Source organism: Mesorhizobium sp. B2-4-14 (assembly GCF_006442155.1).
Classification (GTDB): Bacteria; Pseudomonadota; Alphaproteobacteria; order Rhizobiales; family Rhizobiaceae; genus Mesorhizobium.
This window is the reverse complement of sequence record NZ_VFVA01000021.1, coordinates 1-102,080: the sequence shown is the minus strand read 5'-3', so window position 1 is coordinate 102,080 and position 102,080 is coordinate 1. Positions and strand designations below refer to the sequence as shown.

Sequence of the window (102,080 nt, the reverse complement as noted above, 5' to 3'; positions counted from 1 at the left end):
CGCCGACCAAATCCTCGCGTCGGTCAAGCGCTTCTGCCAGAAGACAATGAACCGAACTTCAGATTCAGGTGACTAGGTCGTGAACCCATAAATCAGGATGATCAGTCGAGGCACCCGTGGTTAGTCTCTCAGACGTGCTAGATACGTGCGGACGCGAGCGAGGCGGCTTTGCATTTCCGTCGCGTCCAAAAGGTAATCACCTCCACCGGGACAGTATTGCGCGAGGTCTCCCACACGATCTGCTACGACGTCATCGGCCGGGTACATTTCCGAAAGCACCACTTCGAGGCGGTTGGCGGCCGCCAAGCTCGTGTCTTCTCCGTCCACCAAGCGGCTGAGTAGCGCGTCCAATTCGAATGTGGCTTCATCCTGCATTGAAAGAACATCGCCTTAGGGCGGCATATTCGCAAGCGGTTCGCCAATTGAGTCCTTCCATATTGCGCTCAATTCTGATTCAGGCCCTGTATGAGCCGATATGACCTGACCGACTTCGAGTGGCGCGTGATCGAGCCGCTGCTTCCCAATACGCCGCGAGGGGTGCCGCGTGTCGATGACCGCAGGGGGCTGAACGGGATCTTCTGGGTGCTACGATCCGGTGCGCCATGGCGTGACCTGCCCGAGCGTTATGGCCCACGCACGACCTGCTACAACCGCTTCGTTCGATGGCGGAAGGCCGGTGTCTGGAACGGACGCCATCAGCGCCGCGCAAGAGGGCAACATCCAGATGATCGACAGTCCCTCAGTTCGCGTCCACCCAGCAGGCCGCGACGGCTAGGGAATCGCTTAGGAAACTTGGTCGGAGAATGGCAGGTGGTGATGAAACTGAATTGCTGGTGTGGGTAATCCCGAACCTGCTAGCCACCGCATCAGGAGCCGTCATCGCGGCTTCGAGCAGAACCTTCAGCTTCAACGGAAGATTCTCCAATCTTGAGAATTTCCTCCAAATTCGAGCTAGTATTGCGGACCGAGGGACCTATTCAGCCTTAGGGAGAGTCGGTGTGGACGTCAGCACTTGGTTGCGAAGCCTCGGGCTCGAGCAATACGGGCAGGCATTCCGCGACAACGCCATCGACGCTGAAGTCCTGCCAGAGTTGACCGATGCCGACCTCGAGAAGCTCGGGATGCTGCTCGGCCATCGCAAGCGATTCCTCAAGGCAACAATCGAACTACCACCTTTGACAAGCCGTCCCGATCCGAGCACCGATGGGTTTGCAGTTAAGGCTGGGGCCGCGGAGTCCGTTGCCGAGCGTCGGCAACTGACCGTCATGTTTGTGGATCTCGTCGGCTCGACAGCGCTCGCGTCACGTCTGGATCCCGAGGATTTGCGCGAGATCATCGGAGCCTATCATCGTTGCGTCGCCGATACGGTTGCCCACTTCGGGGGCTTTGTCGCCAAATACATGGGCGATGGCGTGTTGGTGTATTTCGGCTTCCCTGAGGCGCGTGAGAATGCAGCTGAGCAGGCGGTGCGAGCGGGCCTAGCCCTGGTCGACGCCGTCCCTCGACTGCAAAAGTCAGAACCATTGCGGGTTCGCATCGGTATCGCCACCGGCCAGGTGGTTGTCGGCGATCTGATCACCTCGGGCGAAGGGCAAGAGCGTGGCGTCGTGGGCGAGACGCCGAACCTCGCTGCCCGCCTGCAAGCTCTTGCCGAACCCGACACGGTGCTCATCGCGCAGCAGACGCGCCAGCTCCTTGGCGATCTCTTCGAATACCGCGAACTTGGCGCCGTCGAGGTGAAAGGCTTTCCAGAGCCGATCCACGCCTTTCAGGTAGTTGGCGAGAGTGCCATCGAAAGCCGGTTCGAGGCGCTGCATGGCGCGATGCCCACGCCGCTGGTCGGCCGAGACGAGGAGGTCGATCTGCTGCTGCGCCATTGGCATCGCGCGAAGGGTGGTGAAGGCCGCGTCGTGCTGGTGTCAGGCGAGCCCGGCATCGGAAAGTCGCGGCTCTCCGTCACCTTGCAAGAGCGTATCCAGAATGAACCGCACACCCGCTTGTGCTATTTCTGCTCACCGCACCACCAAGACAGCGCGCTCCACCCGACCATCGCGCAGCTCGAACGTGCCGCAGGGTTCGAGCGCGACGACACGCCTGAGAGCAAGTTGGACAAGCTGGCGGCACTGGTTGGCCCGACGTCGCCGGAGGACGGGGCGCTTTTGGCCGAGCTGCTGTCGTTGCCGACCCAACGCTTCCCGCCTTTCCAGCTGACGCCCCGGCGCAAGAAGGAGAAAACCTTCGAAGCGTTACTCAGGCAGCTCGAAAAGCTGGCACGGGAAGGCCCAGTGTTGATGCTCTATGAGGATGTGCATTGGATTGACCCCAGCTCACACGAGTTGCTCGACCTGGTGATCGAGCGAGTTTCCCGTCTGCCAGTGTTGCTTCTCGTCACTTTCCGCCCAGAGTTTCAGCCGCCATGGACCGGACAGGCACACGTCACGAATCTTGTTCTCAATCGGCTCGGCCGTCGTGAAGGCGCCACGCTGGTCCAACGAGTCGTCGGCAACGTCGAGTTGCCGAGCGATGTTGTCGCCGAGATCATCGAGCGGACGGACGGAGTGCCGCTGTTCGTCGAAGAACTGACCAAGGCCGTGCTGGAGGGCGGCAACGCCGGGACCACACTCTCGCGAGCGGGTACAACTGTGTTGAACGTTCCAGCCACGCTGCATGCCTCGCTGATGGCGCGGCTCGATAGGCTCGGCTCAGCCGCCAAGGAGGTCGCGCAAGTTGGGGCCGTTATCGGCCGAGAGTTCTCCCACGAACTGCTGGCAGCAGTCGCGCAGCGGAACGAGGCGGAGCTGAATGCCGCGCTGGATCAGCTCGTCGTCGCCGGTCTCGCGTTCCGCCGCGGAGTGCCGCCATTGGCCACGTTCCTCTTCAAGCATGCGCTCGTCCAGGACGCGGCATATGTAGATGGACAACCTCATCGGCTGCCCCTCACAGATGCTAGCCCTACAAGTATCGAAGAAGTTCTCTGGCGCGCATTCGATGTCGTTACTCCAGCCAACCACTTCGTAAGTGAACGCTTGGCCAGCCTGGTCACACGCGTTGGCCAAGCCGAAGTGACGAAGGATTTCGCCTTGGGAAAGGTAGCAAAGCTCAAGCGAGAGAGTTTCGACGCGGACCAACGTGAGTTCTTCGAAGCTGTGGTAGAACTTATTGGCAGACTCGGCCGAAACAGCCCGTGACGATGCCAGACCCATATGTCCCACCACTAGCATCGTTTTTCCGGCCTTATGTAGCAAACGCACCAACTTCGCGCGCGACCTAAAGGGTGGGTTCCCATAAAATCCGGGGATGCCAAGAGTAGCGCCCATAGTCCGCTCCACCCGATACCAGCATGCCATCAACCCCCTTGTTGCCAAGCGTGCCGAGATATCCGGCATGATCCGCTTCAAGGGTGCGGACCTGGCCCAGCAGCTACAGCTCATAGACGCGGTGCTGCTTATCCTTGGCTACAAGGGCGATCCCTCCCAAATCGTGCCGTTGCGCCGCACGCCAAGCCGATTCCGCAAGGGCGAGCTTTACCGGCTGATCTTGAAGCACGAAGCGGAAGGCAGCGCGTCAAACCGGGAAACGGCTACGCGCATTGTGCTGGCAAGGGGTGGGATGCCGCGCTGGTGAAGCCGCTCATGAACAATATTAAGACGGCGAAGAGCTGGCGGGCAAGGCGCGCGCGCTTCTAGGCGTGGGCTGTGCGGCGCTTCGAAAGCGATTGCCACAACTGGGTTTCGTCTGTGAAGCCGTTGTCGAAAGCTCCCATGACTTGGAGGGCGAGCAGTTCTCGTTGGTCTCGATCTTTAAGGGCCAGACGACGCTCTTGGCATAGCTGGTCGAATACCTTCCGGAGAAGATTCAGGTCCTCAGACGTGTACGTGCTGCTGAATTTTGAAAAAGGCACAGCGCATTCCTCCCTTACTCGGGCGAAAGCGCGAAGCGCTCTTCCATGCGTCCGCGTTGCCCCTGCTGAATACGGACGGTAAGGGGACTTTAATCCCGCCTGCCTACCTCACAAGGGCATGTCTGAATCCGTACAAAAGGGCGGCCACCGAGGTCACGGTTGCCGCTTTCGCCCTAACGTGGCAAAGGTCTCCGATGTCTCTGAGAGTGCTGTTTGGAAATCAGGTACTTTTCGATGCCGGCGATGGCGAGAACGTGCTTGTTCCATTCGATGAGGATGAGCGCGCCAAAGCGTTTCATGCCCTGACTGGCGCGCTCGCTATTTTGTCCGGCGTTACGCCGCAATGTCTACCCGTCGCCACGGCAAGCGCGACGGTTGAACATTTTGCAGAAACCGAACGATGTCAGTCCGACCATACAGGCGGTGTTGTCGTGCCCCTAAGAGCACAGTCGGCTGACCCAGAGTAAGATTGAACGCTGCTATCAGCCGGTCACATTCCGCTTGGTTGCTCAAGACGGAATCGCGAACGGACGCGACGGCAAAATTCACACCTTGCTCTCGTACGAGCGCGATTTCCCAAGTCGCCATCAGGCAGCCCTCCTTTTCGAAGCGGCCACCTGTTCGCTGCCGAGGTGTTTACGCCCCTTCAGGACATCATTCACGCGTCCGGGATTGATTCCATAAGACGCCGCAATGTGATGCTGGTACTCGCCATCCCAATGGCGAAGCCAGACATCAACGGCATCGTCGAACGCAAGTTGGTAGGGTTGTGGATACTCAGTCAATTTTCTAGTCCTTTTTGCTAAAAGGACCGGCGAGGGCTTGACTGCAACCGCATAGCGGCTAAGTGTCCGCTGGTGATCACACTCCGACCCTAGCCGGTCGGGTTCTACTACGGTCGGTGCGACTAGTCCTCGCGCCGACCTTTCTATTTCAGCGATTCGGTTGGTCCTGTCGAATCCTATGGTTGTATTTCCGACAGCTATTTTAGGTTTTCCACAACCTGATTTGCAGCTATCGCTGCCAGTAGCCAGCCCACACCCTCGACACCGAATGATTGAGCGCACCGCCAAGGATTGCGAAGGCGTCACCGCCATTCGACCGGCGACGGTGATCCTCCAGCCAAGCGGCATGATTCGCGTACTGGTAGAGGTATTTGTGCGAAACGTGGTGGTGCTGGCCCACGACCATGCGGCGTAGGCGGCTGAAGTAGCTTTCCACCATGTTCGTATGCTTGCCGTGGCCGTCGCTGTAGCTTTCCGAGTGGTTGATGCGGGTTGAGGCGTAGTCAGCCTCCAGCGCATCCCAATGGTTCGCTTCGTCCGCGAACAGCTTGGAACCGGCCAGCATCCGAGCGCGGGCGATTTCGACGCCTTCTGCTTCACGGTTGCGGACAAAGGTCATGGCGCGAGGGAATCAGATCGGTAACGCCGTGCCGCCGCTGCTGTCGCGGGCATTAGCCGAAGAGATAGGCAAAATATTCGCCAGCGCACTCCGGCGTGATCGGCCAAGCCCCAACCGCCGCGCGGCCTGAGGCTATTGGCCCGGCGTCAAGCGACCCGCGACGATCCACTTACGGTGGATCAGCGACGGCTAAACATGTCGAGGATACAAGGGCGTGACACTGAACCCGAGATGATCATTCGGCGCGGTCTTCATGCACGCGGCTTGCGGTACAGACTCCATGACCGAAGCCTGTCCGGCACGCCCGATCTAGTCTTTCCGTCTGCTCGGACTGTAGTCTTCGTCCACGGCTGCTTTTGGCATGGACATGATTGCGCTCTTGGAGTTCAACCCCGATCCAACGCCGCATTTTGGCAAGCTAAAATTGCTCGCAATCAGCAGCGTGATGGACAGGCGATAGATGCTCTCATCTCTTCCGGTTGGCGTGTGGCTACCGTTTGGGAATGTGCCCTCCGAGGTCGCGGTCGACTGCCTCCTGATTCTGTTCTGGAGGTGTTGATACATTTCATAGGGTCAGAGCGTCGCTTGCAATCTGTTGAGATCACCAACAACATCGAGTTACGGGGGGCTAAATCGGCCCCCGTGCGATGACGGCTCATAGCCGAAATGCAGCTCCTGTTTCGAGTAGCGAGCATTGTCAAAGACCGGGTCATTTCCAAGCCACGACGTCTTCGATCATCTGTCAGGCGTTCTTCAAGGCTTGCGGATTCGCACTCCTCGCTGACGGATTTTGACCACACTCATCCCAACGCGATGACGCCCATCTTGTCTGCTGCACTAAGATTCGCCCTATGAGGGACCGGAAATCGAGAGAAAGTCCAACAAGTTGTCAACAATGATCCTTCCGCTTTGGGACAAAATTGAATCATTCAATGTAAGAGCGGTACTCAAGCTGACCATTTTGACCTCTTTCGGAAAGGATTGATTTCCTATCTATCGAAATCACAATTATCCAAGATGCAAGTGACTCTATCTATACTTATGAGCGGCTTGAAACTTGGCGTGATTGCTCATGAGGAATGGCTTCTTCAGGTAGTCAGTAGTGGCGGAAAGCGGCAGATCGCCGTCAGCACAGGCCCTTTCCGAGGGCCAAATGATGGCATGGTCGGACGCCATGCACTGGCCGATGGCGCGATCGTTCTGCCTGATCAACGGATTTGCACCTGGGGACTACCAACTTCAGCATGGTTGCTGACAGACACACCTATAACGGCCTATCCGATCGCCGAGTTCTACTACCCCGATCGCAGCTTCTTCCGGGGCGATGGGAATGTCCAAAGACGTTTACTGTTCGTTCCGCGGGGAGTCTTCCGGACGCTCTTGCATCCGGAAAAATCGGTCTTCCCGTAAGAAGCTTCAGCCACGCGGAGTCGCGGCGGGCTGCTTGGTTAAGAGCCCATAGCTTTACTTATGCTTCTTCCGATCTTCTCGGACCCGCGCCGCACAGGCTTGTTCTCAAGATGAGAATATCGAGCGGTCATTGCCGTAGAAGTATGCCCCAATATTTTGCCTATTATCGCCAAGCCTACGCTTTGGGCCACTCCGATACTGGCGTGCGTGTGACGGAGATCGTGAATCCGGGCGTGGCCTATGCCCGCCTGCCGGAGTATTGATAGCCAGGTTTTTTGGATATTGCCCCGTGGTTTGTCTGGATCCCGCCGCCTCGGAATTACATAAGGTCCTATGCGGGGGATGTTGGCCAAAACCGCAAGAGCGAAGGAATTGAGCGGGATCGTCTTCTCTCCCGTCTTGCTGTCCGGCAACAAAAGAAGCTTCCGTTCAAAGTCAACTTCGTCCCACCGCAGATTGAGGATCTCTCCCTTTCTCGCCCCCGTCAGCAGCAAGAGCCTTACGGCCGCTGCTGCGTGAGGATCGATGAGAGTGCGGCGGTTTTCCGGCTTCGGGAGATGTTTGGACCCCCGAGCGGTTTTACCAACAAGCCACGGAATGCCGATCGTCTCTCCCATCTTGAGGGCCGCTCCCACTTTGGCAAGTTCCTCGAGTGTGAGATAGTGGGCGGTGTAGCTCTCCGGATACCGCTGGACCCTGGTAACGGGGTTGACGAAATTGTCAGGTAGAACGTCTTCCCGGATCGCAAAGCCAAACATCGACGAAAGCGTCGTTAGGGTCCTGTTTGCTATGCCCTCTCTACGCCTATCGCCCCGTCCAGATTTCGCGATTTTCCGGTGCATCGATGCGACGTCCGATCTGGTGACCAAATGGATCTTTAGCGACCCGATCAGCGGGTTGATCAGGCGGTCGAAGTGATCTTGGTACATCGCAACCGTGCGGCGTTTGCGCTTCTCCCTGACGTGGTCATCCATGAACTTCTTTGAAAACTCCCTGACGGTTGGGGCCTCGCGGTCGCTCTCCCTTCCTTTTGCCGGATCGCCGCCAAGCCGGACCAGAGCCAGAATCCGTTTAGCTTCCTTCCTCGCCTCCTCGGCGGTCAACGTGGCTGCCGACCCCAAAACCATGCGCCTGGACCCAACGCGACGGCCGCCGCCATAGGGACGGTATTCGACGATCCATGACTTGTAGCCGGACGGCATGACCCGCAGCCCGAAACCCTTTAACTGGGCGTCATAGTGAACAACCGGCTTCCCGCCGGGTTCCACCTGGTCGATAAACAATCTGGAAAGAACTGTGCCAGACATAGTGATCTCCTTTCGAATGTCGGCTGCGCATGTCGGCACCATGTCGGCACCGAAGTTGCTAACTCCCGGACAGCTGCGGAAACATCAGAGGAGGAAAAGTTTTTCAGATCAATACCTTGGGTAAGCCAAGGTAAGCTGCGGCGAGATGCGGAAACCCCGGGGCACGGTCTCTTAAACAGAGGCGCCGGCCTTCTAAGCCGATGGTCACAGGTTCGAATCCTGTCGGGATCGCCAACAATTTCAAAGGGTTATCCGTTTGATCTTGCCGAAGCCGCCGAATCTTCCCGCCGATTGCTGCCAAGGCTGCGGCGCTGTGTAACGGAAGCTGGGCGGGAATTTCAGGCCCGTCCGCGCGGCGACCGTGAAATTATTTCGTGATCTGCCAAGGCTGGAACCTTAGCGCGCACTGCGCGTTCGGGGCCTTGTATTCGCGGAGCCTCATAAAAGGCAATGTGCGGGCTGGCGAATGGGCGAGGCAAAGTAAGCGCGGGTTGGGGGAGGAGAAGCCAAGCCATGTCGAAACGTGAAATTGGAACGTCCCCTGCCTTGGGGCGGCGTATCGCCGAACTGAAGGCCAGAATGCGGGATGCCGAAATTTCCGATTATGAGATGAAGACCTTTCACAAGGTCGCCGCCATCATGGGGGCAGGCGACGGCTCCCTACAACTGGATGCCGACGACCTGATCGCGGCATCTTTCGTTGTCGAGGCGGGCGAATCGATGCCCAACCGCTGACGTTCAGGATTTCCCTGCATCCGCTTGAATTCGGTGAATGAGCTTTGCTTTCATCGCCGGAGCACGGTCGTCCACTAGCGAGCGTGCCCGGCTCCGGGTCATCTGATCTCGAATTGAAGGAAAGTCTTATCTGTTTGCGTTGGCACGTCATGGCAGGGACGGCTAACGGAGTGGAACAGGATGAAGCTTGACCTGTCGCCGACCAGCTGGGGCAGGGTGATCGCTGTCACGGCCGCCGGCACGGCATTCTTCATTGCTGTGGCGTTCTTCGTCGATTCGTTCAATTTCCCCTGTCTATCGTCCGACGCTGTTCGGCGCGAGGAACTGACCCACCTGCTGCTTCCTCTGATGCTGGGCGGTTCGTTTCTGTTTTTTCTCATGTGGAAGATCCGCCAGCTGGCCATAGCCCAGCGCGACCCTAGCGTCATTGCCGCGGCCGACAGTCTGACGGCGGTTCTGAACCGCGGCGCCTCTATGCTGCCAAATCGAATGGACAGGTCAGCTTCGATCCGGCGGAAGCCCCGCCGATGCCTCCGCCCGGCCCCGCCACCGTGCATTGACCACAGCCTTCGGCGGACAGACAGAACCGCTTCCTTGACGCTTTCTTGTCGGTGTGCTTCCTCCGGTAAGTGATGTATGGGGCACCGCCGGGGACGTTCCAGCCTTCTTGAGCTCCTCGACCGTCCCGGCCGACGGCACGGCCGGGACCTTTTCGGTGCCGGCGAATGAATGGCGAGACAGCCCCGGCAAGGCCAGATAAGCACAGCGATCATGATCCATTTGTTCAACGGCTTTCAAAACCCGTTTGGCGGCAGCGAACGCGAAACCCTGGAGCTGTATCGGCTGTTGAGCGCCGACTCGGCAGTACGTCTTTGGGCAACCTCCTGGCGCGTGTCCGACGAGTTGATGCGGCAGTTTCCGATTCGCCGTATCTCGCCGGCAACGCGCAACGTGCCTGACGGCGGCATCTATGTTTTCGTCGGCGCGCATTGGCGCAACAAGCTGTGGCCCTACCTGATCCGGCGGCCGCGCCGGCTGATCTATGTCTTCAACACCTTTCATCCGAAGATCATTGCGCTGACGACACGCATGCCGCGCCTGCTGGGCTGGCCGGAAGCTGAATTGGTGCTGATCTCCGATTTTCAAAAGCGCATGCTGCATGTCGAAGGCGTCGTGCATCCGTCGCCGATCGATATCGACCGTTTCTCACCACGGGTGGCAAGGCCGGATGGTCCGTTTACCGTGGGGCGGCTGAGCCGGGATACGGCGGACAAGCATCATGGCGACGATGTGGCGCTCTACGAGGCCTTGCTGGCCGATGGCGCTGCGGTACGGATTCAGGGCGGGATGCCGCTCAGGGACAAGCTCGCGCCGCACCCCCAACTCGAACTCCTGCCTCAGGGCCAACTGGCCGCCGAACAGTTCTTGCCGACGCTCGACGTGTTCTACTATCGCACCGGTTCGCATGTGGAGACATTCGGCCGCGTGGTGTTCGAGGCGATGGCCTGCGGTTTGCCCGTGGTCTGCCATTCGCATGGCGGCTACGCCGACCATATCAGGCACGGCGAAAACGGCTACCTGTTCGAAACGACGCAACAGGCGGCAGCGATTCTGGCCGAACTCAAAACCGACCCGGCGCTGCGGGCGAGAGTTGGCCGCAAGGCGCGGCAGACCGTCGAGCAGCTGTTTTCGCCGCAGGCATTGCGGCAGCGGCTGGACTTTTATCGCGGTTAGCGGTGCCACGTGGTCTGGTCTTCCAGACACTCTCGGCCAACGATCCACCCAGCTCGTTTGGCATCGATCTCCACATCGCGCTAAGGCTTTTATCAGGCGAATCGCGGGGCGGCCGGCATCGGTGCGCAAACAGATCGAGCAGGGCTTCTACCGATGACACTGATGGGCGCGGCGGCACTGCTGATCCTGGTCCTCACCTATGCCGGCGTCGCCATCGGCCGTATACCTGGCCTGCGCCTTGACCGGGCAGGCATTGCGCTGCTTGGCGGCGCGGCGATGATCGCCATCGGCACGGTCAGCATGGAGGATGCCTACCGCGCCATCAATTTCGACACCATCACGCTTCTCCTCGGCATGATGATCGTGGTGGCGCATCTGAAGGTGTCGGGCGCCTTCCGCGGCCTTGGCGCCATCGCCATCGAGCATGCGCATGCGCCCTTCATGCTCCTGGTGATGGTGACGCTGCTGACCGGCGTGCTCTCGGCCTTCCTGGTCAATGACGCCATCTGTCTGGTCATGGCGCCGATCGTCGTCCACGTCACCCGCGTCATCAACCGCAACCCGGTTCCCTATCTGATCGCCACCGCCACGGCGTCGAACTGCGGCAGTGTCGCCACCATTACCGGCAATCCGCAGAATATGGTCATCGGGGCGCTGTCGGGCATTTCCTATCCAGCCTTTTCGGCGGCGCTGGCGCCGGTCGCCTTGTTCGGCCTTGTCGCGGTCATCGTCATCGTGCGCATCGTCTACCGGGCCGAATTCACCCGCACCGCCCAATTGACGCCGCATCTCTCGCGCGGCCGCATGCATCGCGGGCAAGTGCTGAAGGCCGTGATTGTCTGCATCGGGCTGGCCATTGCCTTCTTCGCCGGCGTTCCCGTTGCCAAGGCAGCCTTGATCGGCGGCGCCATTCTCCTGCTCACCCGCGCTATCAAGCCGGAACGCATCTACCGTGAGATCGATGGCCCGCTGTTGTTCATGTTCGCCGGTCTGTTCGTGGTGGTGGCGGGCGCCGAAAGGACGCTGCTGACGCCCGACATCATTGCCTCGGCCAGGAATCTCGGCCTGGACGACGTCTGGCGCCTGTCCGGCTTCACGGCGGTGCTCTCCAACATCATGAGCAATGTTCCGGCCGTGCTGGCGCTGCGGCCGTTCATACCCGGCCTGGAGAATCCGGAGCGCGCCTGGCTGGTCGTCGCCATGAGCTCGACGCTGGCCGGCAATTTCACGTTGCTCGGCTCGGTCGCCAACCTGATCGTCGCCGAACAGGCGCGCAACGCGGGCACGCAGCTATCGTTCGGCGCTTTCTTCAAGGTCGGCCTGCCGCTGACGCTGGTGACGCTCGTCGTCGGGACGGTGTGGCTGGCGTTCGGATTCTAGACCCGGCTGCCTGGAATCCGCGATAGCGATGGATCAGCATGATCGAAAAGCTACCGTCGATCAGCAGCACGATTTTCCGCATGACCGGAGCAAGGATTTGCGCCAAGAACTCGACGCCAGGATTGAGCGGCGCGGGCCGAGCCATGATGACTCGTGGACGCATGCCGCCCGGCGCGACGAGGTCGGGTGCGGTTCCCTGTACCTCGAGCGGGCCCGCGGGTCAGGGCGATACGTCGACATGGCCTTTCATCTTGAGTTGGAAGCGGAAAAACATCGACCGCTCCCACCGTGGCGGCACCGCTATTTCAAGCCGCCGCCAATCCCTTGCCTGCCGTTTGCACGCGCGCGGCCGCCGCCAGAAGGTCGGTCTGGGTGATCAGGCCGAGAATCCGCCGCTCGCCGTCGACGATGACCACGGCATGGCTGCGCCCGTCGGTCAGCACCGGCAGCAGGCTCATCGCCGGCGCCTCGGGCGCGGCGGTGCCGGCTTTCGACATCACGCTCTTCACGGTGTCGGTGGCTTTCGTCAGTTCGCGCAAGCCGACGGCGCCAACCAGCCTTGCTTCGGCGTCGACCACCGGCAAGGTGCGGATATTATGATCGAGCAGTTGCTGGCGCGCCTCGTCGATCGTGGCCTGCTCGGGCACTGAAACGACGTCGCGGGACATAATGTCCTTGCACAGCAGCGTCCGGTGCGAGCGCACCATGGCCTGCAACTCGACTTGTCTCAGCAGCCGTTCGAGGTCGTCGCGGTCGATGTCGAACGTCTCGTCGAGCGTGGTCAGCGCCGCGTCGATATCCTCGGGCCGGAAGCCGACGCGCTGCTGCGCCGGCGGATCGGCGGTGCCGTGGCTGTTGGCGGCGGGGGCGGCGACATGCGGATAGTTGCGCCGCGCGAGTTTGTGGAAGAGGAAGCCGAGCGTGACCAGAATGGTCGAATTCAAGGCCACCGGCACGAACGGAAACAGGAAGCCCGCGCTGATGACGGCCGGCCCACCGAGCACCCCCGTCAGCGCCGCCGCGCCGCCTGGCGGATGCAGGCAGCGTGTGAACGACATCGCCGCGATGGCGAGCGCTACAGCCAGGCCCGACGCAATGACCGGATCATGGACGAAATGCGCCACGGTAACCCCCACCAGCGCCGATATCGAATTGCCGCCGATGATCGACCAGGGCTGCGCCAGCGGGCTCGCCGGTACGGCGAAGAGAAGCACGGCGGATGCGCCCATCGGCGCCACCAGCAGGGCTACGTGCGGGCCGCCGCCCATGGCCAGCCCGCTGATCACGCCGGTCAGCGCGATGCCGAGCGTGGCGCCGATACACGCCAGGATGCGTTCACGCAGCGTCGCGCCGGCGAGGATGGGGACAAAAAGACGAAAGGCCATGGGCAAGCTTGTGACGAGTGGGTTGAGCGCGGATTCCGGTGCGCCACGCAATGCAGCCGAACCCGCGGATTTGAAAGTCAAACAAATCCGGAAAGTCGCGACCCGGGAGAATAATATTGCGCGCCGCGCGTCGCCGGACTGCTGCGAGCGGCTCGCGCTTTGTCATCAGCGTCAAGACGTTGCGGTCGTTCTTGCCGTTCCGTCCGGCAGTCGGCCTCGTATGCGACGGTCAGGCAGCGGCTGCGGCCAGGCCGCGCATGATGTCGGTTTTCAGGTCGTCGACATCCTCAAGGCCGATCTGCAGGCGGATCAACGGACCTTCATAAGGGGCCGTTGCAACAACGCGGTCGCTGAGCCAGACCGGCACCGCAAGGCTCTCATACCCACCCCAGGAATAGCCGAGCCCAAATATCCGCAGCGCGTCGAGGAAGGCGTGCTGCTGTCTCTGGCCGCCTCCGGCAAGCACGATCGAAAAGATGCCGCTCGAACCGGTGAAGTCGCGCTTCCATAGGCCGTGGTCCGGGTGGCTGGGAAGGGCGGGGTGAAGCACGCGCGCCACGCCCTTCTCGCCTTCGAGCCACGACGCGATGGCGAATGCGCTGCGCTGGTGATGCTCCAGGCGCACGCCCATGGTCCGCAGGCCGCGCAGCACCTGGTAGACATCGTCGGGGCCCGCGCAGCAACCAAGCGTGCAAAAGCTCTCATAAAGTTGCTCCCAGCAGCTCTCATTGGCCGAGACCGTGCCAAGCAGCACGTCGGAATGGCCGGCCGGATATTTGGTTGCCGCATGGATGGAGATGTCGACGCCATGGTCGAGCGGCCGGAAATAGAGCGGCGTCGCCCAGGTATTGTCCATCATCACGATGGCGCCGGCCGCACGCGCCGCCTTGGCGATCGCCGGGATATCCTGCACCTCGAAGGTGTTGGAAGCCGGCGATTCCGTGAACACGACCCTGGTGTTGGGCTTGATCAAGGCGGCAATGCCAGCGCCGATGCGGGGATCATAATACTCCACCTCGACGCCGAGCCGCTTCAGCATCGTGTCGGCGAAATTGCGGGTCGGATGGTAGACGGAATCGACGATCAGGAGATGATCGCCGGCCGATAGGAAGGCAAGCAGCGGAACGGTCACCGCTGCCAGGCCAGACGGCACCACGATGGTGCCGGCGGATCCCTCCAGCGCGTCGATGGCGTGGGCAAGGGCATCCGTCGTCGGCGTGCCGCGCGTACCGTAAGTGTATTTCTGGCTGCGTCCCACCATTGCTTCGGCATTGCGGAACAGCACGGTGGAGGCATGCACAACCGGCGGATTGACGAAGCCGAAATAATCATGCGGGTTGTTGCCCGAATGGGCAAGCCGGGTGTTGATGCCCACCTTGCCGTAACCCTGCGCGCTGCCGTCTTTCGCCATTCTTCTTCGCCTTGTTTGATAGGGCGCTAGCCATAGTGCCGCGTCATGGGCCGTGCAACAGCCCAGCACCCGCCAGGAATGGACTTCGAATGTGCCAATTCTCAAGGGATCGGCGTCGCGGCCAGGCGCCGACCTCGCTGCCAGGTGCGTGGTGCTGATCGCCCTGCTGTTCCTCGTCGGCGTCATGAACATGGTGGGGGTCGCCGGCATCGCCGTCCTCGTTTCCCCGGGAAAAGGCAGTCACGGCCCAGTTGATCCCGCGCATTTCCGGCGCGTTGATGGCGGCGGCCGGAACGAGGCTCCTGTCTCGCGCGTTCCAAGGCCGCAGCCCTGGTGACAGTCTTCGGAAGGACCAATTCATAGCGCGTCCAGATCAGTAGCGCCAAAGCTATTGCCAAGACGGATTTCGTTACCGCGGCCTCGCATTGTGTTGAATGCGCTTTGCCGGCTTTATTTGCACACTGATCAAATTGCGGGTGCGTTTGTCTGCAATTCAGGCAAACAGGGCAATCGATTTTCAAACACGTTCGGATTCGGTCATTTCCCTTGACCTCACGGGAATTATCGCCTTCGATGCCGTCCGTGAATGGGAGGCAGCGCGTCGGTTGCGATGCGGGGTTCCGGGAATGGGCCGGGATGGGAACTGCGTTCACACGGGAAAAAAGATCAGGGTTTGCCTGAAAACAGAGAAAAGGGTCTGTGGGTCATGAAACATATTGCTTTCGGCATTCTTGGCGCCGCCACGCTGGGGATTATGGCGTCGGCCGCTTCGGCGAGCACGCTCGACACCGTCAAGGCGAAGGGCTTCATCCAGTGTGGCGTCTCGACAGGTTTGGCCGGCTTCTCGGCGCCGGATGACAAGGGTGACTGGCAAGGCATCGACGCGGATTTCTGCCGCGCCGTTGCAGCCGCTGTCTTCGGTGACGGCACCAAGGTCAAGTTCACGCCGCTCAGCGCCAAGGAGCGCTTCACCGCCCTGCAGTCCGGCGAGGTCGACGTTCTGTCGCGCAACACCACCTGGACCATCAACCGCGACACAGCACTTGGCCTGAATTTCGTCGGCACCACCTACTATGACGGCCAGGGTTTCATGATCAACGCCAAGAAACTGCCGGGCGTCAATTCGGCGCTCCAGCTTTCGGGCGCCGCCGTCTGCGTGCAGAGCGGCACCACCACCGAGCTCAATCTCGCCGACTACTTCAAGGCGAACAAGATGGAGTACAATCCGGTCGTCTTCGAGAAGCTCGAAGAGGTCAATGCCGCCTACGATGCCGGCCGCTGCGATGTCTACACCACCGACCAGTCGGGTCTCTACGGCATCCGCCTCACTCTCGGCTCGCCAGCCGATCACGTCGTGCTGCCCGAGATCATCTCCAAGGAGCCGCTCGGACCGGCGGTGCGCCAGGGCGACGACCAGTGGTACCATATCGTCAAGTGGACCTATTTCGCGCTGCTCGACGCCGAGGAACTTGGCATCACCAAGGCCAATGTCGATGAGATGAAGAACTCGACAAGCCCCGAGATCAAGCGCGTGCTCGGCCAGGAAGCCGACACCAAGATCGGCACCGATCTCGGCGTCTCCAATGACTGGGTCGTCAACATCGTCAAGGCCGTCGGCAATTACGGCGAAATGTTCGATCGCAATGTCGGCTCGGGCAGCCCGCTCAAGATCGCTCGCGGCATCAACGCGCTGTGGACCAAGGGCGGCCTGCAATATGCTCCGCCGATCCGCTGATTGAAATGTGATCCGGGAGGCATATCATCTGCCTCCCGGTTTCTCTTTCCAGGGGACGGTCGAATGGCATCGCAGGAAGTTCTTCGCGAGGAGTCCAGCCGGGCTTCCTTCGTCAATGATCCGAAAGTCCGCAGTCTCTTCTTCCAGACGCTTGTCGTCATCGTTCTGTTCGGCTCTGTGTGGTGGATCGTGCAGAACGTCATCGACAATCTGCAGCGCCTGCACATCGCCTCCGGCTTCGGCTTCCTCAAGGGACGTGCCGGGTTCGATATCTCGGACACGCCGATCGCCTACACGTCTGACGATACTTACGGCCGCGCCATCGTCGTCGGCCTGATCAACACGATCATCGTCGCCGTCGCCGGCATCATCACCGCCACCATCATCGGCTTCGTCATCGGCATCGGCCGCCTGTCGCAGAACTGGCTGATCCAGAAGATCTGCACGGTCTATGTTGAGATCTTTCGCAACATCCCGCCGCTGCTGGTCATCTTCTTCTGGTATTCCGGCGTGCTTGCCGTGCTGCCGGCGCCACGTGACAGTATCCATCTGCCGTTTGGTTCCTTCCTCAACCAGCGCGGCTTCTATTTTCCGCGCACCATCTGGGGCGAGGGTTCCTGGCTGATCCTGGTGGCGCTCGTCGTGGCTGTTGCCATGGCATGGTTCGTCGCCCGCAGGGCGCGCCAGCGCCAGATGGCGACCGGCCAGCAATTCCCGGTGTTCTGGACCTCCTTCGCGCTGATCGTTGGCCTGCCGCTGCTCGCTTTCCTGCTCAGCGGAATGCCGCTCACCTTTGATCTGCCGAAACAGTCGACCTTCAACCTGACCGGCGGCTTCCAGGTCAAGCCGGAGTTCCTGTCGCTCTATCTGGCTCTGTCCTGCTACACGGCAGCCTTCATCGCCGAGATCGTGCGCGCCGGCATCAGGGGGGTCAGCAAAGGCCAGACCGAGGCGGCCGGCGCCCTGGGCTTGCGCTCGGGGCCGATTTTGCGGCTCGTCGTGGTGCCGCAGGCCATGCGCATCGTGATCCCGCCGCTGACCAGCCAGTATCTCAACCTGACCAAGAACTCGTCGCTGGCGATCGCCATCGGCTATCCGGACCTGACGGCGACCGCCGGCACCGTGCTCAACCAGACCGGACAGGCGGTCGAAGGCGTGCTGATCATGATGGTCGCCTACCTCATACTCAGCCTTGTGACCTCGGCCGTCATGAACGTGGTCAACGCCAAGATGGCGCTGGTGGAAAGGTAGAGCCATGCAGGAACACGACATGTCCTGGGTGCGTGCCGAGATGGTGCTGGCGCAGCCTGCGCCAGCAAGCGTGCGCGGCCCAACGGCCTGGGTGCGCAAGAACCTGGTCGGTTCGGTCGGTGACACGATCCTGACCATCATAGGCATCGCGCTGGTCGTCATGATCCTGCCGCAGATCATCAACTGGGCGTTCATCAATGCCCAGTGGACAGGGCCGAATCGCACTGTCTGCGCCACCGTTGCGCAAGGCGGCATTCAGCCGAACGGCTGGAGCGGCGCGTGCTGGGCCTTCGTCAATGCCAAGTTCGGCCAGTTCATGTTCGGCACCTATCCGATCGAGGAGCGCTGGCGCCCGATTCTGGTCGCCATCCTGTTCGTGGCGCTGCTGGTGCCGATGCTGATCCCGCGCGTGCCGCGCAAGGGACTGAACGCGATCCTGCTCTTCCTGGTGTTGCCGATCGTTTCGTTCGTTCTGCTGATCGGCGGCATGTTCGGCCTGCCGCATGTCGAGACCTCGCGGTGGGGCGGCCTGCTGGTAACGCTCAGCCTGTCCTTCGTCGGCATTGCCGTGTCGCTACCGCTGGGCACTGTGCTGGCGCTCGGCCGGCGTTCGAAGATGCCGATCGTCAAGACGCTTTGTGTGGTCTTCATCGAGACGGTGCGCGGCATCCCGCTGATCACCGTTCTGTTCTTCGTCAGCGTCATGCTGCCGCTGTTCCTGCCGGCTGGGGTCACCTTCGACAAGTTTCTCAGGGCATTGATCGGCGTGTCGCTGTTTGCGGCGGCCTATATGGCCGAAGTCGTGCGCGGCGGCCTGCAGGCGATCCCGAAGGGCCAGTATGAAGGCGCCGATTCGCTTGGCCTCGGCTACTGGCAGAAGATGGGGCTGATCGTGCTGCCGCAGGCGCTGAAGCTGGTCATCCCCGGCATCGTCAACACCTTCATCGGCATGTTCAAGGACACCAGTCTGGTTCTCATCATCTCGATGTTCGACCTGCTCGGCGTCGTCAAACAGAATTTCTCGGACGCCAATTGGGCGACGCCACAGACCGCGAAATCCGGTCTGGTCTTCGCCGCCTTCGTGTTCTGGCTGTTCTGCTTCGGCATGTCGCGCTATTCGATGTACACCGAACGCCGACTCGACACCGGCTACAGACGCTAAACAAAAGAATAAGGGGATCCTGTCATGGCCACCGAAAACGCCGTCAGCGCGGAAGAGCTCAAGGTCAATGCCGCCAAGATGCACATCTCGACCACCGATGTCGCCATCGACATCATCGCCATGCACAAATGGTACGGCGAGTTTCATGTGCTGAAGGACATCAACCTCAAGGTTATGCGCGGCGAGCGCATCGTCATCTGCGGCCCGTCCGGCTCCGGCAAGTCGACGATGATCCGCTGCATCAACCGCCTGGAAGAGCACCAGAAGGGCAAGATCATCGTCGACGGCAAGGAACTGACCAATGATCTGAAGAAGATCGACGAAGTGCGCCGCGAGGTCGGCATGGTGTTCCAGCACTTCAATCTGTTCCCGCACCTGACCATCCTGGAGAACTGCACGTTGGCGCCGATTTGGGTGCGCAAGACGCCGAAGAAGCAGGCCGAGGAAATCGCCATGCATTTCCTCAAGCGCGTCAAGATTCCGGAGCAGGCCAACAAGTATCCGGGCCAGCTCTCCGGCGGCCAGCAGCAGCGCGTGGCGATCGCCCGTTCGCTGTGCATGAACCCGCGCATCATGCTGTTCGACGAGCCGACCTCGGCGCTCGACCCGGAAATGATCAAGGAAGTGCTGGAGACCATGGTCGGCCTTGCCGAGGAAGGCATGACCATGCTGTGCGTCACGCACGAAATGGGCTTTGCCCGCAAGGTCGCCAACCGGGTGATCTTCATGGATCAGGGCCAGATCGTCGAGCAGAACACACCGGCCGAATTCTTCGATCATCCGCGCCACGAGCGTACGAAACTGTTCCTGTCGCAGATCTTGCACTGAGCGCTCCGGCACCGGTTCAAAACAAGCCCGGCGGCACCACGGCCGGGCTTTTTGCATATGGCGATCGGCCATGGTCGCTGCCGTCGAGGAGAGGGAGCCCCCAAACCGGACACCGATGAAAAAGCCCCTGCGTTTCCTGGCCATGTTGGCAGCCATGTTCATGCTTGCCGCCGTCCTCGGCACGCTGGTGCCACGCCCGCTCTGGCCGGCGGCCGCCGCTGGCGAGAGCACGCGGCGCATATTGGTGCTGAAGAACCCGATCCACACCGACATCGCCATCCCGGTGGACGACGCGGTTCGCAGGCGTTTTCATTTCCTGACCGAGGCCGGCCTTCCGGCCGACGCACCCGAGGTGCGCTACATCATCTTCGGCTGGGGTGGTCGCGCCTTCTATCTTGAAACGCCAACATGGTCGCAACTAAAGGCGGTGCCAGTGGTCAAGGCGATGACGCTCGATGCCTCTGTGATGCATGTCGATGTCGCCGGCGCGATCGCCGAGCCGCATCCTGACGTCGCTGGCTTCGACATTGGCGAGGATCGGTTCGCGGCGTTGCTCGATTATATCGCGGCCAGCTTCCAGCAGGGGCAGAACGGCCCGGTCGTGATCGAGAATGCGGGCTACTCCAACTTCGACCGCTTCTACGAGGCGAATGGCCGTTTCAACGCGCTGATCGGCTGCAACACCTGGACGGCGGCGGCACTGCGCACGGCCGGGCTTCGCACTGGCTGGTGGAATCCGCTCCCGGCTTCGCTTGGGCTGTCGCTGCGGCTTTACAATTGAAATTTGGACAGCAGCGGTCAGCCCGTTTTGCGATCCTGCCTCATCATATAGTCGCGTAGTGCCTTGTTGATCGCGCTCTGATAGCCCCGACCATCGGGGGTGCGTCTCTTGAACCAGGCGACAAGGTCGGAATCGAGGCGAAGGGTCAGTTGCTGCTTTATAGGTCTGAAATGCGGATTTCGAGCAGCATTTTGCCAGAATTCTTCGGCCAATTCGGGAGTGTCGCTCGTATCGACGTCATCTTGCGAGCGCGCTTTCAACGCTGCGATTTCCGCCTTCTGTGCTTCTGTCAACGGAGAGGGATTTGTCGGGTCGAATTCAAATCGAACGATTTTGCGCATAATATCTTCTTTCTTTCGTCGTGGCTCTGCGCGCTGAAATGATCCGTATAACCTCGGTTCCATCTTCTTCTCGATCGGCATGGGCAATAAGCAATACGAGCGTGCCGTCAATCCTACCGATGGTCTGCCAACGGTATTCGCCGTTTTCGACTCTGTCCTGTACCGCCAGCGCGAAAGGGTCGGAGAAAACACGAACGGCAGTCTCGAAACTCACGCCATGCTTGCGCAGATTTGATGCTGCCTTTTCTGGATCCCATTCAAACCGCAATTCGTTCATGCGCAGTAACCACAAAAATGTAACTACAATTCACCATTGCGTCAAGACAGATGGGACTTCCTGGCGGGCTAACGCCTGATGATCCTCCGCTACCTCCATCCGTAGAGCCAGTCCAGATCCGCAACGAGCTTTTCCGGTGGCCGCTTCGCCAGAACCAGGTTGCGGGCGAATGCCACCGGACCCGAGGCATGCCAGGCGAGGCGGTTAAGCGCACCGCGCCGGATGACCTTGACGATGCGCGGCCGCCGGAGATTTTCCCAGATGGTGAGGCTCTGACGCAGATCGGCAGGGAAGTCAGCCACCAGGCTGGCAAGCGTTGCCGCGTCTTCGATGGCCATTGCCGCGCCTTGTGCAGCGAACGGGGTCATCGCATGTGCGGCGTCACCGATCAGAGCGATGCCGGCTGGCGTCGTCCAGGGCTGCTTCTGTTCGACTGTATGGAGCGGCCAAGTCAGCCAAGGGCCAGCCATTTCTACCAGCCTTGCAAGGCCCGCGGCCGTGCCGCGCATGGCGCCGGCGAGGATGCCGGGATCGGCATGCCCGGACCAGCCCTCGGCAATGCGCTCGCCTCTGGTGAAGGCGACAAGGTTGAAAGCGTCACCCTTGCTGACGGGGTAGGCGACCATGTGGAATCCCGGATGCAGGAAGGTCGTGACGCTGTCGGTAGCGCCGATCGCGGCAAATGCTTGTCCGGCGGCGCTGCCGGCAGCGACAGTGGTGCGCCAGGCCAGTTCGCCGGAAAAACGGCTTCTCGGCGATGCCGCTCCCCGGGCCCGATCGACAACCGCGCGCACCGACGACCATACGCCATCGGCCCCGACCAAAAGGAAGCCCTGTGACTGGACGGTCTTGCCGTCCTTCTCGACTGTGGCCGTCACACCATCGCCACCTGTGACAACATCGCTCAAGCGCGCGCCTGTGACGAGCGCAATATTCGGGTTTTCGGCGACGCGTTCGGTCAGTGCGCTCTGCAGATCGGCCCGGTGAGCGACGAGATAAGGCGCCCCCCAACGTTTTTCGGCGGCTTGCCCCAGCGGCACGCGCGCCAGTTCGCGCAACGTCGCGGCGTCCTTCAGCACCACTGCTTCCGGACGCACCGCTGCCGGCAGCAGCCGGTCGAGCACGCCGAGCTGGCGTAGGATATGTGTCGCGTTTGGAGAAAGCTGGATGCCGGCGCCCACCGCGTCCAGCCGCTCCGCCTGTTCGAACAGCTGTGCGGGGTAGCCGCGTTCGCCGAAAGCCAGGGCCGCGGTCAGCCCGGCGACGCCAGCTCCGGCGATCACGATCTGCCGGGGCTGTGCATCGGGCATGATTTCAGCCGCTGGAAATCAGGCGGCCCGGTCGATGTAGAGACAGCCGGCCGGCACCGTTTCCGTCGCCTTCAGCTTTGGCGAATAGCGGTAGAGCGTCGAGCAATAGGGGCAGACCTTCTCATTGTCGTCGCCCATATCGAGAAACACATGCGGGTGGTCGAAAGGCGGGTTGGCGCCCGTGCACATGAATTCCTTGACCCCGATGTCGATCGCCGGGTAGCCCGCATCGTTCTGGAAATGGGGAATGGAACCGCCTGCCATCGTCGTCTCCTGATCTCTTGCAATTGCATCTGGATCATAACCCGTCTCTTTGCAAGATCGATGAAATCAAACTGTTGCAAAAGCCTGTCAGAGGATAAGTTAAGCTCGGTCATGCCTGACCCCCGCAACCGGAATCGGTTACGGGAGGGTATGTGTCGATTCGTCGGACGACCCTCGCGGGCGCGGCGTTCGGACGACAGCGGCTGGGAAGAGCAGGAATCATGAACGAACTGAAGCCGGTGCAGAGCGAATTCATCAATGTCGAGGCGGCGAGCCCGCAGGGCGGCAATCCGGACCGTTTCGTCAATCGGGAGTTTTCCTGGCTGCAGTTCAATCGCCGCGTTCTCGAAGAATCGCTGAACGAGCACCACCCGCTCCTCGAACGCGTGCGCTTCCTGTCGATCTCGGCCGCCAACCTCGACGAGTTCTTCATGGTGCGCGTCGCCGGCCTCGCCGGTCAGGTCCGCGAGGGCATCGTGCTGAAGAGCCCTGACGGCCGCACGCCCGAACAGCAGCTCGAACAGCTGCTGCGCGAGGTCGAGCGGCTGCAGGAAGATCAGCAGAAGAGCCTTTCGGCGCTGACGATACTGCTCAACAAGGAAGGCATCGAGAGCATCACGCGAGATGCGCTGACCAAGGACGAGAAGGTCTGGCTGGAAGAACACTTCCAGGATCAGGTGTTTCCGGTGCTCACCCCGCTGTCGATCGACCCCGCGCATCCGTTTCCGTTCATTCCCAATCTCGGCTTCTCGATGGCGCTGCAGCTTCGCCATCGCAAGAACGGCGAGGAGATGAGTGCGCTGCTGCGCCTGCCGGTAGCGCTGAAGCGCTTCATCCGGCTGCCGGATCGCAAGAACCATGTCCGCTTCATCCCGCTGGAGGAAGCGGTGGGGCTTTATATCGGCAAGCTTTTCCCGGGCTATGAAGTCAAGGGCTCCGGCACATTCCGTATCATCCGCGACAGCGATATCGAGGTGGAGGAAGAATCGGAAGATCTCGTGCGCCTGTTCGAGACCGCGCTGAAGCGCCGCCGCCGTGGTTCGGTGATCCGCATCGAGTTCGACAAGCTGATGCCGCCCGAACTGCGCGATTTCGTCGCCGGCGAGCTCGGCGTCTCGTCGAGCCGTATCAGCGTGCTCACCGGTCCGCTGGCGCTCAGCCAGATCTCGGAAATCGTCTCCGTCCCCCGCGACGATTTGAAGTTCACGCCCTACAATCCGCGCTTCCCAGAGCGCATCCGCGAGCATGGCGGCGACTGTTTCGCCGCCATCCGCGAGAAGGACATCGTCGTCCACCACCCCTACGAATCCTTCGATGTGGTGGTGCAGTTTCTGCGCCAGGCGATGGCCGACCCCGAGGTGGTGGCGATCAAGCAGACGCTCTACCGCACCTCCAACGACAGCCCGATCGTGCGTGCGCTGGTCGACGCGGCCGAGGCCGGCAAATCGGTGACGGCGCTGGTCGAGCTCAAGGCCCGTTTCGACGAGGAAGCCAACATCCGCTGGGCCCGCGATCTCGAACGCGCCGGCGTGCAGGTTGTGTTCGGTTTCCTCGAACTCAAGACCCACGCCAAGATGTCCCTGGTGGTGCGGCGCGAGGACGGCAAGCTGCGCAACTACGTGCATCTCGGCACCGGCAACTACCACCCGGTCACAGCGCGCATCTACACCGACCTGTCCTTCTTCACCACCGATGCGACGATCGCGCGCGATGTCGCCCAGCTGTTCAACTTCATCACCGGCTATGCCGAGCCGACCGCCGAGATGCGTATCGCGATCTCGCCGTTCACGCTCAGAAACCGCATTCTCCAACACATATCGGACGAAGTCGCCCACGCGCTGGAGGGCAGGCCGGCGCGCATCTGGATGAAGATGAACTCGCTTGTCGACCCGATCATCATCGATGCGCTCTATGATGCCAGCCGTGCCGGGGTGGAAATCGACCTCGTGGTGCGCGGCATATGCTGCCTCAGGCCGCAGGTGCCGGGCCTGTCGGAGAACATAAGGGTCAAGTCGATCGTCGGCCGCTTCCTCGAACACAGCCGCATCTACTGCTTCGGCAATGGCCACGGCCTGCCGGCGGACGAGGCGATCGTCTACATCTCCTCCGCCGACCTCATGCCGCGCAATCTCGACCGCCGTGTCGAGACCATGGTGCCGATCACCAATCCAACTGTGCATGAACAGGTTCTGGGTCAGATCATGCTGGGCAACATCATGGACAATCAGCAAAGTTTCGACGTATTGGCTGATGGAACTTCCCGGCGTGTCGTGCTGGAGGAGGGCGAGGAACCGTTCAACGCGCAGGAATATTTCATGACCAATCCGAGCCTATCGGGACGGGGTGACGCGCTGAAGTCGCATGCGCCCCAGCGGATCGCTCAGTTCAAGCGCCGCAAGAAGAACGCCGCAGCGTCCAACTGATGTTGTCCATTTCCCAGGGCCGGCTGCAGGACCGCCGTCCGCTGTCCATCATCGACATCGGCTCGAACTCGATCCGTCTCGTCGTCTATGAGGGATTGGCGCGTTCGCCGACCATGCTGTTCAACGAAAAGATGCTGGCGGGTCTCGGCCGCGGCATCGTATCGACGGGAAAGCTCGACCCGGATGCGGTGACGCGCTCGATGGAGGAATTCCGCCGTTTTCGGGCGCTCTCCGATCAAGCCGGCGCCGAGCATATGTATGTGCTGGCGACCGCCGCCGCCCGCGAGGCGGTCAACGGCCCGGATTTCATCCATCGCGCCGAGGAAGTGCTGAAGACCGAGATCCGGGTGCTTTCCGGCCGCCAGGAAGCCTACTACTCGGCGCTCGGCGTTATCTCCGGCTTTCACCCCGCCAACGGTATCGCCGGCGATCTGGGCGGTGGCAGCCTGGAATTGATCGACATCAAGGGCGAGGCGATGGGCGAAGGCATAACGCTGCCGCTCGGCGGCCTGCGTCTGCAGGACATGGCGAAGAATTCGCTCGTTCAGGCGCAGAAAATCGCGCGCCAGGAACTGGCGCGGGCGAAACTACTCAAGGGCGGACAGGGCAGGGCCTTCTACGCAGTCGGCGGCACCTGGCGAAACCTCGCCCGCCTGCACATGGAGATGACCAACTACCCGCTCGGCGTCATGCATCACTACGAGATTTCGGCCGACGGTGCAGCCCAGAACTTCCTGAAGCAGGTGGCCAAGGGCGAGGTCGAGAAAGTCAAGGGCATCGAGGGCGTCTCCAAGAACCGCCGCTCGCTGCTGCCCTACGGTGCCGTCGTGCTGCAGGAGATCATGTCGGCGATGCAGCCGTCGAAGATCGTCGTCTCGGCGCAGGGCGTGCGCGAGGGCTTTCTCTATTCGCTGCTCGATGAGGAGGAGCAGAACGCCGATCCGCTCATCTCGGCCGCTGAGGAACTGGCTCTGCTGCGCTCGCGTTCGGTCCATCACGCGCATGACCTCGTCGAATGGACCGGCAAGGCCTTCAAGGCCTTCGGCATCGACGAAACGGAGGACGAGGCGCGCTATCGGCACGCCGCCTGCCTGCTTGCCGATATCGGCTGGCGTGCGCATCCCGAATATCGCGGCAGGCAGTCGCTGAACATCATCGCGCATGCTTCTTTCATCGGTGTCGACCATCCTGGCCGCGCCTATCTCGCGCTCGCCAGCGCCTATCGCCATGATGGCATCTTCAATGATGGCATCGCGCCAGAGATCAAGGCACTAGCGCCACCGCGCCTGTTGGAGCGCGCCCGCGTGCTGGCGGCGATGATGCGTGTCGTCTATCTGCTGACCGCCGCGATGCCTGGCATCATGCCGAGACTGGAATGGGAAAGCCGTGCCAATGGCACCCTGGCGCTGGTATTGCCGTCCTCGCTTGCCGATCTCTACGGCGAGCGGCCGGCCGGGCGCCTGGCGCAACTGGCCAAGATCACCAACCGCCGGCTGGTGCTGTCGGTCGAAGGCGGCCCGAGCATGACGGTGAAGTAGGCAGGCCTCAGACGGACCCGCGTCCGTCAGCCGACCATGCTCCCGCACCGGCCATGGCCAGCGCCAGGAAACCGCCCGCAATAGCAATGTCCTTCATCAGCATCTGCTGGTGCAGGAAGGCGAGCGTCGCATCGCCGGCGCCTTGGCCGTAATGGCCGATGAACCCGGCCGCGACGCAGAAGGCCGCCAGCAGCAGTGCCACGATACGGGTCTGGAACCCGATGAGGATCAGCAATCCGGCGATCAACTCGAACAGGCCCGTGCCCCAGGCGGCGAGCGTTGGCAGCGGCAGGCCGAGGCCGGCGAAATAATTGATTGTGCCGGCGATGCTGCTGAGTGCCTGGAAGCCGGACGGCACGAACAGCACGGCAAACAGCAGCCGCGAAACCAGGAGCAATGCATTGCGGTTCATGGCTACTCCCTTGCCGGCGCCCCGGTCAGGGCCACACCGGCTACCGTCCACCTTACGCCTGCGGGACTGCGGCCGAAACCACCGCGGCGCTTGTTTTGGACAACGAAAAAGCGGCGCGGAAAATTCCGCGCCGCCTGAATTCAGATCGTTGGGAGGATGGAATTTCAGCCGCGCTTGGCGTCGATCGAGTAGGCGCCGGCGCCCAGCGCCGCAAGCAGGATGAAGCCGCCGGTGAGGCCGAGATTCTTCTCCAGCATCAGCATCTGGATCTGGTCCGAGAAGTTGAGATGCGCGATGGCGGTGGCGGCGAGCGTGAAGATGGCGAGCACGATCGCCACAATGCGGGTCTGAAAGCCGACCAGAATGGCGAGGCCGCCGAAGAATTCCAGCAGGCCCGAACCGATCGCGGCGACCATCGGCAGCGGCAGGCCGATACCGCCGAACCATTGCGCGGTGGCGGAAATCGCGGTCAGCTTGGCGAAGCCCGAAAGGATGAACAGGATTGAGAGAAGGACGCGGCCTGCGAGGATCGCGCCCGAGGCGTTGGATGCGGTGCCGGTGCCGGCGACAGAAGTGTTGGTGGACATGGTGGCTCTCCGAATGGGTTGAATGCCAATCAAATAGACCATGCCAACTGTTCACCAAAGACGCCTGTGTGGCGACACATTGTTCACAGGTTGTACGTTCTCGTGGCCGGGCAAGGCGCGCAAAATTCGTGCCGGGCTGTGCGACGACGGGGTAAAATTCTCCCGCCGAAAAATACCTTATCCCGGATGCGTCATGTCCTCCGGTCGCACCAGCCGGTCATAATCGGCTTCGCTGACCAGGCCGGTGGCCAGCGCTTCCTCGCGCAGCGTGGTGCCGTTCTTGTGCGCGGTCTTGGCGATCTTTGCGGCGTTGTCGTAGCCGATGGTGGGCGCCAGCGCCGTCACCAGCATCAGCGAGCGGTCGAGCGCCGCCTTGATGTTGTCTTCCCGCGCCTCGATGCCGATCACGCAGTTGTCGGTGAAGGAAACCGAAGCGTCGGCGAGCAACTGCACCGACTGCAGGAAGTTGTAGGCCATCAGCGGGTTGTAGACATTGAGCTCGAAATGGCCCTGGCTGCCGGCGAAGGTCAGCGCTGCATTGTTGCCGAACACCTGCACGCAGACCTGCGTCATCGCCTCGCACTGCGTCGGATTGACCTTGCCCGGCATGATCGAGGAGCCGGGCTCGTTCTCCGGCAGCGACAGCTCGCCAAGGCCCGAGCGCGGGCCCGAACCGAGGAAGCGGATGTCGTTGGCGATCTTGAAGAGTGCTGCGGCAGTCGCATTGATGGCGCCGTGCGAGAACACCATGGAATCGTGGGCCGCCAGCGCCTCGAACTTGTTCGGCGCGGTGACGAAGGCGATGCCGGTGATGGCGGCGATCCGGTCCGCAACCCTTTCGGCGAAGCCGACCGGCGCGTTGAGGCCGGTGCCGACGGCGGTGCCGCCCTGCGCCAGTTCCTGCAGGCCGGGCAACGTCATCTCGATGCGCTTGATCGAGGAGGCGATTTGCGCCGCATAGCCGGAAAACTCCTGGCCGAGGGTGAGTGGGGTGGCATCCTGCGTGTGCGTGCGGCCGATCTTGATGATGTGATTGAAGTCTCGGCTCCTGGCGGCGAGCGCCTTGTGCAGGTGGTGCAACGCGGGAATCAGGTGATGCACGATCTGCTCGGCACAGGCAATGTGCATGGCCGTCGGATAGGTGTCGTTCGACGACTGGCTCATATTGACGTGATCGTTGGGATGCACCGGCTTCTTCGAGCCCATGACGCCGCCCAGCATTTCGATCGCCCGGTTGGAAATCACCTCATTGGCGTTCATGTTGGACTGCGTGCCTGAGCCGGTCTGCCAGACCACCAGCGGGAAATGGTCGTTGAGCTTGCCGTCGATGACCTCTTGCGCGGCCTCGACGATCACCTTGCCGATCGCGGGATCGAGCCGCTTCAGGTCCATGTTGGCTTCCGCCGCGGCCCGCTTGACGATGCCGAGCGCGCGCACGATCGAAGCCGGCTGCTTTTCCCAACCAATCTTGAAATTGCTTAGGGAACGCTGCGCCTGCGCACCCCAATAACGGTCGGCGGCGACTTCAATAGGCCCGAACGTATCGGTTTCGGTTCTGATCTTTGACGTGCTCACAAGGTTTCTCCTTCTCGAAGTCGGCAACGGCGTATCGCGTTGCACAAATGGCTTCAAGCAGAGATTGTGTGCGGCGAGGATGCAAATCGGTTGAAGAAGGTGCTCCGGTAATACGCTTCGCAGGCAGCCGAACCGTGGTTAGGCGCTAGGCTATCCCACGGTATGAACTTCGCCGGTCGCTGGTCCCCTTGCATCCGCCTCGTCAACGGGTTAGCCGCCTTAACGAACGAGCCGTACACGGTCACGTCGGACCAAGCCTTCGGATCTAAATCGGTCGCTGCGAGAGCGTCTTCAAGATGGCACCACTCAAGACGGGACTGAATGCGCTTCCCATCGCTGTCGATGTCGCCGAGGTCGGCAGGCGTTTTCTGCCTGGGCTCAATCGCGGCGAGATCCACTGCCGTTTCGAGGGCGGCAAGCTCAGGGTGCGCTCCCGCGCCGCCTGGCTTAAGAGGCACGTGCAGGTCTTGACCCTCATTGCCGAGGCATTGGCATCCCTTGGCCTCCGCAGCCTGCCACCGTTCTATATGCTTCTCGGCGATACGCCGTCGCGCAGAAGGCATCGCTATTTCCGCACGCGTTTCGCCTTCTCCTAGGCTGATGGCTATGGCGAGGTGGCCGCGCCCGATTTCGTTTTCGATGGCTGGCCGGACGCGAAGTTCGACGACTATGACCGGAAGACGAGCGCGATGGCGGCTGCGTCGGAAGAGCCGCCGCGCGATGACAGGTTGTTCTGGGCTGGGCGCTGCATGAACGGTGCCCGCAAAAAGGATTGTCGAGATCGCGTCGGCCCGCCCGGACCTCATCGAGGCGTATGACACCGAGCAGAATTACGATGTCGCCATCAATCGGTATTCCACCAGCTTCAGGACGATGGAAGACCAGGTCGCCACCTACAGATACATGATCGACGTCGAAGGCGCCGGTTATAGCGGCCGCTTCAAAATGCTGCTCCACACCAAGCGGGTGGTGCTGTTGCAGGACAGGCCATGGCGAGAGTGGTTCTTCGACGATATCGAGCCGTTTCGCCACTATGTTCCGGTGGCGCGCGATCTGTCTGATCTGGCTGAGCGCATCGAATGGCTGCGCGCCAATCCGAAGTTGGAAGCCGAAATCGCCGCGGAAGCGCGGCATTTCGCGCAGACCCGCTTGACGCGCGCGGCAGCCGTGGCGGCCTGGGCGAAGCTCCTTCAGGATCACGCGGCGGCTGGCGGCAATCTGAAGTCCGGTCTTCAGCGGCGCAAGCGCACGACCGGCTGGCCTGACTGATGGCGCGGCGCAGGGCCGGCGAGTGGTGCCAAGCGCTTGGATCGGCGTGGTGATACCGCGCGATGTCGCTTGGCATTCCTATGCGAGGCAAGTCCAGCAGGCGGACAATAGGTTTGAGCCAGGTATGGGCGGATTGATCCAACGCAAGGACAAGGGCGTCTGGCGGCGCAACCTATGCACCACCGTTTGGGCCATTCATTGGTTCCAATAGGCCTGCAAACGGGCGATTGGCGGCCGGACCGCACCGGCCTGCGGGAAGGAGCGTCACCGTGAAGAGAGTGGTGAGAAATGCAGCGCTTTCGTTTGCCGTAGTGATTGTGACAGCCGGCGCCGCGCAGGCCGCCAGCGTTGTCCAGGTTCTGTTGTGGGACAGGGAGCGAATATGGCGATGCCTACAGATTTGGCCCATGGGCCGCCAAATCTCGACATGTCGAAGGCCACCATGGGTATTTGGGCCACACCGTCCATGAGATGATCGTGATGAATCCGGCTGATCCCGGCAAACCGTTGCCTTACCTCACCGCCGAGAACCGGGTCGATGAGGACAAGGCCGGTGACAAGGGAGAGGTTTCAGAACTCGATCCGGGTGCTTCGGGCGTTCTTACGGTGGACTTGAAGGCTGGCAGATACGTGCTCGTCTGCAATATCCCTGGTCACTTCGCAGCGGGGATGTGGACCGAGTTCATCGTCAAGCCGTAGCAGGCGAAATGTCGATGGCCAAACCAATTTGCCGTGGCCGACGGCTGTTCGCGATGGTCTGCTTGCCAAGGCTCACTTGCCAAGCAGCGATCTCGATGTCGGCGAGAGCCGCAAGATTTCCGTCGGCTTGGTCAAATCCGGCTCGGCCTTGCCGAGGAACGCTTCCCAGCCCGGTGAGGTCGCAAGCACGGTTTCGTGGCGAGCTTGCGCTTCCGCGGTTTCAAAACCCAAGATGCTGACAAACACGCTTTCGTTAGTCCTTACCGGAAGCCGCGGAAAGCTGTTCTCGGCATGTTCGGTAACAAAGGCTGCGAGCAAAGGTGCTCCCGATGCTGTCAGTACCGGCGCCGCTTCGGCTTCGAAGCGGCCGATGAAACCGGCCTCGGCCCCCGGTCGCAAATGATGAATCCAGATGACAACAAGGCCGGCCAGGCGCTTGTTTCGGAGGGGTTTTTCGCCAAAGGACGAGCCGGCCCGCTCCGCGCCCGAAAGGTCAAGGCCGGCGCCCGCCCAAGCCGGCTTCAGTAGCAGCACATCGTCGGAATCGATCATTGTCGCATTGGCTGCATCCGGTGCGCCGCCCAGATCGGTCCGCCGTAGAACGCGGTCAGCGCATCCTTGCGTGCGTCCATGCTGTCGAAACCGCGCAGCCAGACGAACATGTCCGGCCGGTCCAGATCGCGGAATTGGCCGATGACAGTCATCCCGCTCGCCTCCTGGCTCTCGACGAACTGCCGGTCGAAAAGGGCAATCAGCGTTTCACGCTGCCCGGGCTTTAATGTGTATTGCCGCAACTCGACGACAGGCGAGGCGAGCGCCGTCTCCGGCGTGATGTTCAGAGGCAGGTTCATCGGGAAGCTCCTAAACAGATTGATCGTCCTGTTTATAAACAGACCGGTTGTCCTGTTTTGTCAACATGCTATTGTTGGCCAATGTCAGCAGAGACGACCAGTCGAACAGCACCCGGGCGCCGAAAACGCGTCAACGACCCCGAGGGCATGCGCAGGAAGGTGCTCGACGTGGCCGAGGAATCATTTCAGGCGCGCGGCTATCACGCTTCCAGCCTGGGCGACCTGATGACGGCGGCGGGTGTCAGCGGCGGCGCCCTGCATCATCATTTCCCGACCAAGAAGGCACTGGCGCTGGCGGTGATCGATGAGCGCGTCGCGGCGGCGGTCGAGAAGACCTGGATCGCGCCGATGCAGGCGGCGGCTTCGGCCCGCGATGGCGTGCGGGCTGTGTTCGAGACCGTGGCGGCGGAACTGGAGCGGCAGGGTTTCGTGCGCGGCTGTCCGCTCAACAATCTCGCGCATGAACTGTCGCTCGCCGATCCCGATTTCCGCGCGGCCTTTGCCGACATCTTTGCCGCGTGGCGTCAGGCGCTCGCCGACAAGATCAGGGCCGACCAGCAGGAGGGCAGGGAGCAAGGCACCGATCCCGCGCGTTTTGCGGCACTTGCCGTGGCCACCTATTCCGGCGCCATGTCGATGGCCAAGGCGACGCAGGACGCCGCCGTGCTGCGCGACTGTCTGACGGCCCTGGAATGGAGCGCCCAAACTGCATTATCCCAAGGCGAGTTGGGGGCAAGGCGGCGGCGTAGAGTGGTGCGGCGAAATGGCACCGTCTGAGGCGGTTGGATCACCACAGCATGGCGGCCTGCAGATCCGGCGAATAAAGCCCATGCCGACCGGACGCGCTTTTCATAGCATTCCCCGTTTCTTTCAAATAGAAACAAGTGCCGGTGGAAGGGGCAGATGTTCATCGCGATGTCGATGGCCAAGGCCGTGGTGAAACTGGACGGACAGACGCCGTTTGTGCTGAAATTCTGCCGATGATAAATCACCTGCGGCCAACATTGTTTTCACGACGCAGCTTTCTGGCGCAGGCCGCGGGTTTTGCCGTGGCGGTTTCACGTCCGGCATTCAGCCAGACCGGGCAGCGCATCCAGCCCATCGACGCCACGTTCCTGTTCATCGCCGATGTCCATGCCTGCCGCATGGCGAACGGCTTGAGCCCCAACTGCCTGCAGGAAGGCAAGACCGACGCCGCAATGCTGCGCAATGTCGCGGCACTGAACGCCATCGCCGACAAGGATTGGCCGGCCGAGATCAACGGTGTCGCCACCGGCTTGCGTTCGGCAGGCAACCGGATCGGCATGCCGATCGGCCTCGTCGTCGGCGGCGACATGACCGACGATGGCGGTGGCCAGATCACCCAGCCGAGCGAGGGCACGCAGCTTCTCCAGTTCAGCCAGCGCTACCAGCAAGGCGTCGGCCCGGACCGCGTCCGCATGCCGGTCTATGTCGGGCTCGGCAACCATGATCTCGACCAGAACGGCCCGCCGAACCATGTCGATTGGTATCGGTGCGAAATGCGCGACTATGTCGAGGTCAACCACCGCGCCGGGGTGTTTTTCAAGCCGCCTGTCCCGGCCACGAGCTATGATGTCGAGACCGACTGCTATTCATGGTATTGGGGCGGTCTGCATCTCGTCCAGACGCATCGTTTCGCCGGCGATACCGGCCACGGTGCTGACAGCAGCCTGCCATGGCTCAAGCAGGATCTGGCGACCTACGCGGCCGATGGCCGCCCCGTCATCCTGTTCCAGCACAATGGCTGGGATACTTTTTCGACAGAGCGCTGGGATCCTGCCAAGCGGACCTACGACGATGAGGGCGCCGGTGCGCCGCACTGGTGGGGCGATGCCGACAGGCAGGCGCTGATAGCGATGCTGAAGGGGTACAATATCGTTGGAATCTTCCATGGCCACCAGCACGAAACGTCGCTGGTCTACCGCCGTGACGGGCTCGACCTGTTCAAGCCGAAGGCTGCCTTTATGGGCGGCTTCGCGCTGGCCAGGGTGACCAGCGACGGCATGGACCTGGTGTTGGGTGAGGCGCGCGATGATCATGGCGAGGTCGCCTTCACCAATGCTTTCAGCAAGGGTTGGAGCACATGAAAAACGCGGCTTTGGCAGCCGCCTTTCCTGATGGACAGAACCAGGTCTGGCTGGGGGTCAGAGGACCTTCCTAACCTTGTCCTTCAAGTCGCCATAGGTCTTCTGCACCTTGCCCGCGGCCTTGTCCGCCATGCCCTCGGCTTGGGTCCGCCTGTTGCCGGTCGCCTTGCCGGCAGCCTGTTTGACCGAGCCCTTGATCTGCTTGGACATGCCCGCGACCTGATCCTTGTTCACCATTTTCCGCATCTCCTGGAAGTGCGAATTCGGAGGAATTCGTCCGCGCGGAACAAACGGGCCAGTGTCTGTTAAGTTCCAAGCATTGTCCCGCAAGCAAATGAGTGCGAGCAGCCGCTTCCGGCGGCAAGGCTGACCGGCTAGGTTGCCGAGACGCACGCGCCAAAGGTTTCCTGGACGGTCGTGCGCATGGGGAGAGAAATGGCGAACTTCACGCTCTACATCGGCAACAAGTGCTTCTCCTCATGGTCGCTTCGGCCATGGCTAGCGATGAAGCATCTGGAGATCCCGTTCGAGGAAGGTTTTGTGCGGCTGCGCACGCCCGAAACTGCCGCCAACCTCGCCAAAGTGTCGCCGACCGGTCAGGTGCCGGTGCTGAATCACAAAGGCAGGGTCGTCTGGGAAACCCTTGCCATCCTTGAATATCTTGCCGACGTTTTTCCGGACAAGAACCTCTGGCCTGCCGATATTGGCGCTCGCGCTATGGCGCGCTCGGCGGCGACCGAGATGCATTCCGGTTTTCGCGAGGTCCGCTATGGCTGGCCGATGAATTTGCGGCGGCTGAAAGCGCACAAGCCGCTCGACGCCGAAGGCGAAACGCAGCGAGCGCGCATCGAGGCGCTATGGCGCGAGTGCCGCGAGAAATATGGCAAGGGTGGTCCCTTCCTGTTCGGCCAATTCACCGCGGCCGACGCCATGTACGCGCCCGTTGTCACACGCTTCGACACTTATGGCGGCATGCTGGCGCCTGACACCAGGGCCTATGTCGATGCCGTGCTCGCGACGCCGGCGATGCGGCAATGGTACGCGGAGGCGGCGAGGGAACCTTGGCCCGAGCCCGGGCCTGACGAATAGCGGGAAGCGGCCTTCCAGAAGGATCGGGCCAGCCTATCTAGGAGCGTTGGGCAGGGGCTTTTTGGAGATGTTGCAATGACCGTTTCTTCCATGCTCGCCGACAAGGTCGCTCTCGTCACCGGCGCCTCATCGGGTATTGGTGAGGCAACAGCCACGGCGCTGGCCGCCGCTGGGGCAAAGGTGGCGGTCGCCGCCCGCCGTGCCGATCGGCTCGAAGCGCTGGCCGCGCGCATCGAGAAGGCCGGCGGAGCGGCGTTGCGCATCGAGGCTGATGTCACCCGCAACGATGACATCACTGCTATGGTCGGAAAGGTGGTGGCCGAATGGGGCCGGCTCGATATCCTCGTCAACAATGCAGGGGTGATGCTGCTCTCGCCGGCCGCGGAGGCGACGCTCGAGGACTGGCGCCAGATGGTGGAACTCAACCTGCTGGCCCTGATGAGCGTGACCAAGGCAGCGCTCCCGCATCTCCGGGCTGCCAAAGGTCATATCGTCAATATCTCGTCGGTCGCCGGCCGCGTCGCCAATCCCGGCGCCAGCGGCTATGCGGCGACCAAATTCGGCGTCGTCGGTTTTTCGGAATCGTTGCGGCGTGAGGTCTACGCCGACAAGGTCCGCGTTACCGTCATCGAGCCCGGACTGGTGCGCACCGAACTCGGCGACCACATCACCAACGCCGCCTCGAAGGCGGGACTGGACCAGCGCCTCGCCACGATGGAGGCGCTGACCGCCGAGGATGTCGCCGCCGCCATCCTCTATGCGGTCACTCAACCGGCACGCGTCAACGTCAACGAGATCGTCATCAGGCCGACCGACCAGGAGCGCTGAGCAGTCTTTTGGAGCAAGGTTGACGGAAGTCTCCAATCGGCATAATACGTAACCAAATGGATACGCATTATGCCGCAGACTGATCCTGACCGTTCCGTCTTTCGCGCCATTGCCGACCCGACGCGCCGTGCCATTCTCGACCGGTTGCGGCATGGGTCGGCGCCGGTCAACGAACTCGCCTCGGCCTTTTCGCAGAGCCGGCCGGCGATTTCCAAGCATCTGAGGGTTCTGCGCGAGCTGCGCGTCGTCTCCGAGCAGAAGCACGGCCGCGAGCGGCTCTACCGGTTGGAACCGGCTGAACTGAAGGACGTGGCCGATTGGATCTTGCCCTATCGCGATTTCTGGCAGGCAAGCCTTGGCAATCTGAAGTCTTATCTGGAGAATGAATGATGGCCAGCCACGACGGACCTCGCGCCATCGCCGATGTGTCGGCGGGCACAATTCTCGCCACCGTGACGATAGCCGCGCCTCCCGAGCGGGTGTTTCACGCCCTGACGGCGGATGATCAGATTCCGCTCTGGTGGGGATCGGACGAGCTCTACCGGACAACGAGACATACGGCAGACGTGCGGTCGGGCGGCACGTGGCGATCGGAAGGCAAGGGCGCCGATGGCCAGGAATTTCATGTCCAGGGCGAATATCTCAAGGTCGAGCCGCCGCACCTTCTGGTCCTGACATGGAAGGCCCCGTGGGACGGCGACAACGTCACCACCGTGACCTACATGCTCGAAGCGATCGACACCGGAACGCGGCTGATTCTGCGTCATGAGGGGTTCGGCACTCGCGAGGGTGCTTGCCGCGATCACGGCCTCGGCTGGGAACGCGTGCTGGGTTGGCTGGCCGCCTTCCTCACGGATAGGGCCGGCGGCAAACCGCAGGGCGTGTTCCACTGCCGGCTGATCCCGCCACGGCCCGACTTTGCCTTCACCCTGACCGATGCGGAAAAGGCGCTGATGAAACAGCATTCGGATTATCTGCGCGGCAAGCTGGGCGAGGGCGGTGTCATCCTGTTCGGACCGGTCGCCGATCCTGTCGGCCCCTGGGGACTCGGCATCGTGCGCGCCGATGATGAGGCCGCCGTGCGGGAACTGACCGAGGCGGATCCGGCGGTTCGTTCTGGGTTGGGTTTTCGCTATGAAATCCTGCCGATGATGACCGCCGTGATGTAGGCCACGCGCGCCATACAAGAACGCCCCTCGTGCGTTTTATTGCGCGGGAGGCGTCCTTTTGCCGTCAACCTTCTTCGATTGCTCTCATGAATTGCTGACGGCACATCCAAAACGCCCGATCGGAACATCGGTTCCCTACGAACACAAGTTTTTCTTCACACGCGGCTGTGGCAAGTGGCCAGAGCGTTGCGGCGTAGCAGGGCGGGCATCATCTTTCCCGTGCAGGGCGATCGAATTCCAGGCGCTGGCCGTCAGGGTGTGCTATGCGTATTTGTGGGCAGCCATGGCGGCGAGGCAGCACCCGACAAATTTGAACCAGACGCCGTATTGCTTTGTACGCAGCCATGGCCGAAAGACCGGCCTCGCCATTTTCGGCGCTCCGGACAGGAGAAGATTTTGACCGCCACTTTGCACAAACCGCGCAAGCCAGCCTTGCCGAACCACACGGACGCACGCTGATGGCCACCAAACGCGTGCCGCCAACGCCGATCGCTGCCAATGCGACCATCGCCGATATGGTCGAAGGGCTGGACAAGCCGGTCGAATATGTCCGGCGTGTGCTGGAAAAGCTCGAGCGCTGCAAGCGGGCCCATGGCGATGCGCAGGTGCGGATTGGCGTGCGTGGCCGTGCCGAGTGCCCGAACTACCTGATCGAATATGTCCGCGAAGATCCCAAGACACGGCAGCTGGTCACCTATCAGGACGCCGCTTACAGCGGCAGCACGCATCGCGAACTTGGGCCGCATCACATCGAGGCAACGGCGATCTGGTCGCCGGAGGAAATGAACATCACGGCGGTTTCGGCGCTGATCGGCCGCTTGCGCAATCCGCGCGCGCCATCGCGCTCCGGCAACGAGGACTGACATGGCCATAAAATTCTCCGCCAAGGACCAGCCGGCAGCGTCGGCCGTTGCAAAGCCGGCGAAGCCGGCCGCGGCGCCGAAGGCCGCGCCCGTTGAGGCAGCGACCGACCTGTTCAAGTCACCGGTCGAGACGCCACCGCGCAAGGCGGGCAGGAAAAAATAACGCCTTGCCGCAGGACGCCGATCGCAGCCTTGTCGTGCTTGCGCCGCGCGGCCTCGCGGCGCCCGCCTTCGACTGCCAGAGCTGTGGCGCTTGCTGTTCCTACTCGGCCGAATGGCCGCGCTTTTCCACCGAGGATGACGCGCAGCTCGACCGTATCCCGGCAAAATATGTCGCGACCAACGAATCCGGCATGCGTTGCGAGGGCGTGCGCTGCTCGGCCCTGACCGGCGAGGTGGGCAAGGCGACGGCTTGCGGCATTTACGACGTCCGCCCGGATGTCTGTCGCGCCTGCATGCCGGGCGACGACGACTGCCTGATGGCGCGCCGGGCGCACGGATTGCCGACGACGTCGTAGCCGCGTTTCCGGCGGCTTGTGCTGATCTACCTTGCTGGCTAGGCTGCATCGGAGCAGGGCTGCGGAGGATCAATCGTGAGCATCGAATTCCTGTTGACGTCGCTGATCGTCGTGGCTTCGCCCGGTACCGGCGTTCTCTACACGCTGAGCGCCGGGCTTTCGCGCGGCGCGCGGGCCTCGGTCATTGCCGCCTTCGGCTGCACGCTCGGCATCATCCCGCACATGGCCGCCGCCATCACCGGTCTTGCAGCGCTGCTGCACACCAGCGCGATCGCCTTCGAGACGCTGAAATATCTCGGCGTCGCCTATCTGCTCTACATGGCCTGGAACACGCTGAAGGAGAAGGGAGGCCTCAGCGTCGATGAGAATGTCGCGCCGCGCTCGGCCGGCAAGGTGATTGCCACCGGTATCCTCGTCAACGTGCTCAACCCGAAACTGTCGATCTTCTTCTTTGCCTTCCTGCCGCAATTCGTCAGCGCTACAGAACCCAGTGCGCTGTCGAAGATGCTGGAACTCAGCTTTGTCTTCATGCTTTTGACCTTCGTGGTTTTTGTCGGCTATGGCATCTTTGCCGCTTCGATCCGCAGCCATGTCGTGTCGCGACCGATGGTGCTGACCTGGATGCGTCGCACCTTCGCCGGTGCCTTTGTGATGCTCGGCGCCAAGCTGGCGCTGGCGGACCGCTAGCGCCACACGGGAAGCGGTTCCGCTTCGTAGATCCCCTCCATGCACTGGCTCTTGCGCAACTCCGGACGAAAATCGCCATGGACTTTGCCGGGAATTGCGCGAGACGCTATCCCTTCACGTAGCCCATCGCCTCGACGATCCGCCCGTTTGCGACACGCATCAGGTTGACGCCGCGCAGCGAGTTGCCGTCGGCCATCCAGTAGCGCCAGCGGATCGTCGCGCGGTCGCCGGCCACGAACGTCTCCTCGAGATCGAAGCGTGTGCCGGGTCCGGTGGCGATCGACCACAGCTCGACGCAGGCGGCCTTGCCGTCGCGGCGGGCGCCGTCCGGCGCTGGCGTGGTGTTCTCGATCACGCAGCCTTCGTCGACCAGCTCGCTCAGCGCCGATGGGTCATGACGCTGGAAGACGTCGTTGAAGCGCCGCATGATTTCCGTCGTCGCATCAGAGCGCGAGGCAGCGGCAGTGTCGATGATGTTTTCAGTAGTCATTTGATCTGCTCCTTCCGTTCAGCAACCCGTCGATGCGTCGCCCTGTGCCTCCAGCCGATAGCTCCGCATTATCGTCTCCGAAATATGTAGACCGATTTACATATTATGTAGACCGATTGTCATATTTGAGGCAAGACCTATAATGCGCTCTCCTGACAGAGGTTGACATGGCGACTGACACACGGACCCGGATGATCGAGGCGACGGCCCTGCTTTTGCGGCGGCGTGGCTATCACGGGACCTCGCTGAACGACATTTTGAGTGCCAGTGCCGCGCCGCGCGGCTCGCTCTACTTCCATTTCCCGGGCGGGAAGGATCAACTGGTCATCGAGGTGACGCGGGCCAGTGTGGCCGAGGTGACCGAGCGGCTGGGCGCGGCCTTGGCGGCGGAAAAAGATCCGGCGGTTGCCGTCCACCACATCTACCAGTCTGTGGCCCGCATGCTGGAGGAGAATGAGTTTTCGCTCGGCTGTCCGATCGCGCCGATCGTGCTCGACGCGCCCAACGACGTGCCGGACCTGGCGGAAATCTGCCGCTCCGCTTTCGAGCAGTGGATTGGGCTGCTGCGGGAGGCGTTCCTGCGGGCAGGGGTGGCCGAGCGCCGCGCGCAGGTGCTGGCGCTGCTGGTCGAGTCGTCGCTGGAAGGCCTGATGGTGATTGCCCGCGCCACTCGCGACCGCACGCCGGTCATTACGGTAGCCGATGAGGTGGCCGCGCTAATCGAGCAGGCGGTGCTTGCAGGTAAAGTCGCCCAACGCGCCGACGCTGCCGTGTGACGCTGCCTCTTCATTTGATCGGCTGCCGGCAACTGCTGGTTCCAAAGAAAAAGGGCGGCATCGCTGCCGCCCTTTGCAAAATAGCTGATTGGCTGGACTAGAAGTCCATGCCGCCACTCAAGCCCGCTTGCGGGCTTGAGCAAAGTGAGTTGATGGGCGTACTTATGGACTTCTTAGAAGTCCATGCCGCCCATGCCGCCCATGCCGCCGCCAGGCATGCCGCCCGGCATACCGCCAGCCGACTCCTTCTTCGGAGCCTCGGCGATCATGGCTTCGGTGGTGACCAGCAGGCCGGCGACCGAGGCCGCGTCCTGGAGGGCCGTGCGCACGACCTTGACCGGGTCGACGATACCCATGGCGATCATGTCGCCATACTCTCCGGTCTGGGCGTTGTAGCCGAAGGTCGCGCCCTTGTTCTCAAGGATCTTGCCGGCGACGATCGAGGCTTCCGCACCGGCGTTGGCCGCGATCTGGCGGGCCGGAGCCTGCAGCGCGCGACGCACGATGTTGATGCCGGCGGTCTGGTCGGAGTTGGCGCCGGTCGCCTTGATGTTGAGCGAGGCGCGCAGCAGCGCGACGCCGCCGCCGGGAACGATGCCTTCTTCGACGGCCGCGCGGGTCGCGTTGAGGGCATCATCGACGCGGTCCTTCTTTTCCTTGACTTCCACTTCGGTCGCACCGCCGACGCGGATCACCGCAACGCCGCCGGCGAGCTTGGCCAGGCGTTCCTGCAGCTTCTCCTTGTCGTAGTCCGAGGTGGTCTCCTCGATCTGCTGCTTGATCTGCGCGACGCGGCCCTGGATCTCCGGCTTCTTGCCGGCGCCGTCGACGATGGTGGTGTTCTCCTTGGAGATCGACACCTTCTTGGCGCGGCCGAGCATGTTGAGGCCGACATTCTCGAGCTTGATGCCGAGGTCTTCCGAGATGACCTGGCCACCGGTCAGGATGGCGATGTCTTCCAGCATGGCCTTGCGGCGGTCGCCGAAGCCCGGCGCCTTGACGGCGGCGATCTTCAGGCCGCCACGCAGCTTGTTGACGACCAGCGTGGCCAGAGCCTCGCCTTCGACGTCTTCCGAGATGATGAGCAGCGGCTTGGAGGTCTGCACGACAGCCTCGAGCACCGGCAGCATGGCCTGCAGGTTGGAGAGCTTCTTCTCATGCAGCAGGATGTAGGCGTCTTCCAGATCGGCGACCATCTTGTCGGCGTTGGTGACGAAGTAAGGCGAGAGATAGCCGCGGTCGAACTGCATGCCTTCGACGACTTCCAGTTCGGTATCGGCGGTCTTGGCTTCCTCGACCGTGATGACGCCTTCATTGCCGACCTTCTGCATCGCTTCCGCGATCATCGAGCCGACCGAGGAGTCGCCATTGCCGGCGATGGTGCCGACCTGGGCAACCTCTTCCGAGGTCTTGATCTTCTTGGCGTTCTTGATCAGCGTGCCGACCACGTCGGCCACGGCGAGATCGATGCCGCGCTTCAGATCCATCGGGTTCATGCCGGCGGCAACCGCCTTGTGGCCTTCCTGGACGATCGACTGAGCCAGAACGGTCGCGGTCGTGGTGCCGTCGCCGGCGATGTCGTTGGTCTTCGAAGCAACTTCGCGGACCATCTGCGCGCCCATGTTCTCGAACTTGTCCTCAAGCTCGATTTCCTTGGCGACGGTGACGCCGTCCTTGGTGATGCGCGGGGCGCCGAACGACTTGTCGATGACGACGTTGCGGCCCTTGGGGCCGAGCGTGACCTTCACCGCGTCGGCGAGGATGTTGACACCGCGCAGCATGCGCTCGCGGGCGTCACGGGAGAATTTTACGTCTTTGGCAGCCATGTTTAACTCCTGGCAGGGGCTCGCAGCGAGCCCGAAGATTCAAGATTCAGTTGACGGAAAGGCCGATAATCAGCCGATGATGCCCATGATGTCGGATTCCTTCATGATCAGAAGGTCTTCGCCATTGAGCTTGACTTCCGTGCCCGACCACTTGCCGAACAGGATGCGATCGCCAGCCTTGACGTCCAGCGGAACGAGCTTGCCGCTTTCGTCGCGGGCGCCGGAGCCGACGGCGATGATCTCGCCTTCCTGCGGCTTTTCCTTCGCCGTATCCGGGATGATGATCCCGCCGGCGGTCTTGGATTCGGATTCGACCCGGCGAACGACCACGCGGTCATGAAGCGGGCGGAACTTCGACTTTGCCATTTTTTCTTCCTCGATGAGAACGGTGAGAAACAGTTCCTCCATCCGGCGAAGCCGGACAACAACAAAGTCCGGCGGCGCCGGACCTGTAGTTAGCACTCACCAGTGGCGAGTGCTAACGTGGCGATGAGATAGGCTGCTGGCCTGCCAGAGTCAAGGCGCGCCGAGTGCCTCTTTCCATCATGATGGTGAACTTACCGAAGCTTGGCCGAACCGAGGACCAGAAGCGGGCAACGTTCCGCCGCGGCGACGTGAACTCGGCTTTGACTACGGAAAATTCGATTTCGTTCTGCATGAGGGCAGGGCCTCCTTGATGCCAACAAGACTCCCGGCCGTCCCCAGAACCTCGTGAAGATGTTCACGGCCGGCGCCTCCGATCTGGCCGACGGCTTTGAAGGCCTCATTCGTCGGGCGAGATAGACCAGCGACCGGCCAGGATCGCCCTCACGCCGCTCCCGCCTGTTGACATCGGTTACAACAATTCATGGGCCTGCCTGCCGATACGGCCATCAGGCCAGGCGATTACGCGTTCCTGCGGCCGACGCAGAGCGCGGCCGTGCTGCAGCAGTTCGGGCCGATCGCGGTGCTATCCGGCGGCAGGATTTGCGGATCGTTGGCCGGTGTTGCCGATGATGTGAACACGTCGGATGCTCAAGATAGTTGACTCAGTCAAGTAAATGATTGATCCTGTAAAGACAGGAGATGTCAATGACGGTTCACCATCAGCCCGGCAATGATGCGGCCAATGAGCGGATCGATGTCGTGCGGGCATTCAACCGCTTCTACACCCGCCAGATCGGGCTGCTCGACGAAGGGCTGCTGAAAAGCGCCTTCTCCCTGACCGAGGCGCGTGTGCTCTACGAGTTGGCGCATCGCGATGGCCTGACCGCGACCGACCTTGGACGCGATCTCGGCCTCGATGCCGGCTATGTCAGCCGTTTGCTGAAAAAGTTCGAACGCCTTCACCTCATCTCCAGAGCGACGCTGGTTTCGGACGCGAGGCAATCGTCGATTGCGTTGACGCAGGCGGGCAGGAATGCCTTCGCACCGCTGAACAAGGAATCGCACGATCAGGTCCGGGCCCTGCTCGATCGGCTGCCGGCATCGGAACAAGACCGGCTGGTCAAATCCATGCAGACGGTGCAGCGTCTACTCGCCGAAAATGCCGAGCCAACGATCCCCTATCTGTTGAGGCCGCTGCAGATCGGCGACATCGGCTGGATCACCCGCCGGCAAGGGCTGCTCTATGCCCAGGACTATGGCTGGGACGAAACCTACGAGGCGCTGGTCGCCGAAATCCTCGCGGCGTTCGTGAAATCCTACGATCCGAAATGGGAGCGCAGCTGGATCGCCGAGCGGGAAGGCGAGGTCGTCGGCTCGGTCTTCGTCGTACGCAAGTCGGATCAGGTGGCGAAGCTGCGTTTGCTCTATGTCGAGCCTTCGGCGCGTGGCCTCGGCATCGGCAAGCGACTGGTGGAGGAAGTCATCGGCTTTGTCCGCGCCAGGGGATACAAGACGCTGACCTTGTGGACAAATGACATTCTCGCCGCTGCCCGGCATATCTACCAGGCCGCCGGCTTCAAATTGATCGAGGAAGAACCTCACCATTCCTTCGGCAAGGATCTGGTTGGTCAGAACTGGAATCTTGATTTGTGATCTTCCGCCAGAGCATGATGCCGAAAAGTGTGAAGCGGTTTTCAGACGACGTCATGCCCTATCTCTTTGATTAGAAGCGGATTCAGATTTCAGGTCGATTCGACCTGAAATCATCCGGCTTTCCGCGCTTGGCCAATTTGATCGAAATTGCGCACTCCGCGCAATTCGCTCGACAGATGGCTGACAGCCCCTCGCTTGACAGCGCCGCGCCTCATGCGTTATTGCGTTATGTTATTACATAAAGATGCGTGGTCGCACGCGGCTTCAGCTCCGGTCGTGGCAACCGAGAAATCCGTTGCGATGCAATCCGGGGAAAACTAGGGTGGAATGGTGATGGTCCCCGAGTCGAAAGGCGAGGGGTGAAAAGGGAACACGGTGAGATCCGCCTGGGATCGAGGCCGTGGCTGCCCCCGCAACTGTAAGCGGTGAGCGAGATCCGAAATGCCACTGGCCGGCGAGGCTGGGAAGGCAGGATTGCGCCGAGACCCGCGAGCCAGGAGACCTGCCATCACGGAGTTGACCGGACGGGGTGTGCCGGGAGGAGACGTGGACGTCGGTCTGATGACCGACCGCCAACATCCTTCCGTCGCCAATCGAGAAAGACGGAAAGTTGGGCGCCGCCATAGATCGCATTCACCGTATCATCGTGTGCACGCTTTGCCGCGACATCCCGACAGGGACCAGGTCGGGCGAAGCTTTGTGCACCGATTTGCGCTCGCGGTTGTCGACCCACGCCGAACTCGCGGTGGCGCAGGGTTTCACGGTCGAGGGGGTGGCGTGCATGGCAGGCTGTGCGCGGCCGCTGGCGGTGGCGTTCCAGGCGCCCGGCAAGGCCGCCTATCTCTTCGGCTCCATCGATGCGGAAGCCGATGCCGGCGATCTCGTGCGATTTGCCAGGCTCTACGCCTCGCTCCCCGACGGCTGGTGCAATGCCGGACAACGTCCGCCGCGACTGGCCGGCAAGACGCTGGCCCGCATCCCGGTAGCGGACGAGCCAGCAGGAGACAGCCGATGACGGTGCCGCTTCTCGAGGCGCGCGATCTCGGCGCGGTGGCGAATGGGCGGAATCTGGTCCACGCGGTCAGCCTGTCCATGGCCATCGGCGATCGCCTCGCCATTATCGGCCCCAACGGCGCCGGCAAGACCACGTTGCTGCGCATGTTGTCCGGCATGCTCAAGCCAAGTTCCGGAGAGGTGAAACTCGGCGGGCGCCGCCTCGACAGGATTTCGCCGGCCGAGCGGGCCCTTCACATCGCCGTCGTCGGCCAGACCGACCAGCCGGATCCGCGGCTGGCGGTGATCGACTATGTCGAGCTTGGCCGCGTCCCGCATGCCGGCTTGAAACACAGGAGCGAGGAACGCGACATTGTCGTGGACGCGCTGCGCCGGACCGGTTTGCTGCCCCAGCTTGGCCGCACCATTGGCTCGCTGTCGGGCGGGGAACGCCAACGCGCCCAGCTTGCGCGCGCCATCGCCCAGGAACCGAAAGTATTGTTCCTCGACGAACCGACCAACCATCTCGACCCGCGCGCCCGCGCGGAACTGCTCGAACTCGTGGCTGGCTTCGGCATGACGGTGATCGCGGTGCTGCACGATCTGGCGCTGGTGGCGCCGTTCGCCACAAGGGTAGCGGTGATGAACGAAGCCCGGCTCCATGCGCTGGCGGCGCCGCGCGAAGCGCTGACGCAACAACTGATCCGCGAGATTTTCGGCGTCGACGTGTTTCGCCTGCGCCATCCCACGGAGGACCGCGAACTGACCGTGTTCGATGTTCCGAACCGTGCCGCGCCTTCCTGACCGAAACCAACTTTCATCCGACACAGTTCAACCAAGGAGCAAAAATCGTGAAACGCCTCGCCCTGTCGCTCGCCTTCTCGCTGCTGGCGTCGGCAGCCTTCGCCTTCCCGGTCACCGTCGACAGTTGCGGCAGGCCGCTGACCTTCGATGCCCCTCCCAAGCGCGCCGTCATTCATGATCTCAACATGGCCGAAATGGCCTTCGCGCTAAAACTGCAGCCGTCGATCGTCGGACTGACCGGCATCACCGGATGGTACAAGGTGGGCCCCGAATTCAAGGCCGAGCAGGGTTCCATTCCGGAACTGGCGCCAAAATACCCGACGCTCGAAAACCTCGTCGCGGTCGAGCCCGATTTCTTTTTCGGGGGCTGGTACTACGGCATGAAGCCGGGCGGCGACGTGACTCCCGACACGCTCGCGCCGCACGGCATCAAGACGCTGGTGCTGACGGAAAGCTGCGTCCATCTCGACAAGAACCGCCCGGCAGCCTCCTTGGACCTTCTCTACGGCGATGTCGAAAAACTGGGCAAGATCTTCGGCAAGGAGACAGAAGCGGAAAGGCTTGTCTCCGGATGGAAGGCGCAACTCGCCGACATTACCGCCAAGGTCGGCGCCCGCAATGGAACACGGGTGTTCCTCTATGATTCAGGCGAGGACAAGCCGTTCACCGCCGGAAAATTCGCCATCCCGAGTGCCATGATCACGGCGGCCGGCGGCGAAAACATCATGGCCGACATGGAGACGAACTGGGGCAACACGGATTGGGAAACCGTGGCGTCGCGCAATCCGCAATTCCTCATCCTGCTCGACTATCAGGATGGCGGCGGTTACACGAAACTCCTTGATTTCCTGAAGGCGCATCCGGCGATGAAAGAGACGGACGCGGTCAAGAACGAGCGTTTTGTGGCCCTGCGCTATGCCGAACTCACGCCCGGACCGGCAAACATCGAAGCCATCGGCAAGATCGCCAGGGCGATGCATCCGGAAGCGTTCTGATGCATCTCGCCCTGAAGCACAAATCCGGCGCGCTCTCAGGGCACAGGGCATTCCCGCTGGCCATGGCGGCGGGCGCGGTGGCGACCGCCGCTCTCGTGCTGCTGTCGATCGCCTATGGTTCGACGCTGATACCGCTGAGCGACGTCGTTGCCGCACTTGGCCATGCCGTCGGGTTGAGCGAACATGAGGTGTCTGGCCCGGTCGGCAAGATCGTCGTCGATCTGCGGCTGCCGCGCACGATCCTGGCGGTCTGTGTCGGCGCGGGCCTCGGCATGGTCGGCGCGTTGCTGCAGACGGTGACGCGTAACGATCTCGCCGATCCCTTCCTGTTCGGCCTGTCTTCGGGGGCCGCCGCGGGCGCGGTTTCCGTCATCACCGTCTTTGGTGACAGTTTCGGCATCTGGACCTTGCCGATCGCGGCTTTCACCGGCGGCATGCTGGCAGCGGGCATCGTACTGCTGCTGGTCGCGCGGGTAAGGGGGCAGGGCCCGGAACGCTTGATCCTTGCCGGGCTTGCCGTCTCCTTCATGTTCACGGCGTTGACCAACTACCTGGTCTTTGCCGGAGACCAGCGCGCGGCCCATTCGGTGCTGTTCTGGACGATGGGCGGGCTTGGGCTGGCGCGCTGGGACAATGTGTGGCTGGGCGCGTTGGGCGCCGGCACGATCGCGGCCTACGGGCTTTGGAACCATCGCAGGCTGGACGCCTTCCTGGCCGGCGAAAGTGCCGCCGAAAGCCTTGGCGTGCCCGTGGCAAGGATGCGCAGGGCGACATTCCTCGTCGCCGCCTTCTCGACGGCAATTCTGGTCTCGGTCGCCGGCGTCATCGGCTTTGTCGGATTGATGATCCCGCATCTGTCGCGGCCGCTGGCCGGCCCCTTGCATTTGCGTCTGATCGCAAGCTGCGCGCTGTTTGGGGCGGTGCTTTTGCTGGCAAGCGATCTTCTGGCCCGCACGCTTCTGCCGCCACAGGAATTGCCGATCGGCATTATCACCAGTTCGCTCGGCGCGTTCTTCGTCGTCACGATGGTCGTTCGAAATCGCCTGTGAGAACGTTCGGTTCTGCCCTTGTCAGGTTCCTTCTAAAAAGCTCACGACGCTTACTTCTTGCCAACCATGACCGTGTCGCATGGCTGTCCTGCACATTTGCCGGCTTCCATTGCGATTTGGCACCTTGAATAGTAAGCACGCTTATTATAAGTATCGCTCATGGTTTCTGATGGCATCGATAGATTGGGATTTTTAATCCACGACGTACAGCGTCTGCTGCGCAAGCGCTTCGAGATGCGCGCCAGCGGGCTTGGCCTGTCGTCGGCGCAGTGGCGCCTTATGGTGCGTGTCGCCAAGGAGGCGGGGGTCTCCCAGGCCCGGCTCGCGGAATTGCTCGAAATCGAGCCCATCAGCGTCTCGCGCCTTGTCGACCGGATGGAGGAGGGCGGGTGGATCGAACGCCGCGCCGACGCCGCCGACCGCCGAGTGCGGATGATTTTTCCGACCGCCAAGGCGAGCGCGGCCTATGCCGAGGTCAAGAGCCTCGCCGGCGAGGTCTATGAGGAATCGCTTGTCGGCGTTTCGTCGGAGGACCGTCGCATCCTGATCAGGTCGCTCGATGCGATGGCGCAAAATCTCGCGGATGGCGATTCATCGTCGGACGAAAAGGTCAAGAATACAGAAGGCGCAGCAGCATGAACGCAGTAGCCAAAATAGGCGAGAGCGCCCCCAAGGTGGAGATGGAAGCACCGGCCCAGCCGGCTGCTGCTCCTGTTGCCGTCGCTCCTCCCGTGCAGCCAGTGCCAGCGCCGAAGAAGCGCCGCATGGGCCGTTTTTTTCTGATGTTCGCCTTGCCGGCGGCCCTGGTCATCGGCGGCGGCTATGTCTGGGTGACCGGCGGGCGCTATCAGGAGACGGAGAACGCCAACCTGCAGCAGGCCAAGGTGTCGATCGCCTCGGACACTGCGGGACGCATCGTTCAGGTCGCCATATCGGACAATCAGATGGTTAAGCAGGGCGATCTCCTGTTCGCCATCGATCCCGAGCCTTACCGGATCGCGCTTGCCCAGGCCGACGCGGCTGTTGCTGCCGCGCGCCTCAATGTCGAGCAGCTGCGCGCCGCTTACAGCCAGGCAATGGCGCAGGAGAAGTCCGCCAGCAGCGAGGTCGACTACGCCCAGTCGCAGTATGGCCGTGCCGCCGATCTTGCCCAGAAGGGCATCAACGCCAAGTCTTCACTCGACCAGGCCAGGAACGATCTCGACAAGGCAAAGCAGCAGCTTGCCGTTGCCCAGCAGGGCATCATCAGCGCCAAGGCCGCCCTCGGCGGCAACCCCGACATCGAAACCGACAAGCATCCGACCGTGATGTCGGCGCTCGCCGCCCGCGACAAGGCCGCATACGACCTGGCGCAGACCACGGTGAAGGCGCCCGCCGATGGCGTCATCTCCCAGGCTTCGTCCTTCAAGGTCGGCCAGTTTGTCGGCTCCGGCACGCCGTTGTTTTCTCTGGTCGAGACCGGCGACACCTGGATCGATGCCAATTTCAAGGAAACCCAGCTCACCAACATGAAGCCGGGGCAGAAGGCCGAGATCGTCGTCGACACCTATCCGGGCAGGACCTTCGAGGCGACCGTCAAGGCGATCGGTGCGGGAACCGGTGCGGAATTCTCGCTGCTGCCCGCGCAAAATGCCACCGGCAACTGGGTCAAGGTCACGCAGCGCATCCCGGTGCGGCTGGAACTGACCGATCCCGACGCCAAGATGGCTCTGCGTACCGGCATGAGCGTCTCCGTCACAGTCGATACCGGGATTGCCCGCGGTTTTCCGGCTATATTCGGTCACGCAACGGCTGGCGAGCACGCGCAGTAAGTCGGCGGAAGCCCGCGAGGACCAGGCGGGTGGAAGCGAATAGCAGGATTGGTCTGATGGGAGGAGCGGGAAGGACCAGTGCCTGGTTCGAGCCGCGTCGTGGTTTGGCCGACACCTGAAATCTTCGACACCGCCCCGTCGGTCCTCATGTTTCCGGGCGGCAGGCATCCGCTCACTCGAGACTTTCGGTCGATGTAACCCCCACATCGATAATCGCGTCCCACCGCGATGAAGGTCTCTCAGGGAAGGCCTTGCCGCCCGGAAACCCTGTGTACACGTTTTTGTTACCTGCTGGAAGTTGCGCGCATGAGCACGCCCGAACCCTTCAAAGAAGTGCCGCATCGCGGCCTGATCACGGTCGCGCTCATGCTGGCGACGATCATGCAGGCGCTCGACACGACCATCGCCAATGTCGCGCTGCCGACGATGACCGGCGATCTCGGCGCCTCCCCGGACAACATAAACTGGGTGCTGACCTCCTATATCGTGGCCGCCGCCATCATGACGCCGGTCACCGGCTGGCTTGCCGATCGCTTCGGCCGCAAGGAATTGTTCCTGACGGCGGTGGTCGGCTTCACCATCTTCTCCATGCTGTGCGGCCTGGCGTGGAGCCTGGAAACCATGGTGCTTTTCCGGCTGATGCAAGGGGTGTTCGGCGCCGCGATCGTGCCGCTGTCGCAGACCTTCCTGCTCGACATCAATCCCAAGGAACGTCACGGCCAGGCAATGGCCATCTGGGGCGCCGGCATCATGCTGGGGCCGATCCTTGGTCCGACGCTGGGCGGCTGGCTGACCGAGAACTTCAACTGGCGCTGGGTGTTCTTCATCAACCTGCCGGTCGGCATCGTCGCCTTCCTTGGCATGGCCGCCTATTTGCCGGTCGTTGCCCGGCGCGTGCGCAGCTTCGATTTCTTCGGCTTTGCCATGATATCGCTCGGCGTCGGCGCGCTGCAGCTGCTGCTCGACCGCGGTGGCGAGGTCGACTGGTTTTCCTCGGTCGAGATCTGGATCGAGCTGGGGCTTTCGATCACCGGCTTCTGGGTGTTCATCATTCACACGGTCACATCGGAACATCCCTTCATCGATCCGAAGATTTTCCTCGACCGCAATTTCGTGACCGGGCTGGCGTTCATCTTCGTCATGGGTGTGCTGATTTTGGCTTCCATGTCGCTGCTGCCGCCGATGCTGTCCACCATCTTCGGCTATCCGACCGTCACCATCGGCATCGTCATGGGACCACGCGGCGTCGGCACGATGATTTCGATGCTCGCCGTTGGACGGATCATGGGCAAGATCGACGCCAGAATTCTCGTCGTCATCGGTTTTCTCCTGACCGCCCAGTCGCTCTACACCATGGCCAGCTTCACGCCGCAGATGGACAACTGGCTGATCATCAGCTCCGGGGTGATCCAGGGCCTGGGCATGGGAATGGTATTCGTGCCGCTGTCGACGGTTGCCTTCGCCACGCTCGACGCACGCTACCGCACCGACGCAACCTCGTTATTCAGCCTGGTGCGCAATCTTGGCTCGTCGATCGGCGTCTCGGTCGTGACCGTGCTGCTGGTGCGCAACACGCAGGTCAATCACGCCGAACTTTCCGCCTTCATCAGCCCGTTCAACCCCAATCTCTGGGCAGTCTCGCCGGCTGCGGCGGGTGGCGATCCAATGGCGCTGTCGGAGGTGGACCGCATGGTCAATCTCCAGGCCATGATGATCTCCTACGTCAACGACTTCAAAATATTGATGGTGATGACGCTGCTCGCCATCCCGTTTGTCTTCCTGCTGCGCAAGCCGACGGCCGGTCCGGCCGGCGGCGCGCCTGCAGCGCATATGGACTAGGCCCGGCGGCAGGCGGACCGACACTTTCCGGTATTCGATCCCGGGCGGTTCGAAACGCCAGCACTGACGAGAAGAAGGCGCTCGCCGTCGAAGTCGATCGCATCTGCCGCGACACTGGGTTCTGGCTGTAACCAACCACGGAATTCCGCAGGCGGTGATCGACGCGGCGTGGTCAAAGGCACGAAGCGCCGAAATACGAGCCGGTGCGCTCCGGTCCCTACCTGATGGGGAAATTCAAGGCGACGACCAAAATAGGGGCCTACCTGCCGAGAACCAGCGCCCAATAGCGCAGATTAGGATCACGTCCGTCCCGGACATAGGCAAGCCCGAAGCGGCTGAAATCCGGGTCGAGCATGTTGCGCCGGTGGCCCTGCGAATGCATCCAAATGTCGAACAGTTTTTGCTGGTCGAAGCGGCCCTCGGCGATGTTCTCGGCCGCGGCACCTCGCACTCCGTTGTCCTTCATGCGCGAAGCGAAATCCTTGCCCCAACCTGTGGTATGGCTCATGCGCTCCCGTGACGCCATGTAGCCGGCCTGCTGGAGTGCTGCTTGTTCCAGCTGTGCATCGGGAACCAGTGGCCCCAGTCCCGCGGTCGCGCGCAAGCTCGCCAGCGTGCCGGTGGCGGAGGAGGAGACCCCCGCACCTTGACCGGTCGGCACAGAAACGGTGCCGCAGGCGGCCAGCCCGGCCAAGGCCACGAGGCCGGCTGCCTTGAGCCACATGCGCCTGTTCAGGCCTGCTTGACGGATTTCGATTTTTTCAGCGGTCATGCTTGCCTGACATAGTCGCGATCATGGCTTTTACCGGGCTGGGCAATGAAAATCGCGTGAGGAGAGGCGAAATGCCGTCCATGCGGCGACAATCCCGGGAAGATCGGCTATGATGCCGGCGTTCTTGAAGTGGCAGCTACGGGCGGCCACCCTAGGCGGTGATCGCCCCCCGAGAAAAACGGAGGAAGGTTATGGCCGGCTTTCATGTCATGGCGGACGCGCGCGGAATGCATGTGCAGCCCACGGTGCGCCACATCACGACCTCCGACCTCTGGGACGCGCTGCGGCTCGGCGCAGAAGATTTCTGGGCAAAACCATCCCACTACGTGTTCCTGTGCCTGATTTACCCGATCGTCGGCCTGATCCTCACCCGGTGGTCGTCGGGCTCCAATGCCATCCAGCTCGTCTATCCCTTGATGTCGGGCTTTGCGCTGGTCGGCCCGTTCGCCGCCATCGGGCTCTACGAGATCAGCCGCCGCCGCGAGCTCGGCATGAACACCAGCTGGCGGCATGCCCTCGATGTCCGTCGCTCCCCGGCGCTGCCCTCGATCGCCGCCATCGGCATCATGCTGTTCGCCCTGTTCCTTTTGTGGCTGTTCACGGCACAGTCGATCTACACCAGCCAGTTTGGTGACCAGCCACCAGCTTCCGTCGGCGCCTTCCTGCGTGACGTTCTGACGACCAGCAAGGGCTGGACGTTGATCATCGCCGGCAATGCCGTGGGGTTTGTCTTCGCCGTGGTCGTGCTGGCCACCACCGTGATCGCCTTCCCACTGTTGCTCGACCGTGATGTCGGCGCCGTCTCGGCAATCGAGACATCGGCCCGCGCGGTGATGGCGAACCCGCTGCAGATGGCGCTGTGGGGCCTGACGGTCGCCGTGCTGCTGGTGATCGGTTCTATCCCGCTGTTTGCCGGGCTGGCCGTCGTCATGCCGATCCTGGGCCATGCTACCTGGCATCTGTACCGCAAGGTGGTCGAGCCGGCGCAGATCCGGCCGATCCGTCGGCCAATGTAGGACGCCTTCAGCGTTGCGCGTCGGTCGCCATCTTCAGCGCCAGCGCCGTCAGCACGGTTCCCATAATCCAGCGCTGAATCACCAGCCATAATGGCCGTCCAGCCAGGAAGGCGGCGATCGAGCCAGCGGTGACCGCAATGATGGCATTGACGCTGAGGCTGATCGATATCTGCGTCGCGCCGAGCACCAGAAGCTGCGACAGGACATGACCCTTGCCGGGGTTGATGAACTGCGGCAGCAGCGACAGGTAAAGGACGGCCACCTTGGGGTTGAGCAGATTGGTCATCAATCCCATGGCGAAGAGCTTGCGTGGCCTGTCCTTCGGCAGTTCGCGCACCTGGAATGGCGAGCGTCCGCCGGGCTTCACGGCCTGCCAGGCCAACCACAAGAGATAGAGCACGCCGGCAAAGCGCAGGGCGTCGTAGGCATAGGGCACGGCAAGCAGCAGCGCCGTGATGCCGAACGCGGCCGACAGCACATAGAACAGAAAGCCGACAGCGACCCCGCCAAGCGAGATCAGCCCTGCTTTTGGCCCTTGCGACAGCGAGCGCGAGATCAGGTAAATCATGTTCGGGCCTGGCGTCAGCACCATGCCGAGGCAGACCAGCGCGAAGGCGAGGTGATTGGCGGTTTCGGGCATTGTTCGTCCCCAGCGGGCCGCGCTGGATGCGCGATTTTTCCGAGCGATATGTGCCTGTCACGGCAGGCGCACGCAAGAGCTTGACGGCGACAGACGTTGTGCCAAAAAGGCCGTGTGGCTTAGAAGCGCGAATCCGACGAGCAGGACTTCAGCGCATCGATCGTCTCCTTGTCGGCCGCGTTCAACGTTGACCGGTCGAGTCCAGAATCAAGCCTCCCCTTCAAGGCTCGTTAACCAAACATCGCCCCGGTCGCGGATTTTGCCGTCAATCGAAGGCGCCGATCGGGCGGACAGGCGGCGGTTCGCGTCGATCTCCAGGCGAAAGCTGGTGACAGCATGGGCCGGTTCGGATAATTCGGACCGGCTGCGGCGAACCGTCGGCCTTGGCACTTGCAACAATTACATTGAAGGAAACGGCATGGCGGATTCGCCTGAGATCGTCGGCTCGCTCGAAGATGCGTCGAAAGCCTATTCGGCGATTCTCTGCGATGTCTGGGGCGTCGTTCACAACGGCGAATGGCATTTTCCGGCAGCCGCCGCCGCGTTGGCGAGGGCGAGGGCGGCCGGTATTCCGGTTGTCCTGATCACCAACTCGCCCCGCCGCAGCGCCGATGTCGTGGCTCAGATGAGCGTGATCGGCGTTCCCCCGTCGGCCTACGACCGTGTGGTGACGTCGGGCGACGTGACCCGCGACCTGATCGCGGAGGGCCCACGCAAAGTCTTCCACATCGGCGCTGACCGCGATTTGACCCTCTATGATGGCCTGGAGGTCGAGCTCGTCGAGGAATTCGAGGCCGCCGGCGTCGTGTGCACCGGGCTGTTCGACGACGAGGTCGAAAAGCCCGAGGACTATGCGGAACTGTTGCGGCGATTGCGCGCCAGGAACCTGCCGTTCATCTGCGCCAACCCCGATATCATGGTGGAGCGCGGCGAACGGATCATCTGGTGCGCCGGCGCCCTGGCACGCGACTATGCCCAACTCGGCGGTCGCACGTTGATCGCCGGGAAGCCCTACGCGCCGATCTATGAAGTCGCGATGAAGGAGGTGGCCGAGGTTCTCGGACGGCCAGTCGAGCGTTCGCAGGTGTTGGCCATCGGCGATGGCATCATGACCGACGTCAAGGGCGCGGCCGACAATGGCTTCGACGTTCTCTATGTCTCTGGCGGCATTCACGCCCGCGACTATGGCGACGCCTTGCGGCCGGATCCGGCAAAACTCGGGCTCTTCCTGGAACGGCACGGCTATCGTCCGGTGTCCGTCATAGCCAGACTGCAGTAGGTGACAATGGTGGCTTTCCAGCATCTTTCAGCAACCGCGCCGCTGCCCGCCGATCTGCGTGGTGGTGTCGTCGCGATCGGCAATTTCGACGGCGTCCACCGCGGCCATCAGGCGGTGCTCGAACGGGCGTTGGCCGAGGCCACGCGGCGTGGCGTGCCGGCCTTGGTGCTGACTTTCGAGCCGCATCCCCGAAAGGTTTTCAGGCCGGACATGCCGCTGTTCGTGCTGACGCCGCCGCCAATGAAAGCGCGCCTCCTGTCGTTGCTGGGCTTTGCCGCGCTCGTCGAGCAGCCCTTCACGCGGGATTTCGCTTCGCTGTCAGCGGAAGCTTTCATCACCGATGTCTTGGAGAGGACGCTCGGCATCACTCATGCCGTGACCGGCTTCGATTTCCATTTCGGCAAGGACCGGCAGGGCGGGCCGGCCTATCTCATGGCGGCCGGCGAGCGCCATGGTTTCGGCGTCACGCTTGTCGACGCCTTTCGAGACGAGGGTGCCGAGGTGGTTTCGTCAAGCCGAATCCGGGGCTTGCTGTGCGATGGCGAGATAGCCGAAGCCGCCAGTCTGCTCGGCTATCGCTTCACGGTGGAAAGCGAGATCGTGGGCGGCCAGCAGCTCGGGCGAACGCTAGGCTTTCCGACCGCGAATATGAGGCTTGCCGCGGAGGCCACTCTCAAGGAAGGAATCTATGCCGTCCGCTTTCGCCGCGCTGACGGCACGCTGCACGATGGTGTCGCGAGCTTCGGCCGCCGCCCGACCGTCGACGATAATGGCGCACCGCTTCTGGAAACCTTCGTCTTCGATTTTTCCGGCGATCTCTATGGCGAGACCTGCCAGGTGTCGTTCTTCGGCTTCCTGCGCAGCGAGATCAAGTTCGACGGGCTGGATGCACTGGTCGTACAGATGAGGCGGGACGAAGCCGAGGCTCGCGCGCTGCTTGCCGGCGTCAAGCCGCTGTCCAGTCTGGACGCGGCAGTGGCGTTTTAAGGCATGATCCCGAAACCCGGTGCCGGCTTTCGGCCGGGATCACCGTCTTTCGGCATCGGGCTTCGCTTGAAGGACTGCGCAGACGAGACCTTACTTTTTCAGCGCAAGGCCGACCGCGATGAAGGTCCAGCCCTGGAAGATCAGGTCGATCGCCAGGAACATGCCGAGCACCCACAGGCTGTTGACCGGCCAGCCCATGGCGATGATCAGGCCCGCAAGCACGCTGATGACACCGGCCGCGACGATCCAGCCCCAGCCGCTTTCCGGGCGGTGGCTGTAGCCGACCCAGGCGCGCAGCGCGCCGGAAGCGACAAGCGCAACGGCCAGCAGGAAGGTCAGCACCGCAGAGGCCAGCAACGGATTGTCGAAAGCGAAAAATCCGGCCACCGCATAAAGCAGTCCGCTGAGCAGCCAGTAGAAGAAGCGGCCCCAGGTCTTCACACCGAAGGCATGCATGATCTCGATGATGCCGGCCACCAGCATCAGCCATCCCACGACATAGACGGAAGCCACCGTGGCGATGAACAGATTGCCGAAGGCGATGCCGCCGAGGATCAGCAGCACCACGCCCAGACCGACAAACCATCCCCACTTGTCTCGCGTCTGGCCGATCGCGTTCTTCAGTGTATCGCCGTGCAAAGTCATGTCGCCACCTCCGTTGAGGTCTGCCAGTATGCGACGAAGTTAGCTTCGGTGCCAGTCCACCGCCAACCGGTGGCGCCGATGGTGCAGGGCAATGCGGGCCGGATGTCTCGCCCTTAAATCAAATTTTACCAAAGCCTCGTCAAAGCTGTCGCCGCAGGATAGTTGTATCGTGTAGTGGAGTGGTCATGAGTCCGGTCGGGAAGATTTCGGTAGCTTTGGCCACCATCATGCTGGCGACGTCAGGCGCGGCCGAGGCCGGCGACGGCGCTTTTGGCTGGCTGTCCGGCGACTGGTATCTCACGGTCGGCGCCACGGGCCTGGTCGCGCCGAATTTCGAGGGCGGCAAGAAATACATGCTCAGCGCCCAGCCCATCATCTCCTTGGGCAAGGCGGGTCCCGCGGTACGCTTCACGTCGCGCAACGACAACATTTCGCTGGCGCTTATCGATGATGGCGGCGTTCGCGCCGGCCTGACCGGCAAATTCCTGTTCTCACGCGATGACAGCGATGCCGACGAGCTCAAAGGCCTCGATCCGGTCCGCTGGGGCGGCGAAGTCGGCGGCTTCTTCGAATTTTATCCGACGGACTGGATGCGCGCGCGCGCCGAATTGCGGCATGGCATCCGTGCTCACAACGGCTTTGTCGCCGATATCGCAGCCGACGCCTTCTACGATGTGACGCCAACGGTCAGGATTTCGGGCGGGCCGCGGGTGTCCTTTGCCTCGGCCAAATATTTCGACGCCTATTACGGCGTCGACGCGCAGGAAGCCGTGGCCTCGGGCCTGAGCCAATATAATCCTGGCGGCGGCCTTAAATCCGTCGGCCTCGGCGGCGCGGTGACCTGGAAGGTGACCGATCCGATGACGGCCAGCCTGTTCGGCGAATATTCGCGCTTGAAAGGTCCGGCGGCCGATTCCAGCCTAGTCAGGGAGCGCGGCGACCGCAACCAGTTCATGGTCGGCGTGTCGACGACCTATCGCTTCGACTTCAAGATGTAAGCGAATCGAACGAGACGCTTTATTCCTGCGCCTATCTCCGCTAAAAGCCGACCAATGACGAGCTTTTCGCGCCTTCACGCGCCGAGGATACGAATTACCAGCCCGGTGTTCCTGGCGGCCTGAAGGCTGTCGGAGCCGCCGGGAATCTTGCGCGCGACCCGTCGCGCTTTTCCAGATCATCAAGGCATGTCGCCCAAAAGTGGCCCCGGTTTTGGGAAAACGACAGGCGCGGAAGTAAAATCAACGCCGCAGGCCGCATGGCCCGGCACGCACATGGCAGACCAATGACCGACGAAACACTGGACACCGCGACGATCGACTATTCCAAAACGCTTTACCTGCCGCAGACGGATTTCCCGATGCGCGCCGGCTTACCCGAGAAGGAGCCGGTGCTGGTCAAGCGCTGGCAGGATATGGACCTCTACCGCAAGCTGCGCGACAGCTCTGCCGGCCGCGAGAAGTACGTGCTGCATGACGGCCCCCCCTACGCCAACGGCAACATCCATATCGGCCACGCGCTGAACAAGATCCTCAAGGACGTCGTCACCCGCTCGTTCCAGATGCGCGGCTACGACTCGAACTACGTGCCGGGCTGGGACTGCCACGGCCTGCCGATCGAATGGAAGATCGAGGAGCAGTATCGCGCCAAGGGCAAGAACAAGGACGAGGTGCCGATCAACGAGTTCCGCAAGGAATGCCGGGATTTCGCCGCGCACTGGATCAACGTTCAGGGGACGGAATTCCAGCGGCTTGGCGTCGTCGGTGATTTCAAGAACCCCTATACGACCATGGCTTTCCACGCCGAGGCGCGCATCGCCGGCGAGCTGCTGAAATTTGCCATGTCGGGCCAGCTCTATCGCGGCTCCAAGCCGGTGATGTGGAGCGTTGTCGAGCGCACGGCACTCGCCGAGGCGGAGATCGAATACCAGGACTATGAGTCCGACACGATCTGGGTGAAATTTCCGGTGGCCAATCTTGTCGTCGCCAGCGTCGTCGACGGCCAGCCGGCCGAATTCGATCCCGACCTGAGCGGTCGGTCGCTGGACCTGCTGGATGCTCATGTCGTCATCTGGACGACGACGCCATGGACCATCCCGGGCAATCGCGCCGTCAGCTATTCGCCGCGCGTCGCCTACGGCCTCTACGAAGTGACGGCCGCCGAAAACGCCTTTGGCCCGCAGCCGGGCGAGAAGCTGATCTTTGCCGATGCGCTGGCCGAGGAAAGTCAGGCCAAGGCCAAGATCACCCTGAATCGCCTTCATGGCGTTTCGGCCGAACAGCTTGGAAGTCTTGTGCTTTCGCATCCCTTCAAGGGTCTCGGCGGCGGCTACGAATTCCAGGTGCCGCTGGTTGCCGGCGATCATGTCACCGACGATGCCGGCACCGGCTTCGTGCACACGGCGCCCGGCCACGGACGTGAGGATTTTGACGCCTGGATGGATGCGGCGCCGGACCTTCGCCAGCGCGGTATCGACACGGTCATCCCCTTCACGGTCGACGATGCCGGCTTCTTCACCAAGGACGCGCCGGGGTTCGGCCCCGACCGCGAGGGCGGGCCCGCGCGCGTCATTGACGACAATGGCAAGAAGGGCAACGCCAACCAGGCGGTCATCGACGAGCTGATCAAGCGCAACGCGCTGTTTGCGCGCGGCCGCCTGAAGCACAGCTATCCGCATTCCTGGCGCTCGAAAAAGCCGGTGATCTTCCGCAACACGCCGCAATGGTTCGTCTACATGGACAAGGATCTCGGCGACGGCACGACGCTGCGCAGCCGCGCGCTGAAGGCCATCGACGACACCCGCTTCGTGCCGCCCGCCGGCCAGAACCGCATCCGCGCCATGGTCGAGGAACGCCCGGATTGGGTGCTCTCGCGCCAGCGTGCCTGGGGCGTTCCGATCGCCGTCTTCGCCGACGCGGACGGCAATGTGCTCAGGGATGACGCCGTCAACCAGCGCATCATGGATGCCTTCGAGAACGAGGGCGCCGACGCCTGGTTCGCCGCCGGCGCCAAGGAGCGTTTCCTCGGCAATCACGACGCCTCCAAATGGAAGCAGGTGATGGACATCCTCGACGTCTGGTTCGATTCGGGCTCGACGCACGTCTTCACGCTGGAGGACCGTCCTGATCTCAAATGGCCTGCCGACGTCTATCTCGAAGGCTCCGACCAGCATCGCGGCTGGTTCCACTCCTCGCTGCTCGAAAGCTGCGGCACAAGGGGCAGGGCGCCTTACGACACTGTCGTCACCCATGGCTTCACCATGGACGAGGACGGGCGCAAGATGTCGAAATCGCTCGGCAACACCGTCGTGCCGCAGGACGTCATCAAACAGTCCGGCGCCGACATCCTGCGGCTCTGGGTGGTGACTACGGATTATTGGGAAGACCAGCGGCTTGGCAAGAACGTGCTGCAGACCAACATCGACGCCTACCGCAAGCTGCGCAACACCATTCGCTGGATGCTGGGCACGCTCGCCCATGACGATGGCGAGACCGTGCCGCTGGAAGAGATGCCGGAGCTGGAACGGCTGATGCTGCATCGGCTGTCCGAGCTCGACGAGGTGGTGCGTCAGGGCTACGACGCCTTCGAGTTCAAGCGTATCACCCGCGCGCTGCTCGATTTTATGGTGGTCGAACTGTCGGCCTTCTATTTCGACATCCGCAAGGACGCGCTCTACTGCGAGGCGCCGTCGAGCGTGAAGCGCCAGGCCTCGATACAGGTGGTGCGTCATCTCTTCGATTGCCTGGTGAAATGGCTGGCGCCGATGCTGCCCTTCACCATGGAAGAAGCCTGGCTCGACCGTCATCCCGATGCGGTGTCGGTGCATCTCGACCAGTTCCCGGAAGTTCCGACGGATTGGAAGAATGAGGCGCTGGCGGAGAAATGGCGCAAGGTGCGGCAGGTGCGCCGCGTCGTCACCGGCGCGCTCGAGATCGCGCGTGCCCGGAAGGTGATCGGCTCCTCGCTTGAGGCCGTGCCTGTCGTGACGATCAACGACGCTGGGCTCGAGGCGGCGATATCGGACATCGATATGGCCGAGATGGCGATCACCAGTGATCTCGTGATTGCCCATGGCCAGGCGCCGGAAGGCGCTTTCACGCTCGACGACGTCAAGGGCGTCGCCGTGGTCGTCGAGAAGGCCGAGGACCGCGGCCTGGTCAAATGCGCGCGTTCCTGGCGCTACACGGCCGATGTCGGGCAGGATCCCGCCTTTCCTGGCGTCTCGGCGCGCGACGCCGCGGTGCTGCATGAGCTGAAAGCGATCGGTAGACTCTGATGCATGTCGCCCAAGAGTATGTAGCGGTTTGGGACAACGACACGCATGCAGCCAAAAAAAGGTGCACAAATGCCACGCTGGGCGATGCAAATCCGCCCGCGCGTTGCCCTTAACGAGTGGTTGAGGTAAACACGCGAAACTCCGGAAGACAAATTGTCGCCGGATTTCCGTCGCAAGTGCGTGGACGATGGGGACCGGACCCGGGCCGGTGACGATCGAGAGGCTGTCTAGAGTGGGACTTTTTGGCATGACCGTGAGATACAATGCGCGCCTCGCGCTGCTGGCGCCGATTGTCGCATCGGGCTTTGCTCTGGCCGGCTGCGTCGGCTCCCCGACCTACGGCACCGACAAGACCGCCGGCGAACAATTGGCCGGCGATCTATCGAGCGCCTTTTCCATCGCGCCGAAGCACAAGGACCAGATCGATTATAAGCCGCGTCCCACATTGGTGAAGCCGGCGCCTGGCCAGAAGGGCGCGCTGCCGGCTCCGCAGGACAGCATCGAAACGGCAAGTGCTCAATGGCCCGAATCGCCCGAGCAGCGCCGTGCACGTCTGCGTGCCGACGCCACCGCTCATCAGGATGATCCCTCTTACCAGTCGCAGATCGTTGACGACGTACAGACGGATCCCGCATCTGTGAAAAAGGCGATGGAAGATTCTGGCTCGAGCCATCCGCCGCGCTGGACGCCCGCTGATTCCGACAAGGGCCGCGCTGCCGAAATCCAGCGCCGTCTTGCCGAAAGCAAGCAGGGCGACCCGAACACTCGCAAATATCTCAGCGAGCCGCCGGTCGCCTATCGCGTCGCCTCCGATACCGCGCCGCAAAACGAGCTTGGTGAAGACGAGTACAAGAAGGAACGCCGCCTAAGGAAAGAAGCCGAAGGCAAGAAGAGCGGTGGCTGGTTCGACTGGCTGCCGTCCCTGTAAGACTTGCAAGCTCTTTCAATGCTGAAGGGCGTTTGCGCCCCTCAATCGCGACGGTCCCGAAAAAAACCCTTCAGGAGCAAGGCTGCTTCCGTTTCACCCATACCGGGATAGACGTCCGGTATGTGGTGGCAGGTTGGCGAGGCGAAGAAGCGTACGCCATTGACCACGGCGCCGCCCTTCTCGTCGGGAGCGCCGAAGTAAAGACGGCGCAACCTGGCGAAGGAAATGGCGCCGGCGCACATGGCGCAGGGTTCCAGCGTCACATAGAGATCGTGGCCTGTGAGCCGCTCGCTGGAGAGTTTGCCACAGGCTTCGCGGATGACCAGCATCTCGGCGTGCGCCGTTGGATCGGCAAGCTCGCGGGTGCGGTTGCCGGCGCTGGCCACAATCGTACGGCCATTCGCAATGACGGCGCCGACCGGCACTTCGCCGCGCAGGGCTGCCGCTTTGGCCTCCTGCAACGCCACGGCCATGAAATCCGGCCGCTTCACGCGGTTTCCATTCCCATTATCTCCTCGCCTCCCGGCGGTGATCCTGTTATTGAGCGCATCAACCTGAAAATCGGACTCGATTTTCAGAAATGATCATGCGCCAAATCAAAGTGCTACAGCGTTCGTTGCGCGTCCGAAAGGATGCGCCACGCTGTAGCAGCGCAAACGGACAAAGGCCACATGGACGACAACGACAAGAAATCTCCGCGCCAAAAAGGCCCGGGCAAGAAACCCGCGGCTCCGCGCGGCGACAGGGGCGGCAAGCCATCGTTCGGTGCCAAGAAGCCCTATGCGCCGCGTGGCGATCGGCCGATGGCCGCTGAGGGCGAGCGCCCGAAGCGCGACTTCAAGGGCGGCGACAAGCCATTCAGCAAGGGGCCACGCCCCGCGGGCAAGCCTTATGAGAAGCGCGAAGGCCCGCGCAAGCCCTATGCGCCTCGCGGCGACCGTCCGATGGCGCCCGAAGGCGAGCGCAAGCCGTATGAGAAGCGCGAGGGGCCGCGTAAGCCCTACGCCCCACGTGGCAACCGCCCAATGGCGGCCGAAGGCGAGCGCAAGCCGTATGAGAAGCGCGAGGGGCCGCGTAAGCCCTACGCCCCACGTGGTGATCGTCCGGTTGCTGCTTCGCCGGAGGGCGGCGAAAAGCGCTTCGACCGTCCCAAGCGTGATTTCGCAGATCGTCCGAAGCGTGACTTCGCTGACCGTCCCAAGCGCGACTTCGGGAGCGACAGACCCAAGCATGATTTCAGTGACCGGTCCCAAGGTGCATCGGGCGGCGGTTTCAAGCCACGCCCGCGGCCGGCGGAAGCAACGGAAGAAGCCGGCGAGCGCATCGCCAAGCGGCTGGCGCGTGCCGGTCTCGCCTCGCGCCGCGATGCCGAGGACCTGATCGCTGCCGGCCGCGTCAAGGTCAATGGCCGGGTGCTGGCTTCGCCGGCTTTCAATGTCATGCCCGACGACATTATTCATCTCGACGGCATGGAAATTCCGCCGATCGAACGCACGCGTCTGTTCCTGTTTCACAAGCCGGCCGGCGTCGTCACCACCAACCGCGATCCCGAAGGCCGCAAGACAGTCTTCGACGTGCTGCCGGCCGAATTGCCACGGCTGATGACCATCGGCAGGCTCGACATCAACACGGAAGGCTTGCTGCTGCTTACCAACGATGGCGGTCTGTCGCGCGTGCTCGAACTGCCGGCCACCGGCTGGCTGCGCCGCTACCGCGTGCGCGTCCACGGCAAGGTCGAGGAAAGCGCGCTGGCCGGCCTGCGCGAAGGCATTGCCGTCGACGGTGTCTTCTATGGGGCCATCGAGGCCAGTCTCGACCGCGAGCAGGGCTCCAACGCCTGGCTGACGATCGGCTTGCGCGAGGGCAAGAACCGTGAGGTCAAGAACATTCTCGGTGCGCTCGGCCTCGACGTGACGCGGCTGATCCGCATTTCCTACGGACCCTTCCAGCTCGAGGATCTTCCGGAGGGCCATGTGCTGGAGATCAAGGGCCGGGTGCTGCGCGACCAGCTTGGCGAGCGGCTGGTGGAGGAATCCGGCGCGAACTTCGATGCCGAGATAACAAAGCCGTTTTCGAACAAGCCGGTGCGGCGCACCGAGGCCCGTGAAGCAGAGCCCGAGCGGCCGAAATTCACGCGTGACGGCGAGCGCCGGCCGATCGGCGAGGGCGGGTTGATCAAGAACCGCAAGCGCCGGGAAGGCAGCCGCGACGAGGCGCTCGGCAAATTGTCGACAAGTCCTGACAGAAGTTTATCGGAAAAGAGCCCTGGCGAACGCGGTCCGAGACCCGAACGCGGCGGCTTCGGCGATAAGCCGCGTGGCAGCTTTGGTGACAAGCCGCGCTTCGGTGACAAGCCTCGTGGCGGTGGTAAGAAACCCGAGCGCGAGCAGCGGCCGATTGAGCCGCCCGGCCAGCGCAAGGCCAATGTCTGGATGGCGCCGGGTGCCCGGCCGATCGGCAAGGGCAGGGCTGAGGCCGAAGCGGCCAAGGCCGCCGACGCCAAGGCGCGCAAGGCCTCGTTCAAGCCGGCCTATGGCAAGCCCGGCGGCAAACCGGTCGGTGCAAAGCCGTTCGGCAAGCCGCGTGGCGAGCGTCCGGGCGGCGCGGGTGGCGGTGAGCGTCCGCGCGGCGGTCCCAAGGGCCCCAGGACGAGATGAGGATCGTTGGCGGCGAGTTTCGCGGGCGTCCGCTGGCGACGCCCCGCAGCAGCGCCATCCGTCCGACGACCGACCGCGCCCGCGAGGCCGTCTTCAACGTGCTGGCGCATCGCTTTGCTGGTCAACTGGACGGAGTCCGCGTGCTCGATCTGTTTGCCGGGACCGGCGCCCTTGGTCTGGAGGCACTGTCACGCGGGGCATCCTATGGCGTCTTCATCGAGGAGTCGGCCGAAGGCCGTGGCCTGATCCGCGATAATGTCGAGGCCTTCGGCCTGACCGGCCGCACCAAGATCTTCCGCCGCGACGCAACCGCCCTCGGCGAGGCAGGCACGCTGGCGCCGTTCGGTCTCGTCTTCGCCGATCCGCCCTATGGCAAGGGTCTTGGCGAACGTGCCCTGCGGTCGGCCAGTGCCGGCGGCTGGCTGCGCCCCGGTGCACTGTGCGTGGTTGAGGAGACGTTGGCGGTTCCATTTGAACCCGGCCCCGGCTTTTCGGTGCTTGATGAGCGCAACTACGGCGAGACCGTCATCCGCTTCATCGAGGCTGCGTGACACGCCTGCGCCCAGCGGCGGCCTCTTTGCCGCCGCCTTTGCCGGCAACATAGCCAACAATTCACTTTGCTTGTCACAGACAGCTTGCCTATCGTCTTGCCGAGGAGACCGGAGCCATTGATGACACAAAGGGCCGAATGGCTGCGGATGGCACTGCTGACGACGTCGCTGGCCTTTACCATGACCGGCCCGGTGCTGGCCGACGGCCCGGTATTGCCCAATACGGTGCCGGCCGAGTTCAAGGTGACGGATTTCCTGCTCGACAACGGCATGGAAGTGGTCGTCATTCCCGACCACCGCGCGCCGATCGTCACCCATATGGTGTGGTACAAGATCGGCAGTGCCGACGAGCCGCCGGGCAAATCCGGCATCGCTCATTTCTTCGAGCATCTGATGTTCAAGGCGACGACCAATCACGCGGCCGGCGAGTTTGACCGCGCCGTCTCCGATATTGGCGGCTCCAACAACGCTTTCACCTCCTACGATTACACCGCTTTCCACGAGACGGTGGCGCCATCGGCGCTCGAGTTGATGATGAGCTTCGAAGCCGACCGCATGCGCAACCTCGTCCTGACCGATGACGTCATCAAGACCGAGCGCGATGTTATTCTCGAGGAGCGCCGCTCGCGCATCGACAACAATCCGCAGGCGGTGCTCGACGAGGAAGTCGATGCCACGCTGTGGCAGAATCAACGCTATCGCATTCCGGTCATCGGCTGGATGCAGGAGATGGAGCAGTTGAACCGCACCGACGCGGTGGCCTTCTACAACAAATACTACCGGCCCAACAACGCCGTGCTGATCGTGGCCGGTGATGTCGAACCCGACACCGTGAAGGCGCTCGCCGAGAAGACCTATGGCAAGGTGGCCCGCGGGCCGGACCTGCCGCCGCGCGTACGCCCGGTAGAGCCGGAACAGAACACCAAGCGCACCGTCACACTCTCCGATGCCCGCGTCAGCGTGCCTAGTTTTTCGACGCAATGGGTGGTGCCGTCCTACCACACCGCCAAGCCGGGCGAAGGCGAAGCGCTCGACCTGCTGGCCGAGATCCTCGGCGGCGGCAACCGCAGCCGGCTCTACCAGGCGCTGGTGGTCCAGCAAGGCATCGCTTCCAGCGCTGGCGCCTATTTCCAGGGCACCATGCTCGACGACACCAATTTCACCGTCTACGGCGCGCCGCGCGGCGACGCCAAGCTGGCCGATGTCGAGGCCGCGGTCGATGCCGAGGTGGCGCGCATCGCGAGCGACGGCGTCACAGCGGATGAGCTCGAAAAGGCCAAGGACCGCTACGTCCGGTCGATGATCTTTGCCCGCGACAAGCAGGATTCCATGGCCAACATCTATGGCTCGACCCTGGCCACAGGCGGCAACGTGAAGGATGTCCAGCAATGGCCGGACCGCATCCGCAAGGTCACGGCGGACGAAGTCAAGGCCGTCGCCGCGCGCTATCTGGTGCTGGCTCGCTCGACGACCGGCTATCTCTTGCCGCAGCAACAGGCGGGGAATTGACGATGAGCCAGCACCACCATCCTACAAGCGGCGAAGGTAAGGCGCGTGCCGCACTGGCAACCCTCTTCCTCTCCATCTTCTTCCTGATCTTGCCGGCGCTTGCCGCCCGCGCCATGGAGATCGAGTCCGTCACTTCTCCGAAGGGTATCACTGCCTGGCTGGTGGAGGACTATTCCGTGCCGGTCGTCGCCATCCGCTTCGTCTTCGGCGGCGGTTCGACGCAGGATCCGCCAGGGAAGGAAGGCCTGGCCAACCTGATGACCGGCCTATTCGACGAAGGCGCCGGCTCTCTCGACTCGGAAGCCTTCCAGATCAGGTTGGACGATGCCGGCGCCGAGATGAGCTTCGAAGAGACCCGCGACGGCGTCTATGGTTCGATGCGCATGCTGGCTGAACAGCGAGACGAGGCGTTCGACCTGTTGCGGCTGGCGGTCAACGAGCCGCGCTTCGATCAGGCACCGATCGACCGGATCCGCGCCCAAATCCTGTCCGGCATTATCGCCAACGAGAATGACCCCGACACGGTGGCGCAGAACCGCTGGACACGCGCCATCTATGGCGACCATCCCTATTCGCGCTCCGACCAGGGCACGAGGCAGAGCATCGCCGCCATCACGCAAGACGATCTCAAAGCCTTGCACAAGGCGGTGTTCGCGCGCGGCGGTCTGCATGTCGCCGTCGTCGGCGCCATCGATGCCGAAACGCTGAAGAAGAAGCTGGACATGGTGTTCGGCGACCTGCCGCAGAACCAGGCGCTCGCCCCTGTTGCGGATATCGAACCCAAGCTGGCGCAGCGTGTGGAGGTCAATTACGACCTGCCGCAGACCTCGCTCCAACTCGCCTGGCCCGGCGTGAAGCGCAAGGCGGCGGATTTCTTCCCCACCGTGCTGATGAACGAAATCCTCGGCGGCGGCACCTTCACCTCGCGCCTGTTCCAGGAAGTGCGTGAAAAGCGTGGGCTGGCCTACAGCGTCAATTCCTCTTTGGTCAATCAGGACCATGCCAATGCGCTGATCGTCAGCACCGGAACGCGCTCCGACCGTGCGGCCGAGACGCTCGGCATCGTGCGCGACGTCGTCAAGCGACTGGCGGAGGAGGGCCCGACAGAGGCCGAACTTGCGGCGACCAAGAAATATCTGATTGGCGCCTATGCCATCAACAATCTGGACTCCTCAAGCTCCATCGCCGCGACGCTGGTCGAGCTGCAGCTGGACGATCTCGGCATCGACTACATGCAGCGTCGCGCCGGCTACATCAATGCGGTGACGTTGGATCAGGTCAAGGCGGCGGCGCGGAAGCTGCTCTCGGCCGAGCCGACCATCATGGTGGTCGGGCCTCCGCTGGCCGGGGCCGGTAAGGGATGAGTCCGACTTTCGGGATAGCGTTCGGCGGCGGCGGGGCGCGCGGTCTGGCGCATATCCATGTCATCGAGGCGCTGGACGAGCTTGGCATCCGGCCCGTGGCGATCGCCGGCTCGTCGATCGGCGCCATCATGGGCGCCGGCATGGCATCGGGCATGACCGGCAAGGACATCCACGACTATGCCCGCTCGATCCTCGGCCGGCGCGCCGAAGTGGCAAGCCGCATGTGGCGCGCCCGGCCGGGCACGATCGCGGAAGCCATGCAAGGCGGCATCCGGGTCAGCCAGTTCAATGTCGAGCGCATCCTGAAGGCCTTCCTGCCCGAGGCCATTCCCGAAACCTTCGCCGAGCTGAAGATCCCGCTGAAGGTGACGGCGACGGACTATTTCGGCCACAAGCTCGCCGTGTTCGACGACGGTGACCTGCACTCCGCGCTTGCCGCCTCTGCCGCCATTCCCGCGGTCTTTCGGCCGGTGACCCGCGACGGCAGGCTGCTGATCGACGGCGGCATCTATAATCCCGTGCCGTTCGACCTGATCGAGGACGACGCCGACATCATCATTGGCGTCGACGTGGTCGGCGCGCCGGAAGAAGCCGACCGCAAACAGCCGACCTCCGTCGACCTGATGTTCGGCGCCACGCAGCTGATGATGCAGTCGATCATCGCCAACAAGCTGAAACAGTGCCGCCCCGATATATTGGTCCGCCCGGCAGTGTCAAAATACCGCGTGCTCGACTTCCTGAAGATCGATGCCCTGATGAACGAAACGGCCGAAATCAAGGATCGATTGAAGCGGGAGGTGGAGAGGGTTGTGGACGCGCGGGCTGGCAAGAGCGAGCGCGGGAATCGGGTGGCTGGGTAATAGTCAGGTTTTCAGGCCGATACTTACCGGGCGAAACAACGCTCGATGCGATCGACAATCGAGCGAATTGGGGCGGACGTGCGCCATGTCGTGCCGGTTATTCTTGCGGCGACCGCAAGGCGAACGTCAGTCGATCATGACCGTCCTCGGCCGCTTTATCGAAGTCCGCGATACCATCCGCCAGACTAGCAGCGAGGACCGCTTCGGGCCGGCGTCGAGTGCCGGCTAAATCGAACACCGGCCTCAGTCCTTCGCCCGCTCCACATACGAGCCGTCCGCCGTCATCACCACCACGCGGGTGCCGGGAGCGATGTGCGGCGGTACGGTGGTGCGCACGCCATTGGAGAGCAAGGCAGGCTTGTAGGAGGACGATGCCGTCTGGCCTTTGGTCGTCGGCTCGGTTTCCACGACTTCGAAGGTGGCGCGCTGCGGCAGCACCAGCGCGATCGCGATGCCGTTGAACTGAGAGACCTGCACCGGCATGCCTTCCTGCAGGTAGGGTGCCGCGTCGCCGACCACGGCTTCCGATACCGCCACCTGGTCGTAGGTTTCCGGGTTCATGAAGTGATAGCCTTCGCCGTCGGCGTAAAGGAAGGTGTGCTCGCGCTCCTCGACATAGGCGCGCTCCACCTGTTCGGTGGTGCGGTAGCGCTCGGAAACCTTCACCCCGTCGCCGATGCGGCGCATGTCGAGCTGCGTCACCGGGGTGCCCTTGCCTGGGTGGATGTTTTCGGCAAAGAGGATCACATAAAGCTTGCCGTCCTTGTCGACGACATTGCCTTTGCGGAGCGAACTGGCGATGACTTTCACCACGGTTTTAAATCCTGCGAGAGTTGACTGGCGTTTGCCGGCTTGTGCGGCGCTGGATGGGGCCCTAGCGCATCTTGGCGCGAACCGCCAGCCCCCCAGGCGAATCGGCATGCGTTCAATCCGCCCATGACCACCGCTTCGCCCTGGTGGACGCCGCATGTCCATGCCGACCGCCGCCCGCGCCTGATGCTGCGCAACGGCCTCACGGCCGCCCTGCGCGACTGGTTCACCCGGAATGATTTCGTCGAAGTGGAAACGGCGGCCATGCAGGTCTCGCCCGGCAACGAGACGCATCTGGCCGCTTTCGCCACGGAAGCGGTCGGGCCGGATGGCGCTCGCTCGCCGCTTTATCTCCATACCTCGCCGGAATTCGCTTGCAAGAAGCTGCTCGCCGCTGGTGAGCTCCGGATTTTCAGCCTGGGTCCGGTCTACCGCAACCGCGAGCACGGCCCATTGCACCATCCCGAATTCACTATGCTCGAATGGTACCGGGTGGGCGAGACCTATGAGAGCCTGATGCGCGACTGCGCTGATCTGCTGGCGCTGGCCGCGACAAGGGCAGGGACCAGGCGCTTTTCCTTCCGTGGCCGCGATTGCGATCCGTTTGCCGATCCGGAGCGCCTGACGGTGGCGGACGCCTTCATGCGCCATGCCGGCATCGATCTGCTGGCCACGGTCGCCGCCGATGGCGGCACCGACCGCGACGCGCTGTACGCCGCCTTGACCAAGGCCGGCATGCGCACGGCGCCCGACGACAGCTGGGCCGACCTGTTCAGCCGCGTGATGGTGGAAAAAATCGAGCCCCATCTCGGCATCGGCCAGGCGACCATCCTGTGCGAATACCCTGTCGCCGAGGCGGCCCTTGCCCGGCCAAGCCCCAGGGATGCGCGCGTCGCCGAGCGCTTCGAGCTCTACTGCTGCGGCGTCGAGCTCGCCAACGGCTTTGGCGAGCTGACTGACGCGGCCGAGCAGCGACGTCGCTTCATCATCGAGATGGACGAGAAAGAGCGCATCTATGGCGAGCGCTATCCGCTGGACGAGGATTTTCTCGCCGCCCTTGCCATCATGCCGCAGGCCAGCGGCATCGCGCTCGGCTTCGACCGGCTGGCGATGCTGGCGACGGGCGCGCAAAAGATCGAGGATGTGATCTGGACGCCGGTCGCGGCGTCCTGAACGACAGCGCCCGCTGCGAGCCCTCTCGTCCTCAGTGCGCGAAAACCTGCTCCAGCGAGCGAAAGCCCTTGAATTCCAGGGCGTTGCCAGAAGGGTCGCGGATGAACAGCGTCGCCTGTTCGCCCGGCTCGCCCTTGAAGCGGACCATCGGCCGTTCCAGCCAGTCGATGTCGTCGCGCGCTTCCAGCCGGGTCGCCAGGCGCTGCCAGTCGTCCATCAACAGCACGGCGCCGAAATGCGGGATCGGCACGGTGATGCCGTCTACCTTGCCGTCGCTGGCGGCTTGCGCCGGCCGCAGATGCGCCGACATCTGGTGGCCGTAAAGGTCGAAATCGATCCAGGTCGCCGATGAACGGCCGATCGCGCAGCCCAGCACCTCGCTGTAGAAAGTGCGGGTTTCATCGAGATCGCGGACCGGAAAGGCGAGATGGAAAGGCGTCATCGAAGATGCTCCGTACAGGCTGGCGGACTGATTTTGCGTCACTGGGTTCGAGATGGGAACTGCGAACCCTGCATTTTGATTGAAGCCCATGCCATTGCACAAGCCGGACCGGAACAATAGATGGGTGGGCAGCGGCCAGGCTTTGGCCGCAACAGCAGGATCACAGTCATGGCCGACATATCAGACGCAGCAAAATTGGCCGACCGCGTCGCGGCCCTGGTCGAGGCCGCCAGGAAGGCCGGCGCCGATGCCGCCGACGCGGTGGCCGTGCGGGGCCGCTCCACCGGCGTGTCGGTTCGGCTCGGCAAGGTCGAGGCCACCGAATCATCGGAGGCCGAGGACGTCTCGCTGCGCGTCTTCGTCGGCCAGAGAGTGGCAAGCGTCTCGGCCACCGCCGCATCCGATCCGGTTTCACTCGCAGAGCGGGCCGTGGCTATGGCGAAAGTGTCGCCGCAGGATCCTTATCAGGGCCTTGCCGATCCGGCGCTGCTTGCGAAGCAAATTCGCGATCTCGACCTGTTCGACGCCACCGAAGTCTCCGCCGACCAGTTGAAGGAGGCCGCCCTTGCCGCGGAAGCGGCGGCCCTTGCGGTCAAGGGCGTGACCAATTCGTCAGGCAGCAATGCCAGTGCCGGGCTGGGCGGGCTGGTGCTGGCCACGTCGCACGGCTTTCTCGGCCACTATGTCGCCTCGCGGTTTTCGCGTTCTGCCAGCGTCATCGCCGGCGAAGGCACCGGCATGGAGCGCGACTATGAATTCTCCTCGCGCCAGCATTTCGCCGATCTCGATGCGCCTGAAGACATCGGCCGCAAGGCTGGCGAACGCGCCGTGCGCCGCATCGGCGCGCGCAAGGCCGCGACCGGCCCGGTCGATGTGGTGTTCGATCCGCGCGTCGCGCGCGGCATTGCCGGCCACCTTGCCGGCGCCATCAATGGCGCCTCCGTTGCGCGCAAGACCTCGTTTCTGCGCGACATGATGGGCAAGCAAGTGGCCGCGTGCGCGATCACGGTCACCGACGAGCCGCTCAGGCCGCGTGGCCAGGCCTCGCGCCCGTTCGATGGCGAAGGCGTCGAGGGCGAGAAGCTTCTGATGGTCGAAAAGGGCGTGCTCAACCACTGGTTCCTGTCGACCTCGGCGGCGCGAGAGCTTGGCCTCGTCACCAATGGGCGCGGATCGCGCAGCGGCTCTTCCGTGTCGCCATCCTCCACCAATCTCGCCATCGAGCCGGGGGAGCGGTCACCGGAGGATCTGATCAAGTCGCTCAAGACCGGTTTCTATGTCACCGAAGTGTTCGGGCAGGGCGTCGACATGGTCACCGGCGAATACAGCCGCGGCGCTTCCGGTTTCTGGATCGAGAATGGCGCGCTGGCCTATCCGGTTGCCGAAGTCACCATCGCCTCGAACCTGAAGACCATGTTCCTGAACATGGTGCCGGCTGATGACCTCGACCGCAATTTCGGCACGGCGGCCCCAACGCTCCTGATCGAAGGCATGACCCTTGCCGGCGCATGAACTGACCACTGCCGGTGCCCCCTCTGGCGCTATCGGGGATCTGCCGCTGCTGCGCGATGCCGCCCGCGAGGCGGGCCTCATCGCCATGCGTTATTTCGGCAACAGTCCGCAAGTCTGGATGAAGGGCGGCACTTCGCCGGTCAGCGAAGCCGATCATGCGGCGGATGCCTATCTGCGCCGCACGTTGCTGGCGGCGCGGCCGGACTATGGCTGGCTGTCGGAAGAGACGGTCGACGATCCGGTGCGGCTTTCGGCGCGCCGCACCTTCGTCGTCGACCCGATCGACGGTACGCGTGGCTTCCTGGAAGGTCAGCGCACCTGGTGCGTCAGCGTTGCCGTCGTCGAAAACGGACGCACGCTGGCCGGCGTGCTCGAATGCCCGGCGATGAACGAGATCTATTGGGCGTTGCCCGGCCAGGGCGCGTTCCGCAACGGCAAGCGCATTGCGGTGCGCACGCTTGGGGATATGGCCGAGATATCCGGGTTGAAGCAGTTGATCGACCTGGTGCCGCCCGGCTGGCAGAAGCGGTTGATACGGGCGCCCTACAGCCCTTCGCTTGCCTACCGCCTGGCGATGATCGCCAACGGCACGCTCGACGCCACCTTCGTCAAGCCGAACGCGCATGACTGGGACATCGCCGCCGCCGATCTTATCCTGCGCGAGGCGGGCGGCCAGTTGCTCGACCCGCATGGCCGCGCCCCGCTCTACGCCGGCGAGGTGACCCGCCACGGCGCGCTTGCCGCCGGCAGCGGTGATTTGCTGGCGGTGCTCGTCGATGTCATCGCTGGGCTGGATGCCTGAAAGCATTTTCGAAGGTTCCAAAGTCAACGGCTTTGGTCTAGACCTGTCACAAACTCACGATATGTGAAGGACCGACATGGCCGCGGAAGACGGAAAGAAACAGCTTTTGCATCTGGTGTTCGGCGGCGAACTGAAGAAGCTTGGCGGCACGGAGTTCCGCGATCTCGAGGCGCTCGACATCGTCGGCATCTATCCGGACTATCAATCCGCGCATACGGCGTGGAAAGCCAAGGCGCAAGCCAGCGTGGACAATGCCCATATGCGTTATTTCGTCGTTCATCTGCACCGTCTGCTGGACCCCGACAACAAGGTCGTCGGTTGATTTCGATGGAGCATGATCTGGCGAAAGAGCCAGCCGGCGAGGCCGAGTCCGCGGGCAGAGGCCGCAGCCGCACGACCAAGGCCTTCTGGCGCAAGATCCGCGAACCGCTCGCACAGTCGCGATTCGTCAAGAACGCCATTGCCAGCCTGCTCGCGCAGTTCGTGCGGCTGGTTCGCCTGACCAGTCCCCTGGTCGCCGGGTCGGCGCGGTTTTCGGGAGGGGCCTACGCCGAGTTCGAGCCCGGCATCATCGCTTTGTGGCATGGCCAGCATCTTTTGACGCCGGCCTACTATCCCAAGCGCAAACCCCTGGTCGCCATGGTGTCACGCAGCGCCGATGCCGAGCTCAACGCACTAATGCTGGAGAAATTCGGCATCGAGGCGGTGCGCGGTTCGGGCGGGCGTGAAAATGCCAGGCATCTCGACAAGGGTGGGGCCAAGGCACTGATCGCCCTCAAAAAGTCGCTCACCGCCGGCAAGAACGTCGCCATGATCGCAGACATTCCCCACGGCACACCGCGCGACGCGGGGCTTGGTATTGTTCTCCTGGCGCGCCTCTCGGGCCGGCCGCTCCTGCCGGTCGCCATCGCCACCAGCCGCCGCAAGGTGCTGGAGAAGAGCTGGGACAAGACCACCATAAACCTGCCATTCGGCCGTTCCGCGGTAACCATCGGGGCGCCGATCTTTGTGGCCGCGGACGCCGACGACGCCGAAATGGAGCGCAAGCGCCAGGAAATCACCACCGCGCTCAATGCCGCGACGGCCGAGGCCTACCGTCTCGTGGACGGTCCGCGATGAGCGGCCGCTGGGCGCGTGCCATGCTGACGGCATACCGTTTCGCGGGTGCCGCCGCCTATCCGCTGATCGGGCCCTATGTCGCCTGGCGCATCTCGCGCGGCAAGGAGGACCGCAACCGCCGCCGCGAGCGCTATGGAGTCGCCGGCCGCCCGCGCCCCGAAGGGCCAGTTATCTGGATCCATGCCGCCAGCGTCGGCGAGACCATAGCCGTCGTGCCGCTGGTCGAAAGCATTCTCGACTATGGCGTCAACATCGTGCTGACGACCGGCACCGTGACATCGGCCCAGGTTGCCGACGAGCGGCTCGGCGACCGCATCATCCATCAATATGTGCCGCTCGATCTGAAGCCGGCGGTCAGCCGGTTCCTCGATCACTGGCGGCCGGATCTGGCGATCATCGCCGAATCCGAGATCTGGCCGATGACCATCCTCGAGCTTGGCGCGCGCCATGTTCCGCAGGTGCTGGTCAATGGCAGGCTTTCCGACCGCTCGTTCATCTCGTGGAAGAAGCGGGCCAATATCGCCGAGGCGCTGTTCGAGAATCTCGCCCATGTCGTTGCCCAGTCCGATGTCGACGGCGAGCGTTTTCGCGCGCTTGGCGCCCGGCCGGTCACGGTGTCGGGCAACCTTAAGGTCGATACCAATCCCCCGCCGGCCGACGGACGGGCGCTGGCCTCGTTGCAGCGGCAGATCGGCGGCCGCCCGACCTGGGCGGCGATCTCGACCCATGACGGCGAGGAAGTGGTCGCGGCGGAAGTCCACGCGACGCTGCACAAGCGCCACCAAGGCCTGCTGACGATCGTCGTTCCGCGCCATCCCGATCGCGCCGACGCGCTTGCCGCGCAGATTTCAGGCATGGGCCTGAAGGTCGCGCGGCGCAGCAAGGGCGACCGCATCGGGCCCGACATCGATATCCTTCTCGGCGATACGATCGGCGAGATGGGGCTTTATCTCCGATTGACCGAGATCGCCTTCGTCGGCCGCTCGCTGACCTCCGAGGGCGGCCAGAATCCGCTCGAGCCGGCCATGCTCGACACCGCGGTTCTCGCTGGGCGCAATGTGCAGAATTTTCGCGAAGCCTACCAGCGTCTGATCGACAGCGGCGGCGCCAAGCTGGTGCGCGATCGCGATATGCTGGCCGGGGCCGTCAATTTCCTGCTGACCAATGAAGTCGCACGCCACGAGATGATGGCCGCTGGAGTGGCGACCGTCGATGAGATGCGCGGCGCGCTGGCGCGCACGCTGAAATCGCTTGAACCCTATATCCAGCCGCTGGTCATCAAGTCGCGCCTGAAGGGCGCGAACGGTCGTTAACGTGGCTTCCGAAGCACCGCCATTCTGGTGGGAAAAGCCGGACTGGAAAGTCCTGGCACTGTCGCCGCTGTCGGCCGTCTATGCACTGGTTGCCGGCCGCGGCATGCGGCGGGCCCGGCGCGAGAAGATCGACGCGCCGGTTCTGTGTATCGGCAATTTCACCGTCGGCGGCACCGGCAAGACGCCGGTCGCCATCGCGCTCGCCGAGCAGGCCAAGCGCATGCATCTGAAGCCTGGTTTCCTGTCGCGCGGCCATGGCGGCTCCTTTGCCGAGCCGCACGTCGTCGATGCCAGTCACGACAGCGCCAAGCATGTCGGCGACGAGCCGTTGCTCCTGGCCGAACACGCCCCCGTCGCGGTAACGCCGAACCGCGCGGCCGGCGCCCGGCTGCTGCTGGAAAGGCATGGCTGCGATTTCCTGATCATGGATGATGGCTTTCAGAGCGCGCGCATCCACATCGACTATGCGCTGGTCGTGGTCGATGCCCGCTATGGGATCGGCAATGGCCGCGTCATTCCGGGCGGACCGCTTCGGGCCAAGATCGTCGACCAGCTGGTCTACACCAGCGGGCTGTTGAAGATGGGCGAGGGCACCGCGGCCGACATGGTGGTGCGCCAGGCGGCCCGCGCCGGCCGCCCGATCTTCGAGGCTCACACGAAGCCAAGCAGCAAGGCTGGCCTTGGCGGAAAGCGGTTCCTCGCCTTCGCCGGCATCGGCCATCCCGACAAATTCTTCGACACGGTGCGCCAGGCCGGCGGCGAGGTGGTTCTCTCCAGGCCATTTCTGGATCATCATTTTTACGCCGAGGACGAACTCGCCGAACTGGCGGCGACGGCGCACGCCGAAGGCCTCGGCCTCATCACCACGTCCAAGGACGCCGCCCGGCTGCGCCACGGCGCCTCGCAGGAATTTCTCGGGCGTCTCGACGTGCTGGAAATCGACACGGTGTTCGAGCTCGACCATGTGCCCGAGCGCATCATCGAGGAAACGCTCGATGCCTGGCGGCAGCGCAGGTTGAGAGCCTAGCCGCGCTTGCGTATCTCTGGGTGCACCTCGATTTCGCGGCGCAGCGAGGCGGCGGCGTTGGCGTAGGGCTCCTGCCTGGCGACGCTCCAGTATTTCAGCTCGTCCAGGGGGATGCTTTCTCCCGTCACGGCGCAGCGCACGAACGAGCCGGGACTGGTGACCTGGAAATCGCCATCGAGGTAGCGGATGCGGGCTTCCTTGCCGCCCGGGCCTTCGAAACGGTTCATCATGCGGTGGTGCCGAGGTTCATGCAGATTTCATCGCCACAAATCGCCGTCCAGGTCAAGCATCCGACAAGCCTCGGACAATGCTGATCCGTTACGAGATGCTGGAAAAGCGCTTTTGTGGGGCACGATGGATATTTCTACCGCCCGCCTGGCTTCCCTGCTCAAGGAGGCAATGACGCCGCCACCCGTGCCTTTGGCGAAGGCCGATCCGGTCAGGACGGCATTGGTCCGGGAATTGGTCCAGCCTCCGGTGGCATCCCTGTTCGCGCAGCGGACGGCACCGGCGCTGTTGGCGATGCCCGCGGCGCCGGCGGCCGCCAAGTCGCAGCAGATTGCTTCGGCTGGCATCGTCGAAGCCTATATGGCGCAACTCGACGCGAGGGACGAAGCGGCGCTGACAACAGTCGTGGCAAGGAAAGCGGCGCCTGAAGCCGAGTCGCAGCAGCGAGGCTTCTCGCCGTCTTCGGCAACGGCCAACGACAACACTCCGGCCCGAGCTGTAAGCTTGTCACTGCTGTCGCTTATCCCGCCGCAGGGTCCTGTCCCGCGCAACGCCGCCGCCCTGGATGCATCGGCAGGCCGGCGACAGCCTGCCAATCAATCCTATGGAGCGGCGCCGAACCCTGACCGGCTGCTGGTGAAGATTGGCTTTGTTTCGATAATGGCCGCTTTGCTGGGAACCGGGATCGTCGGGTTCATCCTGCTGCTGCTTCGCTGAACCGCGAATCGGCGGGTGCTCGGGAAAGGCGGCCAAGCCTATCGCTCCGCCTCGATGAACGCTTCGATCTTTTCCGGCGCCAGTCCGGCCTGCTGCGCGATGCGGCGGGCAAGGTCCGCCGCTGCGGTACGTGGCCGCCCGATCGGCCGGTCGAGCCAGTAGGACACCGGATTGAGCGCGGTGCGCTCGTCGACCGCGGTGATGCGGCCCGACATCAGCTGATGCCCGCTCAGCGGCGGACGCGCCAGCGCGATGCCGAGCCCATAGGCGGCAGCGTCGAGCACCAGATTATAGTCCTCGAAACGTCGGTCCTGCGGGCGCGGCCGATAGTCCATCCCTTGCGCCGCGAACCAGGCGCGCCAGCCGGAGGCGTCGGAATCATTGATCAGCGGAAATCCGAGCAGCCGGGCGGGGTCGCCGCTCCCAATCTCCCGTGCCAGCTCGGGCGAGGCGACGGGGAAGACATGCTCCTCGAAAAGTTCTACCGAGACGCGGCCCGGGATGCCGCCGCGGCCGCAGCGGATCGACAGGTCGATGCCTTCATCGGCAAGATCGGCCTGGCGGACGTCTACATCGAGAACGATGCGCAGCCTGGTGGGATTGTTTTCCAGTGCCGCCATGCGCGGCATCAGCCACAGCCCGCTGACCGAGGGGATCGAGGTCAGCCGCACCACCGCCGTTCCGCGCGGCTCGGTCCAGCGGTCCGAATGGCTCGATATTAGGGCGAAGGCTTCCGATGTCCGCAGATGCAGCCGGTTGCCTTCGATCGTCAGCGTCACGCCGCGCGCGCCGCGATCGAACACTTTCAGCCCCAGCCAGCCCTCGAGCTTGGCGATCTGCCGGCTGACGGCGCCATGGGTGATGTTGAGCCTTTCGGCGGCTGCCGAAAAACTGCCGGTCCGCGCCGCCGCATCGAAGGCACGCAGCGTTTCGAGCGGCACCATCGCCTCTGAGCTGTGATCCATGCTCACAGGTGATCCTCGATTTGGTCGTTTGTCAATAAGCGAGAAAAGGCGTTTTGTGGCTTTCAGAATGGAAGAGCACCGGGACCGTGAGATGAGTGCGACGACAGGCACGTTGAATTCGACACAGCGGATGGACAGCACCGCAGCCATCGCCGTTGCGCTGACCGTGGTCGGCTGGGCATCCGCTTTTCCGGCCATCCGTGCCGGCCTTGCCGCCTTCCAGCCGCTGGAGCTTGGGGCGCTGCGCTTTGCCATCGCCGCCGTGCCGGCGGCGATCTTCCTTGCCGTCAAGCGCCCGGCGCTGCCCCGAATCGGCGAGTTGTGGCGCTTCACCTTTGGTGGCGTCGTCTTCGTGGCGCTCTATACGGCGATGCTCAATTTCGGCGAACTGACCGTCTCCGCGGGTGCGGCCGGCTTCATCATCAATGTCAGCCCGATCTTCACCGCCATCATGGCGATGGCGCTCCTGGGCGAGCGTTTCTCCGGCATGGCCTGGGTCGGCACGGCCATTTCCTTCGCCGGCATAGGCATCATCGCCGTGGCTGACGGCCATGGCCTGCACTTCAACGTCGGCGCGCTGCTGGTGCTAGGCTCCGCGCTCTGCTCGTCCGTCAACACCATCGTCCAGAAGCCGCTTTTTGCGCGCCATCATCCGCTGACCATCTCGGCCTCCAACATGGTGCTCGGCGCGCTCTGCCTGTCGCCCTTCCTACCCACGGCTCTTTCGCAGGCGACGGTCGCCAACACGGCCGGGCTGGGCGCCGTCATCTTCCTTGGCATCGTGCCAAGCCTGATTGCCTACGCGGCCTGGGCGACGGCCCTGTCGCGTCTGCCGGCGGCGCGTGCTTCGAATTTTCTCTACCTTGTCTCGCCGATGTCCGCCCTGATCGGCTTCTTCTGGCTGGGCGAAGTGCCGACGCTGCTCGGCATCCTCGGCGGCGCGCTGGCGCTCGGCGGCGTCATCGTTGTGAATTTGAAGAGGTAAGACAAAGAGTTGGAGCCATTTGCGGACTCAAGATCGCAAGCCGCCACGATCACTGGTTGATGCAGACACCCGCCAGCCGGATGGCTATGCTGAGCCGGCAGCCGTCGGCCGCCGCTGGGCAAAATCACCGCCGCCCGAACAGCCTCTCGATATCGGCCAGCTTGAGCTCGATATAGGTCGGACGGCCATGGTTGCAGGTGCCGGAACCCGGCGTCGCCTCCATCTGGCGCAGCAGCGCGTTCATTTCCTCGGCCTTGAGCAGCCGGCCGGAGCGCACCGAACCGTGGCAGGCCATGGTCGCGGCTATTCTGTCCAGCCGTTCCTTGAGCGTGTCGACCGTGTCGTTGTCGGCGATCTCGTCGGCAAGGTCGCGCACCAATTGCTGGACGTTGGTTTCGCCCAGCATCGACGGTGTTTCGCGCACGGCAACGGCGCCCGGGCCAAAGCGCTCGATGCCGAGGCCGAAGCGGGCGAGCGTTTCGGAGTGCATGGCCAGCCGTTCGGCGTCCTCCTCCGGCAGATCGATGATCTCCGGCAGAAGCAGGATCTGCGAGGGCGCGGCACGCGAATGCAGCGCGTTCTTCAGCGCTTCGTAGACCAGCCGCTCATGCGCGGCGTGCTGGTCGACGATGACGAGTGAATCCCTTGTCTGGGCAACGATGTAGTTTTCATGCACCTGGGCTCGTGCCGCACCGAGCACCGTGCCAAGCAGCGTCTCTGTCGCTTCACTCTGCCCTGCGCGTGTATCGGCGCTCGCAAGTGTGCCGGTATCGAACGCCGCCTGGTCGGGTTCACCAAAGCCGCCGTGCCTTGCGCTGGCGCGTTCAAAGCCCGAGCCTTCGAGTTGCATGTCGAGCGGCCGCAGCGGCGAGCGTGAAGGGTCGAAGCCTGCTGGACCGGAGGCTCGGTAAGCCGCTTCGTAGCTGCGATGGCCGTTGGCCGGGCCGCCGTGATCATAGGATGCGGCACCTGGCCGGAACGCCGCCATCATGCCCGCAGCGCCGGTGGTGGCTGAGCGGATACCCGCCTCGGCCAGCGCCTGCCGAATGGCGCCGACGATCAGCCCGCGCACCAGGCCCGGATCCCGGAAACGCACATCGGCCTTGGCAGGGTGCACATTGACGTCGACAATGGCCGGATCGAGCGACAGAAACAGCACCGTCACCGCGTGGCGGTCGCGCGGCAGGACATCGGCGAAGGCGCCGCGGATGGCGCCGGCAATCAGCTTGTCGCGCACCGGCCTGCCGTTGACATAGGCATATTGCTGCAGCGCGTTGGCGCGGGTGAAGGACGGGATCGAAACATGGCCGGTCAGATGCACGCCTTCGCGCATCGCATCGATGGCAATGGAATTGTCGGGAAAGTCGGCGCCCATCACCTGGGCGACGCGGCGCAGGCTGCCTTCCGGACTGTCGTCGGTCGCCGGCAATTCCAGCGTCGAGCGGTCGGAACCGGCCAGCGTGAACCGAACGGCGGGGAAGGCGATGGCGATGCGTTTGACCACGTCGCTGGTTGCCGAACTTTCGGCACGCTCGCCCTTCATGAACTTGAGCCTTGCCGGCGTCGCGAAAAACAGGTCGCGCACCTCGACCGTCGTGCCGCGATTGGCGGCCGCCGGCTTGACGGGCAGGACGCGGCCGCCCTCAATGCCGATTTCCGCGGCGCTGTCGCCGAAAGCCGTGCGCGACCGGATCGACAGCCGCGACACCGAACCGATCGATGGCAGCGCTTCGCCGCGAAAGCCGAGCGAGCGGATGTCATGAATGTCCTCGGCGAGCTTGGAGGTGCAGTGACGCGCGATTGCCAATGAAAGCTCTTGTTCGGGGATACCGGAGCCGTCATCGGTGACGCGGATCAGGTTCAGCCCGCCGCCTGCGGTAACGACCTCGACGCGTGATGCGCCGGCATCGAGCGCATTCTCGACCAGCTCTTTGACCACGCTCGCCGGACGCTCGATGACTTCACCGGCGGCGATCTGGTTGATCATTGTTTCGGAAAGCTGGCGGATAGGCATGCGGCGATTATAGGCGGATTCGACACCCATGCGAGAGGGCAGAATCTTGCGGATGATGGATCAGTTCGTGGCGCGGATTTCGCGCACGCCCTTGTGCAGCCGTCGCCGTAGCAGATTGCGCAGCGTCACCCCGTCGCCGTAGCCGACCTTGGCAGCAATATGGTCGACGCTGTCGGACGTCGTCTTCAAGAGATGCACCGCTTGCTCGACACGGAGATCCTGGAAATAGGACAGCGGTGTCTTGCCGAGCACGTCGTTGACGCGCCGCGACAGCGTACGCTTGCTGGCGCCAAGGGCTGCGGCTGCCTCATCGAGACTGAAGCCAACCGCAAGATGCTCGCGCGCCCAGCGCTCGAAGCGCTCGACCAGCGGGTTCGAATGGGCGAGGTGGTCTGAGATGGCATAGGCTGATTGCAGCGGCCGGCTGTCGACGATCAGGTATTTCGCCGTCAGCGCCGCCAGTTCCGGGCTCGTCTGCCGGACCACCATCAGAGCGAGGTCGATATGGCCGAGTGCTGCCCCGGCGGTGACGAACTGCCCGTCATTGACCAGCATGCGCGCCGCGTCGAGCCGCACTTGCGGGTAGCGCTGCCTGAACATCGGTGCCAGCCACCATGTCGTGGTTGATGGCCGCCGGTCGAGCAGGCCGGTCTCCGCCAGCACAAAGGTGCCGATGCAGGCCGCACCAATGCGAGCGCCGGTTTCGGCGGCACCGCGCAAGGCTGCTACCGCGTCCGCGATATCCGGCCTGAGCAGCGCTTGCCCGAGCGGCTCAGGCATCTTCTGGCCGAGTGCTGGAATGAGCAGCCAGTCCGGCGCCGCCTCAGAGCCGATCCTGGTCACCGGCACTTGCAGGCCTTGACCGGTAAGCACCGTGTCCCTGACGCCGACAATGGCCGTGCTGAAGTGGGCAGGCGGGGCCGGTAGCAGGCCGGCCAGTTCGTTGGCGGTGCCGAAAACGTCGAGCACGGCGGCGAGGCCGGTATCGAAGGCGCCGTCGAGAACAAGCACGGAAATATTCATGGCAACAATGATATCAAAGATGTCATTTTTGCCAATACGGTTTTCGCATCATTCCTGCGAGGCTTGATATCGACGGTCGGTTCGGCCGCAGGAAATATCAACAGGAGAAGTCAGATGATCAAGCTCGCACTGTTCGCACGCTTCGAAGCCAAGCCCGGCAAGGAGAAGGACGTCGCCGCATTCCTGAACGTGGGATTGCAGATGGCCAACCAGGAAGCCAAGACACCGATCTGGTTCGCGTTGCAGCTTTCGCCAAGCGTCTTTGGCGTCTTCGATGCCTTCCATGACGAGACTGGGCGGCAGGCGCATCTCACCGGCGAGATTGCCAAGGCGCTGATGGCCAATGCCGAAGCGCTGTTCGTCGGCCCGCCGACCATTGATAAGATCGACGTCCTTGGCCTGAAGAATGACGGTTCTGTCTGAACTGCTAACGGGCAACGACATGCATCAAAACAAAGACTTAAAGCACCGCAATCCGGCTGCCGGGTTGCGGTGTTCGGCTGCCTCACGCCTGCGCCAATAGCCAATCCCTTACCTTGCGCGCATTGTCGCTGAGCTCGCGGTTCTTCGGCCAGATGACGTAGAACGCCGTGCCCGTCTTCATCACGTGGTCCGTCACCGGCACCAGCAGCCCGGTCGACAGCAGCCGCTCGACAAGGTGGCGCCAGCCGAGCGCGATGCCTTGCCCTTCCATGACGGCCTGGATCACGATCGCATAATCATTGATGCGCAAGCCACGCTCGGCATTGCGCAGGCTGGCTCCGGCCGACTGGAACCATTCGTCCCAATTAGGGGCCTCGCGATAGGGCTCCTCCAGATGGATAAGGCGATGTGTCGCCAACTGCTCCACGGTCTCAGGCCGGCCGAATTTGGCGAGGTAGCTGGGGCCCGCGACCGGAAAAATCTCTTCATCGGAAAGCGACAGCGAATGATAGTCCGGCCAGTCGCGTGGCACGCCTCCACGCACGGCGAGCGGAATGCCTTCGGCGATGATGTCGAGATCGCGGTCGCCGGTCTGGATGCGAAGGTCAATGCCCGGCAATTCGTCGCGAAACCGCTGCAGGCGCGGCATCATCCAGAACGAACCGAAGGCCGTCGAGGCGGCAAGCGTCACATGGCCGCCGGTCGCCTGCAGGCGCAGGTCCTCCGCCGACTTGCGGATGTGCGAAAGGCCAAGCGAGACATCGGCATGAAAACGCTCGCCGGCCTCGGTGAGGCTGACCTGGCGATGGCGGCGCTGGAAGAGCTGGGCGCCAAGCTGTTCCTCCAGGCCGCGCACCGCATAGGAAACGGCAGCCTGGGTCATGCCGAGCTCGCGCCCGGCGGCGGTGAAGCTCGACAACCGGCCCGCAGCCTCGAAGACGATCAGGCTGCCGGCGGACGGCAAGAGGTGGCGCAGGCTTCGCATAAGCACAGCTTATACAAGAGATCAGGATTTTCCAGCGTCACAGCCCCTTTTTGTCTGATTAGGCTGGCAGCCAAAAGAGGAATGGAGTTGCCATGAACGCGCCGGCCGCTGAATTGACCGAATCGACACACCGCCGTGGCGGCGGCCGTCTCGGGCGCAAGGCGCTCCGCAGCGCGCCGATTGCCTCTTTTCCGACTCTGGTGCGGCAGATTCCCGTCTATCAGATGGTCCCGGACGAGGCGGTGGAGCTGATCCACGAAGCTTCGCTCTCCATCCTCGAAGAGGTGGGATGCGAATTCCGCGACGATGAGGCGATCGCCATGTGGAAGGCGGCCGGAGCGGACGTTTCCGAGACGCGCGTCCGCATCGACCGCGCCCTCCTGATGGAACTCGTCTCGAAGGTTCCGTCGGAGTTCACGCTCAATGCGCGCAATCCGGAGCGCACGGTGCGCGTCGGCGGCAACAATTCGATCTTCGTGCCGATGTACGGCGCGCCCTATGTGCGTGATCTCGACAACGTCAGGCGCTACGGCACGCTGGCCGACCTCAACAACTTCCACAAGCTCGCCTACATGGCGCCGGCGCTGCACTCTTCGAGCTCGATCATCTGCGAGCCGATGGAAATTCCGGTGCCGAAGCGCCACCTTCATATCATCCATTCAGCGCTGAAGCACTCCGACAAGCCTTTCATGGGCATCGTGACGTCAAAGGATCGCGCCGAAGACACGATGGCGATGGCCGGCATCGTGTTCGGCGAGGACTTCGTCCGCGACAACCCGGTGCTGGTGTCGATCACAAACTGCAATTCGCCGCTGGTGTGGGACGCCACCATGCTGGACGCCATGAAGGTCTATGCACGTCACAACCAGCCGCTGATTCTCGCGCCCTTCGCCCTCTGCGGCGCCTCGACCTCGGCTTCCGCCGTCGGCGCGGTGGCGCAGGTCAATGCGGAAGCATTGGCCGGTGTCGCCTTCACCCAGTTGCTGCGTCCGGGTTCGCCGCAGATCTACGGGCAGTTCATGGTGACGGTGGACATGAAGACCGGCGCTCCGATGGGCGGCACGCCGGAGGCCGCGCAGATGATGTATCTGATGGGAGCCCTGGCGCGGAAGTACCGGCTGCCGTGGCGCACATCCGGCTTCCATGTCGGGTCGAAGCTGAACGATGCCCAGGCGGGTTACGAGGCGAACATGCTCATGCATGCCGCCATTCTTGCCGGCGCCAACTACATCTGGCACTCGGCTGGATGGCTCGAGGCTGGTCTCGCCTGCGGCTATTCGAAATTCGCCACAGACTGCGAGCAACTCGTCGGCTGGTACAAATATGCCGGCGGGCTCTCCTTCGACGACTTCAAGGACGCGATGGCGGCGATCCGCGAGGTGGGGCCGCAGGGTCATTTTCTCGGCACCCAGCACACGCTTGACCATTTCGAGCGGGCTTTCTTCATGCCCAGCATCATGGACTTCAATTCGTACGAACAATGGAATGCCGAAGGGGCAAAAGACCACGATACGCGTGGCCGTGACAAAGCGCGCAACATGCTGGCCGACTACGAGGAGCCGAAGCTCGACGAGGGCATCGCCGAGGGTCTCGCGGATTTGATCGCGCGGCGCGAGGAGAAACTGCCAGACAGCGTTAGTTGATAGAACGGGCGAAAGACCCGACGGAACCAATGGGAGAAGAAAAATGACAGTCTACAGAAGCAATGGTGATCGCGTTCCAGCCGCTATCGAGGCGATGGCTGAAGAGGCGCGCGCGGGTCGTATGGACCGGCGCGAGTTCCTGGCGCTGGCGAGCGCCTTCGGCGCATCGACGGCCGTGGCCTACGGCATGATCGGCCTTGCGGCGCCCCGACAGGCCTTGGCCGAGGAACCGAAGAAAGGCGGAACGCTGCACGTCTCGATGCCGGTGAAGGCGCAGAAGGATCCCCGCACTTACGACTGGGTGGAAATGGCAAACATCACCCGCAGCTGGCTGGAACCGCTTGTCCGCTATACCAGACAATTCACCTTCGAACCGGTCCTGCTCGAAAGCTGGGACATCAATGACGACGCCACCGAATACACGCTGCATCTGCGCAAGGGCATCACCTGGAACAATGGTGATACCTTCAACGCCGATGACGTGGTCTTCAACCTGACGCGCTGGTGCGAGAAGGGTGCTGCCGGCAATTCCATGGCCGCACGCGTCGGCGCGCTGATCGATGCCAAAACCGGCAAGGCCAGGGACGGCGCCATCACCAAGGTTGACGACAACACCGTCAAGCTGAAGCTCAGCGAACCCGACATCGCGATCATTCCAAACTTCACCGACTATCCGGCGCTTGTGGTCCACCGCAATTTCGATGCCGCCGGCGCCGATCCGATCAAGAAGCCGATCGGCACTGGACCTTTTGAGCTGGTGTCCTACGCGGTCGGCACGAAGGCGGTCGTCAAGCGCCGCGAGAATGGCAAGTGGTGGGGCGGCGAGGCGCCGCTCGACGGTGTCGAATTCATCGACTACGGCACCGACTTCAATGCTTCGGTCAACGCCTTCGATTCCGGCGAGATCGACCTCAATTTCGAGACGCCCTCCGATTTCATCGACATCCTCGACAAGATGGGGCTGGTGAAATCGGAAGTCGCGACGGCGACCACGCTCGTTGCCCGGACCAACATCACGCACAAGCCCTATGACGACCAAAAGGTGCGCAACGCGCTGCAGATGGCCGTCGACAACAATGCCGTCTTGCAGCTCGGCTATAATGGGCGAGGCACGGTCGGTGAGAACCACCATGTCAGCCCGATTCACCCGGAATACTATCCGCTGCCCAAGAAGACCCGCGACGCTGCCGGCGCCAAGAAGCTGATGGCCGAAGCCGGGCAGGCCGACTTCGAGCATGAACTGATCACCGTCGAGGACGATTGGCAAAAGGCCACCGGCGATGCGATCGCCGGCCAGTTGCGTGAGGCCGGCATCAAGGTGAAGCGTACGGTGCTGCCCGGCTCGACCTTCTGGAACGACTGGACGAAATACCCGTATTCGATGACCATCTGGTATATGCGTCCGCTCGGCGTCCAGGTGCTGGCGCTCGGCTATCGCACCGGCGAGGCCTGGAACGAGACGGCGTACTCCAACCCTGAGTTCGATGCCAAGCTCAAGCAGGCGCTCTCGCTGATCGACGTCGCCAAGCGCAAAGAGGTGATGAAGGATGTCGAGCAGATCCTGCAGGATTCCGGCGTCATCATTCAGCCGTTCTGGCAGAAGCTCTACAGCCACATGAACAAGAAGGTGAAGAACTACGGCGTTCACCAGACCTTCGAGATGGATCTCCAGAACGTCTGGCTGGACGCGTAATTCCCGAGGCTTGGCAACAAGCTGTGCCGGCACCGCTCCAAGGTGCCGGCGTTTCCCATCGGCACCAGGCCACTGTGCGATCGCGCGGCGCAGGAGAGAGAGCGTATGCCTGAGCGGGTCTTCAAGCGTCTGTTCGAGCCGGCAAAATTGCGTGGCAAAACGCTGCGCAACCGGATCGTGTTTGGAGCGCATACCGCCAATATGGCCGAAGAGGGGCTGCCGACCGAACGCCATATCGGCTACTACGCCGAACGCGCGATCGGCGGAGCCGGCATGATCGTGGTCGAGCCGATGCCTGTACATCAGGCTGCAGTGCTGACGCGCGGCAACTTTCGCCCCTCCGACGACAGCGTCGTCCCGCATTTTCGCAAAGTGACGGATGCAATCCGCGGCAATGGCGCCGTCGCCATCCAGCAGCTTTACCATGTCGGTCAACACGCGGACGCGGACAACTCGTTCCATGCCGGCTGGTCACCTTCAGGCTTACCGAGCTATCACGACTCCGACGGTTCGCATCGGATGTCCGAGCGCCAGATTGAAGAAACGATCGACGGTTTCGTACAGGCAGCGCGCCGTTGCCGCGACGCCGGCTTCGACGGCGTCGAGGTCTGGGCCGCGTACCATTCGATGCTGGACCAGTTCTGGACGCCCTGGTCGAACCGCCGGGACGACCGATGGGGCGGCAGCCTCCAAAATCGGACCCGGATGAGCCGCGAGGTGATGACGCGCATTCGCAAGGAATGCGGCGACGACTTCATCATCGGTCTTGCCATCAATGACGAACCGGAAGTCGAAGTGGCGCTGAAGCGCGAGGCATTGGCCGAGATAATCGACCTCCACGACCGTGACACCTTGATGGATTATGTTACCTGCGGGACGGGTTCCTACTTCGATTTCTACAAGATCATGCCGACCTTCCTATATCCGGAAAAGCTCGGCGCTGACCTTGCAGCGGTGCTCAAATCGACCGTGAGCCATGCGTTGATCACCGCCGAGAGCCACATCCGTACTCCTGAGAACGCCGAGAGCGTGCTGAGTGAAGGCCGCGCTGACCTTGTCTCCATCGTGCGCGGGCAGATCGCCGATCCGCATCTTGCCGCAAAGGCCGCAGCCGGACGGCACGAGGACATCCGCGGGTGCCTGTCCTGCAACCAGATGTGCTGGGGTCGACGCAGCCGCGACTATTGGATCAGCTGCGTAATCAATCCGTCGGCGGGGCGAGAGTGGGAATGGGGCGGCGACCGCTTCACCGCAGCCGTTCGGCCGAAACGCGTGTTTGTCGTTGGCGGCGGCCCGGCCGGCCTCGAAGCGGCGCGTGTGGCAGCCGAGCGCGGTCACCATGTCACGCTGGCCGAGGCGTCGGATCGCCTGGGCGGCCAATTTCGGCTTGCCGGCCTGCAGCCGCGCCGGGCGCAGATCCTGGACCTCATCGACTGGTACCAGCGCCAGCTCAGCCAGCTTCAGGTGGATGTGCGGTACGGTCAGTATGTAGAAGCGGAGGATATCGAACGCGAAGGCGCGGATCACGTCATTGTCGCGACCGGCTCCATGCCGCAGGACGGCGCTTTTCAGCGGGCACTGCCGCAGTGGGACGGGATTCCGGGTGGCGGCCCAGTTCTTTCTGCCGAAGCTGTGATGGCCAGAGAAGCAAGACCGGGAAAAAATGTGATCGTCCTGGACGATGGCGGCAACTGGAAAGGGTGTGGCACCGCCTGGAAGCTTGCCGAGGACGGGCACAATGTGACGATCGTCACGCCTGACGCCCTGGTTGGCAAGGAACTCCAGCGAATGGCCGCGGATGCGCCGCTGCGTCGGGCACTCGCCGGGCTGAAGGTCAAGTTCGTGACCGAGAGCGCCATCGTGCACTGGGATGGCAGAGTGGCGAGGGTCGCTTCGCTGCTCGACGGGACCGAGCAAGAGGTCGAGGCCGACGCATTGGTCTTCGCCGCCACCAGCATGGCGCAGGACAGCCTGTCCATCGAGCTCGAAAAGCGCGGGATTGCGCACACCTCTATCGGCGATTGTACCGCTTCCAGACAGGCCGCATTTGCCATTCATGACGGGCGCAAGGTGGCGCTTGGTCTTTGACGATCGCGAAAGGCGCCAGACCAGGCAAGCATGAACGGGGCTAATGTCTGAATGCGTATCCAGTCAATCAAAGTCTATCAGGTGCTTCTGCCCGTCAAAGGCGGTGCCTACCGGATGGCCAGCGATACCGTGCAGAATTTGGACAGCACGCTGGTTGAAGTGACGACAGAGGACGGACTGTCAGGCTGGGGCGAGACTTGCCCGATCGGCCCTGTTTATCAGCCGCAACACGCTCTTGGCGCGAGGGCGGCAATTGCCGAAATGGCGCCTGGACTCATCGGCGAGGACACAGCGTCCATGCGCCGCCTCGCCAAAAGAATGGACGAACGGCTGAACGGTCACAACTATGCCAAGGCGGCCGTGGATATCGCTCTCCTCGACCTCGCCGGCCAGCGGTTGCGCGTTCCGGTTTCAACCCTTCTTGGCGGTGCGCTCACCGATCGTGTGCCGTCTTACTATTCGACGATTGTCGGTGCTCCAGACGAGACCGCGCGTATTGCCGCCGACAAGGTCAAGGCCGGTTATCCACGGCTTCAGATCAAGATCGGCGGGCGGAATCTCGAACAGGACGTCGCCACGGTGCACAAAGTATGGGAGGCGGTTGGCTTCAAGGCCCGGATCGCCGTCGACGCCAATCGTGGCCTGACCGCTGCCGCGGCGCTGCACATCGATCGACTTTGCCAGGCAATTCCATTCGTGTTCGAACAGCCCTGCAATACCATGGAGGAAGTCGCGAGCCTCAAGGGACGCGTTACCCATCCGATCTATCTCGATGAGAACACCGAGGATTTAAATGCCGTGCTGCGGGCGGTTAGTTCAGGCATCGCGGATGGTTTCGGACTGAAAGTCACGCGCCTTGGCGGTCTCACCAAGATGGCCACGGTTCGCGACCTCTGTGCGATACGATCGCTTCCGCACAGCTGCGACGACGCCTGGGGCGGGGATATCATTGCCGCGGCATGCGTGCACCTTGCCGCTACCGTCGAGCCGAGACGTTTTGAGGGAGCCTGGATCGCGCAGGAGTACATCGAAGGACATACCGATCCCGTAAACCCGATCGTGATCGAGAACGGGCATATACGCGTCCCGCAGACGCCAGGGCTCGGCGTCAAGCCTGAGCGCACCCAACTCAACGCGCCGATCGCGGCTTTCGGAGACTGAGGATCGAATGATGTGATCCGTGCAAGCAGACGAGCCGCCCGAAGGCTTCATGAGCCGCAAAAAAGCCGATATGCACGATGCGTGATATTGATTGCTGTCCGCAGCCAAACATTCGGGGAAATCCATGAAACTGCTGCTCGCTGCTATCCTGTTGATTGCCGCACCCGCCGCCGCTTGGGCTGGTCCGGCGTCCGACGCCGTGAAGTTCTTCTATGTTCCGCAGGTCAAGTTCGAAGCCGACGCACAATACCGGGATCGCTTCACCGAGCCGGTGACGAAACTGTTCGATCTCAACGACCAGGCAACCAAGAAGAATCCGGACCAGGTCGCCTGCATCGACTTCGACCCAGGTCTGGATGCACAGGATTTCGACCAGAAGGCCATCTCAAAAACGCTGAAAGTGTCCGAGACGGTGGATGGCGACACGGCGCGGGTGGTGGCGAACTTCAGCCTCTTTTCGGAAGGAGACGATTCACAGCGCGAAATGCATTGGTCGCTGAAGAAGGTCGATGGCAAGTGGAAGGTATCGGACATCGCTTCGAAGACCAGCGACTGGACGCTGAGCCAGCTCGAATGCATGACGGGCCAAGATCAGGAGTGATGCGATGGCCCGTCGTCCGATCCTGGCACTGTCGGCGATCTGCCTGTTGGCGGCGAGTTTGAACGGCGCCGCTGCCCAGGGGTTGCTCGGCGCGCCGCCGGCAAACGCTCCGGCCGGGACCGCGCCAGGCGACAGCGGTTCGCCGCCGGCGAATGCGCCCGGCGGGGCCGTGGAGCCGGCAACACCGCCGGTTGCCGGCGGGCCTCCGGCTCCCATCCAGCCAGGGTCACCGACGGCGGTGGTGAGGCCGTTCTACGATCAGGTCGGCCTGGAGATCGATCCGTCGCAGCGCAGCCACTTCGTGGATCCGGCGAAAACGGTGCTCGACAAGAGCGATGGGTTGCGCAAATCCGGGCAGGGCGAGTGCCTTGACCCCAACATGGCGCTCGACAATGCGAACTATGACAAGGACGAGATCGATAAGAGCCTGAAGACACTCGAGGCGATCAATGGCGATCAGGCCAAGGTCATCGTCGCCTTCGTCGTCGCCGGCAACCCGCACCGCCTCGAATGGAAGCTCAAGAAGGTCGGCGGCGAATGGAAAATATCGGACCTTTTATCGGTGACCGGCGAATGGGCGCTCAGCCAATATCAATGCGAATGATGGTCGAACTAGCCGCGCCCGCGATAAGGGGCCACGCCGGTCTCCGGCAGCCAGGCGCCTTCCGGCGGAGCGCCGGTTTGCCAGAAGACGTCGATCGGGATGCCGCCACGCGGAAACCAGTAGCCGCCGATGCGCAGCCACAGCGGCTTGGTCGCCGCCGCGATGCGGCGGCCGATCATGACGGTGCAGTCTTCATGGAAGGCGCCATGGTTGCGAAACGAGGTCATGAACAGCTTCAGCGACTTCGATTCCACCAGAGCCGCATCGGGTGCGTAGTCGATGACGATATGGGCGAAATCCGGCTGCCCGGTGACCGGGCACAGCGAGGTGAATTCCGGGACCGTGAAGCGCACGATGGCGGGCGGTCCGTCACCGCGCGTAAACGGCACGGTCTCCAGGACCGCCTGTTCGGGGCTGTGTGGCGTCTCGACATGCGCGCCGAGCTGGGTGAGGGTTTTGGTATCGATCATGAGTGGCTCCTTGGTGTTGGCCGCTGGAAACTCCACGGCAGCGAACACGAAACAAAGGTCGAACAAGCCCCGCATCCAGTTGGCTGCGGCGCATTTGGGCGCTCATTAGCACAATTTGAAACGGCAGGAAGACGATGACCAGCAACGACCCGCTTCTCCAACCCTACCAGCTCAAACATCTGACGCTGAAGAACCGGGTGATGTCGACCAGCCACGAGCCGGCCTATTCCGAGGACGGCATGCCGAAAGAACGCTACCGGCTCTATCATGCCGAAAAGGCCAAGGGCGGCATGGCGCTGACCATGACCGCCGGCTCGGCCATCGTCTCGCGCGACAGCCCTGCCGCCTTCGGCAATCTGCATGTCTATGACGACCGCATCGTGCCGTGGCTCGCCGAACTCGCGGATGCCTGCCATGAACACGACTGCATGGTGATGATCCAGATCACCCATCTCGGCCGCCGCACCGGCTGGAACAAGGCCGACTGGCTGCCGGTGCTCTCGGCCTCGCCGGTGCGCGAGCCCGCACACCGCTCCTTCCCCAAGACCATCGAGGACTGGGACATCGAGCGCATCGTTGCCGACTATGCGTCCGCCGCCCAGCGCTGCCAGGCCGCGGGTCTCGACGGCATAGAGTTCGAGTCCTACGGCCATCTTATGGATGGTTTCTGGTCGCCGGCCACCAATCACCGCGACGATGAGTTCGGCGGCTCGCTCGACAACCGGCTGCGCTTCACCGACATGGTGCTGGACGCGGTCCGGGCGGCGGTGGGCGACAAATTCGTCGTCGGCATCCGCATGGTCGCCGACGAGGATTTCGAGAAAGGCCTGTCCAAGGAGGAGGGCATCGAGATCGCCAGGCGGCTGGCCGGTTCGGGCAAGGTCGATTTCCTCAACATCATCCGCGGCTCGATCGAGACCGATGCCGCCTTGACGAAGGTCATCCCGGTGACCGGCATGCGGTCTTCGCCGCATCTCGATTTCGCCGGTGAGGTGAGGGCGGCGACAAAGTTCCCGACCTTCCACGCGGCGCGCATTTCCGATGTCGCTACGGCGCGCCACGCGATTGCCACCGGCAAGCTCGACATGGTCGGCATGACCCGAGCACATATCGCCGATCCGCACATCATCAGGAAGGTGATGGAAGGCCGCGAACATGAGATCCGCCCATGTGTGGGCGCCACCTATTGTCTCGACCGCATCTATGAGGGGGGCGAGGCGCTGTGCGTCCACAACGCGGCGACCGGCCGCGAGGCCGATATCCCGCACATCATCGTCAAGACAGATGGGCCGAGCAAGAAAGTCGTTGTCGTCGGCGCCGGTGCCGGCGGACTGGAGGTGGCGCGCGTAGCGGCCGAGCGCGGCCATCAAGTCACGGTCCTGGAGGCGTCGTCACAAGCGGGCGGCCAGGTGCGGCTGGCGACGCAGAATCCGCGCCGCAAGGAACTGATCGGCATCATCGACTGGCGCCTGGCTGAACTCGACCGGCTCGGCGTCGAAATCCGCTACGATACCTGGGCGGAGAAGGACGACGTTCTGGCGCTGGCGCCAGATGTGATCGTTATCGCCACCGGCGGCCTGCCCCAGAACCCACCGCTGACGGCGGGCGACAATCTCGTGACATCGAGCTGGGACATCATGGCCGGCAGCGTCAAGCCGGCCGAAAATGTGCTGCTCTATGACGACAATGGCGGCCATCAGGGCATGGGCGCGGCCGAACTGATCGCCAACAGCGGCTCGAGGCTGGAACTGGTTTCGCCGGAACGCTTCTTCGCGCCGGAAATGGGCGGCATGAACCACGTGCCGTATGTCAGGGCCTTCCAGGAAAGGGGTGTCACAGTCACCATCAACACGCGCCTGCGTTCAGTGCGACGCGAGGGCAATCAACTGGTCGCGGAACTCGCTTCGGATTTTGCCGATGGCTGGCGCGGGGAACGCAGGGTCGACCAAGTGGTGGTTGAGCACGGCACTGTGCCGCTCGATGACCTCTATCTCTCGCTGAAACCGCTCGCGAAGAACGGCGGCGCGGTCGACTACGAACGCCTGGTCAACGGCGGCGACATCTTTCCCGCACGCAATCCGCAAGGATCGTTTGTGCTGTTCCGTATCGGCGACGCCGTCGCCTCGCGCAACATCCATGCCGCCATCTATGACGGGATCCGTTTCGGCCTGCGGATCTGATCCGCGGCCCGCCTAGATCGGCATGTTGAACGGCCTTATGATCTGGATGCTGGATGCGCCCGGCGCGACCGATTTCGGCAACGCGCCCTGTGCCCGCATGATGTGGACGCAGGCCGTGCGCATATCTTGCCGGAGATCGTGATACAGCACGGCCGAGATGCGTCGGCGTTGGTGGCGCGCGGTCTGGCCTGCATACGAGAGCCCATCTATGCCGGCCTGGCCGCGCGCCCGCACGTCATTGGCTCATCGCCGGGCAACGTGCGATCTTTGTAAGCGTATGTTCAGATCATCCTGGCGGCCGCCATGCACGGCACGGTGACCACCAGCAGCCATGCGGCGATGCGTTCGCCCATCGCCATTCTGGCGCGCAATCGAGTTGCGATTTCCGCATTGGCGCCGGCAAGCTGCCTGCTGGGCGCTCTGACCATGGCGCCGAGCACGCCGGCGGCGGCGAATGCGGCCAGGATGCCGAGCGCCAACACCATTTCCATCGAGCCGAAATAGGCGCCGTGGAAAAAATACCACAGCAGCGCCCCGGTCAGGAAGACCATGCCGGCCGCGCCCATCTGCGGCTGGATGAAGCGTTCCGCCTTGATCTCTGGATCGCGGGCAAGCGTGATGGTGGTGCCAGCCCAGAACACTCCCGCCATGACGTGAAGACCGATGACGACGATGTAGACATATTGCATGCCGGCTCTCCTCTCTCGCTTGCTGCGCCTAATAGTTAGATATCTAACTGTTAGATGTCAATGTATAATCGCGAACCTGTTCCCCATCCATGGGAAAACACCATCTAGAGCCGGATGCTCTCAGGTCGATCGACCTGAAATCTGAATGCGCCTCTAGATCAAAGAGATAGAGCATGACGTCGTCCGAAAACCGCTTCACACTTTTCGGCATCATGCTCTAGTGTCCGGCAATGACACCCTTTGAACGCCCGCCTGTCGGCATGAATCTCGGCCGCACAGCCAAGCTTGTTGCACAAGCCTTCGATGCCGCTTTGGTTGAAGCGGGCGGGACCTTGCCGGTCTGGCTGACGCTGCTGTCTGTCAAGTCGAGCAAGCAGGCCAACCAGCGCGAACTCGCCGACATGATCGGCATTCAGGGGGCGACACTGACCCATCATCTCAACGCGATGGAGACACAGGGCCTGCTGACCCGCCGCCGCGATCCCGTCAACCGTCGGGTTCATCTGGTCGAATTGACAGAGGCGGGTGAAACGCTGTTCGAGACGTTGCGGCAAGCAGCGCTCGTCTTCGACAAGCGGCTTCGCGCAGGGTTGTCCGACGAACGGCTGAAGGAGTTCGCGGACATGCTGGCGTTGTTGCGTGCCAATGTCGGCGGGATGTGACGACCGCATTGTTTCGGAACATCTATTCCTGTCCGTTGTCACGGCATCCGAAATCTCAGCCGGAATAGCCAAGGCCGAGCGCGAAGGAGCGACCACGAAAGCCGCTTTGCTCCGCGACTGGTGGCAGGCGATCGAGTGTCTTTATGGAGCGCGGATTCTTCCCTTTGATTTGCGCGCGGCGAATGCCGCCGGAGCGATTGTCGACCGTGCAAGGGCACATCGGCCAGGATACGAGGATATAGCGATCGCCGCGACGGCTGAGGTTCGTGGGCTGACGATATTGACGGAAAACGAGCGCCATTTTGCACCTCTGGGGTGCCAATGCTGAATCTGCTGAAGGTCCTTCCGCCGCCCCCCGCGGCCAATCCATCACTTTAATCGTAGCCAGCGATTGGCGCGCCGGACCAGCGCGCTGTTGGATGCACCGGCCTCAGGATGCATGCCGACCATGAACAGCGTTGCTGGAGCCTGCTCCACCTCCAGCACGTCGAGGATGTTGCTGGTGCCGTTCAGTGGCCCATCGCCGTGGCTGGTTTTCAAGGCGGGCCGGGCTCTACCTACGCCAGGCTGCCTTGCAGCACTGTCAGCCTGGCCTTCTTCGGCATGCGGGCCGTCAGCCATTCCAAAGCCTTGTCGTGCGGCATGGGGAAGGCGATCGAATAGCCCTGCACCTGATCGCAGCCGATCGCCATCAGCGAGTCGAGCTCGGCCTCGGTTTCGGCGCCCTCGGCGACGATCGAGATGCCGAGGCCGCGGGCAAGTTCTGTGATGGCGCGCACGATCTTGGAGTTGTCGCCGTTCTCATGGATGTTCTGGACAAAGCGGCGATCGATCTTGAGCCGATCGATCTCGTTGGGATTGACGTGGCTCAGCGAGGCATAGCCGGTGCCGAAATCATCGAGCTCCAGATGGACGCCGGCTGCCCTGATGTGACGAAGCTTGGCCGCGATGCCTGTCTTCTCATCGTCCAGGATGACGGACTCGACGATTTCCAGCGACAGTTTCTGTGGCGGCAATCCGGCCTTCTCCAGTGTCTCGAACAGGAACGTATCGAAATCGTGCTCGCGCAACTCGGTACCAGAGACATTGACGGCAAGCCGGCCGAAGGCAATCCCGGCACGGTTCCATTCGGCTGCCTCGCTGATCGCCTTGCTGATCACGATGCGACCGATCTCCGGCATGAAGCCGCATTTCTCGGCGACCGGAATGAATTCGCCCGGCGAGATCATGCCGCGCTTGGGATGGTTCCAGCGCACGAGGGCCTCGATGCCGCTGATGGTGCCGTTTGTCAGGGAAACCTGCGGCTGGAAATAAACCTGGAACGCTTTTTCCGAAATGGCGACCTTGATGTCATGCTCGAGCTGCTTGCGGTAGTCGAGCTCGCGACGCAGCTCCTCCGAGAAGAACGAGAAGTTGCCGCCGCCCATCTTCTTGGCTGAGTAGAGCGCCAGATCGGCATGGACGAGCAGGTCCTGGGCATTGTCGGCATCGATCGGATAGACGGCGATGCCGCCGCTGGCGCCAGGAAGAATGGTGGTGCCCTGGAAAATGATGGGCTCATTGATGTGCGCAAGGATACGCCGTGCCAGCATGTTGATATCTTCGGTGCTGCCGGCCCCATTGAGGATCATCACGAATTCGTCGCCACCGAGCCGCGCGCACAGATCCGACGCCCGGCAGGAATCGCGCATGCGCTGCGCCGTCACCACCAGGACGTAGTCGCCGGCGGCGTGGCCAAGCGTATCGTTAATCTGCTTGAAGCGGTCGAGGTCGAGCTGGACTACGGCCAAGCGTTCGCGCCGGCGATGCGCGCCCTTGATCAGCGTGTCGAAATGGTCGGTCAGGAAGGTGCGGTTGTGCAGGCCGGTCAGGCCGTCGTGAACCGCGATGAAGGCCATCGAATTGCGCGCATCGACCAGTTCACGCGTCTTGCGCAGGATCGCGTTGGACATCGGCCTGAAGATGAACAGCGCGACCAGCAGGATGACGCCGAGGGTGGCGAAGAAGAGCGTGCGATGGAGGGCGAGCAGCTTTTCGGAGCGCTCGTCGGCATCGGCGCTGATACGCTGTCCGAGCGCGGCATAGCCCGACAGGGTGGCATTGGCGACCGAGGCATCCAGGTTGACGCGTTCGGCGCCGCCTTTGTAGCCGCCATTGTCGGGATGGTTGAGTTGCGATTCGAAGGCGGAGACCAGACGGTCGCCATTTGCGATCAGGCCAACCGAAAAATAGTCGAGATGGAAGGGCTTGGCGAAAAGCACGCTCTCGATCGATTTTGAATTGAGCTTGGCCGGCGATTCCGGCTTCGCCCCCGTCTGCTTGAGCAGCAGATCGTAGTTCGTCTCGAACTCTGCCGTAGCCTGCTTCAGAGCGCTGACCAGCGCCGGCTGCTTGTCGCGAGAGGCGGCGCCCGTTGCGCTGGCAAGAAAGACGATGCGCTGCGACAATGTTTTCTGCGTGCCGACGATGTCGAGCAAGGTGTGGTTGTGCTGCTGCGTGGCCATCGTCTGCTGCAGCAGGACGAAGGAGGCCGCCACCATGGCGGCAATGATCAGCAGCGCCAGCCAATAGCCGGCCTTGATCAGCAGGATGAGCTTGCCTGAAACGGTTTGCACCGGCTGCTGCGACATTTTCGGGGGCGGCCTCTCGCCAACGGATTCCTGTGTGAGCACCATTGAAGCGTAAACGTTAACAGGACTGGAAATCGACGGTCGGCCGGCAAGGGGCAAAGGGGTAAAGATCGCGAAATGGTTATCGGGTTCTTGCGCGGTCGGCCCGCATTTGAACATTCGTCGTCCCGTACGTCCCCGCATGATCATTTGAGCGATACCCGTGGCGTCTCAGCCGATGCTGCCCGGCCACCCGATCCGGTCGCTTTTACGATGGATTTTTTGCGCTGGGGGGACGACAGTCTGCCCACGTCAAACGAGGCCTGATCATGACCGCAGCATTTCTCTCCCATATCGACAGCGAGCTTGCAGGACTGAAATCCGCCGGCCTCTACAAGTCCGAGCGGGTGATTTCCTCGATGCAGTCGGCGCAGATCGAGGTCGGCGGCGAGAGAGTACTGAATTTCTGCGCCAACAATTATTTGGGCCTCGCCGACAGCGCTGATTTGCGAACGGCGGCCAAGCAGGCGCTCGACCGTTATGGCTACGGCATGGCGTCGGTGCGCTTCATTTGCGGCACGCAGGAGGAGCACAAGCAGCTCGAGGCGACGATTTCATCTTTCCTGGGCCTGGAAGACACCATTCTCTATGGCTCCTGCTTCGACGCCAATGGCGGCCTGTTCGAGACGCTGCTTGGTGAGGAAGACGCTGTTATCTCGGATGCGCTGAACCATGCCTCGATCATCGACGGTGTCAGGCTGTCGAAGGCTAAGCGCTTTCGCTACGCCAACAACGACATGGCCGACCTTGAAGCGCGGCTGAAGGAAGCGAAGGACTGCCGCTTTCGTCTGATTGCCACCGACGGTGTGTTTTCGATGGATGGCATCATCGCCAACCTCAAGGGGGTCCGCGATCTCGCCGACAAATATGATGCGATGGTGATGGTGGACGACAGCCATGCGGTCGGCTTCGTCGGCAGGAATGGCCGTGGCTCGGCCGAACATTGCGGTGTCGAGGGCAGGGTGGACATCATCACCGGCACGCTGGGCAAGGCGCTCGGCGGCGCGTCCGGCGGTTACACGTCGGGCAAAAGCCAGGTGGTCGACTGGCTGCGCCAGCGCTCGCGGCCCTATCTCTTTTCCAACACGTTGATGCCGGCGATCGCCGGCGCCTCGATCAAGGTGTTCGACCTGATCCGCCATGGCGATGCCTTGCGCGAGCGCCTATATGCCAATGCGGCGCGATTCAGGTCCGAAATGGGCAAGCTCGGCTTCACGTTGGCGGGAGCGGATCATCCGATCATACCGGTGATGCTGGGCGATGCGAACTTGGCGCAGGAGATGGCGGCACGCATGCTGAAACGCGGCATCTATGTCATCGGCTTTTCCTTTCCGGTGGTACCGAAGGGCCAGGCGCGCATCCGCACCCAGATGTCGGCGGCGCATTCCACCGCGGATATTGACCGCGCGGTGGCGGCGTTTGGCGCGGTCGGCAAGGAACTGGGCGTGATTTCCTGAACGGCCGGTACCGAAAAACGATTCCGGATCAAGAGATTCAAGGGACAAAAGCATGTCGAACATGATGAAGGCACTGGTGAAGGCCAAGGCCGAACCGGGCATCTGGATGGAAGAGGTGCCGGTGCCGGAGATCGGCCCCAACGATGTGCTGATCAAGGTGAAGAAGACCGCGATCTGCGGCACCGACGTCCACATCTACAATTGGGACCAGTGGGCGCAGAAAACGGTGCCGGTACCGATGGTGACCGGCCATGAATTCGTTGGCACCGTCGCTGATTTCGGTGCGGCGGTCACCGAATACAAGGTCGGCCAGCGCGTTTCGGGCGAGGGGCACATCGTCTGCGGCCATTGCCGCAACTGTCGCGCCGGGCGAGGGCATCTCTGCCGCAACACGCTCGGCGTTGGCGTCAACCGGCCGGGCGCTTTCGGCGAGTATCTGGCGATCCCGCTGCACAATGTGGTACCGATCCCCGATGACGTGCCGGACGAGGTCGCGGCGATTTTTGATCCCCTCGGCAATGCCGTCCACACCGCATTGTCTTTCGATCTGGTCGGCGAGGATGTGCTGGTCACCGGCGCCGGGCCGATCGGCATCATGGGCGCGTTGGTGGCGCAATGCGTGGGCGCCAGGAAAGTCGTCATCACCGACATCAACCCGGTGCGGTTGGCCTTGGCGAAAAAGCTCGGCGTCCAGCACGTCGTCGATGCCTCCAAGGAAAAGCTGCGCGACGTCATGCCGGCGCTCGGCATGACGGAGGGGTTTGACGTCGGCCTTGAGATGTCGGGTGCCGCACCCGCCTTCCGCGACATGATCGACACCATGAACAATGGCGGCAAGATCGCCATCCTCGGCATCGCGCCGACCGGCTTCGAGATCGACTGGAACAAGGTCATCTTCAAGATGCTGCACCTGAAAGGCATTTACGGGCGCGAAATGTTCGAGACCTGGTACAAGATGATCGCGCTGGTGCAGGGGCCGCTGGATGTGTCGGGGTTGATCACGCACCGGATCGGCATCGACGATTATCAGGCTGGGTTCGATGCGATGCGCAGCGGCAGCTCGGGCAAGGTGGTGATGGATTGGTGAGGGGCGTTGATAGAGACGTAGAGTTCCTTCGCCCCCTCTGTCCTGCCGGACATCTCCCCGAAAGACCTGTGTGGGCGAAGAGCGCCACCCTATCCTATCCTTCGTCATTCTAGGGCGGAGCAAGGAGCGAAGCGACGCCCGCAGACCCTAGTCACCTGAATCTGAAGTTCGGTTCATTGTCTTCTGGCAGAAGCGCTTGACCGACGCGAGGATTTGGTCGGCG

General features: G+C 62.7%; 104 protein-coding genes, 1 tRNA gene, 2 pseudogenes and 1 riboswitch. Of the genes and pseudogenes, 74 read left to right on the top strand and 33 right to left on the bottom strand.

Annotated elements, in window-relative coordinates:
* Positions 1-465 precede the first annotated feature (465 nt).
* The 4 genes and pseudogenes from FJ938_RS18950 to FJ938_RS18930 form a co-directional block, all read left to right on the top strand.
* Positions 466-754: pseudogene (locus FJ938_RS18950) on the top strand (transposase); the annotation flags it as partial.
* 49 nt (positions 755-803) lie between these two features.
* Positions 804-3,188, top strand: coding sequence for an adenylate/guanylate cyclase domain-containing protein (locus FJ938_RS18945; RefSeq protein WP_246673409.1), 2,385 nt, complete (start codon positions 804-806; stop codon positions 3,186-3,188).
* A gap of 196 nt (positions 3,189-3,384) precedes the next feature.
* The gene (locus FJ938_RS18940) at positions 3,385-3,624 is read left to right on the top strand and encodes a hypothetical protein (RefSeq protein ID WP_140696226.1); all 240 of its coding nucleotides are present in this window, start codon (positions 3,385-3,387) and stop codon (positions 3,622-3,624) included.
* A 471-nt stretch (positions 3,625-4,095) separates the two neighbouring features.
* On the top strand, positions 4,096-4,368 hold the full coding sequence (locus FJ938_RS18930; RefSeq protein ID WP_140696223.1) for a hypothetical protein: 273 nt from the start codon (positions 4,096-4,098) through the stop codon (positions 4,366-4,368).
* 120 nt (positions 4,369-4,488) lie between these two features.
* Here the strand turns inward: FJ938_RS18930 and FJ938_RS18925 are convergent, their stop codons facing one another.
* Both FJ938_RS18925 and FJ938_RS18920 read right to left on the bottom strand, forming a co-directional pair.
* Positions 4,489-4,686, bottom strand: coding sequence for a hypothetical protein (locus tag FJ938_RS18925; RefSeq protein WP_140696220.1), 198 nt, complete (start codon positions 4,684-4,686; stop codon positions 4,489-4,491).
* A 229-nt stretch (positions 4,687-4,915) separates the two neighbouring features.
* Positions 4,916-5,284 (bottom strand): annotated as a pseudogene (locus tag FJ938_RS18920) (transposase); the annotation flags it as partial.
* A gap of 195 nt (positions 5,285-5,479) precedes the next feature.
* Here FJ938_RS18920 and FJ938_RS18915 point away from each other — a divergent pair.
* Positions 5,480-5,956, top strand: a complete 477-nt coding sequence (locus tag FJ938_RS18915; protein ID WP_281409102.1) for a very short patch repair endonuclease — start codon at positions 5,480-5,482, stop codon at positions 5,954-5,956.
* A gap of 330 nt (positions 5,957-6,286) precedes the next feature.
* Positions 6,287-6,715 (top strand): hypothetical protein, encoded by a 429-nt coding sequence (locus FJ938_RS18910; RefSeq protein WP_140696215.1) that lies wholly within the window; start codon positions 6,287-6,289, stop codon positions 6,713-6,715.
* Positions 6,716-6,753: 38 nt separating this feature from the next.
* Here the strand turns inward: FJ938_RS18910 and FJ938_RS18905 are convergent, their stop codons facing one another.
* A complete protein-coding gene (locus tag FJ938_RS18905; RefSeq protein WP_181169133.1) occupies positions 6,754-8,022 on the bottom strand; it encodes a site-specific integrase in 1,269 nt (422 codons plus the stop codon).
* 119 nt (positions 8,023-8,141) lie between these two features.
* Here FJ938_RS18905 and FJ938_RS29550 point away from each other — a divergent pair.
* The 5 genes from FJ938_RS29550 (at position 8,142) to FJ938_RS18880 (ending at position 11,871) form a co-directional block, all read left to right on the top strand.
* Positions 8,142-8,256 (top strand) — tRNA-Arg (locus FJ938_RS29550).
* Between the two features lie 279 nt (positions 8,257-8,535).
* Positions 8,536-8,757, top strand: coding sequence for a hypothetical protein (locus FJ938_RS18895; RefSeq protein ID WP_140611363.1), 222 nt, complete (start codon positions 8,536-8,538; stop codon positions 8,755-8,757).
* A 180-nt stretch (positions 8,758-8,937) separates the two neighbouring features.
* Positions 8,938-9,390 carry a hypothetical protein gene (locus tag FJ938_RS18890; RefSeq protein WP_246671565.1) on the top strand — a complete coding sequence of 151 codons (453 nt, stop codon included), beginning with the start codon at positions 8,938-8,940 and terminating at the stop codon, positions 9,388-9,390.
* Between the two features lie 96 nt (positions 9,391-9,486).
* Positions 9,487-10,491, top strand: a complete 1,005-nt coding sequence (locus tag FJ938_RS18885) for a glycosyltransferase family 4 protein (protein ID WP_246673407.1) — start codon at positions 9,487-9,489, stop codon at positions 10,489-10,491.
* A 153-nt stretch (positions 10,492-10,644) separates the two neighbouring features.
* Complete coding sequence (locus FJ938_RS18880; RefSeq protein WP_140611359.1) at positions 10,645-11,871, top strand: anion transporter; 1,227 nt, start codon at positions 10,645-10,647, stop codon at positions 11,869-11,871.
* A 305-nt stretch (positions 11,872-12,176) separates the two neighbouring features.
* Here the strand turns inward: FJ938_RS18880 and FJ938_RS18870 are convergent, their stop codons facing one another.
* A complete protein-coding gene (locus FJ938_RS18870) occupies positions 12,177-13,256 on the bottom strand; it encodes an HPP family protein (protein WP_140611357.1) in 1,080 nt (359 codons plus the stop codon).
* Between the two features lie 229 nt (positions 13,257-13,485).
* The gene (locus FJ938_RS18865) at positions 13,486-14,667 is read right to left on the bottom strand and encodes a cystathionine beta-lyase (RefSeq protein WP_140611355.1); all 1,182 of its coding nucleotides are present in this window, start codon (positions 14,665-14,667) and stop codon (positions 13,486-13,488) included.
* 91 nt (positions 14,668-14,758) lie between these two features.
* Between FJ938_RS18865 and FJ938_RS18860 the strand changes: the two genes are divergently transcribed.
* The 6 genes from FJ938_RS18860 to FJ938_RS18835 all read left to right on the top strand — a co-directional run bounded on the left by FJ938_RS18860 (position 14,759) and on the right by FJ938_RS18835 (position 20,424).
* Positions 14,759-15,004: a hypothetical protein gene (locus FJ938_RS18860; protein WP_140611353.1), complete on the top strand. Its 246-nt coding sequence runs from the start codon at positions 14,759-14,761 to the stop codon at positions 15,002-15,004.
* A gap of 369 nt (positions 15,005-15,373) precedes the next feature.
* On the top strand, positions 15,374-16,402 hold the full coding sequence (locus tag FJ938_RS18855) for an amino acid ABC transporter substrate-binding protein (protein ID WP_140611351.1): 1,029 nt from the start codon (positions 15,374-15,376) through the stop codon (positions 16,400-16,402).
* A gap of 63 nt (positions 16,403-16,465) precedes the next feature.
* The gene (locus tag FJ938_RS18850; protein ID WP_140611349.1) at positions 16,466-17,653 is read left to right on the top strand and encodes an amino acid ABC transporter permease; all 1,188 of its coding nucleotides are present in this window, start codon (positions 16,466-16,468) and stop codon (positions 17,651-17,653) included.
* A 4-nt stretch (positions 17,654-17,657) separates the two neighbouring features.
* Entirely contained in the window at positions 17,658-18,815 is a 1,158-nt protein-coding gene (locus FJ938_RS18845; RefSeq protein WP_140696210.1) for an amino acid ABC transporter permease, read from the top strand.
* 24 nt (positions 18,816-18,839) lie between these two features.
* A complete protein-coding gene (locus FJ938_RS18840) occupies positions 18,840-19,643 on the top strand; it encodes an amino acid ABC transporter ATP-binding protein (protein WP_140611345.1) in 804 nt (267 codons plus the stop codon).
* 115 nt (positions 19,644-19,758) lie between these two features.
* Positions 19,759-20,424: a TIGR02117 family protein gene (locus tag FJ938_RS18835; RefSeq protein WP_140696207.1), complete on the top strand. Its 666-nt coding sequence runs from the start codon at positions 19,759-19,761 to the stop codon at positions 20,422-20,424.
* Between the two features lie 17 nt (positions 20,425-20,441).
* Here the strand turns inward: FJ938_RS18835 and FJ938_RS18830 are convergent, their stop codons facing one another.
* The 4 genes from FJ938_RS18830 to FJ938_RS18815 form a co-directional block, all read right to left on the bottom strand.
* Positions 20,442-20,765, bottom strand: coding sequence for a BrnA antitoxin family protein (locus FJ938_RS18830; protein WP_140611343.1), 324 nt, complete (start codon positions 20,763-20,765; stop codon positions 20,442-20,444).
* Positions 20,743-21,042, bottom strand: coding sequence for a BrnT family toxin (locus tag FJ938_RS18825; protein ID WP_140611341.1), 300 nt, complete (start codon positions 21,040-21,042; stop codon positions 20,743-20,745). The genes FJ938_RS18830 and FJ938_RS18825 overlap by 23 nt, the downstream gene beginning before the upstream one ends.
* An 89-nt stretch (positions 21,043-21,131) precedes the next feature.
* Positions 21,132-22,352: an FAD-dependent monooxygenase gene (locus FJ938_RS18820; RefSeq protein WP_140611339.1), complete on the bottom strand. Its 1,221-nt coding sequence runs from the start codon at positions 22,350-22,352 to the stop codon at positions 21,132-21,134.
* An 18-nt stretch (positions 22,353-22,370) separates the two neighbouring features.
* The gene (locus FJ938_RS18815; RefSeq protein WP_140611337.1) at positions 22,371-22,616 is read right to left on the bottom strand and encodes a zinc-finger domain-containing protein; all 246 of its coding nucleotides are present in this window, start codon (positions 22,614-22,616) and stop codon (positions 22,371-22,373) included.
* A 221-nt stretch (positions 22,617-22,837) separates the two neighbouring features.
* Here FJ938_RS18815 and FJ938_RS18810 point away from each other — a divergent pair, with 221 nt between their 5' ends.
* A complete protein-coding gene (locus FJ938_RS18810) occupies positions 22,838-25,039 on the top strand; it encodes an RNA degradosome polyphosphate kinase (protein ID WP_140611335.1) in 2,202 nt (733 codons plus the stop codon).
* On the top strand, positions 25,039-26,577 hold the full coding sequence (gene ppx, locus FJ938_RS18805; protein ID WP_140611333.1) for an exopolyphosphatase: 1,539 nt from the start codon (positions 25,039-25,041) through the stop codon (positions 26,575-26,577). The genes FJ938_RS18810 and ppx overlap by 1 nt, the downstream gene beginning before the upstream one ends.
* 7 nt (positions 26,578-26,584) lie before the next feature.
* On the opposite strand, the gene FJ938_RS18800 is transcribed toward ppx, so the two are convergent.
* The 3 genes from FJ938_RS18800 to fumC all read right to left on the bottom strand — a co-directional run bounded on the left by FJ938_RS18800 (position 26,585) and on the right by fumC (position 29,151).
* The gene (locus tag FJ938_RS18800) at positions 26,585-26,989 is read right to left on the bottom strand and encodes a DoxX family protein (protein WP_140611331.1); all 405 of its coding nucleotides are present in this window, start codon (positions 26,987-26,989) and stop codon (positions 26,585-26,587) included.
* Positions 26,990-27,153: 164 nt separating this feature from the next.
* Positions 27,154-27,576 (bottom strand): DoxX family protein, encoded by a 423-nt coding sequence (locus FJ938_RS18795; protein ID WP_140696205.1) that lies wholly within the window; start codon positions 27,574-27,576, stop codon positions 27,154-27,156.
* A 177-nt stretch (positions 27,577-27,753) separates the two neighbouring features.
* Positions 27,754-29,151: a class II fumarate hydratase gene (gene fumC, locus FJ938_RS18790; protein ID WP_140696202.1), complete on the bottom strand. Its 1,398-nt coding sequence runs from the start codon at positions 29,149-29,151 to the stop codon at positions 27,754-27,756.
* A 296-nt stretch (positions 29,152-29,447) separates the two neighbouring features.
* On the opposite strand from fumC, the gene FJ938_RS18785 reads away from it, so the two are divergent.
* From FJ938_RS18785 to FJ938_RS30015, 3 genes are all read left to right on the top strand, one after another.
* Entirely contained in the window at positions 29,448-29,747 is a 300-nt protein-coding gene (locus FJ938_RS18785) for a hypothetical protein (protein ID WP_140696199.1), read from the top strand.
* Positions 29,748-29,907: 160 nt separating this feature from the next.
* Positions 29,908-30,420: a glycosyl transferase family 90 gene (locus FJ938_RS18780; protein WP_140696197.1), complete on the top strand. Its 513-nt coding sequence runs from the start codon at positions 29,908-29,910 to the stop codon at positions 30,418-30,420.
* Positions 30,421-30,870: 450 nt separating this feature from the next.
* Complete coding sequence (locus FJ938_RS30015; protein ID WP_246673406.1) at positions 30,871-31,119, top strand: sulfocyanin-like copper-binding protein; 249 nt, start codon at positions 30,871-30,873, stop codon at positions 31,117-31,119.
* A 72-nt stretch (positions 31,120-31,191) separates the two neighbouring features.
* On the opposite strand, the gene FJ938_RS30410 is transcribed toward FJ938_RS30015, so the two are convergent.
* Together FJ938_RS30410 and FJ938_RS30405 are read right to left on the bottom strand one after the other, a co-directional pair.
* A complete protein-coding gene (locus tag FJ938_RS30410; RefSeq protein WP_348642287.1) occupies positions 31,192-31,671 on the bottom strand; it encodes a hypothetical protein in 480 nt (159 codons plus the stop codon).
* On the bottom strand, positions 31,668-31,970 hold the full coding sequence (locus tag FJ938_RS30405) for an NIPSNAP family protein (RefSeq protein ID WP_348642286.1): 303 nt from the start codon (positions 31,968-31,970) through the stop codon (positions 31,668-31,670). Before FJ938_RS30405 ends, FJ938_RS30410 begins: the two co-directional genes overlap by 4 nt.
* A gap of 147 nt (positions 31,971-32,117) precedes the next feature.
* Here FJ938_RS30405 and FJ938_RS18765 point away from each other — a divergent pair, with 147 nt between their 5' ends.
* Both FJ938_RS18765 and FJ938_RS18760 read left to right on the top strand, forming a co-directional pair.
* A complete protein-coding gene (locus tag FJ938_RS18765) occupies positions 32,118-32,747 on the top strand; it encodes a TetR/AcrR family transcriptional regulator (protein WP_181168795.1) in 630 nt (209 codons plus the stop codon).
* A 203-nt stretch (positions 32,748-32,950) separates the two neighbouring features.
* On the top strand, positions 32,951-34,078 hold the full coding sequence (locus FJ938_RS18760; protein ID WP_140696191.1) for a metallophosphoesterase: 1,128 nt from the start codon (positions 32,951-32,953) through the stop codon (positions 34,076-34,078).
* Between the two features lie 57 nt (positions 34,079-34,135).
* Here the strand turns inward: FJ938_RS18760 and FJ938_RS18755 are convergent, their stop codons facing one another.
* A complete protein-coding gene (locus FJ938_RS18755; protein ID WP_181168797.1) occupies positions 34,136-34,324 on the bottom strand; it encodes a CsbD family protein in 189 nt (62 codons plus the stop codon).
* A 189-nt stretch (positions 34,325-34,513) separates the two neighbouring features.
* Here FJ938_RS18755 and FJ938_RS18750 point away from each other — a divergent pair, with 189 nt between their 5' ends.
* From FJ938_RS18750 to FJ938_RS18720, 8 genes are all read left to right on the top strand, one after another.
* Positions 34,514-35,167 carry a glutathione S-transferase family protein gene (locus tag FJ938_RS18750; protein ID WP_140696185.1) on the top strand — a complete coding sequence of 218 codons (654 nt, stop codon included), beginning with the start codon at positions 34,514-34,516 and terminating at the stop codon, positions 35,165-35,167.
* 75 nt (positions 35,168-35,242) lie between these two features.
* Positions 35,243-35,995: an SDR family NAD(P)-dependent oxidoreductase gene (locus tag FJ938_RS18745; protein WP_140696182.1), complete on the top strand. Its 753-nt coding sequence runs from the start codon at positions 35,243-35,245 to the stop codon at positions 35,993-35,995.
* Between the two features lie 69 nt (positions 35,996-36,064).
* Positions 36,065-36,385, top strand: coding sequence for a metalloregulator ArsR/SmtB family transcription factor (locus FJ938_RS18740; RefSeq protein WP_140696179.1), 321 nt, complete (start codon positions 36,065-36,067; stop codon positions 36,383-36,385).
* On the top strand, positions 36,382-37,164 hold the full coding sequence (locus FJ938_RS18735; RefSeq protein WP_246673404.1) for an SRPBCC domain-containing protein: 783 nt from the start codon (positions 36,382-36,384) through the stop codon (positions 37,162-37,164). Before FJ938_RS18740 ends, FJ938_RS18735 begins: the two co-directional genes overlap by 4 nt.
* A 458-nt stretch (positions 37,165-37,622) precedes the next feature.
* Positions 37,623-38,027 carry a hypothetical protein gene (locus tag FJ938_RS18730; RefSeq protein WP_140611313.1) on the top strand — a complete coding sequence of 135 codons (405 nt, stop codon included), beginning with the start codon at positions 37,623-37,625 and terminating at the stop codon, positions 38,025-38,027.
* 1 nt (position 38,028) lies between these two features.
* Entirely contained in the window at positions 38,029-38,190 is a 162-nt protein-coding gene (locus tag FJ938_RS29545) for a hypothetical protein (protein ID WP_181165684.1), read from the top strand.
* Positions 38,191-38,224: 34 nt separating this feature from the next.
* A complete protein-coding gene (locus FJ938_RS18725; RefSeq protein WP_226890681.1) occupies positions 38,225-38,545 on the top strand; it encodes a YkgJ family cysteine cluster protein in 321 nt (106 codons plus the stop codon).
* A 75-nt stretch (positions 38,546-38,620) separates the two neighbouring features.
* The gene (locus tag FJ938_RS18720) at positions 38,621-39,232 is read left to right on the top strand and encodes a LysE family translocator (RefSeq protein ID WP_140611310.1); all 612 of its coding nucleotides are present in this window, start codon (positions 38,621-38,623) and stop codon (positions 39,230-39,232) included.
* A 106-nt stretch (positions 39,233-39,338) separates the two neighbouring features.
* Here FJ938_RS18720 and FJ938_RS18715 read toward each other — a convergent pair whose 3' ends face one another.
* Positions 39,339-39,722, bottom strand: a complete 384-nt coding sequence (locus FJ938_RS18715) for a nuclear transport factor 2 family protein (protein WP_140696176.1) — start codon at positions 39,720-39,722, stop codon at positions 39,339-39,341.
* 167 nt (positions 39,723-39,889) lie between these two features.
* Here FJ938_RS18715 and FJ938_RS18710 point away from each other — a divergent pair, with 167 nt between their 5' ends.
* Positions 39,890-40,498 carry a TetR/AcrR family transcriptional regulator gene (locus tag FJ938_RS18710; protein WP_140611306.1) on the top strand — a complete coding sequence of 203 codons (609 nt, stop codon included), beginning with the start codon at positions 39,890-39,892 and terminating at the stop codon, positions 40,496-40,498.
* A gap of 173 nt (positions 40,499-40,671) precedes the next feature.
* Here the strand turns inward: FJ938_RS18710 and groL are convergent, their stop codons facing one another.
* Both groL and groES read right to left on the bottom strand, forming a co-directional pair.
* Positions 40,672-42,324: a chaperonin GroEL gene (groL, locus tag FJ938_RS18705; RefSeq protein ID WP_140611304.1), complete on the bottom strand. Its 1,653-nt coding sequence runs from the start codon at positions 42,322-42,324 to the stop codon at positions 40,672-40,674.
* A gap of 69 nt (positions 42,325-42,393) precedes the next feature.
* Positions 42,394-42,690: a co-chaperone GroES gene (gene groES / locus FJ938_RS18700; protein WP_010915433.1), complete on the bottom strand. Its 297-nt coding sequence runs from the start codon at positions 42,688-42,690 to the stop codon at positions 42,394-42,396.
* A gap of 481 nt (positions 42,691-43,171) precedes the next feature.
* Between groES and FJ938_RS18695 the strand changes: the two genes are divergently transcribed.
* From FJ938_RS18695 to FJ938_RS18655, 9 genes are all read left to right on the top strand, one after another.
* A complete protein-coding gene (locus FJ938_RS18695; RefSeq protein WP_246673402.1) occupies positions 43,172-43,351 on the top strand; it encodes a hypothetical protein in 180 nt (59 codons plus the stop codon).
* Between the two features lie 44 nt (positions 43,352-43,395).
* Positions 43,396-44,343, top strand: a complete 948-nt coding sequence (locus FJ938_RS18690) for a helix-turn-helix domain-containing GNAT family N-acetyltransferase (RefSeq protein WP_140696173.1) — start codon at positions 43,396-43,398, stop codon at positions 44,341-44,343.
* A gap of 317 nt (positions 44,344-44,660) precedes the next feature.
* Positions 44,661-44,868, top strand: a riboswitch (cobalamin riboswitch).
* 85 nt (positions 44,869-44,953) lie between these two features.
* Positions 44,954-45,358 (top strand): DUF1636 family protein, encoded by a 405-nt coding sequence (locus tag FJ938_RS18685; RefSeq protein ID WP_181169132.1) that lies wholly within the window; start codon positions 44,954-44,956, stop codon positions 45,356-45,358.
* Positions 45,355-46,140, top strand: a complete 786-nt coding sequence (locus FJ938_RS18680; RefSeq protein WP_140696170.1) for an ABC transporter ATP-binding protein — start codon at positions 45,355-45,357, stop codon at positions 46,138-46,140. The genes FJ938_RS18685 and FJ938_RS18680 overlap by 4 nt, the downstream gene beginning before the upstream one ends.
* Positions 46,141-46,187: 47 nt before the next feature.
* A complete protein-coding gene (locus FJ938_RS18675) occupies positions 46,188-47,135 on the top strand; it encodes an ABC transporter substrate-binding protein (RefSeq protein WP_140696168.1) in 948 nt (315 codons plus the stop codon).
* Positions 47,135-48,184 (top strand): iron ABC transporter permease, encoded by a 1,050-nt coding sequence (locus FJ938_RS18670; RefSeq protein WP_181169131.1) that lies wholly within the window; start codon positions 47,135-47,137, stop codon positions 48,182-48,184. Before FJ938_RS18675 ends, FJ938_RS18670 begins: the two co-directional genes overlap by 1 nt.
* Positions 48,185-48,343: 159 nt before the next feature.
* Positions 48,344-48,823 (top strand): MarR family transcriptional regulator, encoded by a 480-nt coding sequence (locus tag FJ938_RS18665; protein ID WP_140696165.1) that lies wholly within the window; start codon positions 48,344-48,346, stop codon positions 48,821-48,823.
* Complete coding sequence (locus tag FJ938_RS18660; protein ID WP_140696163.1) at positions 48,820-49,995, top strand: HlyD family secretion protein; 1,176 nt, start codon at positions 48,820-48,822, stop codon at positions 49,993-49,995. The genes FJ938_RS18665 and FJ938_RS18660 overlap by 4 nt, the downstream gene beginning before the upstream one ends.
* A 306-nt stretch (positions 49,996-50,301) precedes the next feature.
* A complete protein-coding gene (locus tag FJ938_RS18655) occupies positions 50,302-51,834 on the top strand; it encodes a DHA2 family efflux MFS transporter permease subunit (RefSeq protein ID WP_140696160.1) in 1,533 nt (510 codons plus the stop codon).
* Positions 51,835-52,093: 259 nt separating this feature from the next.
* On the opposite strand, the gene FJ938_RS18650 is transcribed toward FJ938_RS18655, so the two are convergent.
* Positions 52,094-52,606 (bottom strand): CAP domain-containing protein, encoded by a 513-nt coding sequence (locus FJ938_RS18650; RefSeq protein ID WP_140696156.1) that lies wholly within the window; start codon positions 52,604-52,606, stop codon positions 52,094-52,096.
* A 191-nt stretch (positions 52,607-52,797) separates the two neighbouring features.
* Between FJ938_RS18650 and FJ938_RS18645 the strand changes: the two genes are divergently transcribed.
* On the top strand, positions 52,798-53,622 hold the full coding sequence (locus FJ938_RS18645) for a DUF2189 domain-containing protein (RefSeq protein WP_140696153.1): 825 nt from the start codon (positions 52,798-52,800) through the stop codon (positions 53,620-53,622).
* Positions 53,623-53,629: 7 nt separating this feature from the next.
* Here the strand turns inward: FJ938_RS18645 and FJ938_RS18640 are convergent, their stop codons facing one another.
* Positions 53,630-54,262, bottom strand: coding sequence for a LysE family translocator (locus FJ938_RS18640; RefSeq protein ID WP_140696150.1), 633 nt, complete (start codon positions 54,260-54,262; stop codon positions 53,630-53,632).
* Positions 54,263-54,680: 418 nt separating this feature from the next.
* Between FJ938_RS18640 and FJ938_RS18635 the strand changes: the two genes are divergently transcribed.
* Positions 54,681-55,541, top strand: coding sequence for a TIGR01459 family HAD-type hydrolase (locus FJ938_RS18635; RefSeq protein ID WP_140696147.1), 861 nt, complete (start codon positions 54,681-54,683; stop codon positions 55,539-55,541).
* A gap of 6 nt (positions 55,542-55,547) precedes the next feature.
* Positions 55,548-56,528, top strand: a complete 981-nt coding sequence (locus FJ938_RS18630; RefSeq protein ID WP_140696144.1) for a bifunctional riboflavin kinase/FAD synthetase — start codon at positions 55,548-55,550, stop codon at positions 56,526-56,528.
* 90 nt (positions 56,529-56,618) lie between these two features.
* Here the strand turns inward: FJ938_RS18630 and FJ938_RS18625 are convergent, their stop codons facing one another.
* Positions 56,619-57,173: an HdeD family acid-resistance protein gene (locus tag FJ938_RS18625; protein ID WP_140696141.1), complete on the bottom strand. Its 555-nt coding sequence runs from the start codon at positions 57,171-57,173 to the stop codon at positions 56,619-56,621.
* Between the two features lie 185 nt (positions 57,174-57,358).
* Between FJ938_RS18625 and FJ938_RS18620 the strand changes: the two genes are divergently transcribed.
* The 3 genes from FJ938_RS18620 to FJ938_RS18610 all read left to right on the top strand — a co-directional run bounded on the left by FJ938_RS18620 (position 57,359) and on the right by FJ938_RS18610 (position 62,374).
* Positions 57,359-58,171, top strand: a complete 813-nt coding sequence (locus FJ938_RS18620; protein WP_140611276.1) for a MipA/OmpV family protein — start codon at positions 57,359-57,361, stop codon at positions 58,169-58,171.
* A gap of 284 nt (positions 58,172-58,455) precedes the next feature.
* Positions 58,456-61,446 (top strand): isoleucine--tRNA ligase, encoded by a 2,991-nt coding sequence (ileS, locus tag FJ938_RS18615; RefSeq protein ID WP_140696138.1) that lies wholly within the window; start codon positions 58,456-58,458, stop codon positions 61,444-61,446.
* A 247-nt stretch (positions 61,447-61,693) separates the two neighbouring features.
* Complete coding sequence (locus FJ938_RS18610) at positions 61,694-62,374, top strand: hypothetical protein (RefSeq protein ID WP_140696135.1); 681 nt, start codon at positions 61,694-61,696, stop codon at positions 62,372-62,374.
* 41 nt (positions 62,375-62,415) lie between these two features.
* Here FJ938_RS18610 and FJ938_RS18605 read toward each other — a convergent pair whose 3' ends face one another.
* Complete coding sequence (locus tag FJ938_RS18605) at positions 62,416-62,865, bottom strand: nucleoside deaminase (protein ID WP_140696132.1); 450 nt, start codon at positions 62,863-62,865, stop codon at positions 62,416-62,418.
* 180 nt (positions 62,866-63,045) lie between these two features.
* Here FJ938_RS18605 and FJ938_RS18600 point away from each other — a divergent pair, with 180 nt between their 5' ends.
* The 5 genes from FJ938_RS18600 (at position 63,046) to FJ938_RS18580 (ending at position 69,315) form a co-directional block, all read left to right on the top strand.
* Positions 63,046-65,031 carry a pseudouridine synthase gene (locus FJ938_RS18600; RefSeq protein WP_140696130.1) on the top strand — a complete coding sequence of 662 codons (1,986 nt, stop codon included), beginning with the start codon at positions 63,046-63,048 and terminating at the stop codon, positions 65,029-65,031.
* Complete coding sequence (gene rsmD / locus FJ938_RS18595) at positions 65,028-65,582, top strand: 16S rRNA (guanine(966)-N(2))-methyltransferase RsmD (protein WP_140696127.1); 555 nt, start codon at positions 65,028-65,030, stop codon at positions 65,580-65,582. The genes FJ938_RS18600 and rsmD overlap by 4 nt, the downstream gene beginning before the upstream one ends.
* Before the next feature lie 120 nt (positions 65,583-65,702).
* Complete coding sequence (locus FJ938_RS18590; protein ID WP_140696124.1) at positions 65,703-67,091, top strand: pitrilysin family protein; 1,389 nt, start codon at positions 65,703-65,705, stop codon at positions 67,089-67,091.
* A 2-nt stretch (positions 67,092-67,093) separates the two neighbouring features.
* Entirely contained in the window at positions 67,094-68,455 is a 1,362-nt protein-coding gene (locus FJ938_RS18585; RefSeq protein WP_140696121.1) for a pitrilysin family protein, read from the top strand.
* Positions 68,452-69,315: a patatin-like phospholipase family protein gene (locus FJ938_RS18580; protein WP_140611260.1), complete on the top strand. Its 864-nt coding sequence runs from the start codon at positions 68,452-68,454 to the stop codon at positions 69,313-69,315. Before FJ938_RS18585 ends, FJ938_RS18580 begins: the two co-directional genes overlap by 4 nt.
* A 243-nt stretch (positions 69,316-69,558) precedes the next feature.
* Here FJ938_RS18580 and efp read toward each other — a convergent pair whose 3' ends face one another.
* Positions 69,559-70,128: an elongation factor P gene (gene efp / locus FJ938_RS18575; protein ID WP_140613495.1), complete on the bottom strand. Its 570-nt coding sequence runs from the start codon at positions 70,126-70,128 to the stop codon at positions 69,559-69,561.
* 123 nt (positions 70,129-70,251) lie between these two features.
* Between efp and epmA the strand changes: the two genes are divergently transcribed.
* Positions 70,252-71,298 (top strand): EF-P lysine aminoacylase EpmA, encoded by a 1,047-nt coding sequence (epmA, locus tag FJ938_RS18570; RefSeq protein WP_140696119.1) that lies wholly within the window; start codon positions 70,252-70,254, stop codon positions 71,296-71,298.
* Between the two features lie 31 nt (positions 71,299-71,329).
* Here epmA and FJ938_RS18565 read toward each other — a convergent pair whose 3' ends face one another.
* Positions 71,330-71,740 (bottom strand): VOC family protein, encoded by a 411-nt coding sequence (locus FJ938_RS18565; RefSeq protein ID WP_140613497.1) that lies wholly within the window; start codon positions 71,738-71,740, stop codon positions 71,330-71,332.
* A 168-nt stretch (positions 71,741-71,908) separates the two neighbouring features.
* Between FJ938_RS18565 and FJ938_RS18560 the strand changes: the two genes are divergently transcribed.
* The 6 genes from FJ938_RS18560 (at position 71,909) to lpxK (ending at position 77,513) form a co-directional block, all read left to right on the top strand.
* On the top strand, positions 71,909-73,252 hold the full coding sequence (locus FJ938_RS18560; RefSeq protein WP_140696117.1) for a TldD/PmbA family protein: 1,344 nt from the start codon (positions 71,909-71,911) through the stop codon (positions 73,250-73,252).
* Positions 73,239-74,054, top strand: a complete 816-nt coding sequence (locus FJ938_RS18555) for a 3'(2'),5'-bisphosphate nucleotidase CysQ (protein WP_140696115.1) — start codon at positions 73,239-73,241, stop codon at positions 74,052-74,054. The genes FJ938_RS18560 and FJ938_RS18555 overlap by 14 nt, the downstream gene beginning before the upstream one ends.
* A gap of 76 nt (positions 74,055-74,130) precedes the next feature.
* A complete protein-coding gene (locus tag FJ938_RS18550; protein WP_140696113.1) occupies positions 74,131-74,376 on the top strand; it encodes a DUF4170 domain-containing protein in 246 nt (81 codons plus the stop codon).
* A gap of 5 nt (positions 74,377-74,381) precedes the next feature.
* Positions 74,382-75,173 (top strand): lysophospholipid acyltransferase family protein, encoded by a 792-nt coding sequence (locus tag FJ938_RS18545; RefSeq protein WP_140696111.1) that lies wholly within the window; start codon positions 74,382-74,384, stop codon positions 75,171-75,173.
* On the top strand, positions 75,170-76,486 hold the full coding sequence (gene waaA, locus FJ938_RS18540; RefSeq protein WP_140696109.1) for a lipid IV(A) 3-deoxy-D-manno-octulosonic acid transferase: 1,317 nt from the start codon (positions 75,170-75,172) through the stop codon (positions 76,484-76,486). Before FJ938_RS18545 ends, waaA begins: the two co-directional genes overlap by 4 nt.
* Position 76,487: 1 nt before the next feature.
* Positions 76,488-77,513: a tetraacyldisaccharide 4'-kinase gene (gene lpxK / locus FJ938_RS18535; RefSeq protein WP_140696106.1), complete on the top strand. Its 1,026-nt coding sequence runs from the start codon at positions 76,488-76,490 to the stop codon at positions 77,511-77,513.
* Here lpxK and FJ938_RS18530 read toward each other — a convergent pair.
* Positions 77,510-77,743 (bottom strand): DUF2093 domain-containing protein, encoded by a 234-nt coding sequence (locus FJ938_RS18530; RefSeq protein ID WP_140696104.1) that lies wholly within the window; start codon positions 77,741-77,743, stop codon positions 77,510-77,512. The genes lpxK and FJ938_RS18530 overlap by 4 nt on opposite strands.
* Positions 77,744-77,855: 112 nt before the next feature.
* On the opposite strand from FJ938_RS18530, the gene FJ938_RS18525 reads away from it, so the two are divergent.
* Positions 77,856-78,458 carry a hypothetical protein gene (locus tag FJ938_RS18525; RefSeq protein ID WP_246673400.1) on the top strand — a complete coding sequence of 201 codons (603 nt, stop codon included), beginning with the start codon at positions 77,856-77,858 and terminating at the stop codon, positions 78,456-78,458.
* Between the two features lie 38 nt (positions 78,459-78,496).
* On the opposite strand, the gene FJ938_RS18520 is transcribed toward FJ938_RS18525, so the two are convergent.
* The gene (locus FJ938_RS18520; RefSeq protein ID WP_140613505.1) at positions 78,497-79,423 is read right to left on the bottom strand and encodes a LysR family transcriptional regulator; all 927 of its coding nucleotides are present in this window, start codon (positions 79,421-79,423) and stop codon (positions 78,497-78,499) included.
* A 91-nt stretch (positions 79,424-79,514) separates the two neighbouring features.
* Here FJ938_RS18520 and FJ938_RS18515 point away from each other — a divergent pair, with 91 nt between their 5' ends.
* The gene (locus FJ938_RS18515; protein ID WP_140696102.1) at positions 79,515-80,408 is read left to right on the top strand and encodes a DMT family transporter; all 894 of its coding nucleotides are present in this window, start codon (positions 79,515-79,517) and stop codon (positions 80,406-80,408) included.
* 124 nt (positions 80,409-80,532) lie between these two features.
* On the opposite strand, the gene mutL is transcribed toward FJ938_RS18515, so the two are convergent.
* Entirely contained in the window at positions 80,533-82,422 is a 1,890-nt protein-coding gene (gene mutL / locus FJ938_RS18510) for a DNA mismatch repair endonuclease MutL (protein WP_140613247.1), read from the bottom strand.
* Positions 82,423-82,482: 60 nt separating this feature from the next.
* Positions 82,483-83,433 (bottom strand): helix-turn-helix domain-containing protein, encoded by a 951-nt coding sequence (locus tag FJ938_RS18505; RefSeq protein ID WP_348640939.1) that lies wholly within the window; start codon positions 83,431-83,433, stop codon positions 82,483-82,485.
* A 126-nt stretch (positions 83,434-83,559) separates the two neighbouring features.
* On the opposite strand from FJ938_RS18505, the gene FJ938_RS18500 reads away from it, so the two are divergent.
* On the top strand, positions 83,560-83,868 hold the full coding sequence (locus tag FJ938_RS18500; protein WP_140613243.1) for an antibiotic biosynthesis monooxygenase: 309 nt from the start codon (positions 83,560-83,562) through the stop codon (positions 83,866-83,868).
* Between the two features lie 82 nt (positions 83,869-83,950).
* On the opposite strand, the gene FJ938_RS18495 is transcribed toward FJ938_RS18500, so the two are convergent.
* A complete protein-coding gene (locus FJ938_RS18495) occupies positions 83,951-84,853 on the bottom strand; it encodes a LysR substrate-binding domain-containing protein (RefSeq protein ID WP_140613242.1) in 903 nt (300 codons plus the stop codon).
* Between the two features lie 92 nt (positions 84,854-84,945).
* Between FJ938_RS18495 and FJ938_RS18490 the strand changes: the two genes are divergently transcribed.
* From FJ938_RS18490 to FJ938_RS18465, 6 genes are all read left to right on the top strand, one after another.
* Positions 84,946-86,496, top strand: coding sequence for a trimethylamine methyltransferase family protein (locus FJ938_RS18490; RefSeq protein WP_140696100.1), 1,551 nt, complete (start codon positions 84,946-84,948; stop codon positions 86,494-86,496).
* Positions 86,497-86,539: 43 nt separating this feature from the next.
* A complete protein-coding gene (locus FJ938_RS18485; RefSeq protein ID WP_140696098.1) occupies positions 86,540-88,189 on the top strand; it encodes an ABC transporter substrate-binding protein in 1,650 nt (549 codons plus the stop codon).
* Positions 88,190-88,294: 105 nt separating this feature from the next.
* Positions 88,295-90,277 carry an FAD-dependent oxidoreductase gene (locus FJ938_RS18480; protein ID WP_140696096.1) on the top strand — a complete coding sequence of 661 codons (1,983 nt, stop codon included), beginning with the start codon at positions 88,295-88,297 and terminating at the stop codon, positions 90,275-90,277.
* Between the two features lie 51 nt (positions 90,278-90,328).
* Entirely contained in the window at positions 90,329-91,438 is a 1,110-nt protein-coding gene (locus FJ938_RS18475) for a mandelate racemase/muconate lactonizing enzyme family protein (protein WP_140613239.1), read from the top strand.
* A gap of 124 nt (positions 91,439-91,562) precedes the next feature.
* Positions 91,563-92,039 (top strand): DUF3828 domain-containing protein, encoded by a 477-nt coding sequence (locus tag FJ938_RS18470; protein ID WP_140613238.1) that lies wholly within the window; start codon positions 91,563-91,565, stop codon positions 92,037-92,039.
* Between the two features lie 4 nt (positions 92,040-92,043).
* Entirely contained in the window at positions 92,044-92,643 is a 600-nt protein-coding gene (locus FJ938_RS18465) for a hypothetical protein (RefSeq protein WP_140613237.1), read from the top strand.
* An 8-nt stretch (positions 92,644-92,651) separates the two neighbouring features.
* On the opposite strand, the gene queF is transcribed toward FJ938_RS18465, so the two are convergent.
* On the bottom strand, positions 92,652-93,113 hold the full coding sequence (gene queF, locus FJ938_RS18460; protein ID WP_140613236.1) for a preQ(1) synthase: 462 nt from the start codon (positions 93,111-93,113) through the stop codon (positions 92,652-92,654).
* Positions 93,114-93,247: 134 nt separating this feature from the next.
* On the opposite strand from queF, the gene FJ938_RS18455 reads away from it, so the two are divergent.
* Entirely contained in the window at positions 93,248-95,293 is a 2,046-nt protein-coding gene (locus FJ938_RS18455; protein ID WP_140613235.1) for an NADH:flavin oxidoreductase, read from the top strand.
* Positions 95,294-95,574: 281 nt separating this feature from the next.
* Here FJ938_RS18455 and FJ938_RS18445 read toward each other — a convergent pair whose 3' ends face one another.
* The gene (locus tag FJ938_RS18445) at positions 95,575-95,982 is read right to left on the bottom strand and encodes a hypothetical protein (RefSeq protein WP_140696091.1); all 408 of its coding nucleotides are present in this window, start codon (positions 95,980-95,982) and stop codon (positions 95,575-95,577) included.
* Between the two features lie 230 nt (positions 95,983-96,212).
* Between FJ938_RS18445 and FJ938_RS18440 the strand changes: the two genes are divergently transcribed.
* Both FJ938_RS18440 and FJ938_RS18435 read left to right on the top strand, forming a co-directional pair.
* Positions 96,213-96,644, top strand: a complete 432-nt coding sequence (locus FJ938_RS18440) for a MarR family transcriptional regulator (protein WP_140613233.1) — start codon at positions 96,213-96,215, stop codon at positions 96,642-96,644.
* A complete protein-coding gene (locus tag FJ938_RS18435) occupies positions 96,628-96,972 on the top strand; it encodes a PIN domain-containing protein (protein ID WP_140613245.1) in 345 nt (114 codons plus the stop codon). Before FJ938_RS18440 ends, FJ938_RS18435 begins: the two co-directional genes overlap by 17 nt.
* A 41-nt stretch (positions 96,973-97,013) precedes the next feature.
* Here the strand turns inward: FJ938_RS18435 and FJ938_RS30010 are convergent, their stop codons facing one another.
* Positions 97,014-97,184 carry a polysaccharide deacetylase family protein gene (locus FJ938_RS30010; RefSeq protein WP_246671639.1) on the bottom strand — a complete coding sequence of 57 codons (171 nt, stop codon included), beginning with the start codon at positions 97,182-97,184 and terminating at the stop codon, positions 97,014-97,016.
* A gap of 17 nt (positions 97,185-97,201) precedes the next feature.
* Positions 97,202-99,274, bottom strand: a complete 2,073-nt coding sequence (locus tag FJ938_RS18425) for an EAL domain-containing protein (RefSeq protein WP_140696088.1) — start codon at positions 99,272-99,274, stop codon at positions 97,202-97,204.
* 308 nt (positions 99,275-99,582) lie between these two features.
* On the opposite strand from FJ938_RS18425, the gene FJ938_RS18420 reads away from it, so the two are divergent.
* Together FJ938_RS18420 and tdh are read left to right on the top strand one after the other, a co-directional pair.
* Positions 99,583-100,770, top strand: coding sequence for a glycine C-acetyltransferase (locus FJ938_RS18420; protein ID WP_140613231.1), 1,188 nt, complete (start codon positions 99,583-99,585; stop codon positions 100,768-100,770).
* A 52-nt stretch (positions 100,771-100,822) separates the two neighbouring features.
* Positions 100,823-101,857: an L-threonine 3-dehydrogenase gene (tdh, locus tag FJ938_RS18415; RefSeq protein WP_140613230.1), complete on the top strand. Its 1,035-nt coding sequence runs from the start codon at positions 100,823-100,825 to the stop codon at positions 101,855-101,857.
* Positions 101,858-102,080 lie beyond the last annotated feature (223 nt).

What these genes read in the sequence shown, in the direction of transcription:
- FJ938_RS18945 (WP_246673409.1), top strand. Translation starts at nt 804, where the DNA reads ATGGCAGGTGGTGATGAAACTGAATTGCTGGTGTGGGTAATCCCGAAC.
- FJ938_RS18940 (WP_140696226.1), top strand. Translation starts at nt 3,385, where the DNA reads ATGATCCGCTTCAAGGGTGCGGACCTGGCCCAGCAGCTACAGCTCATA.
- FJ938_RS18930 (WP_140696223.1), top strand. Translation starts at nt 4,096, where the DNA reads ATGTCTCTGAGAGTGCTGTTTGGAAATCAGGTACTTTTCGATGCCGGC.
- FJ938_RS18905 (WP_181169133.1), bottom strand. Translation starts at nt 8,022, where the DNA reads ATGTCTGGCACAGTTCTTTCCAGATTGTTTATCGACCAGGTGGAACCC.
- FJ938_RS18895 (WP_140611363.1), top strand. Translation starts at nt 8,536, where the DNA reads ATGTCGAAACGTGAAATTGGAACGTCCCCTGCCTTGGGGCGGCGTATC.
- FJ938_RS18890 (WP_246671565.1), top strand. Translation starts at nt 8,938, where the DNA reads ATGAAGCTTGACCTGTCGCCGACCAGCTGGGGCAGGGTGATCGCTGTC.
- FJ938_RS18885 (WP_246673407.1), top strand. Translation starts at nt 9,487, where the DNA reads ATGGCGAGACAGCCCCGGCAAGGCCAGATAAGCACAGCGATCATGATC.
- FJ938_RS18880 (WP_140611359.1), top strand. Translation starts at nt 10,645, where the DNA reads ATGACACTGATGGGCGCGGCGGCACTGCTGATCCTGGTCCTCACCTAT.
- FJ938_RS18870 (WP_140611357.1), bottom strand. Translation starts at nt 13,256, where the DNA reads ATGGCCTTTCGTCTTTTTGTCCCCATCCTCGCCGGCGCGACGCTGCGT.
- FJ938_RS18865 (WP_140611355.1), bottom strand. Translation starts at nt 14,667, where the DNA reads ATGGCGAAAGACGGCAGCGCGCAGGGTTACGGCAAGGTGGGCATCAAC.
- FJ938_RS18855 (WP_140611351.1), top strand. Translation starts at nt 15,374, where the DNA reads ATGAAACATATTGCTTTCGGCATTCTTGGCGCCGCCACGCTGGGGATT.
- FJ938_RS18850 (WP_140611349.1), top strand. Translation starts at nt 16,466, where the DNA reads ATGGCATCGCAGGAAGTTCTTCGCGAGGAGTCCAGCCGGGCTTCCTTC.
- FJ938_RS18845 (WP_140696210.1), top strand. Translation starts at nt 17,658, where the DNA reads ATGCAGGAACACGACATGTCCTGGGTGCGTGCCGAGATGGTGCTGGCG.
- FJ938_RS18840 (WP_140611345.1), top strand. Translation starts at nt 18,840, where the DNA reads ATGGCCACCGAAAACGCCGTCAGCGCGGAAGAGCTCAAGGTCAATGCC.
- FJ938_RS18835 (WP_140696207.1), top strand. Translation starts at nt 19,759, where the DNA reads ATGAAAAAGCCCCTGCGTTTCCTGGCCATGTTGGCAGCCATGTTCATG.
- FJ938_RS18830 (WP_140611343.1), bottom strand. Translation starts at nt 20,765, where the DNA reads ATGCGCAAAATCGTTCGATTTGAATTCGACCCGACAAATCCCTCTCCG.
- FJ938_RS18825 (WP_140611341.1), bottom strand. Translation starts at nt 21,042, where the DNA reads ATGAACGAATTGCGGTTTGAATGGGATCCAGAAAAGGCAGCATCAAAT.
- FJ938_RS18820 (WP_140611339.1), bottom strand. Translation starts at nt 22,352, where the DNA reads ATGCCCGATGCACAGCCCCGGCAGATCGTGATCGCCGGAGCTGGCGTC.
- FJ938_RS18815 (WP_140611337.1), bottom strand. Translation starts at nt 22,616, where the DNA reads ATGGCAGGCGGTTCCATTCCCCATTTCCAGAACGATGCGGGCTACCCG.
- FJ938_RS18810 (WP_140611335.1), top strand. Translation starts at nt 22,838, where the DNA reads ATGAACGAACTGAAGCCGGTGCAGAGCGAATTCATCAATGTCGAGGCG.
- ppx (WP_140611333.1), top strand. Translation starts at nt 25,039, where the DNA reads ATGTTGTCCATTTCCCAGGGCCGGCTGCAGGACCGCCGTCCGCTGTCC.
- FJ938_RS18800 (WP_140611331.1), bottom strand. Translation starts at nt 26,989, where the DNA reads ATGAACCGCAATGCATTGCTCCTGGTTTCGCGGCTGCTGTTTGCCGTG.
- FJ938_RS18795 (WP_140696205.1), bottom strand. Translation starts at nt 27,576, where the DNA reads ATGTCCACCAACACTTCTGTCGCCGGCACCGGCACCGCATCCAACGCC.
- FJ938_RS18785 (WP_140696199.1), top strand. Translation starts at nt 29,448, where the DNA reads ATGGCACCACTCAAGACGGGACTGAATGCGCTTCCCATCGCTGTCGAT.
- FJ938_RS30410 (WP_348642287.1), bottom strand. Translation starts at nt 31,671, where the DNA reads ATGATCGATTCCGACGATGTGCTGCTACTGAAGCCGGCTTGGGCGGGC.
- FJ938_RS30405 (WP_348642286.1), bottom strand. Translation starts at nt 31,970, where the DNA reads ATGAACCTGCCTCTGAACATCACGCCGGAGACGGCGCTCGCCTCGCCT.
- FJ938_RS18765 (WP_181168795.1), top strand. Translation starts at nt 32,118, where the DNA reads ATGCGCAGGAAGGTGCTCGACGTGGCCGAGGAATCATTTCAGGCGCGC.
- FJ938_RS18760 (WP_140696191.1), top strand. Translation starts at nt 32,951, where the DNA reads ATGATAAATCACCTGCGGCCAACATTGTTTTCACGACGCAGCTTTCTG.
- FJ938_RS18755 (WP_181168797.1), bottom strand. Translation starts at nt 34,324, where the DNA reads ATGCGGAAAATGGTGAACAAGGATCAGGTCGCGGGCATGTCCAAGCAG.
- FJ938_RS18750 (WP_140696185.1), top strand. Translation starts at nt 34,514, where the DNA reads ATGGCGAACTTCACGCTCTACATCGGCAACAAGTGCTTCTCCTCATGG.
- FJ938_RS18745 (WP_140696182.1), top strand. Translation starts at nt 35,243, where the DNA reads ATGACCGTTTCTTCCATGCTCGCCGACAAGGTCGCTCTCGTCACCGGC.
- FJ938_RS18740 (WP_140696179.1), top strand. Translation starts at nt 36,065, where the DNA reads ATGCCGCAGACTGATCCTGACCGTTCCGTCTTTCGCGCCATTGCCGAC.
- FJ938_RS18735 (WP_246673404.1), top strand. Translation starts at nt 36,382, where the DNA reads ATGATGGCCAGCCACGACGGACCTCGCGCCATCGCCGATGTGTCGGCG.
- FJ938_RS18730 (WP_140611313.1), top strand. Translation starts at nt 37,623, where the DNA reads ATGGCCACCAAACGCGTGCCGCCAACGCCGATCGCTGCCAATGCGACC.
- FJ938_RS29545 (WP_181165684.1), top strand. Translation starts at nt 38,029, where the DNA reads ATGGCCATAAAATTCTCCGCCAAGGACCAGCCGGCAGCGTCGGCCGTT.
- FJ938_RS18715 (WP_140696176.1), bottom strand. Translation starts at nt 39,722, where the DNA reads ATGACTACTGAAAACATCATCGACACTGCCGCTGCCTCGCGCTCTGAT.
- FJ938_RS18710 (WP_140611306.1), top strand. Translation starts at nt 39,890, where the DNA reads ATGGCGACTGACACACGGACCCGGATGATCGAGGCGACGGCCCTGCTT.
- groL (WP_140611304.1), bottom strand. Translation starts at nt 42,324, where the DNA reads ATGGCTGCCAAAGACGTAAAATTCTCCCGTGACGCCCGCGAGCGCATG.
- groES (WP_010915433.1), bottom strand. Translation starts at nt 42,690, where the DNA reads ATGGCAAAGTCGAAGTTCCGCCCGCTTCATGACCGCGTGGTCGTTCGC.
- FJ938_RS18695 (WP_246673402.1), top strand. Translation starts at nt 43,172, where the DNA reads ATGGGCCTGCCTGCCGATACGGCCATCAGGCCAGGCGATTACGCGTTC.
- FJ938_RS18690 (WP_140696173.1), top strand. Translation starts at nt 43,396, where the DNA reads ATGACGGTTCACCATCAGCCCGGCAATGATGCGGCCAATGAGCGGATC.
- FJ938_RS18680 (WP_140696170.1), top strand. Translation starts at nt 45,355, where the DNA reads ATGACGGTGCCGCTTCTCGAGGCGCGCGATCTCGGCGCGGTGGCGAAT.
- FJ938_RS18670 (WP_181169131.1), top strand. Translation starts at nt 47,135, where the DNA reads ATGCATCTCGCCCTGAAGCACAAATCCGGCGCGCTCTCAGGGCACAGG.
- FJ938_RS18665 (WP_140696165.1), top strand. Translation starts at nt 48,344, where the DNA reads ATGGTTTCTGATGGCATCGATAGATTGGGATTTTTAATCCACGACGTA.
- FJ938_RS18660 (WP_140696163.1), top strand. Translation starts at nt 48,820, where the DNA reads ATGAACGCAGTAGCCAAAATAGGCGAGAGCGCCCCCAAGGTGGAGATG.
- FJ938_RS18655 (WP_140696160.1), top strand. Translation starts at nt 50,302, where the DNA reads ATGAGCACGCCCGAACCCTTCAAAGAAGTGCCGCATCGCGGCCTGATC.
- FJ938_RS18650 (WP_140696156.1), bottom strand. Translation starts at nt 52,606, where the DNA reads ATGACCGCTGAAAAAATCGAAATCCGTCAAGCAGGCCTGAACAGGCGC.
- FJ938_RS18645 (WP_140696153.1), top strand. Translation starts at nt 52,798, where the DNA reads ATGGCCGGCTTTCATGTCATGGCGGACGCGCGCGGAATGCATGTGCAG.
- FJ938_RS18640 (WP_140696150.1), bottom strand. Translation starts at nt 54,262, where the DNA reads ATGCCCGAAACCGCCAATCACCTCGCCTTCGCGCTGGTCTGCCTCGGC.
- FJ938_RS18635 (WP_140696147.1), top strand. Translation starts at nt 54,681, where the DNA reads ATGGCGGATTCGCCTGAGATCGTCGGCTCGCTCGAAGATGCGTCGAAA.
- FJ938_RS18630 (WP_140696144.1), top strand. Translation starts at nt 55,548, where the DNA reads ATGGTGGCTTTCCAGCATCTTTCAGCAACCGCGCCGCTGCCCGCCGAT.
- FJ938_RS18625 (WP_140696141.1), bottom strand. Translation starts at nt 57,173, where the DNA reads ATGACTTTGCACGGCGATACACTGAAGAACGCGATCGGCCAGACGCGA.
- FJ938_RS18620 (WP_140611276.1), top strand. Translation starts at nt 57,359, where the DNA reads ATGAGTCCGGTCGGGAAGATTTCGGTAGCTTTGGCCACCATCATGCTG.
- ileS (WP_140696138.1), top strand. Translation starts at nt 58,456, where the DNA reads ATGACCGACGAAACACTGGACACCGCGACGATCGACTATTCCAAAACG.
- FJ938_RS18610 (WP_140696135.1), top strand. Translation starts at nt 61,694, where the DNA reads ATGACCGTGAGATACAATGCGCGCCTCGCGCTGCTGGCGCCGATTGTC.
- FJ938_RS18600 (WP_140696130.1), top strand. Translation starts at nt 63,046, where the DNA reads ATGGACGACAACGACAAGAAATCTCCGCGCCAAAAAGGCCCGGGCAAG.
- rsmD (WP_140696127.1), top strand. Translation starts at nt 65,028, where the DNA reads ATGAGGATCGTTGGCGGCGAGTTTCGCGGGCGTCCGCTGGCGACGCCC.
- FJ938_RS18590 (WP_140696124.1), top strand. Translation starts at nt 65,703, where the DNA reads ATGACACAAAGGGCCGAATGGCTGCGGATGGCACTGCTGACGACGTCG.
- FJ938_RS18585 (WP_140696121.1), top strand. Translation starts at nt 67,094, where the DNA reads ATGAGCCAGCACCACCATCCTACAAGCGGCGAAGGTAAGGCGCGTGCC.
- FJ938_RS18580 (WP_140611260.1), top strand. Translation starts at nt 68,452, where the DNA reads ATGAGTCCGACTTTCGGGATAGCGTTCGGCGGCGGCGGGGCGCGCGGT.
- epmA (WP_140696119.1), top strand. Translation starts at nt 70,252, where the DNA reads ATGACCACCGCTTCGCCCTGGTGGACGCCGCATGTCCATGCCGACCGC.
- FJ938_RS18565 (WP_140613497.1), bottom strand. Translation starts at nt 71,740, where the DNA reads ATGACGCCTTTCCATCTCGCCTTTCCGGTCCGCGATCTCGATGAAACC.
- FJ938_RS18560 (WP_140696117.1), top strand. Translation starts at nt 71,909, where the DNA reads ATGGCCGACATATCAGACGCAGCAAAATTGGCCGACCGCGTCGCGGCC.
- FJ938_RS18550 (WP_140696113.1), top strand. Translation starts at nt 74,131, where the DNA reads ATGGCCGCGGAAGACGGAAAGAAACAGCTTTTGCATCTGGTGTTCGGC.
- FJ938_RS18545 (WP_140696111.1), top strand. Translation starts at nt 74,382, where the DNA reads ATGGAGCATGATCTGGCGAAAGAGCCAGCCGGCGAGGCCGAGTCCGCG.
- waaA (WP_140696109.1), top strand. Translation starts at nt 75,170, where the DNA reads ATGAGCGGCCGCTGGGCGCGTGCCATGCTGACGGCATACCGTTTCGCG.
- FJ938_RS18530 (WP_140696104.1), bottom strand. Translation starts at nt 77,743, where the DNA reads ATGATGAACCGTTTCGAAGGCCCGGGCGGCAAGGAAGCCCGCATCCGC.
- FJ938_RS18520 (WP_140613505.1), bottom strand. Translation starts at nt 79,423, where the DNA reads ATGGATCACAGCTCAGAGGCGATGGTGCCGCTCGAAACGCTGCGTGCC.
- FJ938_RS18515 (WP_140696102.1), top strand. Translation starts at nt 79,515, where the DNA reads ATGAGTGCGACGACAGGCACGTTGAATTCGACACAGCGGATGGACAGC.
- mutL (WP_140613247.1), bottom strand. Translation starts at nt 82,422, where the DNA reads ATGCCTATCCGCCAGCTTTCCGAAACAATGATCAACCAGATCGCCGCC.
- FJ938_RS18500 (WP_140613243.1), top strand. Translation starts at nt 83,560, where the DNA reads ATGATCAAGCTCGCACTGTTCGCACGCTTCGAAGCCAAGCCCGGCAAG.
- FJ938_RS18495 (WP_140613242.1), bottom strand. Translation starts at nt 84,853, where the DNA reads ATGCGAAGCCTGCGCCACCTCTTGCCGTCCGCCGGCAGCCTGATCGTC.
- FJ938_RS18490 (WP_140696100.1), top strand. Translation starts at nt 84,946, where the DNA reads ATGAACGCGCCGGCCGCTGAATTGACCGAATCGACACACCGCCGTGGC.
- FJ938_RS18485 (WP_140696098.1), top strand. Translation starts at nt 86,540, where the DNA reads ATGACAGTCTACAGAAGCAATGGTGATCGCGTTCCAGCCGCTATCGAG.
- FJ938_RS18480 (WP_140696096.1), top strand. Translation starts at nt 88,295, where the DNA reads ATGCCTGAGCGGGTCTTCAAGCGTCTGTTCGAGCCGGCAAAATTGCGT.
- FJ938_RS18475 (WP_140613239.1), top strand. Translation starts at nt 90,329, where the DNA reads ATGCGTATCCAGTCAATCAAAGTCTATCAGGTGCTTCTGCCCGTCAAA.
- FJ938_RS18470 (WP_140613238.1), top strand. Translation starts at nt 91,563, where the DNA reads ATGAAACTGCTGCTCGCTGCTATCCTGTTGATTGCCGCACCCGCCGCC.
- FJ938_RS18465 (WP_140613237.1), top strand. Translation starts at nt 92,044, where the DNA reads ATGGCCCGTCGTCCGATCCTGGCACTGTCGGCGATCTGCCTGTTGGCG.
- queF (WP_140613236.1), bottom strand. Translation starts at nt 93,113, where the DNA reads ATGATCGATACCAAAACCCTCACCCAGCTCGGCGCGCATGTCGAGACG.
- FJ938_RS18455 (WP_140613235.1), top strand. Translation starts at nt 93,248, where the DNA reads ATGACCAGCAACGACCCGCTTCTCCAACCCTACCAGCTCAAACATCTG.
- FJ938_RS18445 (WP_140696091.1), bottom strand. Translation starts at nt 95,982, where the DNA reads ATGCAATATGTCTACATCGTCGTCATCGGTCTTCACGTCATGGCGGGA.
- FJ938_RS18440 (WP_140613233.1), top strand. Translation starts at nt 96,213, where the DNA reads ATGACACCCTTTGAACGCCCGCCTGTCGGCATGAATCTCGGCCGCACA.
- FJ938_RS18435 (WP_140613245.1), top strand. Translation starts at nt 96,628, where the DNA reads ATGTCGGCGGGATGTGACGACCGCATTGTTTCGGAACATCTATTCCTG.
- FJ938_RS18425 (WP_140696088.1), bottom strand. Translation starts at nt 99,274, where the DNA reads ATGTCGCAGCAGCCGGTGCAAACCGTTTCAGGCAAGCTCATCCTGCTG.
- FJ938_RS18420 (WP_140613231.1), top strand. Translation starts at nt 99,583, where the DNA reads ATGACCGCAGCATTTCTCTCCCATATCGACAGCGAGCTTGCAGGACTG.
- tdh (WP_140613230.1), top strand. Translation starts at nt 100,823, where the DNA reads ATGTCGAACATGATGAAGGCACTGGTGAAGGCCAAGGCCGAACCGGGC.